Genomic DNA, 112,437 nt, shown 5'->3' with positions numbered 1-112,437 from the left:
TTCGAACATCCGTCAGACGGCTAATCCGGCCACAGTCAGGTGGTGTCGGCGTGGCGTGATGCCATCACCGGTGCGGACGGGACGAGGGCCGGCGTCCGCACCGCGCCGCCTCCCCGGACATGCTGACGGCTCCCGTCCTGCGAACAGGAGAGGGAGCCGTCCAGGCGTGCCGGAGGCGTGCGCCTCAGCGGGTCAGGCGTGCCGGTGCGAGTGCCGGTTGCCGGTGACGAGGCGGTAGAGGAGGAGCAGGATGACGGAGCCGGCGATCGCGGCGATCCAGGTGGAGAGGTCGAAGAATCCGTCAATGGAGTCGACCCCGAAGATTACCTTGCCGAGCCAGCCGCCGAGCAGACCGCCGACGATGCCGATGAGCATGGTGACGATGATGCCGCCGGGGTCCTTGCCCGGCATCAGGGCCTTGGCGATGGCGCCGGCGAGCAGGCCGATGATGATCCACGCGATGATGCCCATGGTGCGTCTCCGCTTCTCCGTATGAAGACTGTGTCAACTCGTCGTGTGCACCCATTACGTCCGAACAAACGTCTCTTCTCCCTCACGGTTGTGCCGGTGCCCGATCGAGACGGCCGGTGTGATGCCGGGATCCGGGCCCGGCCGGGCGACCACCCTCTGCGTGCGGGCGGCGCCGCCCGAGCCGGGGATCAGCCGGGTGAACGGAGCCGCCCTGCCAGGATGCGCAGGGTGCCGGGCAGGGGATCGGCCCGCCGCCCTGACCAGGCAGCACGGGCACATGGGGTGATGTTGCGGAAACTCGGGGAAAAAGTTGCGACAGCCGATGGGAGGTTGTCGTGAAGGGTGAAGATCTGGAACTGGGCGAGTTGCTGGCCGCTGCGGAGGCGGCCCCGCCCGGTGAGTCCGTCGACGTGGTGGCACGCGATCTGCAAAAGCGATTCGGTGCGGAGCGCGTGTCCTTCCTGTTCGTCGACCTCGTCGGCCAGCGACTGGTGAGACTTGCGGCGGCCGACGGCGATGGCACGGACCGTGCCGAGCCGATCGACCTGCGAGGCAGCGTCTACGACAGCGTCCTGCAGAGCCAGCGCCAGCTCGCGGAACCGGACGGGCAGGGCGGACAGCGCGTCATCACGCCGGTCACCAACCGCGGCGACTGCATCGGTGTCCTGGAGGTGACCCTGCAGGCCGCCGACGACACCGTGCTGCGACAGGTCCGCGACGCGGCACACGCACTGGCCTACATCATCGTCACGGACCGGCGATTCACCGATCTGTACCACCTGGGCCGTCGCACCACCGAGACCAGTCTGGCCGCGGAGATCCAGCACCAACTGCTTCCCTCGGCCGCCTGCTGCGAGGCGGACCAGTTCACCCTCGCCGCAGGGCTGATCCCGGCGGACGACATCGGTGGCGACACCTACGACTACACCCTCGACCGCGACACCCTGCACCTGTCCATCACCGACGCCATGGGCCATGACACCAACTCCGCCCTGCTGGCCACCTTGCTGGTCGGCGCACTGCGGCGGGCCCGTCGCAGCGGCTGTGACGCCCTCGACCAGGCCCACCACGCGCACCAGGCCCTGCTGAGCCACAGCCGCGGCCTGGCCACCGGCCAGTTGCTGTGCGTCGACCTCGAAACAGGCCGGTGCGAACTCATCAACGCCGGCCATCCCTGGCCCCTGCTGCTGCGCGACGGCACCGTCGAGGAGGTCAGACTCGCCGTCAACCTCCCGTTCGGTGTGGCGGCACCGCTCACCTACCGCTTGCAGGAACTGCAACTGCGGCCCCGGGACCGCCTGGTGCTGCTCACCGACGGCATGCAGGAGCGCGGTGCCGCAGCCGTCGACCTGGCCTCGGTCGTCCGCGACACCCGCGCGCTGCATCCTAGAGAAGCCGTCCGGAGCCTGACCGGCGCGGTGCTCGACGCCTGCCACGGCAACCTCAAGGACGACGCCACGGTCCTGATACTGGACTGGCACGGCAACCCCCGCCGACAGGACGGAAAGAGACCGGGCGTGAACGCCTGAAGCTCGGCGGGAGCTGGACCGGCACCTTCCGCTCCAGCCCCAGACCCCGACCCCGGTCACACCGCCTGACTAGACGCGGTCCTGGAAGACGCAGCTCCACACGTGCGTGCCCGCGACGCTGCCGTCGGCGCGCACCGCCTCCAGGGTGTAGAAGTGCGTGGTCCCCCGGGCGGCCGTGGTGTCCGTGTAGGCGCGGGTCTCCGCCGGCAGCGGTTCATCGTGCAGCGGCTCGTACGCGTTCGTGGCCGCGTTCCAGCGGCTGATCCGGTAGCCCGCGACGGTGTCGCACTCCGCCGTCCTGTCGCACCGCCAGTTGATGGACGGCCCGTTCTCGTCGGGTCCGCCGATCACGGTGCCGTAACCCATGCTGCCGAGGTCCCAGTCCCGGGTGACCGTCACGGACGGCCGGAGGTCCCGTTCGGTGGCCTGGACGACCGTGACCCTCGGGTCGCTCGGGGGCAGCGCGTTGCCCCAGAGGTCCCTGGCGACCACCGCGTACACATACGTCTCGCCGTCCGGCAGGTCGCCGCAGAGGACGGCGAGCGGGTCGCTCGTGCCCTCCCGGCAGGAACTGGACCCGAGCCACTTGACCGTGCCGTCGGGCTGCCGGGCGCCGGTCCAGACCGCGTAGCGCTCGACGTCGTCCTCGGCCGGGGCCGCCCAGCTCACCAGCACACCGTCGGCGCGTGGGGTGGCCTGCACGCCGGTGACCGGGCCGGGCGCGACGCGGTCGCCGGTGCGGACGACGAGCGGGGCGGACAGCGCCGACTCGTTTCCTGCCGGGTCCACCGCCGCGACCGCGTAGGTCACATACGTGCCCTCGGGCATGTCCAGGTCGCGGCAGATGCCGCCGGTGCTGGTCTCGTCGCTCTCCTCGGCGCATGTCACGCGGGTGAGCGCGGCCGGGTCGAGGGTCCTGCCGGACGAGCGGTAGACGTGGTACGTCCCGCCGTTGTCGAAGTCCTCGTAGAAGCCGTCGGGCTGCTTCCAGTACACGTCGGTGTAGTCGACGCGGACGACGGAGCCGACGGAGACCGGGGACTTCGGCGGCGTCCGGTCGACGCCGTCACCCGTGACCGCGGCGTACGCCGACGGGTTGCCCAGCGCGTCGAGGGCGCGGACCCGGTAGTACCGGACGGTGTTCACGGGTCCGTCGGTGCGGTACGACGTCGTGGTCGTCGTGCCCAGCAGCTCGAACGGGCCGGTGGCCGCGGAGGCGGCGTACACCTCGTACGTCGCGGCGTCGGCGTCCCCCCGCCAGGCCAGGGTGGCCCACCACGCGTCGCTGACGACCGTGAGACCGGCCGGCGCGGCCGGGCCCGTGCGGTCCACGGTCGCGGCGGTGGCGTCGAGGCTGCCGGCGGACTCGCGGCCCGCCTTGTCGACGGCGCGGATCTCGTACAGGAAGGTCTGGCCCGTGGCGGGCGGCGCGTCCACGAAAGAGGGAGTGGTGAGCAGCGACGAGCCGCTGACCTTTGCCCACTGGGTGGTGCTCAGCCGGCGGTACACGCGGTAACCGGCGAGGTCCATCTCCTTGTTCGCCGCCCAGCGCAGCATGGTCTTCGCGGTGTCCCGGTTGTACGCGGCGGTGACGCCGGTCGGGGCGAGCGGCTTGACGGTGTCGACGGCGGCCTCGGTGCGCGGGGTGTACGTGAACGCGGCCTGGGCGAGGCCGGTCCAGGCGACGTAGTCGACGCGGAGCGTGTGGTTGCCGGCCGGGACGGTCAGGTCGACGGTCTTGCGGGCGGTCGTGGACACGTTCTTCCACAGGTCGATCCTCCGCACGCCGTCGACGTAGACGCGCATGCCGTCCTGTGTGGCGGCGGACAGCCGGAAGGGGCCGCCGGAGCCGAAGTCCCGGGTGAGCGACCAGCGGACGGAGAAGTTGTCCCTGGGCAGCGTGACGCCGGCCGGGTCGCCGTACCCGTAGTTCTCGGCGATGGCGGAGTCGCAGGCGGTCAGCTTCGGCGTGCCGCTGAAGGTGGAGTTGCCGAAGTACTGCGCCTTCCAGACGGGGGAGGCGCAGGTGACGGCCGCGGAGGCCGGGGCGGCGGTGATCAGGCCGCCGGTGGCGGCGAGGGCGGCCGTCGCGGCCGGCGCGATCAGCCGGGTACGAGTCATCACAGAGAGCAGGGCCCCTTCCGGACCAGTGGGCAACAGGTGACACAGGTGACGCCTGTGTGACCCATGAGGAGGGGACAGGGTTGCCCCGCCCCCTCACCTTTCCCACGGACGCTCCCCACGCGTCGGCCTCAGCCGGGCGTCGGCCGTGACCGGGAGGCGTCCGGGGAGCGCCCGGCCGCCGCCCCGCTCCACGGCCGCGTCTGCGAGGAGCACACCCGGGCCGCCCTCCATGCCCACTGATCCCGCCCTGCCGGGGAACCGCCGGCCCGCGCATCGCACGTCGCTCGACGGCCGGCGTACCGACCGCGCTGCGCGCACAGCGCTCAAGGCGCCGTCAGCCGCGTCCCCCGGCGTATCGGTCCCCGGGCGTATGAGTCCCCGGGCGTATGAGTCCCCGGCTTGGCGGTGTGTCAGGCCGAGGCCCTTCCCCGAACCGCTCGTGGGCCTGCCCGGCCCCGGTCGGGGAGCCGGCTCATCGGCGCCCGCGCAGCTTCCGTACCAGCTCCTGCGCCTGAGCGCGGCGGCGTGGGTCGGCCGCGGTGCGGCGCGCCTGCGCGATCGTCCGCCGGCCCTGCGGACTCCTCACGAACTGCTTGATGCGTGCGACGACTCCGCCCACGACACACTCCTTCCGCCCGGGTGCGCTGCTCTTCTGAGGCACCGTCTCGTTCTCGGCTACCCGGTGACCGGCCGTCCACCCGCTTCCGGCACGGCACGGCGCGGTCTGTGTCACGACCCGGCAACGGCCCGGTGACCGCGGCAACCGCCGATTGGCCGGAAATCGTTTGTGCCTGCGACAGTCACCGTCCATCGCACTCACCAGACAGGATCGTCATGGCCACCTCCACGAAGTCCGACCGGCACAGACCCGGCACCCTTCTCCGCACAGGCGTGATCGGTGCCTCCGCCGCCGTCCTCGCGGTGGTCCTCACCGCCTGCAACGGGGACGGGACCTCCACGGCGGCCCCCTCCGCAGGGAAGACGGCGACGGCACAGCCGAGCGGCAGCGGCGCGACGGCCGGTGCCGAACCCGCCGGCAAGCCCACGACGGGCACGGGCAGCGGCGGATCGTCGACATCCGCGGCCCCGGAGCCCGCCTCCTCGGCACCGGTCCCGGCCGATCCGATCGCCTCGGGCAGCACGGGCGGCGACGACGGCTGCGACCACAAGATGCCCATCTCACCCGACGAGGTGGCGGTCTACCGGTACACCCCCGAAGGAGGCTCCCTGAGCCTCATCGTCAAGTACGGCAACTGGGGTTGCGCCCCGGCGGACTCCGACGGCGCGCCCTTCGAGACGGTGGGCAAGGAAACGTACCTTCCCCTGGACCAGGCGGCGTACATCACCGTCACCAACCCCATCGTGGAGAGCACCGAGAACCAGCACATCGGTGTCCAGGAGTTCCTGGACTGGCTGGAAGCCCATCCGAACAGCGGACTGGTGTTCAAGTACCACCTGGGCGCCGACGGGGCGATCGACCGTCTGGACGAGGAGTTCACTCCCTGAGCGGCCGTGCCGCGACCTCTCCCGGCCGGGCCCGCCCCGACGTACCGGCCGAGGCCGGGCCCCAGCCCGGCCCGGCCGTCCGCCGACCGCGTCGAGTACGGCGGGCAGCGCCGCGCGGAATGGATCACTGACGGGCGCCCGGCGGACGACCGGGGCACGCGACCGCGCCGGAACAGCGTGGCGTGTCGGCCGAGGACTCCTCGGGCGCACCGCCTCGGCGGGCAGCGCCCCGGGCACGGACGAACGGCGGCCGGCCTCGGCCCGGCGGAAGCCGGCGGCGGTCTCGCGCGGTACGCACCGCGAGCCCAGGGCCTCCGCCGAGCCGGGCGAACCCCTCGGCCGCCCCGCCGGGAAGCGGGGCGAGGCCGTGCCGCCAGGCGCCCGGATGTGGGTTTTCCACTCGTATGGGCATACGGGGAGGGGAGCAGGGAAGGGCCGGGCACGGCTGGACACGCCGGTGACGAGCGGCTGCCGGGCGGCCTGATCAGCAAGGAGCGTCACGATGACGGGGCCGGAGCACGCGGAGACCGCCCGCGGGCGGTGCGTGCCGGCAGGCCCCGCCGCGCTGGACGCGATCGGCGCCGGCGCCTATGTGGTCGACGAGCAGGGCTGCATCATCGCCGTCAACGCCCGCGCCGAGCAGCTGCTGGGCCGGCCCGCAGGGCACCTCATCGGCCACGACGCGCACGACCTGCTCCACCGCGGTCCGCACGGGCAACTGCTGCCGAGAACCCAGTGCGCCATGCGGCAGGCGTTCCACGCGGGACGCACGGCCCAGGCCGACGAGGACTACTTCGCACACGCCGACGGGTCCGTGCTGCCCATATCCTGGCTGATCACTCCGTACGACATCGGCGACCGTCAGAGCGGCACGCTCATCGTCTTCCACACCCCCGAGCATGCACAGGACACCGGCACCGCCCCGCGACCGGAGCCGACGGCCCAGCCGCTGTCGGAACTGCAACGGCTGGCCCTGCTGGCCGAGACCACCGCGCAGCTGACCTCGACCCTCGACGTCGACGAGGCGCTGCAGCGACTGGTGGCGCTGGTCGTGCCCCGGCTGGCGGACTGGGTGATCGTCGACCTGATCACCGAGCGTGACGAGGTGTGGCGCACCGTCGTGGTCCACGCCGACGGCGACGCTCTCGTGCGGCACGAGGACCTGCAGGGCCCGATGCCGCCGGTTCCCGAGGAATCCCCGATGCCGCTGTCCAGAGCGTTGCGCGGCGTCGCCTCCACCCTGGCCGGCCCGCAGACCTACCAGGGGCCACCGGACTCCGGCATCGCGGTCGAGCAGCGCCGCCTGTTCGACGCCACGGGGATGCACTCCGCGGCCATCGCCCCCATCCGCAGCACCCGCTCCGTCCTGGGTGCGCTGACCTTGGGCCGCGCCACCGCACCGACGGACTTCGCCCCCACGGACCTCCCTCTGATCGAGGACATCGCACGGCGTGCCGCCCTCGCCCTGGACAACGCCCGCCTCTACCAGCGCCAGCGCAAGGTGGCCGAGACCATGCAGAACCATCTGCTGCCCCAGATGCCGAGCGTTCCGGGCCTGCAGATGACCGTCCGCTACCTGCCCGCACCCGACGCCTCACAGGTGGGCGGCGACTGGTACGACGCCTTCGCCCTGGCCGACGCGTCCACCGCCCTGGCCGTCGGAGACGTCGTCGGCCATGACCTGGAGGCGGCCGCCGGCATGGCACAGGTGCGCAACATGCTCCGCGCCTACGCCTGGTTCCAGCAGGAACCCCCCAGCCTGATCGTCGAACGGCTCGACGAGGCGATCCAGCACATCACCGACGTCACCATGGCCACCATGATCTTCGCTCGGGTCGAACCGGCCCACGACGGGCACTGGCGGCTGTCCTGGACGAACGCGGGTCACCCTCCACCGCTGCTGATCAGCCGGGACGGCCTGACGCACTACCTCACCGACGGCCACGGCATCCTGCTGGGCACCCGGACAGACACCCGGCGCCCCGACGCCACCGTGCTGCTCCCGCCCGGCTCCACCCTGGTGCTGTACACCGACGGCCTCATCGAAGCGCCTGGCCAAAGCCTCGACACGGGCCTGGACCGACTGCGTCAACACGCCGCCGCTCTCGCCCACCGGCCCCTTGCCTCGTTCGCCGACCAGCTACTGCGCCGGGTCAGGCCCACCGACAACGACGACGACGTCGCCCTTCTGACCCTGCGCGTACCCAAAGGCTGACGATCTCCAGTACCGGGGCGTCCGCCCCAGGTCAGCGGAGCGTCCCCTGCCGCCGCTTCTTGACGAACCGCCTGCCCACTGGTGCCACGAAGGCGAGCACCCCTGCCGCCAGGGCCCAGTGCTGCCAGCGCCAGAGCGGATTCCGCCAGTGCCAGAACGGGGCGGGTGCGGCCTCGACGGGGATCGCGGCGCGGTCGTTGCCGGGCACGGGGTCGGCCGGACCGTACACGGTGACGGAGCCCTCGGCACCGGGTGTCCGCTTGTCGATGCGGATGTGGAAACCGATCGTGATCGAGGAACCGGGCCCTGGGGCACTCCGGTTCGAGAGGTCGCACAGGAAGAAGTAGTTGTCCCTGTCCTGCGGCGGCCGGCACGAGTACGTCCGGTCGTCGTCGTCCCCCTCCCAGGGAATGGAGGTGATCGTGGTCCCGGGCGGCGGTACCACCGCGAAGGATCCGAGGCTCTCGCCGTCGGGGGTGCCCGGCCCCAGATTCGCCACCCCGAGCCGGACCACGACGGTGTCCCCCACCCTGCCCCTGACGGGTTCCGTGACAGGGGTGTAGTCGGACGACGAGGACGACGAGGAGGGCTGGGACACGCCGATGGACGCGACGGGCGCCATGGCGACGTCGGCCCGGAGAGCGGTCCGATCCGCCGGTGCCTGCCGGGGCTGCGCCCACCCCAGTCCGGTCGCCGTCACGAGAGCGGCCAGGGACGTGACGGCGGCGCCGATCCGGCGCACGACGGGACGCTCGGCCACGGGCCCGTGCCTTGCTGCTCTCACATCGCCACCGGGCGCCCGTGCCGCGGGCCGCCGGTCATGCCAGGTCTCCGCAGTCGACGGGGAGTTCGGCCAGACGCCACTCCAGCATGCCGTCGTTGAGCCGGATCGCGCGGCGGCCGTGGTCGGTCAGCAGGCGTACGGCATCGTGTGCGAGCACGCAGTATGCGCCCCTGCAGTACACGACGATCTCCGACTCCTCGGGCAACTCACCGATCCGGTCGGCCAGTTCATCGACCGGGATGCAGACCGCGCCCGGGATGTGTCCGGCCCGGTACTCCTCGGACGGCCGTACGTCCAGCACCACCACGTCCCCGGCCGCGACACGGGCCCGGAGTTCCTCGCGGGTGACCTCGGCCGCGCCGTCCTCGCCGAGGTAGGCGTCACGGGCGGCGGGTACGGAGGCCTGGTGGCGCTCGGCGACCTTGCGCAGCAGCGCGAACAGCTGGGCCACGTCGTCCCCGGCGAGCCGGTAGTGGATGCGCACGCCCTCTCGGCGGGTGGTGACGAACCCGGCCTGCTTGAGGGTCTGCAGATGCGCCGAGGCCGTCGTCAGGTTCAGCCCGGCCACCTTGGCCAGGGCGTCGACCGTGCGCTCGCCCTGGGCGAGCAGGTCGAGTAGCTCCAGACGCTTTCCGCTGGCCAGGGCCTTTCCGCCGGCTGCGAAGGCGTCGTACAGCCGTGCCTTCGTACCGGTCGTGGTGTTTCCCGCCAAGGTATCCTCCATAAATCCATGGAATAGTGTAGTTGCCGACGGGGGATGTGACGACACGCCCTCTCGCTCTCGCATCCGAATCCTGGAGGACCCGATGGGCTTCGCCGACGACCGTCTGACGCCACTGGTCGACGAAGGTCTGGGCAACAGCGCCTACCTCGTCGACCTCGGCGACGGCCGCGCCCTGGCCGTGGACGCGAGCCGCGACCTGCGAGCTGTGCGAGAGGCCGCCGAGCGGCGCGGCCTGAGCGTGGCGTACGCGGCTGACACACACCTGCACGCCGACTTCCTCTCCGGCGCCCTCCAGCTCGCCCGCGACGACGGCGCCCGCGTCCTGGCCTCCGCCGCAGGACGGCGAACCTTCCCCCACACGCCGCTGGAAGACGGCGACGAGACGGACCTCGGCGGCCTGACCCTGCGGGCCCTCGCCACTCCCGGCCACACGGACGAGCACCTGTCCTTCCTGCTCCTGGACGGCAAGCGCGCACTCGGCGTCTTCACGGGCGGCTCGCTGATCGTGAACTCCGCCGCCCGCACCGACCTCCTCGGCGCGGACCGCACCGAGGAACTCGCCCGCGCCCAGTACCGCTCACTCAGGCGTCTCGCCGCGCTGCCGGACGAGGTCGCGCTCTGGCCCACCCACGGGGCCGGATCCTTCTGCTCGGCGCCGCCCGGCAGTGAGCGCACCTCCACCATCGGGGAGCAGAAGCAGACCAATCCGCTGCTGGCCGCTCCGGACGAGGACACCTTCGTACGTCGGCTGGCAGCCGGCCTGGGCAGCTACCCCGCCTACTTCGGCCGGCTCGCCGAGGCCAACCGGCGCGGCCCCGCCGTCCTCACCTCCACCCCGCTGCTGCCCTCCCTCGACGCCGGACAGGTCAAGTCGCTGCTTTCCGACGGCGGTCAGGTGGTCGACGTGCGACCGGCGGCCGACTACGCCGTCGGCCACATCCCCGGCTCCCTGTCCGTCCCGCTGCGCGGCCAGTTCGCCACCTGGCTGGGCTGGCTCCTGCCCGACACCGCCCCGCTCGCCTTCGTCACCGGCGACGACCAGGATCTGGACGAGATCGTCTGGCAGGCATACAAGATCGGCTACGAACGTCTCGCCGGACGCCTCACCGGCGGCATGCCCGCCTGGCTGGCTGCCGGGAACCCACAGGCCACCACCGCGTTCGTCACCGCCGACCGCGCCGGGACGCGCCCCTACCTCGACGTACGGCAGGAAGCGGAGTACGCGGCCGGGCATGTGCCCGGTGCCGTACACATCGAGCTCGGCGGCCTTGCCGCTCAGGCCGTCGATGCCCCCGCGCGGCCGGTCGTGGCCTGCGGCCACGGCGAGCGCGCCATGACCGCCGCCAGCCTGCTGGAACGCGCGGGCCACACCGACATCGCCGTCCTCGACGGCGGACCGGCCGACTACGCGGCGGCCCACGACCAGCGGCTCACCCAGGACACGGACGGCATCAGCGAGTGAACGCCACGCCCACGACCACCGCACCGGTCGACGCCTCCGGGCGGCCCGTCCGCCTGGGCCTGCGGGAGAACCGGCTCCAGTTCACCCTGCTCGTCGTCGTCAACGTCTGCGTCGGCGGCCTGGTCGGTCTGGAACGCACCACCGTCCCGCTGATCGGCACCGACGTCTTCGGCCTGACCAGCGACCTGGCTGTTTTCTCCTTCATCATCGCCTTCGGCGTCACCAAGGCACTGACCAACCTCGCCGCCGGCGCCCTCACCTCCCGCTTCCGCCGCAGGCAACTCCTCGTCTCCGGCTGGCTGATCGGCATCCCCGTGCCCTTCGCCCTCGCCTGGGCGCCCTCCTGGGGCTGGATCGTCGCCGCCAACGTGCTGCTCGGCCTCAACCAGGGCCTGGCCTGGTCGATGACCGTCAACATGAAGATCGACCTCGTCGGCCCCGCTCGGCGGGGACTGGCAACCGGCCTCAACGAGGCCGCCGGCTACACCGCAGTCGGCGCCACCGCCCTGCTCACCGGCTACCTCGCCACCACCCACGGCCTGCGCCCCACCCCCGAACTCATCGGCGTCGTCTTCGTCGCCGCCGGACTCGCCCTGTCCCTCGTCGTCCGCGACACCGGCGCTCACGTCGCTCTCGAACTCGCCCGGCACACCGCGCCCCTGCCCGCGGGCGAGGACACCGGCCTGAAAGCCACCTTCGTCCGTACCTCCTGGCGCGACCGCTCCCTGCGGGGCGCCAGCCAGGCCGGCCTGGTCAACAACCTCAACGACGGCCTGGCCTGGGGCGTCTTCCCCCTGCTCTTCACCGACCACGGCCTCGGCCTCGCCGCCGTCGGCCTGATCAAGGGCGTCTACCCGATCGTCTGGGGTCTCGGCCAGATCCCCACCGGCCACCTCGCCGACCGCATCGGCCGCAAACCCCTCGTCGTCACCGGCATGCTCGTCCAGGCCGTCGGCTTCGTCCTGGCCCTCGCGCTGCTCGACCGGCCCCTGCTCGCCGGGATCCTTTCCGCGGTGTTGCTCGGCCTCGGCACCGCCATGGTGTACCCCGCCCTGATCGCCTCCGTCTCCGACCACGCCCACCCCGCGTGGCGCGCCAACGCCCTGGGCGCCTACCGCTTCTGGCGCGACATCGGCTACGCCGCCGGCGCCCTGGTGGCCGGCATCCTCGCCGATGCCTTCGGGCTCGACGCCACGGTCATCGCCGCCGCCGTCCTCACCGCGGCCTCGGGCCTGCTCGCCGCCCGCTGGATCAGCGAACACCGCCCCGACGCCCACTGAGCCCGGCCCCCTTCTTCCCTGCAGGGTCCGCTGAGCCGGGTGCGGGCGCCGCCGCCGGGGCGGCTGACGCACCTCTCCCGATGCCCGTGCTCGGGTGGGAAGCGCGAGGTCGGCCGGGAAGGTTTACGGGGCAACCGGACAGGGAGCATCAGCCGTACGAAGAGGGGGTCCCATGGGTACCGCCGTCCACGTCCCGCAGACCCGGGACATGATCGGGGACGAGCTCTCGGGAGACGAGGCGTTCGCCGCCCTGCGCCGTTACGGGGGATGGCGGTTGCTGGCCGACTCCTTCGCCCGGTTCCGTTACGCGGACGGCTTCACCAACGCGCGGGCCCTCGCCTTCCAGGTGGTGCTGGGGCTGGTTCCCTGCACTGTGGCGCTTGTCGGACTGGCCACGTCGGTGCACACGGAGGGCGGGGGCCGCATCATCGAGCTCACGCTCGGCCGGATCGTGCCCGGCGCCAGCGCCGAGATCGTCCAGGACGCCTTCGAGGGGACGCGGCGTACCGCTCACGGTGATGTCTGGGGCACGCTGGCTCTGTGGCTCGGTCTGGGTTTCGCGCTGTTGAACCTCGCCTCGGCCATGGGCCAGATCGAGCGCGGCGCCAACCGCATCTACGGCATCGAGCGTGATCGTCCCTTTCCGCGCAAGTACGCGCGGGCGATGGTCCTCGCGGTCGCGGCCGGTCTGCCCCTCGTGCTGGGGTTCGTCGTACTCGTGGCCGGCGAGGCCGTGGGCGACGCGGTGGCCGGCTCCGCCGGCCGCCAGGGCGCCGGGCCGCGATGGTGGAGTGTGCTCGACATCCCCGCAGGGCTCGGGCTGGCCTGGGTGGCCTCCGCCGTGATCTTCCGCTGGTCACCCCGCCGTGGCCAGCCCGGTTACACGTGGCTGGCCTTCGGCTCGGCCGTGCACCTGCTGCTCTGGGTGTCGGCCACCTGGCTGCTCGCGCTCTACGTCGAGGAGAGCGGCGCCTTCGGAGCCGTGTACGGGCCGCTCACCGCCTTCATCGCCCTACTGCTGTGGGCCAACCTCACCGCCGTCGCGCTCTTCCTCGGCATCGCGTTCGCCGCCCAGCTGGAAGCGGCCCGCGCCGGCATCCGATCGGCCGTCCATCCGGATCCCGGACCAGGCGGGTGAGACCCGACGAGGGCCGAGGCAGCCGCGAGTCCGACCTCTCACGCCGTCCGTCCGTGCCTCCTGTGCCGGTGCTCGTGCGCGACCGGGTGTACCGAGGGTGCGGGCGGCTGCCCGCTGGTGAAGCATGTGAGGCCTGGGGGAGCCGGCTCCTCTTCGGGCACGAGGGCACAGCCGGCTGAGGCCCTCAGGTGTGATCGTCGCGGCGGCCGTGCTGCAAGGGCTGATGAGCGTAGTCGACCCGCCTTGAGGAGCGAGCGCGTATGCATGAAATGTGGGTTGGGGCCGCACCACTGGGTGAGCGGCCGGTGTGGCATGTACTGGCTGCGGACAAGGCGGTCACGCTGTGCGGCGTGCCACGATCCGGCAGCTTCGAGCAGGACACGACGGATCTGCATTGCCTGCCGTGCATGGCGGCCTATCAACGGCTCATGGCATCCTCCGATTCCGCCAAGTGAGCCGTACGACCCGGTGCCGGGGCTGCCCCCGGGCCTCGCGCGCTTCAGATCGAGGAGGCCGCGGGCGGGGCGGGGGCCGGCTCCGGACGGACGCAGCAGCGGAGCTCCCGCAGGCCGAGGACGCCGGCCCGGTCCTGTGCGGCGAGCTGTTCGCCCGTCTCGGGCTCTTCGGTGCAGGGCCGTGCGGTCGCCCTGGCCCGGCTCGACCGGCGCTACCACGGCAAGCGGCAGGCGTCCTGAACCAACTGCACCGCACGGACGACGAAATTCGTTGTTCAGGATCCCTATTGCAACTGATCCGGTGGCTGTAGCATGATCGATCAACCGAATCGAGAAACCAGGGTCGCAATCGCTGTCGAGAGTCCTCGACCGTGCGGACCTGCCGTGCAGCCCCGAGGACCGGTACCCATGACCGACCGGACAGGTTCCCCTGCCACCGCCCTGCGTGAGACCCGGCGCACCCGCCACCGCCGCCTGCGCGAACAGGGCAGTCTGAGCCGCGCCGATCTCGATGCCGTCCTGGCAGCGGGTTTCGTAGGCCATCTCGGCGTGGTGGTGGAGGGCGCCCCGATGGTCGTACCGACCGTCTACGGCGTCGATGGGGACACCCTGTATCTCCACGGCTCGGTCGCCAGCCGCAGCATGACCGCCTCGTCCCAGGACATGGTCTGCCTGACGGTCACCCATGTCGACGGCCTGGTCCTGGCACGCTCGGTCTTCGAGCACGGCGTCAACTACCGGAGCGCGATGCTCTACGGCGTGCCCCGGGCCGTGACCGACCCGGAGGAGAAGCTCAGCGGCCTGCGGGTGCTGACCGAGCACATCGCCCCCGGCCAGTGGGACTACGCCAGGCGGCCCAGCCGGAAGGAACTGGCCGCCACCACCCTGCTGGCACTGTCGCTCGAGGAGGCTTCGGTGAAGCTGCGCTCCGGGCCGCCGGACGACGGAGAGGGACCCGACGCCGCGCTGGGCCTCTGGGCCGGGGTGCTGCCGGTGCGGTCGGCATGGGGCGCTCTGGAGCCGGATCCCGCCCTTCCCGACGGCACGCCGGTTCCCGTCCACCTGGCCGCTTTGGCCGGGGAACGCTCCGGCCCGGCGTCCGGCTGACCTCCGAAGGAGGGCATGGCTCCTGCGGGTGGCCGCGCAGGGGTACGGCCGAGTACCCGAAGGCTCCACCACGCCCAGGGCCCGGTCCGTGTCGGAGCATGGCGCCAGATGTCCTCGTACACCGCGCCGGCGCCCCGGGCCACCGGCGGACCCCGCGAGATGTCACCGGGGAGTCGAGGTGCGGTTGCCTACGGGCAGTTGCTGCCGGTCATGAACGCGGACCCGGCCCTTCCCCGCCGCTTTGGCCTCGTACATGGCGAGATCGGCACGGTGCAGCAGTTCCTGCGAGGTGATTCCGGGCACCGCCACCGCCAGCCCGATGGAGGCCGATATCAAGGCCGTCATGCTGCCCAGTCGGTACGGCTCTGCCAGCGCGTCCAAGATCCTCCGTGCGACCTCCTCGGCGCCGGCGGGATCCGGGCTGCCCCTCCCGTGCAGAAGCGCCGCGAATTCATCGCCGCCGAGACGAGCGACCAGGCCATCAGCCGGTACGGATGCCCGAAGCCGCCTGGAGGCCTGTACGAGGATGTCGTCGCCTGCCGCGTGCCCGGCGGAGTCGTTGACCGATTTGAAGCCGTCCAGATCCACGAAGAGCACCACGGGCGGGGCGGTGTTCTCGGTCCGGTCCCGCAGCGCTTGTGTGAGGCGGTCGGAGAAGAGGATCCGGTTGGGCAGACCGGTCAACGCGTCATGGAAGGCGAGGTGTTCCAGCCGGGCCCGTTCCGCGACCCGGTCACTCGCGTCACGGCTGACGACGATCAGCCCTTCCGGATGGTGACCGATCACCGCCTCCACATGGCACCACCGGCCCGCGGCGTCCCGCACCCGCGTGACCACACGGTGGCCGGTCCCGCGACTGTTCACCTCGCCCTTGCTCCGCAGGCCACGGACCGCCCGCATCAGTCCCTCCGCATCCTCGGGGTGGCAGAGCCGTTGGAGCCGGACGCCCACCAGGTCCTCGGGCCGGTAACCCAGCGCAGGATGAACGGCCGGGCTGACATAGCGCACCTGGCCGTCCAGCGAGGCGATCGTGATCACGTCGCAGCTGTGGTCGATCAGCGTCCGGTAGTGCTCCCCGCGTTCGGTGCACTCACGGGTGAGGCGCAGATGATCCGCGTGGATGGTGCCCTGCCGGACGCACAGCGCCGCCAGCATCGAGCCCACCAGGCCCCACATCGCGGCGTCACCGCCGACTCCGAAGAGCGGGGGGACGGCGACGGCCAGCAGACACAGGACCAGGGGAACGAAGGGAGCCACCACGCCGATGACCGGGATCATCTTCCGGTCGAACCCCACCGCGCCTGCACTCCCGGGCAGCCAGGGCGACACCGCGATGAGAATCAGCCCGCTCATCCAGCACACCGTCGTGAGACAGCCGATGTCCGAGGGGAGCCGCAGGGCGCGCAGCATGTCAGCGGCGGTGACACCGGCCAGCCCCAGGACAGCCACCGTGATCGCCTTGCGCTCCGTGCGGTGCAGGCAGTACCGAAGCGCGATCAGCAGGCCCAGGACCAGCATGTCCGCCACGACGCGCGCGAGGGTGAGAAGCGATATCGACACGTCGGCGCCCTGAGCATCGCGGTAGAGCATGACCACTCGCCCCACGGTGAGCAGCGAACCCGCGATCAGCCAGCCGTCGCACAGCCGACGCAGACGGATCGGCACCGTGTCGTTGTCCGCCGCGGCCATCACCAGCGTCGCCGTGACGCCCGCAGCGATCACGACGGTCGCCAGGACCCACACCAGGGCATCGAGAAGTACGGCGGAGAGCAGCCCCCGGAAGGCGAAGCGCTCCAGCACGAGGTGGTGCACACCACCCGCGCCCATCGACACGGCGGAGGACATCAGACGAAGACGTGCTCTTCCCCCGACGGTCCGGGCGCGTATGAAGAGGGAGACGGATGCCGCCCCGTAGGCCATGGGGACCCCGATGTCCGCCGACACGGCGACGACCGCAGCAACGCTCCCGGTCACCGCGGCCGCCGACAGACCGTGTGCGGACAGGATCCCGCGCACGCTGGCGACACCCGGCCGGCCCGCGCGAACGGTGTGGTCAGCACCGTCTCGACCGGCCCACCTCTGGATCATGTGAACCCCCAGGAAGACCGAGCCCGGAACCAGACGAAGAACATCCGGTACGGCTCAAGCAGAGACAGGACGATAAGAGAACTGACTCGCGTGCTGCCTTGGCAGGGTCATATGCCACTCGAACTAGCGAAAGTTGTGGCCAGTACTTGCCAACGTTCGGGGTGCCGTGCATCAACCCGGTTGCGCATGGCAGCACTTGACGGCTCCGATCCCCACGGCCGGTCGACGGTTGCGGCGCATCACGGTTCGCCGTCACCGCGACAGTGCCGTCTCCGTCCTTCTCCGGTCACCTGTCACCGGGTGTCGAAGTCCGTTCCCCGGGAGACCCCCTCCCACGTGGCGAGTTCGGCCCGCACCGCATCCAGGTGTCCGACGAGGAAGTCCACCGCGTCACCGCCGAGGGCGAGCCGCAGCGGGGTGTTCTCGGCGTCCAGGGCCAGCCGGATGGCCGCAGCGGCCTTCGCCGGGTCGCCGGGCTGGGTGCCGTCGCCCTCCTGTACCAGCTTCCTGGTGGCGCCGACCTTCTCCGCGTACGCCGGGTGCTCCTGCGAGAAGTAGGCCGCGCCCTTGCCGAACAGATTGGTGCGGAACGCGCCGGGCTCCACGATCAGCACCTTGATGCCGAACGGCGTCACCTCGTCGGCCAGTCCCTCCGACAGTTGCTCCAGCGCCGCTTTGGTCGCGCTGTACGCGGAGAAGCCGGCGAAGGACAACTGGCCGCCGAAACTGCTGATGTTGACGATCGATCCGCTGCCTCGTTCCCGCATCTGCGGCAGCAGCGCCCGGGTCAGACGTGCCGGGCCGAACACGTGCAGCTCGAACAGGTCGCGCAGTTCCCGGTCGGTGGTCTCCTCGAACGCCCCGACCTGCGTGCGTCCGGCGTTGTTCACCAGCACGTCCACCCTGCCGTATCGGGCCAGGACGTCAGCGGCCACCGCGTCGATCCGCTCGCCGTCGGTGACGTCCAGACTGATCGCCTCCACCCGGTCGGGGTGCGCGGAGACCAGCTCAGCCAGTGTCCCGGTCCGCCGGGCCGTGCCGATCACCGTGTCACCGGCGGCGACCGCGGCCTCGGCGATGGCCCTCCCGAAGCCGCTCGTCGCCCCGGTGACCAGCCAAACCTTGCCCTTACGGGTCATCTGTCCGTCTCCCTCTCCGACTGTCGTTCGGGGCCTCCCCGCCGACAGTCCCATCCTTCGCCGCGACCGGGATCATGTCCAAGACCTGTTGTGATAGCCATGCGTTATGGATGTCCATGGGCGGGATCTGCGCTACTTCGCAGCGGTCGCGGAGGAATTGAACTTCACCCGGGCAGCCGAGCGACTGTTCATCTCCCAGCCGGCGCTGAGCAAGCAGATACGGATGCTGGAGAAGCAGCTCGGCGCGGATCTGTTCCACCGGGGCCGGCGGGCGGTGCGGTTGACCACGGTGGGTTCCGCCCTGCTGCCGTACGCCCGCGAGATGCTGGCCGTGTGGAAGGCCGCCGAGGCGGCGGTGGAGGAGGCGAAGGGCGTCGAGCGAGGCACTCTGGTGATCGGCATGTCCACCAGCCCGGGCCGCGGGCTGTTGCCTGCCCTGAGGACCCGGCTGATCTCCCGGCACCCGGAGGCGAGGCTCGTCCTGCGGCAGGTCAACTGGGCCGATCCCAGCGCCGGGCTGGCGGACGGGGCCAGCGATGTCGCCTTCGTCTGGCTGCCGCTGCCGGACGAAGACCGCTACCGATACGTGGTGGTCGCTCAGGAGCCACGTCTTGTGGCGCTGCCGCAGGATCACCCCCTGGCGGCGCGGGCCGCAGCTGATCGCGAGGGGGCGGTGGACTTCACCGATCTCCTCGACGAGCCGTTCCTCGCTCTCCCGCCCGAGGCCGGTCCCCTGCGGGACCACTGGCTGGCCTCGGACGCCCGAGGCGACCGTGCACCGCGGACGGGCGCGGTGGTGGCCAGCGCCGAGGAGACCCACGAGGCTGTCGCGAACAAGCAGGGAGTGGCGCTGCTGGCGAGCGGCAACGCCCCGCTGGTCGTCCGGGACGAGGTGATCGCCGTGCCCGTCCGGGGCCTCTCTCCGTGCCGACTCGCGGTGGCTGCCCGCCGTGACGACGAGCGGCCCTTGGTGCAGGCTTACCTGGCCGCGGCGGCGAGGCTCAAAACCGGTGCTTCGTGAATCGGGCCGACGCCGGTGACGCGCCGCGCGACCGACGCCGGCGGCACCGGAGCGGTCCCCAGAGACCACGAACCGTTCCACGTGATCGCCCGACGCCGATAGGCTCCCGCCGGCAGGGGTGCCCCGTACCCACGTCCCTGGGGACCGGGCGCCCGGCCCTGGCTGAGGAGGCCCTCCATGCTGGTACGAGCGTGCTCGTTCACCGTCGACCTCGGCGAGAACGGCTACCTCATCGGCTTCACCGACGACTACGTCTACCCCGCCGCCATGCCGTTCGGATGGCGCTGCGGACCGGCCACCGACGCAAGCGCCGTCATCCTGACCACCACCGACACCGGCCCCCTCCGTCTGACCGTCCAGGCCCACGACGCTCCGCCGGCCCCGGAGACCGGCGGCGACTGGGAGCCGGCGGAGGAGATGAGCCTGCACACCGACCTGCCCACCCTGTACCTCGCCACGCTGGAACAGGGCGACATCCTCGATGCCTGGCCACAGGACGAGGCACCCCTTGAGCTCCCGCCCTCCACGGACAGCGGCGGAGGGGTGCGCATGAGGCTGTACTGCCACACCGACGATCCCACCCCCGGCATCGGCGACCACGGCGAGCGCCACCTCGTCCAGTTCTGGCGAGCTCCCCCCACACCCCCCGTGCACCCCGAGATCACCGAGGAGGACCGGCAGGCGCGCGCCGCGTATGCGGCCGACCAGGCCTTGACCTTGGACGACTGCAACGACTGCACCGTCAGCTGACCCGGCGTGCAATGCAGCGCCGGCTCGCGAAGCCGCACGAGACGGGGACAGGGTTGTGGATGCGGGGACAGGGCTGTGGATGCGAGCGAATGCTCACATCCACCTGGAGCCCGCGCTCACATACGAGCGCACCGCCCCGAAGCCGGTTCGGCGGCCTGTTCGCCGCCCACCTGGCCGCCGCGGATGCGCGCGTCGGCGCGGTGGTCGTCAACGGAGCCCCGGCGACCCCGGCGGTCCCCGAATTCCGCACCGCCGCCGAACGCTTCGGCGTGACGGTGCCCTTCACACACGCCGAGTCCGACATCGTCCTGGCTCCGCAAGCCCTCACCGCGCCGGAGACGACGCGATGACCTTCACCTACGATGCCCTGCCGATGCGGGTGGTCTTCGGCACCGGCAGCCTGCGTCAACTGCCCGAGGAAGCAGCGCGGTGGGGACTGCGGCGGATCCTGGTGCTGTCCTCCCCGGGCCGGCGCGCGCTCGCCGAGCGGGCCGGCGCCCTGCTGGGTGAGGCGTACGCCGGACTGTTCGCCGAAGCCCGGATGCACGTACCGGCCGACCTCGCGGAAGCGGCCCGCGCAGCCGCACGCGAGGCCGGCGCGGACGGCTGTCTGGCCATCGGCGGCGGCTCCGCCATCGGCCTGGGCAAGGCGATCGCCCTGACCACCGGCCTGCCCGTGATCAGCGTGCCCACCACGTACGCGGGTTCCGAGATGACCCCCGTCTGGGGGCTCACCGACAACGGCCGCAAACACACCGGCCGCGACCGGGCCGTCCTGCCGCGCAGCGTGGTCTACGACCCCGAACTCACCCTCCGCCTGCCCGTGGACACGTCGGTGACGAGCGGCTTCAATGCCGTCGCGCACGCCGTGGAAGCCCTGTACGCGCCCGACGCTTCCCCGATCGTGTCCCTGATGGCCGAGGAAGGGGCGCGCTCGTTGGCCGCGGCCCTGCCGGTCGTCGCCGCCGACTCCGGTGACATGCAGGCCCGCACCGACGCGCTGCGCGGAGCCTGGCTGTGCGGGGCGTGCCTGGGCGCGACGACCATGTCCCTGCACCACAAGCTCTGCCACATCCTCGGCGGCACCTTCGGCCTTCCGCACGCCGCCGTGCACACGGTCCTGCTCCCGTACGTCGCCGCCTTCAACCTCCCCGCCGCACCGGCCGCCGAGCAGGCCCTGCGCCGTGCGCTGGCCACCGACGACGTACCGGGCCACCTCGCGCGAGCCGCCACCGAACTCGGCGCCCCCCGCTCACTGGCCGAACTGGGCCTCACCCAGAGCGACTTCGACGAGATCGTCGCCCAGGCGCAAGCGCGGCCCTGTGCCAACCCGCGCCCGGTGACCGCAAAAGCGCTCCGCTCGCTCCTCACGGAGGCACTGAAGGGAACCCACGCACCCTGACCCGGAGCATGACCCGCGCCGGCGGAGATCGGGACCTGCACGGTTCCGCGGCGCGTTGCGCGGCGACGCTCGCCTGTCGCCCGGGCGCGGTGCGGCTTGACGCGGGCTGCCCCCCGCTGGGCAGCCATGACTGAGCGGCCATGAGCGGGAAGTGACACGGTCGTGGACTGGCCCCTGAGCGTCTGCCCGGCGGACAGTGCCCTCATGACGTTGAAGAAAGACGCCGTCGCCTGCCACCACCTTCCGGAGGTCGGGACCCCGGACTTCAAAGCTCACGCCCACGAGCGGTACGCCGAACTCCGCGCTCAGGCTCCCCTCCACCGGGTCCGGATGCCCGACGGGTCGCCCGGCTGGCTCGTGGTGGGCTACGAACTGGCCCGCACGGCACTCGCCCATCCGTTGCTGAGCAAGGATCCGGCACCCTTCGAGGAAGAACTGCGCTCGTCCGGCCGCCACATCCTGCTGGCCGGATCCGGATTCGGCGGCAACATGCTCATGGCCGACCCGCCGCGACACACGCGTCTGCGCCGGCTGGTCTCCAGTGCGTTCACCTCCAGCGCGGTGGAGTCGCTGGCGCCCCGCGTCGAGGAACTGGCCCATCAGTACGTCGACCGCTTCGCCGCTGACGGAGAGACCGACCTCGTCACCGCGTACACCGGCCCTCTGCCGATGGCTGTGATCTGCGAGTTGCTCGGGGTCCCCGCAGAGCGCCGTGACGACCTCCAGTCGTGGACCCGCGCGGCCATGACCAACCCGTCCGACCGGCAGCGCGCGAGCCTTCTCGCCCTCAACACCTATCTGCGGCGGCTGCTCGAAGACAAGCGCCGCCGGCCCCTTGACGACCTGCTGTCGCGGCTGATCGCGGTCCGTGACGCGGACGACGGACGGTTGTCGGACACCGAACTCCTCGGCACCGCCGTCATCTTGGTCGCCGCGGGTCACGAGACCACCGTCAATCTGCTGGGGAACGCCATGGTCGCCCTGCTCGATCATCCGGAGCAGGCCCGCACGCTGCGCTCGGATCCTGAGCGGATCCCGGGCGCCGTGGAGGAGTTCCTGCGGTACGACGCGCCCGTGGAGACCAGCCCCACACGCTTCGCCACCCGGCAGTTCACGCTCGGCGGGCAGGTCATCGAGCCGGGTGACACGGTCACGGTGGCGCTGACCTCCGCGGGGCGGGACGCTCCGGTCGAGGAGCACAGTGATCCGCACCTGCTGGACGTGTCACGCAGCAACGCACGACATGTCGCCTTCGGCCACGGGATCCACTACTGCATCGGGGCACCGCTCGCCCGCCTCGAGGCGACGATCGCGCTGCGGGTCCTGCTGACCCGCCTGCCGGACCTCGCATGGATCCGGCCCGCGTACGACGTCGCCCGGCTGCCCGCCGGGATCACCCGGGGTCCCGTGCGGCTGCCCGTTCGCTTCACCCCCCGGTGACCCCCGGGCGGGGACTCCCGTCCACGGCTCATAGACGAGCCGTAGACGGGCGTAGCCGAGGATCGAGGCGGATGCGGCACACCCTCGTCCGTGACGACGGGGCACACCTACACAGGAAACGAGTCTTGAGGACGATCATGGGGGGCGGCGCGCTGTGCGCTCGACCAGCGCACACGCCCGCGACACGACGGTTGCTCGGCCGAAGCGAGGAGCAAGCAGAACTGAGGGGCCTCATCGCAGCCGCCCGCGCCGGCACCGGCGGTGCTCTCGTGCTGTACGGGGAAGCGGGCATGGGCAGGACGACGCTGCTGGACAGCGTGCACAGCGAGCACACGGCGCTGCGCGTCCTGCGCGTGGACAGCGCACAGACCGAAGCCGAGCTGTCCTTCGCCGGGCTCCAGCATCTGACGGATCCACTGCTGCGCCACTTCGGCGGTCTGCCACAGCCGCAACGTGAGGCACTGGGCGTGGCTCTGGGGCGCCGTTCGGGTCAGGCTCCCGACCCCTTGCATCTGGGGCTGGCCGTAATGGGTCTGCTGACGCCAGCCGCCGAAGAGGAACCGGTCGTCTGTCTGGTCGACGACGCGCAGTGGATGGACCGACGCTCCCTCGCCGTGCTCGCGTTCGTGGCGCGGCGTGTCACCAAGGGGCGCATCGCCCTCGTCATCACGGCTGAGGGCACCGAGCGCCTCGCGGAACTGACCGGGCTGCCGGCTCGTGCCGTCAGGCCCCTGGGCGACCGGGACGCCCGCGAGTTGCTGGACAGCACGCTCCGTGTCCCACTGGACCAGCGGGTGCGGGAACGGGTCCTGTCCGAGGCGCGCGGCAATCCGTCGGCCCTGATCCACCTCCCGCGCTGGATCGGGCCGACCGAGATGGCGGCCCGGTCGACCGCACCAGGCGTGCGGGCGCCCAAGCGACTGGAAGAAACGTTTCGGATCCGGCTGTCCCAGCTCCCACCCGACGTGAGACGGTTTCTGCTCCTCGCGGCGGCCGAACCTGACGGCGACCCCCTCCTGGTGCGCCGGGCCGCAGAGCTGATGCGCATGGGCCCTGACGTCGCAGCAATGGCGGAGACCGCCGGCATCCTCGACGTCGGCACACGGATGTGCTTCCGGCACCCCCTTCTGCGATCCCTGGTCTACGCGGCGGCCTCCGCGACCGAACGACGGCGGGCCCACGCCGCCCTGGCCGCATGTTGTGATGCCGTCCAGGACTCCGATCGCCACGCCTGGCACCGGGGCCAGGCCGCGGCCGGATTCGACGAGAAGGCGGCCGGCCGGCTCGAGGACGCCGCACGCCGGGCCGCCCGGCGCGCGGGCGTGGCGGTCGCCGGAGGGTTCTGGGAGCTGGCTGCCGCGCTCACCGCTGATCGCCGGACCAGAGCGGCACGGCTGCTTTCGGCAGCGCGGGCGAAGCGCGAGACCGGGGCGTTCCAGGAAGCCCTCACCATCCTGGCCTCCCTGCGACATGAGCCGATGCCCGACCCCGATCGTGCCCGAGTGGTCGTGATGCATGCACGCTCCGTCTATGCCGTCCGGCGCAACGACGAGGCGGTCGAGTCACTGCTCGATGCAGCACACCAGGTGGCGGGTCACGACCCCGCGGCAGGTCGGCGCCTTCTGCTGGACGCGTTCGGGGCCATGTCCTTCGCCGGGCGGTACATCTCGCCGGATCGACTGCGTGACATCGTTGCCCAGACCCGACGACTGGGCCGGGCCGTCGACCCGGACGAGCCGGTGGCGGCACTGCTGGAGGCGCTGATCGCCTCCTGCACGAACAGCCCCGACGCCGTGCCGTTGATGGCGCGGGCGGTCAGGACCTGCCGGGGCGACTCCGGTACCGGGCTGCTGGAGGACCCGGGCGCGGTGCAGCTCGTCTGCAGTGCGGCCCTGCACACGTGGGACGCGGAAGCCTGGCTGCACCTGGTGGACCGGCAGGTGCGCGGTGCACGCACGACCGGAGACCTCGCCGCTCTGCCCATCGCCCTGAACAACCTGGCCATGGCGGACATACACGCCGGGCGCCTGGACGAAGCGGCGGAACATGTGGCACAGGCTCACGGCATCACCGAAGCCAACGGGACGGCACCACTGCGTTACGCCGACCTCGCCCTCGCGGCGTGGCAGGGCGACGAGCCGAGGACGGCTTCGCTCGCCGACCGCGCGACACGGGAAGCCGCAGATCGCCGTGAAGGACGGCTGCACACGGCCACGGAGTACGCCCTTGCCGTCCTGCACAACGCGGCGGGCAGACCAGAGGCCGCTCTGGCGGCCATGGGGGAACTGCGGGAGGGCGCCGGTGCGGGGTACGGGGGTCTCCTGGCGGCGGAGCGGGTCGAGGCCGCCGCGGCCTGCGGTCTCACCGCCTCGGCGCAGTCCGCGTGCGACATGCTCAGGGACGACGCACGGGCATGTGACACTCCCTGGGCGAAGGGGATGTCCCTGAGAGCGCGGGCGCTGGTCGAACCCGGGCCGGCCGCGGAGGCACTGTTCCGGCGGGCCACCGAAGAACTGATCGAAGCCGGAGCGGTCCTGCAGACGGCCCGGACCCAACTGCTGTGGGGAGAATGGCTGCTGACCACCGGGCGGCGGACCCAGGCACGCGCACCGCTGCGCCGCGCGTGGACGGAGTTCACGACGGCGGGCGCGCACGCCTTACGGCTGAGAGCCGCCGCGAAACTCCAAGCGGCCGGCGAGCGCACGGTGCGGCCGACGAGCGGGGTCCAGACGCTGACGGCCCGGGAACTGCGGGTCGCGCGGATGGTGGCGCGGGGCGAGACGTCCCGGGAGGTCGGCGCGGCCCTTTTCGTCAGTCCCCGCACGGTGGACGCCCATGTACGCAGCATCCTGCGCAAGCTCGAGGTCCCCTCACGCCGCCACCTGCGCCATGTCGAGGGGCTGAGCCCCACCGACCGGACCGGGGCCTGAGCAGCCTGCCTTTGAGGCGGTGAGTGCGCCCCGGCGAGCCGCCCACGGCGTGAGCACGGCCGCGCGCCCACGTGTTCGACCTCGCCCCTCGTCGAACGGCTCGCCGCCCAGGAGCGGGCCGTTGTCGAGGCCCTGTCGACGAAACACCGGGCCCGACCACCTGCGTTCGCGCGTACCCCCGCCGGAGATTTTAGTGATACGTCAACAATATGGTACGCTTCGGGCATGACCGAACCGTCATGGCTGACTCCGCAAGAGGCCGACGTGTGGGCGAAGTACCGGCGCCTGCGGCGCGAGCTGCACCGAGCCCAAGAGCGTCAGCTCCTGCGCGACTCCGGACTGTCGGCGGCGGACTATGCGCTGCTGGCCCCGCTGTCGGAATCGGCGGACGGCGTCCTGCGGGCCAGAGACCTCGGGGCGGAGGTGGACTGGGAACGCAGCCGCCTGTCCCATCAGATCAGCCGGATGGAGAAGCGCGGTCTCGTCACACGCGAGGCATGCGCTGAGGACGCCCGCGGCTCCATGGTCCGGCTCACCCCCAAGGGACGGCAGGCCATCGAGGAAGCCGCGCCGCGCCACGCGGACACCGTGCGCCGGCTCTTCTTCGACCCGTTCACCGCCCAAGAGGTCCGCCTGTTCGGCGAGTTCCTGGACCGCGTCCTGGCCCAGGTCGAGGCGGAGGCCCTGGACACGGCCTGATCTGGGCGCGGCCAGGGCCCGCCCGACCCTCAGCAGACAGGGTGGCCCACACCCAGGAAAGCCGCGGCCTGGTTACCCGGTGGTGCCACGGGTGAACGTGGATGCCATGAACAGCGACAACACCTCCTCCCGCGCCCCGCACCCCTACGTGGGCATGTGGGTGACCGCGGACGGCCACATCCGCCAGGAGCTGCTTCCCGACGGCCGCTACGACGAGGCCCGCGGCACTCGGAACAGCGCGTACACCGGCAGCTACACCGTCACCGGCAATCACATCGACTACGTCGACGACACCGGATTCACCGCCACGGGCGACGTGCGGGACGGAATCCTCCACCACGAGCACCTGGTCCTCTACCGCGAGGACGAGGCACCGCGGCCGTAACGCACGCCGACAGGCTGTCCCGCCGTTCCGCCGGCAGGACAGCCTCTTCTTTTCCCCGGCCCTCACCCGCCCCGCCCTCACCCGCCCCGCCCCCCGGCTCCGCGGCCCCGGGCGGAGCCGCGCTCCGGTCGCGGCTCCAACGCAAACGGAAGGCACCTCGACATGGAGAGCCTTGAACTGATCGTCGCCGTCGCGGCCGCCGTACTCTTCTCCGGATGGCTCGCCCGCGGCACCGGCCTGAGCGAGCCACTGCTCCTCCTGGGTGCCGGCTGTCTTCTCGGCCTGACGCCGGCCTTCGACGACATCGTCCTCGCTCCCGAAGTGGTGCTGCTTCTGTTCCTGCCCGCCCTGCTCTACTGGGAGGCACTGACCTCCTCGGTCCGCGAGATCCGCCACAACCTGCGCTCCATCGCCCTCCAGTCGACTGCCCTGGTGCTGTTCACCGCACTGGCCTCGGGAGCCGTGGCCCATGCCTTCGGCTACCCCTGGCCCGTCGCTCTCGTGCTGGGAGCGGTCCTCGCGCCCACCGACGCCGCCGCCGTGGCCGCGGTGGCCCGCGCCATGCCCCGGCGCATCCTGACCATGCTGCGCACCGAGAGCCTCCTCAACGACGGCACCGCCCTGGTGCTGCTCGCCGTCACCGTCGAGGTGGTGGCCGAGGACGTCCCCTTCAGCTGGACCGACACATCCCTGCGGTTCGTCGAGTCCTACGCGGGCGGTATCGCCATCGGTGTCGCCGTCGCCCTGCTGCTCAGGCACGTCAGGCTCCGGCTGCGGGATCCGCTGCTGCACAGCGTCCTCAGCGTCGCCACACCGTTCTTCGCCTTCCTGCCCGCCGAGCTCGCGCACGTGTCCGGTGTACTGGCCGTCGTCACCTGCGGACTCGTCAGCAGCCGGTACGGCCCCCGGGTGATCGGCTCCGACGCCCGGGTGCAGGCCACGGCCTTCTGGGAGGTCACCAGCCACCTCCTCAACAGCGCCCTGTTCGTCCTGGTGGGCATCCAACTGCCAGCCGCCGTCAGGGCACTGACGTCCACGGACCTCGTGCAGGCCGTGGCAGTGGCGACCGCCGTGAGCGCCGCTGTCGTCGGAACACGCTTCCTGTGGTTCTACACCGTTCCCTACGCCGTGCGCGTCGTGGACCGGCGGCCGGTGCAGCGGGAACGCCGGATCGGGGCGGCGCAGCGCCTACCGCTGGCGTGGGCCGGAATGCGCGGCGCCATCTCGCTGGCCGCCGCGCTGACCATTCCGACCGTCACCGCGGAAGGGCAACCGGTGGAGCATCGGGACGCCATCGTGTTCACCACGGTCGTGGTCATCGTGGTGACCCTCACCGTGCTGGCGCCCACCCTCCCGGCCATGGTCCGCCGGGCCCGGTACGACGCCGACGACGAGCAGACCGCCGAGTCCGTCCTTGCCCACCGGCACCTCGGCACCGCCGCCCTGCGCGCGCTGCCCGATCTGGCCCGCCGCTACTCCGTCGCACCGGGCACGGTGGCGCAACTGGAGCGCGACATCAGCGACCGCATCGACGGAGGCGAGGACGCGCTCCGGCGCAGCCGCAGCGCTCATCAGATGGAGATGGAACTGCTGCGCGTCAAGCGGCGGGCCCTGTCGGAACTCCGCGACGCCGGTCGCATCGACGACATCGTGCTGCGAAGCGTCCAGGACGTACTGGACGCAGAGGAAGTCCGGCTGTCGGTGAAGGAGTCCAGAATGCCGCCGGCGACCGGCGAGCGCGCCCTGCGAACAGTGGCTCAGCGGGACACCTGAGCGTGCTGACCGGCCGAGCCCCCGGCCGGCGGCTCCGTGCCTGAGACCGGAGAGTCGCTGGGCGCTGCATTCCTGGGTGTGCTGGTCCCAGGTGAAGGGCGGCCTGGTGAGGGTCTGCGGCGAGCGGAAGTGTGGTGTGTGGCGCCGGCCGGACAAGGCGGCCGGCGATGTTCTCCACTTCGGGATCGGGGTTGTGACATGTATGTCGAGGGTGCGGTGCGTGAGGCTCTGCTGGAGCAGCTGCGAGCGTCGGCCGGTGAACGCGGGCGGCGGGTGCTGCTGACCGGTGCGACGGTGGTGACGATGGACCCGGCGACGGGTGTGCTCGACAAGGGCGACGTGCTGATCGAGGGCGACGTGATCGCCGCGGTGGGCACGGACCTGCGGGCACAGGGCGCGGAAACGGACGCCGTGGTGATCGACGCGGCCGGCTGCATCGTGGCCCCTGGGTTCGTGGACACGCACCGGCACGCGTGGGAGGCGCAACTGCGCCGGATCATGCCGGACGTGGACGACCTGGGCGGTTATGTGACGACCACCCTCCTGGGGTACGCGCCGGTGTACCGCCCGCAGGACATGTACGTGGGGACGCGGCTCGCGGCGCTGACGGCGATCGACAGCGGGATCACCACGATGCTGGACTTCTCGCACAACTCCCGGACCGCCGCCCACTCCGACGCCGCGGTGCGGGCGCTGCTCGACACCGGTATCCGGGGTGTGCACGCGGCGATGGCGCCCCACTTCGGTGACTGGGACAAGCAGTGGCCGGAGGATGTGGCACGGCTGCGGCAGGAGTTCGGCAACAGCCTGCTGTCCTTCCGCATAGCCGCGCTGGCGACGGGCGAGATCGCCGGTCCGGAGCGGGAGTTCGGTCCGCGGCTGGCGGCCGCGGCCCGTGAACTCGGGGTCGGGGTGAGCGTGGACGCGGTGTTCGGGGAGACGTCCTCGCGGGCCGTCCTGGAGTGGGAGCGCCAAGGGCTGCTGGGCCCGGACCTGACGCTGATCCACTCCACCGGTCTGACGCGGGACGCCTGGCGGGCGATCGGTGCGAGCGGCACGACGATCGCGTTGGCGCCCACCTCGGACGCACAGATCGGTCTGGAGACGGCGATCCCGGCAGTGGACGAGGCTTTGGCGGTGGGCGTGCGGCCCGGGCTGAGCATCGACGTGGAGGTGGCACTGGCCAGCGACATGTTCACTCAGATGCGGGCCCTTCACGCCATCCAGCGGATGCGGGCGGTCAACGCGGCCTATGGCACCGACGTCGCACCGCGTCGGATCAGCACCCTCGACGTGCTGGACTTCGCCACCCTCCAGGGCGCGCGGACCAACGGGCTGGGGGAGGTGACGGGTTCGCTCACCCCGGGCAAGCAGGCCGACGTGCTCGTGATCCGGGCCGAGGACGTCAACAACATGCCGCTGAACGACGCGGTCGGCACGCTGGTCCTGGGCAGCGACGCCCGCAACGTCGACACCGTCTTCGTCGCCGGGCAGGTCCGCAAGTGGGACGGGCGTCTCCTGGACGTCGACCTCGCCGCCCTGCGCGACGAAGTCGCCGCCTCCCGCGACCACATCCTCAACGCCCCTGCCGACGTCTGAGCACCAGGTCCGGGAGAGTGACGGCGCCACCCCGCGTGGCGCCGTCGCTCTTTCCCTCAGGCGGCGATGAACTCCACCGGCCCTGGCCGGCCGAGCCCGTACCTCTCCGCGCAGAGGCGGAGGGCCTCGGCCCTCCGTCCGCTCCTCGTTCTCAGACGGAGTCGACCACCAGCGCACTGGCGGTGGCGAAGGTGTGCCGGAACTCCCTGAGGGGCTTGTACTCCTCGGAGTCGTAGAAGTTCAGGACAGCCTGCTTGTCCGGGAACTCCAGGATCACTCCGATGGCGGGACGCTCGTCGGCTTCCAGGACGAAGCACTCGGTGTCGCGGGCCACGGGCTTGCCGCCGTAGCGCGAGACCACCTCGAGGGTCCTGGACTCATAGTCCCGCATCTTCTCGTCGTCCCGGGGGGTGACGCTGATGACCATGTAGGCACTCATCGCTGAATCCTTCGTCAGTTCGTAACTACGTGAACTATTGAAGCTTCGGTTCTCGTCCCTGCCAAATCCCCGGAGCGTGAGCTGCGGCACAACCCTTCGACAGTTGGCGAAGGTGCGTACAATCGAAGGGTGAAGCCGTTGACCCACCCCAGTCGCGCGGAACTGCGGATAGAGGCAGTACTGGACGCGATGGCCAATCCCACCCGGCTCAAGATCATCGAGCGTCTCGCCGGCGGGGAGGAGCTCACGTGCTCCACTACGCTGCCTGACGTGTCTCCCTCGACGGCGAGCCGCCATTGGCACGTCCTGCGGGAGGCGGGTCTCCTGCGTGCCCGGCGCGAAGGCCGGATCATCTTGCACAGCCTGCGCCGAGAAGACCTCGACAGCCGCTTCCCCGGCCTGCTCGACAGTGTGCTGGCGGCAGTCCGCCACGCCCCGCCCGCGCGGACCGGTGACTAGGCCGTCAGCACGGATGGACCCCGTCGCCGGCGTGGGTGAGAACCGCCCGACCGGGGTGGCGGTCGTGATCGTAGTCCGCGACGGCGATACCGCGTGTCTCGCCGAGGACGAGGCGCCGGGTCCGCTGCCCCCGCCCGGCAACCGAGAACGGCCCGAAGACCAGCTCTGCCACGCGCGGGACGATCGGGTCGTCGCCCTGCCGTTCCCCCGTGGCCACCACCAGGTCGGACCATCCGTCCTGGTCGGAGTCGGCGACGAGGGTACCGGCCGTGGTCACGCAGGGCTCGACAGCGGGCCGGACCTGGGGCGGACGACGAGCAGTCCCTCATCACCGCACCCCGCGACCAGCATCGCCCCCGTGGCCGGCGAAGCGCCGGGGACGACGTGCCGAATCCGCGCCCTGGAATGCTCAGAGCCGCTCAAGTCATAGACGTCAGCAGGGCCTCAGACCTCAGAAGCAGTGCCGGGCGGCGGTTCGGAGGGCGGATCCGTGCCCGTGGCGCGCGGCGCCGACTCCAGAGCCCACAGCGAGGACCGTACGCGCTCCAGCCCGCGGCTCATGTGACGGCGGAACGTGCTCAGCGGCAGCCCCAGACGCTCCGCGGCCGCCTCTCTGGTCGGAGCCCCCCGCAGGAACCCCGTCACCAGAGCGCGGTGATATTTCACGGCGCGCGGATCGGAGCCGAGGGCGTCCAGGGCCTCCGTGATGATCTTCCGTAGCGCTGCCACGGGATCGTCGCCGCCCTGACGGGCCACCAGGCGGGTGCGCAGCAGCGGATTGCCGGCCAGCAGGTCCTTGCGCTGCCAAGCGGCCAGGGCGTCACCCACTGCGCTGTCGAACTCCTCCCGGGTGAGGACGGTGAACGCGCCGGGGCCGCTGCGCGGCCGGGCCGCGGGCCGGGCCGCGGGGCCGGCCAGTTCGGCCAGGTGGCCGACCTCCATCCAGCGTTCGAGGGTGACCGTCCGCCAGTCGTGCGCGTACAGCGTGAAGGACAGCCCCTGCACGGTGACCGGGGGCCGGACAGGTCTCTGATCGATGTAGCGCATCAGCGGATCGAGGAACGATCCGGAGGCCGTCGCGACGAATGACCATGCGGGGGTGTTGAGGAGGAACCCCGCCAGAATCCGGTAGATCACCAGGTCCATCAGCTCGGACGCCGCGTGGTGGGCGGCGGGCGGAGCGTAGACGCGAGCCAGCGCGAGGTGCTCCCGCGGGCGCAGCGGCCGAGTGGTGTGCGCGTGGTGCCGGGCTGCCGCCGCCAGCGGGTCGGTCGTCGCACCGTCCACGCCGGCGACGTCCGGTCGCAGCCACGCCAGCACGGCGGCCGGGGCGTGCGCGGCGGTGTCCCAGTAGACGTGGAAGGCGCGCGGCTGGGCGTCGAGCCACCGGGCCGTCTCGGCGGCGGTCGAGGCCCCTTCCGCAGAGGCGACGAAGCGCAGTACGTCGTCACGCAGCTCCTGCCGGTAGGGCAGCTCCTGGAAGCGGTCACCGCCCTGCCAGGTGACGAACCGCGCGACGAACCCGTTGTGCCGGTGCAGATAGGTCAGCGCGGCTGTCGCGGGCAGGATGTGATGCGGGAGAGCCTGCCGGATCTGCTCGAGCAGGTGGGTCCGGATGCGCTCGTGCATGCTGCGATAGCCCGAGGGATCGCGCCAGCGCAGATCGTTGTCCAGCAGATCGCGCACAAGAGGGAAGAGGGTTGTCCCGTTCCGCTGGGCGTGGGCGAACGGGCGCCGACGCAGCCAGTCGAAGACGTCCGCTGCGGAGCCGCCGTCCTCGCTGAGCGCCGTGCGCAGCAGGTCCTCCGTGGTCCATCTGCTGTGGGCGGCAATCTCCAGCGCCTGGCGGTGGGCCGGGCTCGGCACGTCACCGATCACCTCGTCGAGCAGGGCGAGCACCAGCTCCTGAGGCGGCTCTCCGTACCGGAAGCGGCCTTCCGCACGTGCCGCCTCGGCCAGGACCAGGGCCAGGGGGTGTCCCTGTGCGAAGCCGACGACGAGGTCCGAGATCTCCTGGTCCCCGTCGGTTCCCGGGCCGGAGACCAAAGCACGGGCGTCGGCATCGCACAACGGCCCGAGTCGGAGCGCCCGCAGCCCGCCTCGCCGCCTCGCTGCCGCACGCCAGGAGGCTGACGGAGCGTTCTGTCCCGCGACCACGATCAGGGCCTCGCCCACTTCGGCCGGCACGATGGGCGGCAGGGCGCCGTCCGCTCCGCCGACCTGATCGACGTCGTCCACCAGCAGGACCGTGCCGGGGACGGCGGCCGCCTCCCGGATCTGACCCCACAGGGCCTCGGCCGAGGCGGATCGGGCCGCGTCGATCTCGACCACCCGGCGGTCTCCCGCGCGGGCGATCGCGGCGAAGCGGCTGAGCAGCGCCGTCTTTCCGATCCCCGCCGGTCCGTGCACGTACAGGACCGCGCGGTTGTCGGGGGAGTGGGCGAATGAGCGCAGGGCGCGAGTGAATTCGGCGAGCTGGCCGGCACGTCCGGCGAAGGTTGGTGTGTGCATCGCTGTCGCGGGTGGACTCCTCACAAAACGCGGCCGACGATACCGCAGCCGCGACGGTTACCCGGCGGGCGCGTCCATGTACTCGGGCCGGGCAGGCGGCCGTTGACCGCGCAGGCACACCTCCTAGGCGGTGATCGCCGATGCCTGCCGCCCGTGCTCCTGGAACCGTGGGTGCCGGTGCACGCGGGCGGTCCTTCGCGCCGTGCCTGCTCGGAACGGAGACAGCATGGAACGCGAGAAGCCGCAGGTCACGGTGACCCAGGTCCCTGAGGAGAACCGCCTTGAGGCGTACGTGGACGGCCGGCTGGCAGGCCTCGTCGAGTACATCCCGGCCAAGGGGCTGATCGCGTTCGTGCACACCGAGGTGCTGCCCGAGCGCGAAGGGCAGGGCATCGGGTCCGCCCTGGCGAAGGCATCCCTGGAGATGGCGCGGCGGGCCGATCTGAAGTTCCTGCCCGTCTGCCCCTTCATCGCCGCCTGGGCGGACCGTAATCCGGCCTACGAGCCTTGGCGTCACCGACCCGCCGGCCGCGTCGCCGACTGAGAGCGCCACCGTCGATGTTGACGTATCAACAATCGAGCGTATTGTTGACGCATCACCAAATGGTCGGAGGTGTTCCGACCCTGATCGAACGGCCGCGGCTCCAGAAACCACGGCTGATCACCCACGTGTCAGGAGCAAGGTCATGAAGGCGCTCATCGCCCGGTCGTACGGCCCCCTGGAATCCCTCGAGTTCGCTGACCTGCCCATCCCGGCCCCCGGTCCCGGCCGGCTGCTGGTCCGGCTGCAGGCCACCGCTCTCAACGCGGTCGACAAGGTGCCTCGTCACGGGTGCCATGCGCGACGCACTGCCGGTACGCCACCCCTTCGTTCCGGGTGTGGACGTCAGCGGAGTGGTCGAGTCCGTCGGCGAGGGCGTCACCCGGTTCTCGCCCGGCGACGCCGTCATCGCGTGGAACAGCGTGACCGCCGGAGCACTGGCCGAGTACGTCGTCGTCGCGGACGCCCCCTCCGTGGCCCGGCGTCCCGCCGGACTCACCCCGGCGCAAGGCGCGGCCCTGACCACCGCAGGACTCACAGCAGCCGCTCTGCTGGACGCCGCCCGGGTCGACACCGGCGGCAGCGTCCTGATCGTGGGTGCCGCCGGTGGAGTCGGCTCCTTCACCGTCCAGCTCGCCAAGCGTGCGGGTCTGACCGTCCTGGCCACGGGACGCCCGGACGACGTGGAGTTCCTGCGCCGCCTCGGTGCCGACCACGTCCTCGACTACCGCGAGGTCGACATCGCCCACGAGACGCACGCCCTGGTCGACGGTGGAGCCGACGTCGTCATCGACCTCGCCAACGCCGGTCCGGCACTCGCGACCACAGCCGCCGCGGCGAAGGAGGGGGGAGTGCTCGTGTCCCCCCTCGGTGGGCCGCCCTCGTTCGAGCGGGGCGTCACCGCCGTCTACACCGGCACCCGCACCCCTGAAGGACGCCTGGAAGAACTTGCCGCCCAGGCCTCCGACGGCCGACTGCGCGTCGAGATCGACTCCGACTACGCCTTCGGGCAAGCCGACCGCGCCCTGGTCGACTTCGCCTCGAAGCACATCCGCGGCAAGGTGACCGTCACCTTCTGACGCCTCAGCCGCCTCCCGCCGAGCCGCACACCCCCGCCCTGAGGCTCGGCTTCGATCGCCGGACTCACCGGGGACCCGGACAATGGACCGGACCGCCATGACCCAGGCGTGGCCGGACGACTGGTCGTCATGGACGTGGTCAGCGCCGCCGATGATTGCCGTCACGTCAGCAATCCCAGCTCGACGGGAGGGTGATCAGAGGTGCAGAATCCGCCGGAGCCACTTCACCCGCGCCGCGCGCGCCCGCTGTGACAACTCGGCGTCGGGGGCGAGCGCGTCGAAGCCGTGGAAGCCGCCGGGCCACACGTGCAGTTCCGCCTCGCCCCCGGCCTGCCAGACGCGTGAGGCGTAGGTGACCACCTCGTCGCGGAAGGTCTCCGCGGAACCGACGTCGATGAACAGGGGAGGCAGGCCGGCCAGGTTCTCGGCTCGGGCGGGTGCCGCGTACGCCGTGACGTCCGGGCCGCCGCGCCGAGGCCCCAGCAGTGCGCTCCACCCCGTGTCGTTCGAGGTGCGGTCCCAGGCGCCCACGCCGGCCATCTGGTGCGCCGAAGGGGCGTCGTTGCGATCATCGAGCATGGGGCAGACCAGCAACTGGCCCACCGGGGCGGGGCCTTCGAGATCCCGGACGAGCAGCGTCAGGCCCGCGGTCAGCCCGCCCCCCGCGCTGGGCCCCGAGACGACCAGACGCCCGGGATCGATGCCGAGCTCGTCGGCGTGGGCCATGGTCCAGCGCAGTCCGGCGTGCACGTCCTCCAGGCCCGCGGGGAAGGGGTGCTCCGGGGCCAGCCGGTACTCGACCGAGACGAGCACGATCCCCAGGTGCTGCACCCAGTCGAGCATTTCCCCGAGGAGGTTGCGGTTGTCCCCGAGGATCATGCCGCCGCCGTGCGTGAAGTAGACCGCAGGCCGCGGCCCGGGCGAGTTGGTCGGGCGGCAGATCAGCAGAGAGATCTCGGGAGCGCCTTCCGGGCCCGGGACCCGCCGCTCCGTGAAGTCGATCGCGCCGTCCCGGCGCAGCTCGTCGTCGGTCGGCGCGGCGGCCCTCATGAACTCGCGCAGCGCCGGGATCATCTCCGGCAGGACGGCGGGAGGCATGGTCCGCGCCAACGACCGCAGTACGGGAACCAGTTCGGGGTCGAAGGGGGGTGGGGGTCCGATGGGCGAGGTGTCGGTCATCCGTGTTCCTGTCGGGCAGATGGGGAAGCGGCGCGCGCGGTGCCCTCGGCGCGCGGCGGCCCGGTACGGCCGAGGCGCGGGTGGCACGGCGTGGAAGCCGGTGCCGTGGCACCCGCGGCGGTTGGTGCGGGGGAGGACCGAAGTTCAGCCCTTGTTCTGGCCGAGGAGCTGGAGCTCCCAGGCCAGGCTGGTGCCGAAACTGCCGCCGTGCTCCAGGAGGATCTCCGTCATGCCGGGGACCGTCTCCTCGCGGGCCCAGTCACGCTGCCACTCGGAGATGACGGTGCCGGAACAGGTCGGGATGACCCCGGCCTGGATCATGCGCTCGATACCGCGCTCGTGAGCTTCGGTGGTGGTGGCGCCCGAGGCGTCCGTCACCGCGAAGACGCGGTAGCCGTCGGCGAGGGCGTGGATCGCCGGCCAGGCCAGGCAGATGTCCGTCCACAGACCGGCCATGATGAGGTCCTTGCGACCCGTGGCCCTGACGGCGTCCACGACACGCTGGTCCTCCCACGTGTTGATCGCCGTACGGTCGATCGGCGTCTGGTCGGGGAAGACCTCCTGCAGCGGGCGGATGATGTGACCGCCCCGGTCCTCCACCACCGTGGTGAGGACGGTCGGCACATTGAACAGCCTGGCGCCCTTGGCCAGCGCCGTCACGTTGTTGACGACCAGGTTGGCGTCCATGCTGCGCATGCCGGCGAACTGGGCGCCCTGGTGGTCGATCAGCAGCAGCACCGACTTCTCAGGGGTGAGCAGGGCGTCGAGGCCGGTGTAGGTGATGTGGTTGGCTGCCATGTCATCTCCGAGGATCGTTCGAGGCGACGGCCGGGTGCGACCGCCCGTTTCAAGATCGCACCGGCACTTCGCGCCTCGCATCGGCGACTGGTACGTAGGCGTTTTGCGCCTCTGGCCGACAGGCGGGTGCACACCGACGCGGCAGGAGCGCCAAGGGACTTGCTCGGCACAAGTCGCCGATGCGGCGCTTCGGCAAGGCCGCCGAGGATACGAGCGACGGTGAGTACGAAAGGAAGCACGGATGACACGCACCGCTGTCATGGGCGGCGGCATCGCCGGGTTGGCCACGGCACTCTTCCTCGCACGCCGCGGGCACGACGTGTTCCTCTTCGAGCAGGACACCGAAAAGCCCGGCGGCCACCTGGACGACGACTTCTTCGGGCGGTCGCGCGCACGCGTCCCGCATGCCGTCCAGCCGCACGCCCTGCTTGGCCCGGCCCGATCCGTGCTCAGGGCGCGGACTCCCGATGTCCATGCTCACCTGCTCGGCCTGGGCGCCTGGGAACAGCACGAGTTCGACTGGTTCCCCGAGCGCCCCCCGTACCGGCCCGGCGACGAGGATCTGGTCCTGGTACGCACGCGGCGCATCGTCCTGGAGACGGCGCTGCGTGCGGCGGTGGACGCGCAGCGCACCATCCGCCACGAGACCGGTGCGGCGGTGCGCGGGCTGGTGACCACGCCGGAGCGGAGTGGCCTGCCGCGGGTGACCGGAGTGCTCTTGGACAGTGGACAAGTCGACACCGACCTCGTCGTCGACGCGTCAGGGCGTCGCTCGCCGGTCGTGGACTGGCTGACCGCGGCCGGGGCACGTCCACCCGAGACGGAGACACATCGGGTGGGTCTCGCCTATGCCTGCCGCTGGTACCGCGTGCGGTCCAGCCGTACGGCCCCGTCGCCCCGGGTTCCCTACACCTCCGCGGCGCCGTATGCGCTGAGCATCGCCTTCCCCTCCGACAACGACCTGCTCGGCGCGGCGCTGGTGTGTGCCGTCAAGGACCCCACTCTGCGGGCCTTGCGTGATCCCGGTACCTTCGACGCGCTGGCCCGCCTCTTCCCGTCCACCGCGGCATGGCTCTCCGCCGGTCCACGGCCGGTGGGCGACGTCCACATCATGGCCGGCCTCGACAACCGCTGGAGCCCCACAGCCGATGCGTCCGGGCCCGTCGTCACCGGCCTCGTACGCGTGGGTGACGCCCTCGTACACACCAATCCGACTCTGACACAGGGCATCTCACTCGCCCTGTGGGCGGCCGCGCGCGTCGCGGACACAGCGCACGACGCTCACCGCCACGAGGAGTTCGCCCGGTCCTACGACCGATGGGCGCACGATGAGCTCAAGCCCTGGTTCGACCTTCAGGTGGCCGCGGACCGGGAGAACGAGACGCGCCTGTCGGCCACGGCCGGGGTCGCGGCGGACCGGGAGGCGCGGTACAGGGCGGCGAGGTTCCCCTGCGCCTTGGAGGACCCGGTGGTCATGCGGGCCTGGGCGCAGGCCCGGCACATGCTGCGGACGCCGAGCGAGGCGTTCGGCGCCGAGGACGTGCGGGTGCGCGTGGAACGGTGGCTGAGGGCCCGTGCCGATGCGCCTCAGCTCCCCGCGGGGCCGCCGCGCAGCGCCTGGGACGCCGTGGTCACGGCGCGGGACACGGCCGCCGCGAAAGGCTGAACCGGCGTCGCCGCCGGTGAGGCCGGAAAGCGCAACGCTCCGCGCACCACCGCCGTTCGACGGACGGTGCTGTGCGGAGCGCGACTCTCAGCCGTCGACGCCGGGATGCTGCTGTGGAGGGAGGGGCGGCGCACCGATGGAGCCCAGCAGGGCGAGCGCGTCGGCCGACCGTGAACCGGGTTCGGCCTGAAGGATGACGAGTTGCTGACCGGGGGCGCTGCGGATGTCCAGCGCTTCGTGGCGCAACTCCATCGGCCCTACTGCGGAATGACGCACTTCCTTGACCTGGTACGGGGGGACCCGTGAGTACTCCCGTGCCCAGAGGGAGCGGAATTCGCCACTGCGCACCGCCAGTTCACCGACGAGTTCGAGGATGCGCGGGTCGTCGGGTGTCTGCGCCGCCGTCCGCTGGAGATCGGCCACGGCGCGGTGCCGGGCCCGCTCCGGACTGCGGTAGAAGGCCTTGGCGGCAGGGTCGAGGAAGAGCATGCGCAGGACGTTGTCCTGGCGGGTGAAGTCCGAGTACAGGGCTGCCGCGAGGCTGTTGGTCACCAGGAGGTCCTGTGCGCGACCGATGATGAAAGCGGGTGTTCTGGTCCAGCCCTCGATCATCTGCCGCAGCGGGGCGCTGACGCGCTCGACCCGCACGGGCGGCTTCATGCGGCGGGCCGTGGGCCGTGCCACTCGGAACAGGTGCGTCCTGTCCTCGTCGCTGAGTTGAAGTACCCGCGCCACCGCTTCGAGGACACGCTCGGACGGATTCAGCTCGCGGTCCTGTTCGAGCCGCATGTAGTAGCCGGCGCTGACACCGGCCAAGGCAGCCACTTCGTCGCGCCGCAGACCCGGCACCCGCCGGCGTCCGGTACTGGGCAGTCCCACCGCCGCGGGGCTCAGCAGTGCCCGTCGGGAGCGGAGAAAACGGCCCAGCCCTTCCACCGGGTCAGGGGGCGCGTGCTTGTCCATGCCATCGAGGCTAGAGGGAAGCCGCCTCAAAAGAACGTGCCGACCGTGGGTGCGTCACTCCCAGGATCAGGTGTCCCGGGGGCTGCATCGCGTGAGCCGACTGGTCGGTGATCGTCCGTCTCTGACCGGGGGAAAGCTCAAGGATCAAGACGACGTGTCACACAAAGTAAGGGGTGCTGAACCGCTCGCCATATTACATGGTCGACACTTTTGACCAGCCGCATGCGGTCTAGTCTGGATTCCATGAGCAAGGGGACGCCTTTGGGTGATTTTCTCAGAGCCCGCCGCGAAGCGCTGAAGCCGCAGGACGTCGGCCTGCCCGAACACGGGCGGCGTCGGGTTCCGGGGTTGCGCAGGGAGGAGGTCGCGCTCCTGGCCGGGGTGAGCTCCGACTACTACATCAGGCTTGAGCAAGGACGTGAACGCAGTCCCTCCCCGCAGGTTCTCGACGCGGTGGCGCAGGCGCTGAAGCTGGATGCGGAGGCGACCGACCACCTCAACCGGTTGTGCCTCGCGGCTTCGCAGCGCTCTCGTGAGTACGGCCACGGCGACGTGAGTGCTCAGCTGCTCCAGCTCATGGACGGATGGGACCACACCCCCGCCTTCGTCGTCGGACCGGCCCTCGACATCCTCGCCGCCAACGCGCTGGCCACAGCCTTGCACGGCGGCTTCGACGCGTTCGACAACCTGGCGCGCATGGTGTTCGTCGACCCCGCCGGCCGTGACTTCTACCAGGAGTGGGAGCGAGCCGCGCACTCGTGCGTCGCCGAGATCAGGGCCGCCTACGGGTTCGCCCCGGATTCCGCCCGCATCGCGGAGGTGGTCGCCGAACTCTCCGAACAGAGCGAGGAGTTCGCGGACCTCTGGCAACGGCACGAGGTGAAGGGCAAGTCGCAGGAGGGCAAGCACCTCAAGCATCCACAGGTCGGGGACCTGCACATCGCGTTCGCCGCCTTCACCGTCAACGGTGCGCCGCATCAGCAACTCGTCGTGTACCAGGCCGAGCCCGCCAGTCCGACGGCAGCGGCCTTCGAGGCGCTGCGCGCGACGGCCCCGGCGCCGAAGAACGCACAGGACGTCGCTGCCGAGCCGGCGGACGCCGACCCCGCATAGCGGTCGCGATGCGTGGGGTCGTGGCGCGCGCGGTCCGTTTCCCGCGCGTGCCACGACGCGTGGCCTCCTGCGGAGCGGAAACGCAGCCTGGTAGTGGCGCACCCAGGTATGTCCCGGCCTTCCTGCCGCTTTCGGCTCACCCGACCATCGAGACACGGGCGCACCGCCCTCTCGGTCGGCGGGTGCGCCGCGCGACGCGAAGGAGCGGACATGATCACTGTGAACGACCTGCGGGTCCACCCCTTGGACCAGGTGCACCGACTGATCGAACCCGGCCCGGTCATCCTGGTCAGCACGGAGTGGCAGGGGACACCCAACGTCATGACCAACGGCTTCAACATGATGGTGCACCACGCGCCGCCGTTGATCGCCTGCACCATCGGTCCGTGGGACCACAGCTACACGGCGCTGGTCGAGACCGGCGAGTGCGTGATCTCGATCCCCACGGCCGACATGGCCGCCACGGTGGTCGACATCGGGAACTGCTCAGGTGCCGATGTCGACAAGTTCGGGAAGTTCGGCCTCACGGCTGTGGCCGGTGACGCGGTCCGGGCACCTCTCGTCGCCGAGTGCTGGGCGAACATCGAGTGCCGGGTGGCCGACACCCGTCTGGTGGACTCCCACTCCCTCTTCCTTCTGGAGGCGGTCCGCGCCTGGACCGACCCCTCGCGGGAGGCTCCCCGGCTGTTCCACCACCGCGGCGACGGGACCTTCACGCTGGACGGCCCGGTCGTCGACCTCAAGTCGCGCATGACCAAGTGGCAGTACCTGGTCTAGGCCGCGGGGAAGCTTGCTGTTGATGCATCAGCAAGATCCGAGGGGCTATTGTTGACGTGACAACCTTTGGAGGGTGAGTGGCGACGCGTTCCTTCCCGAAGCGGCCGTCATGATGAGCGACCGCACAGGACAGCGAGGTGTGGGATGAAGGACGAAGGGAAGTCACGCACCTGCTTCTCGCTGCTGGGGCAGGTCCGCGCGCACCACGGCGACCACGAGATCGACCTCGGCTCGCCGCAACAGCGAGCGGTGGCAGCCGCGTTGCTGCTCGCTCAGGGCCGGCCCCTGACCGTGAACGACCTTGTCGAAGCGGTGTGGGAGCGTCCGCCGAACTCGCCCGCCTCGGTGGTGCGGACCTATGTGTGGCGGCTGAGGAACGCGCTGGAACCAGGTCATCTCCGGGCACAGCCCTGGCGGATCCTGCGGTCGGTGGCCGGCGCCTACCTGCTGGACGTCGACGACGACCGCGTGGACTGGCAGGCGTTCAAGCGGCACGTCGGGGAAGCCAGGGCCCGGCGGCTGGACGGTGACCACGCAGCGGCCCTGCTCTCCTACGACAGGGCCCTGGCGCTGTGGCGGGGCGATCCGCTGACCTCGGTGCCGGGTCCGCTGGCGGACCGCGAACGCTTCCGCATCCAGGCCCAGCACCTCGACGTGCTGGAGGAACGCCTGCACCTCCAAGTGGACGCGGGCCACTACGCCGAGGCGATCACCGGTGCCTCCGCTCTCGTCGAACAACATCCGCTGCGCGAAGGTCTGCACCAGGCGCTCATGCACGCCCTGTACCGGGCGGGACGCCAGGCGGACGCTCTGGCCGCCTACCGCACGGTCCACCGGATCCTGGACGAGGAACTCGGCATCGCGCCCGGTCCGGACCTGCGGTCGCTGCACGCCCGGATCCTCCGGGCCGGCCGTCCCGCCCCCGCACCGCCGAACCCCGAAACCGCGCGGCGCCGGACGCCGGTCCCGCGTCAACTTCCCTACGCAGCAGCCGACTTCACCGGTCGCGTCCCGCAGACTCAGCGCGTCCACGACGCACTGCTGCGGCATCACGCCCACGCCATGCCCATCGTGCTGGTCACCGGCATGGGCGGTGTGGGAAAGACGGCCCTGGTGATGCACAGTGTGCGGACGGTCCTGGCCTCCTACCCCGACGGGCAGCTGCACACCGACCTGCGCGGCGCCGGCGGCACACCGGCGGATCCCGGATCCGTCCTGGCGGCATTCCTGCGCGCCCTCGGCCACGCGGACTCCGTCATCCCGGACGAGCTCGACGAACGCGCGGCACTGTACCGGACGGTTCTGGCACGGCGACGCGTGCTGATCGTCCTGGACGACGCGGCCGACAGGGAACAGATCCTGCCGCTCCTGCCGGGTTCGCCCACCTGTGCCGTGGTCGTCACCAGCCGCAACAGCCTGGCGCCGCTCCCCGTCAGCCTGCGCGTCACCCTCGGGGCCCTGCCCGACGACGAAGCGCTGGACCTGTTCACCCGGCTGGTGGGCAGCGCACGCGTAGCAGCCGAACCACAGCTCGCACGCCAGGTGCTGGCCAGTTGCGGGGGCCTGCCCCTCGCCATCCGCGTCATCGGCTCACGGCTTGCGGCGCGCCCGAGTGGAGCCTGGCCCGACTGGCCGAACGGCTCGCCGACGAACAGCACCGGCTGTCGGAACTGAGCGTGGAATCCGTCGCCGTGGAATCCAGCTTCGCCCTCGGCTACAGGCAACTGGACGACTGCGCACGCCGCGCATTCCGGCTCTTGGCCGTCCCCGCGCAGAGCGGCTTCGACGTGCCCGTCGCCACCCGAGTCCTGGCCAGGCCGCAAGCAGCCGTGGCGCAGGCGCTGGAGAGACTCGTGAGCGCGGGACTGCTGGAATCCCCGGCACCGGACCGTTACCGCTACCACGACCTCGTCCTGCTGTTCGCGCAGCGCCTGGCCGCCCGAACGGACTCCACCGTGGAGCGCCACGCGGCGCTCGGCCGACTGCTCGATCACCACCTGATCACCGCGGCGGGCGCCTACCACTTCCTGCTCCCCGGACACACGGAGGAGGTCCATGCCAGCACGTCGCGGACATCCTCGAACAGCGGCCCGCCGCGCAGGACGGGGAGCGCGGTCCTGGGGACCCCAGCTCGGTGACGTCCTCCGGCTCATCACCCAGACAGCGGCCTCGCACACCGACCGGGCGGCGACCCTGTTGCTCATGCTCGGCGCCGCCACCATCAACGCGCACCGATGGCGCGAGCTGATTCCCGTGGCGACCACGGTCTGCGAAGCGGCGGTGGCCGGCAGCGACCACCGCTCCGAAGGACGCGCCCGCTACATGCTCGCCGGAGCGCTCACGCAGGTCGGCCGCCTGGAGGACGCCCGGGGTCACGTGCTGCGCGCCCTTGAGCTGACCGAGAGCGTCGGCGACGACGACGTGCACGCCATGGCGCTCAACCTGCACGGCGTCATCGTCGGATGGCACGATCCCGTCGCCGGTATCGGTCACCACCTGCAGGCTGCCGAACTGGCCCACCAGCGTGGCAACTCCTCGCTCGAGGCCGTCGCCCTCGGCAACATGGTGCAGACGCGGCTGCTCATGACAGGCATCGACGAGGACACGGTCGCCGCGTCCCTGCGTCAGCTGGAGCTGTACCGCGGCAACGCCGACCGCTACGGCGAGGCCACCGGTCACTACCGTCACGGCCAAGTGCTGCTGCGGCAAGGCCTGGCCCAGGACGCGATCGCCTCCCACCACCGCACACTGGCCCTCCTGGAACAGGGCGAGCAGGACTTCCTGCGGGGCGGCACGCACATGCGGCTGTCGGAGGCGTACCTGCGCACCGGAGAAGCCGCCGCGGCCCTCGGTCACGCCGAACGGGCCCTGGCGCTGAGCCGTGCAGTGCACCACGATCACCTCGCGGCCCTCTCCCTGACCGCCCTCGGCGACGCCCTGGCCGCGCTGGACCGCCACGAGCAGGCACGGCTGCACTGGCAGCGCGCGGTGGACGAGCTGCGGCGCCTGGAATTCACGAACGACGCGCAGCGAGTGGCCCGACGGCTTGCACAGCTGCCTCCGCCTCCACGGGGACCCGCGCGACAGGGCTGAGTAGGGGCCTGCGGAGAGAGCCGCGGAAGCCCGCACTCGTCCGCCCCGTCGAAGACGCCTGCACCCGCAAGCCCGGACAGGCCGTAGGCGCGTACGGACGGTTCGGGACGGCGCCCGGGCACTCCCAAGACCGGAAAAGACAGGTCGCCCCCGGAAATTGCCGGATCCCGGCGGGAGGGCGGAGATAGCCTCAGCAGGCGAATCGTCCGACGGGGAGGGGCACGGTATGCCGGGGCAGGACTGGACCGAACGTGCGGGAGAGTTGTTCGAGGCGGCGATGTTCGGCGGTGACACGTCCGCGCTCGATCGGTCCGACGAAGCGCTGGACGCGATCGAGGCACCGCTCTCCCTGGCGCGGGGAAAGGTGTTGCACGTCCGCTTCCTGAACGACCGCGAGGAGAACGACCAGGAACTGGTGCTCTTCGAGCGCGCGGCCGAGTTGTACCGGCGTCTGGGGGACGCGTCGGGCGAGGCGGACGCGTTGTTCTGGGTCGGCTGCTGGTATCAGGTGGTGAAGGGCGACGGCGCCACCGGCAGGCCGTACTTCGAGCGGTCGTACGCGCTGGCGAAATCCGTCGACGACCGGATGACGATGTCCTACGCGATACGCCATCTCGGCTTTGCCGACAAGGACGCAGGCCGGTTCGATCAGGCCCGTGAGCGGTTGACCGAATCGGTGACGCTGCGCCGGGAGACAGGTTTCAGGGCCGGGGAAGCGGCCGGCCTGGTGGCGCTGGCCTACTTCTCGGCCGAGACCGGCGACCGATCGGCGGCGCTCGACCACCTCGATGAAGCCGAGTCGGTCGCCGAAGGGTGTGGTGCCAAGGCCGTGTTGGAGTGGATCGCCCACGCCCGCACGCTCATCCGGCCCTAGATGATCAATTCCAGGGGATCGGCTGCGCGCAGGGGACGAGGGCAGCACCGAGGGCGCACGCCCGGCGGTGTCGTCGCCCGTGTCATGCGGCGCATGCTCGCGCCCTACGGCTGGTGTGCGGCTTCGGGCCGCGTCGGCGGGGGCGGCGGCTGTGCCGGGGTGACGGTGTAGTGCCAGAACGGTCGTACAAGCGCTGCGCCGACGATGACGACGACCATGCAGAGCAGCGAACTGCCTGTCCACGCGACACCGAGACCGGTGGCGGAGGCCATGGCGCCGGCACGTAGGTCCCCGAGGCGCGGACCGCCGGCGACGACGACGGTGAAGACGCCCTGCAGCCGGCCACGCATGGCGTCCGGTGCGTAGGTCTGCAGAATCGTCTCGCGGTAGACCGCGCTGACGAGGTCCGCCGCTCCGGCGGCGGCCAGGAGGACCACGGCGGCGAGGAGGTGGCGGACGGTGCCCGCGAGGGCGATGGCCGCCGCCCAGGTGGTGACGGCGATCGCCAGCGCCCGGCCTTGGCGGCGCACTCGTCCGATCCATCCGCTGAACAGCCCCGCTGCGACCGACCCGATGGCGATGGCCGCGTACAGCAGTCCCACTCCTCCGCCGAAGCGCAGCTGTGCCGCTGCCGGGAACAGGGCGGTCGGCATGGCCATCGTCATCGCCGCGATGTCGACCGCGAAGGACATCCAGAGCACGGGGGCGGCGGCGATGAACCGCAGCCCGTCGACGACCGAGCGCAGCCCGCCGGTGCGGGCCCCCGAGCCGGTCGGCCGGATCGAGGGCAGGTTGACGGCCGAATACAGCAGGACGGAGAACAGCACGGCGTCGGCGCCGTAGGCCCAGCAGTAGCCGTTCGGCAGCGAGATCAGGAGGCCCGCCACAAGGGGCCCGGTGACCTGCCCGACATTGCCGGCGGTGAAGTACAGCGTGTTCGCGGCGGGCACCAACGGGGTGGGAACGATGCGGGGAATGATCGCGCCCCGGGCGGCGGACGACACGGCGAAGGCGCCGGCCTGGAAAGCGACGAGGGCGAGGACGAGGGGCACCGAGCGCAGATCGGCAAGCGCCTGGAACAGCAGGGCGAGTGTGATCGCCCAGGTGAGGCAGGCCGACGCCAGGTAGAGCGTACGGCGGTCGAACCGGTCGGCGATGGCGCCGCCGTACAGGCCGAAGACCACGAGCGGTACGAGGCCGGCCAGCCCCGTCAGCCCCACGGACAGCGACGACCACGTCAGCGCGTACACCTGTACCGGGATGGTGACGCCGGTGACCATGGTCCCGACGTATGCCGCGCCCTGCCCGATCAGCAGGCGACGGAAGACCGGGTGCGCCAGCGGGCGGGTGTCGAGGGCGACGCCGCGCAGACCGGAGGCCGGCCGGGCCTTCAGCGCGGGCGGGCCCGCGGGAGGAACATCGCGCGGGGTGCGGGGCGTCGTGGGCATGGTCACCACGCTGGCAGGACCACACGCTGCAGCGCTTCCGATATTCTGCCGTCACGTGTCGGAAAACAGTCAGGCGGAGAAGCCGGCGGCGGAGCCCAGGGACACCACGCATGCCCACCTCGCGGGTGAGGTCATCCGCCGTCACCAGCATGGCTATCACCAGCTTCTCTACGTCAGCGCCGGTGTGCTGGCGGTGCAGACGGGCGAGGCATCCTGGGTGGCGTCCAGGGCGCGCGCCGTGTGGATTCCGGCGGGCGTCTGGCATCAGCACCGGGTACACGGGCACAGCTCCGTGCACACGCTCGGCTTCGCCGCCCACGACACCCTGCTGAGGGCCCGGACGCCGGTCGTTGTGGCCGTGGACACCCTGGTGCGCGAACTGATCATCGCGTGCAGTGAACCGTCCCTCCCGCAGCAGGAGGCACGCCACCTGCGCGCCGTCCTGCGGGACCGGCTGCGGCGAGCCCTCGTGGAGCCATTGACGCTGCCCGTCCCCGACAACTCCCTGCTGCGGCAGGCGTGCGCGCTGGTGACCGGCGATCTGCGGCAGCCACGGACGGCCGCCTGGCTCGCACGGAGCATCGGCGTGAGCGAGCGCACCCTGGCCCGGCTGTTCAGGAGCGAGTTCGGCATGACCTATCCACAATGGAGGACCAACGTCCGGGTGTTTCACGCCATGGTGCTGCTGGCGGAAGGAGCAAGCGTCAGTGAAACGGGACGCCAGTGCGGATGGGCCACGACCAGTGCGTTCATCGACACGTTCAGCCGCACCATGGGCCAGACACCGGGAACCTATCGCGTCGCACCCGGTGACGAGGCCCGGCTACAGCTGTGATCACCGCATCGGAGCCTTCCTTGACAGACACGTCAGTTGGGCTGAGCCCGCGTCAGTCGGAGAGTCCTCAGGGCCGGTCGGGGACGGAGTCGTAGCCCTCGGTCCGGGAACGGCTCGAAACGCGGAGAATCGCGCCGCCGTTCAGCCGTGATCGACACCGACTGAGGCTTCGCTTCTATCCGGACCCCTATGTCATCCCGCTGCCGGCGGCGGCCCTGGTGTATTCACCGCACGCCTCACGAAAACCCGTTCATCATCCGGGACGCTGTGCCCGACCACAGGCCCCGGCTGTTCCTGGGAGTGGGACTCCCAGGAAATTCACGGCCTTCATAAGGATTCTTCCGGCGAGCAGACTCGAATGCGTAAGGAAAAGCTCCCCGCGAGGGAAGCGGAGAATTCGGAAGAGGACAATTCATGGCTACGTGGTTCGTGACCGGTGCGTCGCGGGGGCTCGGTGCGGAGATCGCACGGGCCGCGCTGCGGGAGGGCAACAACGTCGTGGTCGCCGTGCGCAATCCCGACCGCGTCCCCGACGACCTCAAGGCGTCCGAGGCGGTCTTCCCGGTCGCCCTGGACGTGACCGACACCGACAGCATCCCCGCCGCGGTCGAGGCGGCCGTGGAGAGGTTCGGCGGGATCGACGTCCTGGTCAACAACGCCGGCCGCGGCCTGCTCGGCGCCCTGGAGGAGATCACCGACGCCGAGGCCCGCTCCCTGTTCGACCTCAACGTCTTCGGCCTGATCAACGTCACCCGCGCCGTCCTGCCGGTCATGCGCGAGCAGGGCTCCGGCAAGCTCGTCCACATCGGATCACGCTCCGGCTTCGAGGGCGAGCCCGGCGTCAGCCTCTACTCCGCCTCCAAGTTCGCCGTCGCCGGCATCAGCGAAGCACTCGGCGCGGAGATGGCCCCGTTCGGCATCCAGTCGATGGTCGTCGAACCCGGCGTCTTCCGCACCGACTTCCTCGACTCCAGCTCCCTCTCCGTCGCCGCGAACCGCATCCCCGACTACGACGGCACCCCCGCACACGTGACCCTGGACTGGATCGACCAGGCCAACCACGCCCAGCTCGGCGACCCCGTCAAGGGCGCCGCCCTCATCGTGGAAGTCACCACCACCGACAAGCTCCCCACCCACCTCTACCTCGGCCGCGACACCCTCGAACGCCTCGAGGCCAAGTACCAGCAGGTCCACGACGACCTCACCGACTGGCGCGAGAAGTCCGCCGCCACCGCCCACAACGACGCCGCCTGACTCGCGCGGTCGCCTCACCGGGGGCCGGTTTCTCCACCGAGGTGTCCGGCCCCGGTTCCTCCCTCCGGCTGTCACCCCCTGAACTCCACGTGAAGAGGAAAACGATCATGTCTGCTGTCGTGCTCTCCGGTACCCCGCTGTCCGGTCGCGTCGCCGTCGTCTCGGGTGCGTCCAGCGGTATGGGCGCCGCGACCGCCGAACGCCTGGCCGAACTCGGAGCGGCCGTGGTGGTCCTGGCCCGCCGTCAGGACAGGCTCGACCAGGTGGTCAAGAACATCGAGGCAGCCGGCGGCACCGGTTACGCCCTCGCCGTCGACGTCACCGACCGCGCCGCCGTCCAGGCCGCCGCCGACCGGGTCGCCGACCGGTTCGGCAAGGCCGACCTCGTCTTCAACAACGCCGGCGTCCAGCTCATCTCCGGCATCGAGGAACTCAAGGTCGACGACTGGCAGCGCCAGATCGACCTCAACATCACCGGCCTGATGAACGTCATCGCCGCCTTCCTCCCCCACCTGACCGACTCCGCCGCCCGGGGCAGGCCGGCCGACCTCATCAACACCTCCTCCATCGCCGCCACCCGCATCCTGGAGAAGTTCTCCGTCTACTCCGGAACCAAGGCCTACATCAGCCACCTGACCCGCCTCCTGCGCGTCGAACTCGGCCGCAAGATGGTCCGCGTCGCCACCGTCGAACCGGGCATGGTCGACACCGAACTCCCCGACCACGTCACCGACCCCGACGCCTCCCGGCTCATGGCCGGCCTCATCCACGACATCGACGTCCTCCAGAGCGCCGACATCGCCGAAACCGTCGCCTTCATGGCCGCCGTCCCCCGCCACGTCAACCTCACCGAGATCACCGTCCTCCCCACCGCGCAGACCGTCTGACACGCGCGGGCGGGTATGGGGTGGGAGGAACAGGCCACGGTCTCTTCCTCCCACCCCATACCCGCGCGCCCCCACCGGCCCGGCTCCGTGAGGAAACAGCACCCGGCGGCAACTCCTGTGGCCCGCCCGGCCACTGCGGCCTACTCGTCGGACGGCACTCCTCCTATCCTTTCGACGGTGGAGTGGATGACCCTCGCGAGCACCATGGTCGGCGGTGTGATCGCCACGATGTCCGCCGGCTACCTCGAGCGCCGGCGCTGGAAACGCGACCGGATCGACCAGCGGACCGAGGCGCGCCGCGTCCTGTACGGCAACTACCTGGCCGCCCTGTCTCAGGCCAGGCTCACGTTCAGTCGCCTCTGCAGAGACGCGGAGGCGTCCCGTGCGGAGCGCAGAAAGGCCGCTTGGGATGCCTTCGATCCGTGCTCCGGGTTCCGCCACCAGATGACGATCTCCGCAGCCAGGGAGGTGGTCGAGCCATCGGAAGACCTGTACCGCACACTCCGTGACCTCCGGAACGCCGTTGCCGACGGGCTCCTCCTCGAAGGCGGCGACTACGCGGAACACCGCGTCCGATACGACTCCGCGCTCGACGCGTTGCGAGCCGCCATGCGCGAAGATCTCGAGGCTGAACCGTAGGTGCGTCCACCCCCTCAAGTCGACAGCCCTCAAGGACTTTGGCCCCGCCCTGAACCACCGCTGGACACCCTCGCGTACGTGATGCGGCTTCGTCGAGTCGTCTCCGGCGCGCACCCTCCGGATCCGAAGACCCGGGGCGGAGGTGTCTACGGACCGGGGGAGGGGCGGGGGGTGGACACGTGGGACTCCCAGTCGGCGCGGCCTCCGGCGCCCAGAACCGTGACCTCGCCCGCCAGTTCGCCGGGGGGATGCGCGCGCATCTCGTGCCGGGCGATCCGGCCGACGATCGCCGGGAACAGCGGCCGCAGGGGCTGGCACCAGCGCAGCCACGGTGGTGCGTAGACGTAGGGGGCGCGACGGATGACGCCGGCGGCCAGCCAGTCGGCGACCCGCGCGGGCGTGTGGACCTGTCGTGCGAACCAGGGCTGGTTGCGTCGCAGGGCTCGCAGGACGGGGTGATCGTCGATGTCGGCGACCATGTCGGTGCCGGTCCAGTGCAGATAGGCGATGCCGACGGTGATCCCGTCCGGTTCGACCTCGCCGCGCAGGGCGAGAGCGAAGGATTCCGCGCCGGCCTTGGAGGCGCAGTAGGCGCTCATCATGGGGGCGGAGCCGAAGGCGGCCGTGGACGCGATCTGAAGGAAGTGGCCTCGGGTCGTTTCCAGTTGGGGGAGGAAGGCCCTGGCTGTGTTGGCGGATCCGACGAGGTTGACGTCGACGACTCGCCGCCACAGGTCGGCCGCGGTGCGGGTGAAGGGGCCGCTGGCGGCGATGCCGGCATTGGCCACCACCACGCTTGCCGGACCCAGCGCATCCTCCACGCGGTGGGCGGCGACCTCGAGCGCGGCGTTGTCGGTGACATCGGCTTCGAGGCAGACGCTCCTGTTCGGCAAGGAGGCGGCCGCCCGGCGGAGGGTCTGCTCCTCACGCCCGACCAGGGCGACGAGCATCCCGGCTTCGGACAGGCGCTGTGCCAGGGCCGCGCCGACACCGCGGGCGGCGCCGGTCACGACCGCCACCCGCCCGCTCAGCGGTGTGCCGGGGGAGGACCGGTGTCCCCCGGTGCCGTCGATGTCACGCATGTCGCCTCATTCCTCGCTGCTGCCGCCGCCGGGACCCACCCCTGTCTGTCTACCCGAAAACATATGCTTTGTCCGTATCGTCACGGAGTGGGAAGGCGCGGTGTCCCGCCGTGACGGGAGGCCGCATCCGCGGATGGTGCGAGGCTGAACGACAGTTGGCGTACGGTCGTCTCTTCTGTGACCACCTGTACAGCTCACGGTCCGCTGTTCGCCAAGTGTTCCCCGCAAGATCGGCATGTCCTCGACACCGACTAAGGAAGCGCTTGTGACAACGCATCGCACTTTACGCAGAGCGTCCGCCCTCGCCCTGGGTGCCGCACTGGTCGCCCTTCTGACCGCCGCCCCCGCCGGGGCCGGCGACGAGCGCCTGCCGACGGTCACCCCAGCAGGCGAGACTCCCGCGCTCTACGACGACGAGGCGGGCGGCAACTCCGACGCCGACGACCCGGCGATCTGGCGCAATGCGGGCGACCCCGACGCCAGCCTCGTCATCGCGACCGCGAAGGAAGGCGGCCTGCGGGTGTACGACCTGGACGCTCGCCTGGTGCAGTCGCTGCCCGTGCCGCGTCCGCCGGCCCAGGACGACGCCCCGGGCCGGTTCAACAACGTCGACCTCGTCACCGGCCTGCGCACCTCCACCGGCCGGGCCGACGTGGCCGTGGTCAGCGACCGGGGCAACGACCGGCTGCGGATCTATCGCGTCGACCCGTCCCTGCCGGACGCCCCGCTCGCGGACATCACCGACCCGGCCGCCGTCCCGGTCTTCTCCCAGGACCAGGCCGAGATCAACGACCAGCGCACCGCGTACGGCCTCGCCGCCTGGCGGGACAGAGCCACCGGCCGCTCCTACGCCGTGGTCAGCCGGCGGGAACGGACCCGGCTCGCCCTCGTCGAACTGACCCCGACCGCGCGCGGCACGGTCGGCTACCGCAAGATCCGCACCCTCGACCTCCCGTCGTCGTTCCGCCTGCCCGACGGCACCACCTGGTCCCCCTGCGCCGAGCCCGGTGAACTGCCCCAGGTGGAGGGCATGGTGGTGGACGCCGCCATCGGCACGCTCTACGCCGCCCAGGAGGACGTCGGCATCTGGCGGCTGCCCGCCGACCTGACCGGCAAGCCTGTTCTGGTGGACAAGGTCCGCGAGTACGGCGTCCCCGGCGTCTACGACGAGACCACCGAGGAGTGCACGGCCGGCGCCGACCCCGGATTCGGCGGCGAGCGGCTCACCGCGGACGTCGAGGGCCTCACCCTGTTCCAGGAAGCCGACGGCGACGGCCATCTCTTCGCCTCCAGCCAGGGCGACGACACCTTCGCCCTGTACGACCGTGAGGTGGGTGAGCGCAACGAGTACGAGGGCGGTTTCCGTATCGGCGCGGCCTCCGCGACGCTCGACGGCTCGGAGGAATGCGACGGTGCCGCCGTGCTGAACGCCCCGCTCGGCAGCCGCTTCCCGGACGGCCTGCTGGTCGTCCAGGACGGGCACGAGACCCCCGAGGTCCCCGACGGCGAGGGCGATGTCCGCACGGCGACCGGTTTCAAGTTCGTCGACCTGGGCTATGTCGTGGACGCCGCCGACCTGTGACGTCCGCCCCGCGCCGACCTTCCCGCCGCCGGGTGCTCCACCGCACCCGGCGGCAGTGACGACACATGGTCGGCGACAGCCCCTGGGCACACCACACGAGGCGATCGGCCGCTCACGGGACAGGCTGACCACGGAGATCGACTGAGGCAGGTGCGGCCTCGGCGTGGCTCGCCTCGCGCTCGGGACCGGGGCAGGCTGAGTGGTGTGCCCCTCGAGGGCGCCGGCCTCGCCGATCTCGACGCCGACCCCGCCCACCCCTGGGAGCGTGGTGACATGAACGCCTCTCCCGACCACAGCACCAGGGCCGCCCGGCCCGCCCGAGAGGACACCCGCCCCGAACCGGAGCCGTTCGGCCCGGGCACCCTGCTCTGGGACCGGGCCGGTGACGTACGGCTGCTGCTCTCCCTCCCCGCCGCCTTCGTGCTCCAGGTCGCCCATCCCGCGGTCGGAGCCGGAGTCGACGAACACTCCGTGTTCCGGACCGACCCCTGGGGCCGGGCACACCGCTCCCTGGAGTCCCTCCAGCTGTGGATCTACGGCGGTCAACGGGCGGTCGAGGAGGGCCGCAGGCTGCGCACGGTGCACAGGCGTATCGGCGGCACCGATTCCCACGGCCGCTCCTACCATGCGCTCACCCCGGCCAATTACGCCTGGGTGCACGCCACCGCCTATCCCGTCTTCCTGACGTCCGCCCGCTATCTGTCCCGTCCCCTCGACGACGGGGAGGAACGCCGCCTGTACGACGAACTGCTCCGGCTCGGCGACATCCTCGGCATCAGGCGGCGGGACATGCCGGCCACGCCTGAGGAGTACTGGCCCTACTTCGACCGGATGGTGCGGGAGGAGCTGGAGAACACCGTGGTCCTGCGTGAACTGCTCGACCCACGGCGGCCGGTTCCCCCGCCCGACGGCTCGGGCGCACTCGTGCGCAGGCTCTGGCCGCTGGTCCATCCACCCCTCGCCCGCCTGCACGTCTTCGTCACGACCGGCCTGCTGCCGCCCGTCGCCCGTGACCGCCTGGGGCTTGCGTGGACGGCACGGGACGAGCGCAGAATGCGCCGCCTGGGCGCCGTCGTACGCACCGTCGTCCCGCTCCTGCCGGAGCGCCTGCGCTTCCTGCCCGTCGCGTGCGAGGCCCGTCGCGCCGCCCGTGCGGGCCTGCCTCCCCCTCGGACGTGACGATCCCCGCAGTGCGCATTGCACGGCACAAGCGTGGAACAAGGGCCCCATGACCTCACTCACGGAACAGCAGAACGTGGCCGACTTCTACGACTTCGAGGCCGCCCTGACGGAGGACGAGCGCAAAGTCCTGCTCAGGACAAGGGCGTTCATGCGCGACGAGGTGCAGCCGCTGGTGGCCCGGCAATGGGCCGACGGGACATTCCCCAAGGAGTTGATCACGCGGTTCCGTGAGAGCGGGCTGGTCGGTCTGCCGTACGAGGGCTACGGCGACCACGGCCCCGCCGCCGGCCACCTGCTGACCGGGATGATGGCGATGGAGATGAGCCGGGTCGACGCTTCGGTCGCCACCTTCTTCGGCGTCCACAACGGACTCGCCATGTACGCGATCCACGCCTGCGGCGACCAGGCCCAGAGAGACCGCTGGCTGCCCGGCATGGCCAGGATGGACACCGTCGGGGCGTTCGCGCTCACGGAACCGCTCGACGGCTCCGACATCGCGGCCGGCATGCACACCACCGCCCGGCGCGACGGCGACACATGGGTGCTCAACGGCGCCAAGCGCTGGATCGGCAATGCGACCTTCGCCGACCACATCGTCGTCTGGGCCCGAGACGCCGACGACGACCAGGTCAAGGGCTTCGTCGTCGACAGGGGCACGGCGGGGTTCCGGGCCGAGAAGATCGCCCACAAGACGTCTCTGCGCATCGTGGAGAACGCGGACATCACCCTCGACGACGTCCGCGTGCCGGAGTCCGACCGGCTGCAGAACGCGTCCTCCTTCCGTGACGTCGCGGAGATCCTGCGCGCCACGCGCAGCGGGGTCGCCTGGCAGGCCCTCGGCGTCATGATCGGCGCATACGAGCTGGCCCTGCGCTACGCCACCGAAAGGCAGCAGTTCGGCCGTCCGCTCGCGGGTTTCCAGCTCGTCCAGGACCTGCTGGTGAAGAGCCTGGGCAACATCACCTCGAGCTGGGGCATGCTGCTTCAGCTGGCCCGGCTGCAGGACGCCGGGGTCTTCCGGGACGAACACTCGTCCCTGGCGAAGGCCCACGTCACCGCCCGCATGCGCGAGGTCGTGGCATGGGCCCGGGAGATCTTCGGGGGCAACGGCATAGTCCTGGAGTACGACGTGGCGCGCTTCTTCGCGGACGCGGAGGCCATCTACTCCTTCGAAGGCACCCGGGAGATGAACACGCTGATCGTCGGCAAGGCGATCACCGGGCAGAGCGCCTTCGTCTGAACCACCGTGGGCCCGGCCGGGTCGGCGAAGCCCGTCCCGGTCGCGGGGACGGGCTTCCGGCGGCACCCGCCCCAGCCACCGACCTTGTCAGTGCTTGAAGGAGTCCTTGGTCCTCTCTTTCCCGCCCCGCATCCTGCCCCGTGATTCGAGGGCGGCGCCCTTCGCTGCGAGGGTTTCCTTGTGCAGCGCGTGAGCCGCCTTTCGTACGGTCTTTCCGACGATCTGCTCGGCCCTTGCCTTGGCCTTCTCTCCGGCGCTCATATCAGTACCTCCGCACAGTCCCACCGGCCGAGTGCCCCTGAAGCAGAGGCAGAACCACGATCCGACCGTGCGTCGCTCCGGTGCGGTACGACGCCGTGTCCTGCCGCGAAGGTCGAAACCGCCGGCCGCCGCGGCCGAGGGCACGGCAGCATGCGGCACGACGGTGGCATCGCGTCTGCTTGCGTGACAGTCTGAGGACCGTGATCATCAGGGTGAGTGAGGCACGCGTACGGCCCGAACGTTTCGAGGCGTTCCGCGACATGATCGTTGCTGCGGTTCGTGAGTTCCCGAGCCGCTACCCGGGGCTGGTGGACCACGAGGTGATGATCGCGCCGCCGGACTCGCTGCTGTACGTCAGTCGCTGGCGCAGCGAGCGGGATCTGGTCGGTTATGCCGGCGAGCACTGGCGTGACCAGCCCGTGGTTCTGCCGGGCGAGGACGAGTACCTCGTCGCACCGCTTCAGGTGCGCCACTTCACGCCCACCTCTCTGAGCTGACTCGCGCCGGCGTCCCGACGGGGCCCGGAGCCAGTGCGGATCGGCGGGCCGGCGTGCTGGATTGAGGCCGGTCCGCGCGGGCACGCGCACCTCGGGACGGCAGGCGGCAGGGGAGAGGTGAGCGGATATGCCCGAGCGGCCGAGGGCGCTGTCGAAGCAACGGCCGCGGCCGGTGGACCGTGAGGGCGTCCGGACGCCCCCGTTGCGGCCCGGCGGCTACGATCCGGCCGACTACGCCGCGTGCGTGGTGCGCAGCGCGGGGGAGGCCGGGGTTTCGGCCCTGCTCGTGATGACCGTCCTCCACAATGAGGCCTACAAGCCGCACCATCCGCTGCTGGAGCGGCTGTGGCAGTGGTGGAAGCCCAAGGCGTCCTTCGGACTGGCCAACATGCACCGTGCGACGTTCGAGGGGGTGCGGCGAACGCACGGCCTGTCGGAGCGGTGGCAAGACCTTCGCGACGACCCCGCTTTCGCCATCCACGCGGCGGCCCTGCATCTGAAGGACCTCGACCGGAGCCTTCCCCCGCGGCACGTGCGCCGCTACACCCGCGACGAACTCCTCGCCCTGGGCTACAACGCGGGCGAACGCAACATGCGGGCCTTCGCCCGGGGCGTCCCGCCGGGCCCCATGGCACGGTCGTACCTGCGCCGTTTCCGCGCGTACCGGAGCCGGGCCGCCGAGGTGCTGGCGGACCGCGGCAGGCCGGGCGACGCCGTGGCCGGTTGAGCGGCGCACACAGCCAAGCGGTCGGGTCCGCTGAAACGGGCTTCGTGTCTTCTGAGAGGGTGAACGGACCTGCCGGCAGCGGTGTGGTGCAGCGGATTCGGAGGGCGGACCGGATACGGGTGTGTGCCATGGTCCGACTCTCCCCGCGCCGACGTCCCGCCCCCCTCGCGGTGATCGCCGCCTCGCTCCTGGCCGCACCGTGCCTGACGGCCGCCACGGCACCAGCCGCGTCGCATCAGTTCTCCCTCCCCGGGGCCCAGGCCCCGGGCGACGGGAAGCACCGTCCAGCAGACGGCCTCAGTCGGCAGGTGAAGCAGTTCAAGCGCCAGTTGGCGAAATCCGGCTACGTGTCACAGTCGGGCGCCGAGGCCACGTTCGACCTGAACCGGAGGTACTGCGAGGGAGCCGTTTTCAGCGGCATGTGGCCCAATCCGCAGTCGCCGTACATCATCACCAGACTGCCGGAGGTACCAGGACAGGCGCCCAACACCAACCCACCCGTGACATGGCGTCTCCGACAGGACGAGGCGATCGTCATGATCGGGAGGACGCCACCGCCGGAGGCGTACTTCTCCTTCGACCTCACCATGATGAGGGGCGCGCTGCCCACCGGCCCGCTCCTCTGGCCTTCCGTGGGCGACCCGATCAACAACAAGACGGTACGCACGACCGGCTCGACGCCCTACAACCGGCCGTTCGCCCTCGTGGTCACGGGGCACAAGCGCACTCGGGCCGAGGTGGACAGGATGCTCGCCGCCGCCGGGCTGCGGGGCTCGACGAACAACATGACGATTCCGCCCGCCATGTTCCGGCTGGGCCTCGGCAAGCACTCGGACCAGTTCCTGATGGGCGTGCGCACGATCGAGCCCGACCCCGGCTACAAGAAGGCGCTCGACCGCTACCGCGCCGCGCCTCCGCTCCAGGTCTTCCGCGTCCGGCCGAAGGGCGGTTCCGCAGACCGGACGAAGCCGGTGTACTCACCCGATCCCCTGCCCGTTCCCCCGCTGCGCGTCTCCGGAACCGGGGCCACCGAACTCGGCCTCAACCCGACGCTGCAACTGCTGCGCCGGCGGATCGTCAAGGCCTATCCCGGGTTCACGGCACGCGACCTGGTGGTCCGCAGAGGCTTCGAGGAGTCGTATCCGGGGCTCCAGGAGAACCTGCTGACCGATCCGCCCGGCCGCCCGGGGGTGGCCGCCCTGTCGAACGACGCCGACGACCCGCTCAGCCCCAGCTTCAAACTGCCGAAGGGGTCCTTCCTCGTCACCTACGGCACGAACCACGTGGCCACCCGGCAGGCGAGCTACTCGAGTGTGACCGTCTACGCCGACGCCAAGGCGGCCGTGTCCCTGGCGGCCAAGAACAACGGCGAACTGCGCGGCAGCGCCCGTGACTTCATCCGCGACCAGCCGAACGCGGACAAGTTCTACGCCTGGGCCTTCAGCCGGGCCGGCAAGACCGGACCGACGGGCGCGCACGTGACCACGCTGCCGTCCACCCACACCGACTACTGCGCGCGATACGGCGGCACCAGGCGCGTCGACATGAGCACGGTCCAAGTCGTCGCCCGCGCCTACATGCAGCCCAAGACGTTCACCCGCCCCGCACTCTCCTCACTGCTCCTGGACCGCCTGCTCCTGTTCACCCCGAAGAAATAGGGCGGCGTGCCGTCTCGTTGGCCTTCTCCGGGCGCCGGCCCGGCCACGATCTGATGGATCAGCTCCGATGAGGGCCCTGCCAGGACCATCGCGGACCCGCTGCCGGTCCAGGGGCCTAAGAGGCCCTGCCGTGGAACAGTGGAAGAGGCGAGGCAGAACGGTGTGCCGCCCGCGAAGGTCCAGGCCCGGCGAAGGAGGAGGACGCGATGAGTCACCCTGTGCTGGCGGGCGTCGACGGGTCCGAACGAAGTTCGACGGCAGCCGACTGGGCGGCTCGGGAGGCCGTGCTGCGCGGCGTTCCCCTGCGCCTGTTCCATGCCGTTCCGTCGCTTCCGGGCAGCGTCGTGCCCCGCCCGGCTCTGGACCGGCTGCGTCACATGGGTGCGCGCATGCTCGAGCGCATGGCCTCCGAGCTGGCCGACCGCTACCCGGATGTCGAGGTGCGGGGCGAGCAGGCCGACGACGCCCCGGCCACGGCGCTTCTCACTGCGGCCCGCGATGCCGGGCTTCTCGTCGTCGGCACCCGGGGGACGGGCGGTTTCGACGGTCTCGCGGTCGGCTCGGTGGCGCTGCGGATGGCGGCGGCGGCCCCGTGCCCCGTCGTCCTCGTTCCCCAGCGGCCCAGCGCCTTCGGGGAGGTGACACGCGCGGACGTCGGCGCTGCCCAGGTGGTGGTGGGGTTCGATGCGCATCGCCCGGTCGGGGAGGCGGCGGACTTCGCGTTCTCTGCCGCTGAGGAGCGTGGAGCACGTCTGCGGGTGGTCCAGGCATGGGCGTTTCCCGCCGAGGCGGTCTCTCCGCGGACGCTGGTGGTGACCGAGGAGGACCGTGCCACGTGGGAGGACGAGGAGGTCCTGCGGCTCTCGGACGCGCTGCGCGTCTGGCAGGCGAAGTACCCTCGCGTGACGGCCCGCACCGATGTCATGTTGCTCCAGCCCGCGGAAGCACTCGTGAACGCGTCCCTGGAAGCAGCCCTGCTCGTCGTGGGCCGCCGTACCGATCCTCAGGCCGCCGAAGGCCGACTGGGCCCGGTCACGCACGCCGTACTGCACCACGCCCGCTGCCCGGTGGCGGTCGTACCGCACGCCGGATGACGGCCGTCCCACAGGTGTGCCGGTGGATCGACGGATCCGCCGGCGAGCGTGCGGGCGCGCCGGGCGCGGGCTGCGCGGTCCATCAGCGGGCGGCGGGCCGGTCAGCCGAAGAACACCTCGAACTCGTCGTACAGCGAGGGATCGACGAGCTTGGGCTTCGCCGTGGCATCGGAGAGGGGGACGCGGACGATCCGGGTGCCCTGCAGGGCGACCATGACGCCGAAGTCACCGTCCTTGACCGCGTCGATGGCGTGCAGCCCGAAGCGCGTGGCCAGCCAGCGGTCGAAGGCGCTCGGGGTGCCACCGCGCTGAATGTGCCCCAGCACCGTGGTGCGGGCGTCGTTGCCCGTGCGTTCCGAGATCTCCCGAGCCAGCCACTCACCGACGCCGGACAGCCGCACATGGCCGAACTCGTCCAGCGACTGGTCCTTGAGGATCATCTGCCCTTCCTTCGGAGCGGCCCCCTCGGCAACCACGACGATCGGCGCGTAGTTGATCTTGAATCTGTTCTTCACCTGCTCACAGACCTGATCGATGTCGAAGGGCCGCTCCGGGATGAGGATCACGTTGCCCCCGCCCGCGACGCCGGCGTGCAGGGCGATCCACCCCGAGTGCCGCCCCATGACCTCCACCACCAGCGCGCGCATGTGCGACTCGGCGGTGGTGTGGAGGCGGTCGATGGCCTCGGTCGCGATGCCGACCGCGGTGTCGAAGCCGAAGGTGTAGTCGGTGCCGGAGACGTCGTTGTCGATGGTCTTCGGCACCCCGACCAGGGCGATTCCCTGACGGCTCAGTTCCGTGGCCACACCGAGGGTGTCCTCGCCGCCGATCACGACGAGCGCGTCCACGTCGTGCGCGGCGAGGGTGTCCCGTACACGTCGCAGCCCGTCCTCATGGGTGAACGGGTTGGTGCGGGAGGAACCGAGAATGGTTCCGCCGCGCGGCAGGATTCCCCGCACGCCTGCGATGTCCAAGGGGATGACGTTGTCCTGCAGCAAGCCGAGCCAGCCGTCCCGCAGCCCGACGAACTCGAAGGCGTACTGGTCGACGCCTTTGCGGACGACACTGCGGATCACGGCGTTGAGGCCGGGGCAGTCACCGCCGCCGGTCAGTACTCCGACCCTCATGGGTTCACTCCCATCCGCTGGACGGCCCGCGCAGTCGCGGCCCTCACGGCGATACAGGGCCGCTGCCGGGACCACGGACCGCCTGCTTCCAGCCTCCCCCCGTTCGGTCCGCAGCGGCCACTCGACGCACGCCGGGCCCCGCCGGCTCGCTCACGGGCTGCGCCGGAGGGGCGGCGGGGGTTCCACTGGAAGTGGGCAGGATCAGCGCAGCGAGAAGTTGGGAGAGCGCTGTGAGGGCGACGTTCGTTCTGGGACGGATCGCGGGCGTGCGGGTCGGGGTGCACTGGAGCGTGCTGCTCGTCTTCGGCATCATCGCGTTCGGACTCTCGCAGGGCCGCCTCCCGGAGACGCACCCGGGGCGTGCCTGGGCGGTGTACTGGGCGGCCGGCCTCTGCACCGCCGTGGTCTTCTTCGCCTCCCTGCTCGCACATGAGCTGGCGCTCGCCGTCGTGGCCCGGCGCAACGGGGTCGATGTGGACGACATCGTGCTGTGGCTGCTGGGCGGAGCAGCCCGGCTCAGGACCGAGGCGTCCAGCCCGGCCGCGGAGCTGAGAATCGCCGGAGTCGGCCCCCTCGTCAGCCTCCTGCTGGGCGGGCTCTTCGCCCTCGGCGCATGGCTGCTCGACCTGGCGTCCGCGTCCGGGGTCGTGGTGGAGATGGCGGCGTGGCTCGCAGGCATCAACGTGCTGCTCGCGGTCTTCAACTCGGTGCCCGCCGCCCCGCTCGACGGAGGCAGGCTGCTGCGCGCGTTCCTGTGGTGGCGCACGGGGGACCGGCTTCGGGCGACGGCCGGGGCGACCGCGGCGGGGCGGGTCTTCGGGTGGCTGCTCGTCGCGCTCGGTGTGATCACGTTCCTGACGAGCGCCGCGTTCGGCGGCCTCTGGCTGGCACTGATCGGCTGGTTCCTCATCGCGACGGCCACCGCCGAGGGACAGCAGGCCCAGCTGCGCGGCGTGCTCGCCGGTGTGCCGGTGCGGGACGCCATGACACCCGAACCTCTGACGGTTCCCGCGGACACCACGGTCGCGGAATTCCTCACCGGCGAGCGCTTCCGCTACCGGCACTCGGCGTTCCCGGTGACCGACGACGGGGTCCCGGTCGGGCTGGTGACCCTCGACAGCGCCAGGAAGGTGCCGCAGGCCGCGGCCGGTGTCGTGAGGGTGCGGGAGGTGATGGTGCCGCTGTCGCAGGCCACGGTGGCCGGGCCGGACGGCCCGCTGGCGGATCTGCTGCCACGTATGGAACCGGGCGCGGAGCACCGGGTCCTGGTCGTGGATGGCGGCAGGCTGGTGGGAATCGTCTCGCTCTCGGACGTCAGCCGCACCGTGACCTGGCTGATGAACACCGCTCCCGGGCGGCGCGGGGGGCCGTGACCGTGTCCGGGACACCGCCCGGCAGTCCGCGTTCGTGCGACGTCCGGGGTGCGCGGCCGCGGCCGGCCATGACGCGCTTGTCCACCCGCTGCTCGTGGACGGCGGCCGTCATCACCGAACCGACCACCCGACCCGACCGACCCGAAACGGCTCAGGCACTGCGGCCGGCGGCTGCCCAGGACGCTCAGCCGCTGCCGCTGCCGCTGCCGCTGCCGCTGCCGCTGCCGCGCCCTTCGGATGCCTGACCGCGTGGCCCGTTGCGCGAAGGGCGGCGGCGCACCTGGTTGACGACTGAACCGGGCCGGGCCGGGCACGCCGTAGACCCCGGTCATGCGCCGGAGCGCCCGGCGCGACGGGGCCGCGGATCCGCTGCTCATCGCCGACCGCCTCGGACCGCCGCTTTCACGGCACGGCCAGCCGGACCGCCGTGACCTTGTACTCGGGGCACGAGGTGACCGTGTCGGCGTGGTCGGAGGTGAGGCGGTTCACCCCGCTCGTGGGGAAGTGGAAGGAACAGAAGACCTGGCCGGGGGCCGTCCGTTCACCGATGCGGGCGACGAGCCGGGCCCGGCCGTGCCGACTCTCCACCGCGACCCGCTCGCCGTCGCGCACACCGTACCGGTGGGCGTCGTCGGGGTGGAGGTCGAGGAAGTCGACCGGATCGAGGGCGAGGTTGCCGCCGTGCCGCGTCATGCTGCCGGAGTTGTAGTGCGCCCAGCGGCGCCCGGTGACCAGGAGCAGCGGGTAGGCGTCGTCGGGCTCCTCGCCGGGCGGGAGGTAGGGGGCGGCGGCGAGGTGGGCCCGGCCGTCCGGTGTGGCGAACCGCCTCGTGTACAGCTTGGCCTCGCCCGGCCGTCCGGGGTCGGGGCAGGGCCACGGCACGGCGCCCTCGCGGTCCAGCCGGTCGTGGGAGAGACCGGCGAAGACGGGCGCGAGCCGACCGCACTCGGCGAGCGCCTCGGCGGGGGTCGCGCAGCCGAGGTCGGCTCCCATGGCGGCGGCGAGGGCCCGCACGATGTCGAAGTCGGTGCGTGCCTCGCCGGGCGGGGGCACGGCGGGGCGGACCCGCTGGAACCGGCGGTCGAAGTTGACGAAGGTGCCGTCCTTCTCGAGCCACGACGCGGCGGGGAGTACGACGTCGGCACGCCGTGCCGTCTCGGACAGGAACAACTCGTTGCAGACGACGAGCGGGCAGGCGTCCAGGGCTTGCGTGACCCGGTTGGTGTCGGGATCGGTGGCGCAGACGTCCTCGCCGACGACCCACAGTGCGCGCAGGTCTCCGGTTCGTGCGGCGGCGAACATGTCCGGGATACGGAGGCCCGGCCGCTCGGGCACGGGGACGCCCCAGACGTCCTCGGCGCGAGAGCGGACGGCGGGATCGGTCACCTTGCCGTACCCGGGCAGGACGTCCGGCAACGCGCCCATGTCGGAGGCGCCCTGGACGTTGTTCTGACCGCGCAGCGGGTTGACCCCGTAGCCGCGGTCGCTTCCCACGGCGCCGCACAGGATCGCCAGGTTGGCCAGGGACCGCACCCCGTCGGTGCCGTGCAGGTGCTCGGTGACGCCCAGGCCGTAGACGACGGCCGGCCGCTCGGCCCTCCCGTACAGGCGGGCTGCGGCGACCAGGTCCTCGGCGGGCACGCCGGTGATGCCCGCGACCCGTTCGGGTGGGTAGTCGTCCAGGAGCGCGACGAGTTCCGGCAGACCGGTGGCCCGCTCCCGCAGGAACTCCTCGTCCACCAGACCCTCGGCGAGCAGGATGTGCGCGAGTCCGTGGAAGAGCGCCACGTTGGTGCCGGGGCGGGGCCGCAGGTGTACGTCGGCGTGCAGGGCGAGGCCGACGGCGCGCGGATCGGCGACGACCAGCGCCGCCCCGTGCAGCACGTGGTTGAGGAGCCGCGCTCCCACCACCGGGTGGGCCTCGACGGGATTGGCCCCGACCACCAGCAGACAGTCGGCCCGCTGGACGTCGTCGAAGCTGTCCGTGCCACCCGAGAGACCGAAGGACGCCGTGAGGCCGGCGGCGGACGGGGAGTGGCACAGCCGGGAGCAGTTGTCCACGTTGTTGGTGCCGAGGACGGCCCGCATGAACTTCTGGACCAGGTAGTTGTCCTCGTTGGTGGCACGGGCCGAGGAGATCGCCGCCACGGCGTCGGGGCCACCGGCCCCGACGGCCACGCGCAGTTCCCGTGCGGTGTGGGCCAGCGCCTCGTCCCAGCCGACCGGCTCCAGGACTCCGCCGCGCCGCAGAAGCGGCCGGGTGAGCCGTTCGGGCGACGTACGGAAACCGTGGGCGAAGCGGCCCTTCACGCATGCGTGCCCGTGGTTGACCGGGCCGTCCCGGGCGGGCAGCACCGCCGTGATCTCCCCTTCCCGGGTGACCACGTCGAGGGTGCAGCCCACCCCGCAATAGCCGCAGGTGGTGAGGGTCCGGGCGGCTGCGGGGCGCATGCCTGACGTGAGTCCGCGCGCGGGCCCCGGCTGGGTGATCGCCCCCGTCGGGCAGGTGTCGACGCAGCCGCCGCACGCGACGCAGTCCGACTCGGCCCAGGTTCCGCCGGCCCCGGGGGCCACGACCGTGTCACCGCCTCTGCCGACCAGGGTGAGGGCGAAGGTGCCCTGCACCTCGGAGCACATCCGCACACACCGGCCGCAGGCGATGCACAGGTCCCGGTCGAGACGGACGTACGGGTGCGAGTCGTCCTCGCCCCGGCCGTCGGCACCCCGCGCCGCCTCGGGGCCGATGCCCATGGACCGGCAGACGTGGGCGAGTTCGCTCGGGCTGTCGACGGTGAGTGCCCGGGGCGGCAGCGCGGAGGCGATGAGTTCCACCGCGTCCCTGCGCAGGCACGCGAGATCGTCGGTGGCGGTTTCGACGCGGGCACCTGGGGAGGCGGGGGTGACGCACGCCGCCACGACCCGCCCGTCCGCCCGCACCAGACAGGTACGGCAGGACCCGGCAGGGCTGAGCCGGTCGTCGGAGCACAGCGCGGGCAACTCGGTCCCGGCCGCCCGCACCGCCGTGAGCAGGGACGCCCCGTCAGGCACGGCAAGACCGATGCCGTCCACCTCGATGCCGATCCCGGTCATGGGTCCCATCCCGTCAAACGGTCACCGTAGGCGCGGGCGAGGCTGCGCACGGCGGCCGGGATCCGCCGCCCGAAGGCGCACAGGCTCGCCTCGACCAGCACACGGGACAGACGCTCCCACTCCCGGCCAGGCGGCGCGCCGCCGGACGCCCACTCCAGGCCGCGGCGCGAGCCGACCCGGCACGGAGAGCAGGCGCCGCAGCTCTCGGCCGCGGCGAACTCCCACACGTGCCGCACCACCTCCTGCGGCGCCACGCCGTGGTCGAAGGCGACCAGACCGGCATGACCGAGGGAAGCCCCCCGGGCCGACAGCCCCTCCTCCGACAGGGGGACGTCGAGCGCGTCAGGGGCGAGGAAGCCGCCCAGTGGCCCGCCCACCTGGAGCACGGCCAGTTCGGCCCCGTCCCTGAGGCCACCGCCGAGATCGGTGACGATCCGCCGTACCGGCGTGCCGATGTCCACCTCGTGACAACCCGGCCGGGCGAACCGCTCGGAGAGACAGACCAGCTTGGTCCCCGCCTCGGCGGGCGTGCCGCGCCGGGCGTACGCGGCGCCGCCGCGCCGGATGATCCACGGGACGGCCGCCAGGGTCTCGACGTTGTTGACCACGGTCGGCGCGTCCCACAGGCCACGCCCGGTCGGATACGGAGGCCGGGAGCGGGCGCAGCCGCGACCGCCCTCCAACCCCGCGATGAGCGCCGTCTCCTCACCGGCGACGTAGGAGCCGGCGCCTTCGACGACCTGAACGTCCAGGCCGGTGGCCGTGCCGTGCACCGACGGGCCGAGATGACCCTCGGCGTACGCCTGACGCACCGCCTCGCGCATCCGCGCCAGAGCGGCCGGGTACTCGGAGCGCACCAGCACCACGCCCCGGCCGGCGCCGCAGGCGAAGCAGGCCAGGGCCAGCCCCTCCAGCACCCGCCCCGGGTCGGCCTCCATCAGCAACCTGTCGGCGTACGATCCCGGATCGCCCTCGTCGCCGTTGGCGACCACCACGGTGTCGGGCGCGCCACCGGCCGCCTCCCACTTCGCCGCCACCCGGAAACCCGCGCCACCTCGTCCCCGCAGCCCCGACGCCGCCACTTCCCGCTGCACGTCCTGCGCAGAGCCCGCCGTCACCGTCGCCGGCCACGTCTGCCACGCGGGCTCACCTGCCAGAACACCGCCCAGCAGGACCGGGTCGCCGGTGGCGTCGCTCGCGGGGATCGCCGGTGCCCTGGGCGGCTCCCGCCCTGCGAGCTGAGCGGCGAGGCCGGAACCTGTGCACGGTACGTCACCGTCGAGCGCCGCAGGCGCCGTGTAGCAGTAGCCGAGACAGCGGACGGTCTGTACCGAGACGTCACTGTTCGGCGAGGCCGTGCCGGGCGGGACCCCCAGCTCGTCCTCCACGTCCACGAGGTGCCGTCCGGCCCGCGCCGCGAAACAGGCCGTCGCGGCGCACACCCGGACGTGACGGCGGCCGTGCGGGGCCGCGAGGTCGGAGTAGTAGCTGGCCGGTCCGAGCCCGGCCGCGCCGGGCAGTCCGGCGCGGGCCGCCACGGACGGCGCCCAGACCTCCGGCCCGTCCGGGGTGGTGGCCCTGGCCTCGGCCAGCGACTCGATCAGCCCTGCTCCGGCCCGCCCGTGCCGGCCGGCCAGGGCCCGGAGCGCGTCGAAACGGTCGGCAGGGCCGACGGGAACCATGTGTTCATCGTGGCGGTGGCCGGACGCGGCCGCATCCCGGCTCACGGGGCCCGCAGGACGACCGGTTCGTCGCCGCCCGGTCGAACAGGGCGCGCGGGGGCATGGCGTTGGACGCCCGTCCCGCTCACGTCGCCAGTCCGGCGCCGCGCGAGGCGCCGGACTCCGGGGCCTCGGAGGTGTCGTCGATCCGGTGACGCAGGTCGGAGGTGACGTCGACCACGCCGTCCACGCCCCGACACAGCCGTACGACGACCGGGACGAGGGACTTGCGCTCGACGATGCCTTCGAGTGAGACGCGGCCGTCGACCACCCGCACGGTCACCGCGTCGGGTGTGATCCCGAGGGTCCGGACCAGTACGTCCCCGGAGATCTCCTCCCGGATGGCGCTGTCCCCGCGCAGGAAGACGCGCAGCAGATCGGCCCGGCTGATCAAGCCGACCAGGCTGCCGGCCTCGTCGACCACCGGCATGCGCTTGACGTGGTGGCGCTCCATGACCTGGGCGGCCTCCACCACGGTCCACTGCGGCCTGGCCGTCACGGCCGGACTGTTCATCAGGCCCTCGGCCGTCGCCGCCTCCGCCTTCGCACGGGCAGCGGGCCCGGGGCGCAGAACCGGCAGCAGGCCGGCCGGGTCCGACTGCGCGGCCTCCTTGCGCAGCAGGTCCGCCTCGGAGACGACACCCACGGGGCGCTCGTCGTCGTCCACGACCGGTACGGCGGTGATGCCGTACTCGGCGAGCAGCTTGGCGATCTCCTTGAAACCGGTGTCCCGGCGCACCCGGACGACCGACGTGGTCATGAGATCGCTCACCGTCCGGTGCCACATGGCTCCCGCCTTCCGCTGTCGCGTGCGTTCCTCCTTCCACTCTCCGCCCGTCACGGAGCCGCCGCACGGGCCCGACGGGTGGGGGCCCGATCGGGCCGTCGGTGCGGAGGCCGTGGCCTGCGACGTCGCGGCGACGCGAGGTTCCCGCCGGGAAGGCCCGTGTTGCCGGGGTGTGCCGCCGGGGTGACCGTGGAGGTGAGGCAGAGCGAGGGAGTGAGCCGGGCCCGGAGAGTCGAGGCATCGGGCAACGGACGGCTTCGCCCAGTGCGCCCAGGCGCTCCGTGCGGGAGGGCACATCGCCCACGTCGGCGCGCACGGCAGACCGTCCACACCGCACCTCGAGTCCCCTCAGGTCGCGGAGTGAGCGAGGGCACCGGGAGCAGCAGCCCGAACGGCCCGGCCGGTCCCTCGGCCATGAAGCGGGCGGGGGCGCGGTGCCGGGAGGAGAACCGATGCACGCGGAAACCATCCGCAAGGACACCCCACCCGGTGTCCCGCCCCGTCTCGCGGACTACGAGCGTGCCCGCTCGGACTTCACCTGGCGGCAGGTCCGCACCGAGTTGGACGGGCTGCCCGGCGGCGGGCTCAACATCGCCCACGAGGCGGTCGACCGGCACGCGACGTCCGGCCACCGGGGCAAGGCCGCCCTGCGCTGCGTCGCCCGGGACGACTCCGTAGTCACCGTCACGTACGCGGAACTGGCCCGCCGCACGTCCCGCTTCGCGAACGTCCTGCGCTCGCTCGGTGTCGGCGGCGGCGACCGGGTGTTCACCCTGCTCGGCCGCTGTCCCGAGCTGTACACCACGGTGCTGGGCACGCTGAAGAACACCAGCGTGGTCTGCCCGCTCTTCTCCGCCTTCGGCCCCGACCCGGTCGCGCAGCGGCTGCGCCTCGGGGACGCCCGGGTCCTGGTCACCACGGCGGCCCTCTACCGGCGCAAGGTCGCCGAGCGCCGCGCGTCCGTTCCCGGGCTGGAACACGTCCTGATCGTCGGGCCCGGCGCCGCGGAACTGCCCGGCACCACCTCCTTCGACGCCCTGATGACCGACGCCCCCGACACCTTCACCATCCCGCCGACCTCGCCCGACGACATGGCCCTGCTGCACTTCACCAGCGGCACCACCGGCACCCCCAAGGGCGCGGTCCACGTCCACGAGGCCGTCGTCGCCCACTACGCCACGGCCGCGTACGCCCTCGACCTGCACCCCGAGGACGTGTACTGGTGCACCGCCGATCCCGGCTGGGTCACCGGCATGTCCTACGGGATCATCGCCCCCCTCGTCCACGGCGTGACGGTCGTCGTCGACGAGGGGGACTACGACGCCCGCCGCTGGTACCGGATCCTCGGCGAGCAGAGGGTCAGTGTCTGGTACACCGCCCCCACGGCCCTGCGCATGCTCATGCGCGCCACACCGCGCCAGGGGCCGTACGACCTGCCGCGCTCCCACGACCTGTCGGCCCTGCGCTTCATCGCCTCCGTCGGGGAGCCGCTCAACCCGGAGGCCGTCCTGTGGGGCCGGGACGTGCTGGGCCTGCCGGTGCACGACAACTGGTGGCAGACCGAGACCGGCTGCATCATGATCGCGAACTTCGCCGCCTGCGAGATCCGGCCGGGCTCGATGGGGCGGCCGCTGCCCGGCGTCGAGGCGACCGTGCTGGAGCAGGGCGAGGACGGCCGGGCCCTGGTCACCGACGGCCGGGTGAGGGAAGTGCCGAGCGACGGTGCCGAGGGCGAACTGGCACTGCGTCCGGGCTGGCCGTCGATGTTCCGTGGCTATCTGCACGACAAGGAGCGCTACGACGCCGCGTTCGCGGACGGCTGGTACCTGACCGGTGACCTGGTCCGCCGGGACGCCGACGGCTGGTACTGGTTCGTGGGGCGCGCCGACGACGTCATCAAGTCGGCCGGCCATCTGATCGGGCCGTTCGAGGTGGAGAGCGCCCTGATGGAACACCCGTCAGTCGCCGAGGCCGGGGTGATCGGACGGCCGGACCCGGTCGCCGGGAACATCGTCAAGGCGTTCGTGTCACTGCGCCCCGGTGTCCTTCCGACCCCGGATCTGGAACGGGAGCTGCTGGCCTTCGGCCGCCGCAAGCTGGGGCCCGCCGTCGCACCCAGGGAGATCACGTTCGACCAGAACCTGCCCAAGACCCGCAGCGGGAAGGTGATGCGCCGCCTGCTGCGCGCACGCGAACTCGGCCTGCCCACGGGCGACCTGTCCACCTTGGAGGGATCCACATGAGCCTGGCCCGCCCCGGCCACACGCGGAAGGACCCGGCGCCCCGCAGATCCGGCAGGAAGAGCGCGACGGCCAAGAACGCGACGGCCAAGAAGACACAGCGCAGGACGAGCTACGGGCACCGGACGGATCTGCTGGAGTCCATGCTCCGTGTCCGGCGCTTCGAAGAGCGGTGCGTCGAGTTGTACAGCGCCACGAAGATCCGCGGCTTCGTCCACCTGTACATCGGTGAGGAGGCCGTCGCCGTGGGCGTCAACGAGGCGCTGACACCCGAGGACGCGATCGTCGCCACCTACCGCGAACACGGCCACGCCCTGGCCCGCGGGATCACGGCCGAGGCCGTCATGGCCGAGATGTACGGAAGGACGACCGGCTGCAGTGGCGGCCGGGGCGGATCCATGCACCTCTTCGACGCGAGCCGGCGCTTCTACGGCGGCAACGCGATCGTCGCCGGCGGACTTCCCCTGGCCGCCGGCCTCGCGCTCGCCGACCGCATGCGCGAACAGGACCGCGTCACCTGCTGCTTCTTCGGTGACGGAGCCTTCGCCGAGGGCGAGTTCCACGAAACGGCGAACCTCGCCGCCCTGTGGGGACTGCCCCTGCTGCTCGTGTGCGAGAACAACCTCTACGCCATGGGCACGGCCCTGGAGCGGCACGAGGCGCAGACCGACCTGGCCATGCGGGCCGCCTCGTACGGCATGGTCGCCTGGGCCGTCGACGGCATGGACGTCGAGGCCGTGGAACAGGCCGCCCGCCGGGCCGCCGAGGCCATCAGGGCGGGTGCCGGGCCGCACTTCCTCGAACTGCGCACCTACCGCTTCCGCGCCCACTCCATGTACGACCCGGATCGGTACCGGGACAAGGCGGAGGTCGAGCGGTGGAAGGGCCAAGACCCGATCAACCGGCTCCTCGACCGCATGCGCGAGGACGGTGACCCGGTCGACGAGACACTCGCCGGGATGGAGCGCAGGATCGCCGCGGAGGTCGACCATGCCGTGGAGGCGGCCGAACAGGCGCCCGAGGAACCGGTGGAGCATCTCCTGCACCATGTCACCAGCGCCCCGGCGGAGGTGAGCTGACCATGGGGGACGGCGAGCGACCGGAGGCCGCGAAGACGACCTACCGGGAAGCGATGCGCGAGGCGCTCCGGGATGCCCTGCGCTCCGACGAGCGCGTCTTCCTGATGGGCGAGGACGTGGGCCGCTACGGCGGATGTTTCGGCGTCAGCCTCGGTCTGCTGGAGGAGTTCGGCCCCGAACGCGTCCGTGACACACCGCTGTCGGAGTCCGCGTTCGTGGGCGCCGGAATCGGCGCCGCCCTGGCGGGGCTGCGGCCGATCGTCGAGATCATGACCGTCAACTTCAGCCTGCTCGCCCTCGACCAGATCCTCAACAACGCCGCCACACTGCTGCACATGTCGGGCGGCCAGCTGGCCGTACCGCTGGTCATCCGGATGACCACGGGCGCCGGGCGGCAGCTCGCCGCACAGCACTCGCACAGCCTGGAGGGCTGGTACGCGCACATCCCCGGCATCCGTGTCCTCGCCCCCGCCACCCTCGAGGACGCACGCCACATGCTGGCCCCCGCACTCGCGGACCCCGATCCCGTACTCATCTTCGAGCACGGCAGCCTCTACAACGTCTCCGGTGAACTCCTGCCGGCCATCGCACCCGTGGACCTGGACCACGCCGCGATCCGCAGACCCGGCACGGACATCTCCCTGATCACGTACGGAGGTTCGCTGCCCAAGACCCTCGCGGCGGCGGACGAGCTGGCCGCCGCGGGCATCAGCGCCGAAGTGATCGACCTGCGCACGCTCCGGCCCCTCGACGCCGAGGCCGTCGCGGCTTCCGTGGCCCGTACCCACCGTGCGGTGGTCGTCGACGAGGCATGGCGCACGGGAAGCCTCGCCGCCGAGGTGTCCGCCCGTATCGCCGAGGACTCGTTCTACGACCTGGACGCACCCGTGGAGCGGGTGTGCAGCGCGGAGGTGCCCATGCCGTACGCCCGGCGGCTGGAGGAGGCCGCCCTGCCGCAGACCTCCGACATCGTCGCGGCCGCCCGCCGGGCGGTGGACTGACCATGGCCGAGTTCACCATGCCGTCCCTCGGCGCCGACATGGACGAGGGCACGCTCCTGGAGTGGCTGGTGGGAGCCGGCGACCTCGTCCACAAGGGCGATCCGGTCGCCGTCGTGGAAACCGCCAAGTCGACCATCGAGGTGGAGTGCTTCGAGACCGGAACCGTGGCCCGGCTGCTCGTCGAGCCCGGTACGACGGTGCCGGTGGGCACACCGCTCGCACTGATCGGGACGACGACGGAGAAGCCCCTCGGGGCGGCGGAAGAACCTGAGAAGGCGGAGAAGAAGCTCGCGAAGGCGGAGAGGAGACAGGCGAAGGAGGAGAAGCGACGAGCGGCCGCTCGCCCACCGGAGAAGGGCGAGCCGTCCGAGCCCCCGCCCCCGCCGTCCGCACCCGCCACGGTCCCGGCCCCGGTGCCGTCCACCGCCCGACAGGGCGGCCACCTGGAAGCGGGCCCCCTGGTCCGGCACCTCGCGGAGCAGAGCGGCGTCGACCTGGAATCCCTGCACGGCTCCGGACCCGGAGGACGCGTCACCCGGACCGACGTCGAAGAAGCGGCGGCCGCCCACGTCACGTCCCGGCCACCGCGCCCGAGGGCGACCCCCCTCGCCCGGCGGCTGGCCGCCGAACTGGGCGTCGACCTGACCACGGTGAGGGGGACCGGCAAGGACTCGACGGTCCGCGCCGAAGACGTACGCCGCGCGGCTCCCGGTCCGGCGACCGAGGCCCCGCGTGCCCACGCCGGCCCGCCCACGGCTCGTCCCGCCGCCGAGCGTCTCCCACAGGACCGGGGACCGGCCGTCCGCCGCGCGATCGCCGGTCTGATGAGCCGCGCCAACCGGGAGATCCCCCACTACTACCTCTCCACGACCGTGGACATGGGCGCCGCGATGGACTGGCTGCACGAGCACAACCGGCGCAGCCCGGTCGGCGAACGGCTGCTCCCCGCCGCCCTGCTCCTCAAGGCGGGGGCCCTGGCCGCCCGGGAGGTCCCCGAGCTCAACGGCTTCTGGACGGACGACCACTTCACGGGCGGCGCGGGCGTACACCTCGGCGTGGCCGTGTCCCTGCGAGGCGGCGGGCTGGTCGCCCCCGCACTGCACCACGCCGACACTCTGGCGCTCCCACGGTTGATGGCGGCCCTGAAAGACCTCGTCACCCGGGCCCGCACGGGCAGACTGCGGGGCTCCGAGGTGTCGGACGCCACGATCACGGTCACCAACCTCGGAGACCAGGGCGTGGAGACCGTGTTCGGAGTGATCCACCCACCGCAGGTGGCCCTCGTCGGTTTCGGGCGGCTGGTCGACCGGCCGTGCGCCGTCGACGGCCTGCTGGGTGTGCGGCCCGTGGTCACGGCGACCCTCTCGGCCGATCACCGGGCCACGGACGGCGCCGTCGGAGCCCGCTACCTCACGGCGGTCACCCGCCTCCTGCAGAACCCGGAGCAGCTGTGAACATCGACCGGACCGACGCACTGGACATGGTGAGGGAATCGATCGCCCAGGTCGTTCCGGACGCGGACGTCGCCGCCCTGAGGCCCGACGACGCGTTCCGTGACGTCCTGGAGATGGACTCCCTGGACTTCCTGAGTTTCGTCGAGGTGCTCAGCGAACGCTCGGGCATCCGCATCGACGACGAGGACACGCCACGGCTGACCACGCTGTCCGGCAGTGCCGACTTCGTCGTCACCCGCGCACGGTGACGCGCGCGCCCCGTGGCCGGAAACGGCTCAGACCACCACGGTGTTGTCGACGACACCCACCACGTCGTCGATGTCCCGTACCGCGGCGAGCAGTTCAGGCACGAGAGCCTCCTCCACCCTCCCCGACACGGTCACCACGCCGTGCTTCACCGCGACCTCGACACCGCGCGGATCCAACAGGTGCCGGCCGACCAGGGACTCGACCTCCGCGAGGATCTCGGCGTCGTCGCGGATCAGGGCACGCAGCAGATCGAGCCGGCTCACCACGCCGACGAGCCGACCGTGATGGTCGGTCACGGGCAGTCGCTTCAACCGGCCGTGCGCGGCGGTCCACGCCGCGTCCGCCACCCTCTGCTCCGGGTGGACGGTGACGGGCGGGAAGGTCATCAACGTGGCGGCCGTGTCACCGTGGCTCTTGTCGTACAGGCGGTGCTGCCACAGCCTGCCGACCGCTCCGTGCCGGCGTGGCTCCGCCAGCACGGCGGCCTTGGCCAGCAGATCCGACTCCGAGACGACACCGATCACATGGTCGTCGGCGTCGACCACCGGCAGGGCGCTCACCTGCTCCCGGGCGAGTACGTGGGCCACGTCCGAGAACGGCATGTCACCGGGTACGGACGCCGCCGGCACCCGCATGACGTCCCGCACGCGCGGTACGGCCGGTTTCCGGGCGGGCGGCCGGGGCGCGGCCGTGGCGGGCGCCTCGGAACCCGTCGCGCCGTGCGGGCGCTCCGACTCCTCGGCGGTCCTCGCCGACGCGGCTCCCGCGATGGCCGCGAGGTAGCGGCGCAGCGCCTCCTGGCGAGGCTCCTCCTGGGGGGTCCAGGGACGGCCCGGCTGGGTACGGCGGGCTTCCTTCTCCGCGGAGCTGTGGTCGAAGTCGCTCACGGCTGCCTCCCGGGGACGCCGTCCGCCTACGGGCTCAGTTTCGCATCGTTGGACCCGTGCGGCCTCTGGGCCGAACGGCACTGGCGGGGGACGGGCGGGCCAGGCGCGACGCGACAGGTCACCGCCCACCGGGGAGACTGGGAAGCGGGGCCCCAAGCCCACCTGGAGGAGAGCGTGTGACGGGTTTCCGGGACTTTCTGACGCGGTTCCGGCCGGCAGCCTCGCCCGGCCGCGCCGCACCGGCCGGTGTCCCGACGGACCGTTCAGCAGAACTCCGTGCCGAACTCGCGCCGCCCCTGGCCCTGCTCGAACAGACGGAGACGGAAGCCGGGAGCATACGCGAACGGGCCGAGGCGACCGCCGCCGCGCGCCGGCGGGAAGCGGGGCAGCGGGCCGAGGCGATCGCGGCCTCCGCGCGGGAGCAGGCCCGCCAGGTACAGGCGCGTACCGCCGAGCAGGTCGTGCGTGCGGCCGAGGGCGAGGCCGCGGCGCTCCTCGCCGAAGCAGAACGTGAGGCGGCCGCCGTGCGCGACCGTGCCGGAAGCCGCACACCGGCGCTCGTCGACCGGGTGCTCGCCCTCGTACGGGAGGACATCGAGGCGGATGCGGCGCCGGAGGGCCGGGGAGGCGGTTCCTGATGGGCGCCGGCTGGGTGGCGGGCGTGACCCGGGCACGGGCTCTGCGGACCAGGTGCCTGGGTGCCGACGGCGCCGGGCAGGTGGCAGCGTCCCGCGAACTCGACGACGCCCTGCGCTACTTGGCGGCCACCCCGTACCGGCACGAGGTCACGCCGGGCGCCACGCTCGCAGAAGCCCAGCGTGCGGTCTCGGCGACACTGCTGTGGCATCTGCGGGTCCTCGCGGGCTGGCAGCCGGCCACCGGCGCCCACGCCGTCCGGGCCCTCGCCGCGGGATTCGAGATCTCCAACACCGAGCACCGACTGCGCGAACTCCTGGCCGGCCCGCGAGAGCCGGGCACGGAACGCCTCCACCCCCCGCCCCACCGCCTGGGCGCGCTGGCGGTCGCCTGGACGCGGCTCGCCCGCACCCGTTCGCCGTCGGAGCTGCGCACCGCTCTGGCAGCCTCCGCCTGGGGCGACCCCGGGGGTGACTCGCCGGCCGCGGTCGCCACGGGCATGCGCGTCTCCGCCGCCGTACGGCTCGCCTCCGCCGTTCCCGATGCGGCGCGCTGGGCGGCGGCCCGGCTCGCCCTGCTCGTCGGCCGTGAGGTCTTCGTCGTCGGCCGTCGGCTGCCGGACGTCTCCGCACGCCGGGCGGCCCGCCTGCTCGGCCCGCGAGCGGTCGGCGCGGGAACGTATGCCGACTTCCGGCAGGCGCTGCCGGCCGCCGCCGGATGGCTGCTCGCCGACGTCGGCGAGGCGGCGGACCTGTGGCGGGCGGAAGCACACTGGTGGGACGCGGTCGAGCGGGACGGCCGTGAACTGCTGCGCCGGGCCGGCTTCGGTCCGCATCCGGTCGTGGGGGCCGTGGCGCTGCTGTCGGCCGATGCGTGGCGGACCCGCGGCGCGCTGGAGCTGGCCACGCGGGGCGGCGGCGCCGGGGACTGGCCGGGGGAGGTGTTCGGTGCTCCGGGCTGAGGCGGCGGTTCCCGTCAGGATGCGCCGGGTGGCCGTCGTGGCTCCCGAGGAGGCGCTGCGGGAGAGCCTGGTACGGATCGCCGAGGCCGGCTGCGTCGAGATCGATCTGGCCGGGGACGGCGGGCCGGACGACATCAGCGGGTCCGCGGCGACGCGCCTGCGGCAGCTGCGCACCGAGCCGGGGCGAGCGGTCCTCAGCGAGACGTCTCCCGACCTGGACGCCCTGGAGCGCGCGGGCCGGACGGACCTGCTGGCGGGCGAGGCGCAACTGGAGGAACGACTCGGCAGCGCTGTCCGCCACGGCGAGGCCGCCGCCCTGGCGGGCTGGTGCCCCGAGGGGAAGGTGGGCACCACGGCGGCGCGCATCGCCGGTGCCGGCGGCGCGCTGGTGGTGCTGAGGTCCCCGCGCGGCGTCGACCCGCCGACCTTGCTGACGGGAGCGGCGACACCGCCGGCCGGAACCGTGCGCCGTTCCTTCACGCCGCTGGTCAGGACGTACGGCACGGTGCCCTACGCCGACCTCGACCCCACGCTGCCCGCCGGGATCGTCTACGGGGTGATGTTCGGCTTGATGTTCGGTGACGCCGGGCACGGGCTGCTGCTCGTCGCCCTCGCCCTTGTGCTCCGCACGGGCCGACCGCGCCGGCCGGCGGCGCTGCGCCCGCTGTGGCCCTTCGTCGCCTGGGCCGGGCTGGCCGCCACCGTGGCGGGCGTCGCGTACGGCGAGTTCTTCGGCCCGACCGGAGTGCTGCCGGTGCTGTGGCTGGCGCCGCTGGAGGAGCCCATGCGGCTGCTGGCGGCCGCCGTCGTCCTCGGTGCCGTGTTGCTGGCCGTCGCCTATGCCGCGGGGATCGTGAACCGGTGGCGCGAGAACGGACCGTCCGCGGCCCTGTACGCGCAGACCGGTATCGCCGGGGCCGCGCTCTACCTCGGCCTCGCGGCCGGCGCCGCAAGCGTGTGGCTCGGCCGGACGGCGTTCGCCGCCGCGGGGGTCGTGGCCGCCGTCGCCGGTCTGATCCTGGTCGCGGCGGGTCTGTACGCGACCACGGCGGGCGGGCCGGGCGGCGCCGTGCAGACCGGCGTCCAGCTCCTGGACGCGGTGGTCCGGATCGGCTCCAACGTCGTGTCCTTCGCGCGTCTCGCGGCCTTCGGGCTGACGCACGCGGCGCTCGGCGCGATCGTCTGGGACGCCACGACCGCCCTGGCGGGCCGGGGCCCGGTCGGCGTCGCCGCCGCGCTGGTGGTGTTCCTCGCGGGCAACGCCCTGGCCTTCTCGCTGGAGGCGCTGGTGGCCGGTGTCCAGGCACTGCGCCTGGAGTACTACGAACTCTTCTCCCGGCTCTTCGAGGGAGAGGGACGTCCCTTCAGACCCTGGCATCTGCCCGTCGAGCACAGCCCGGTGAGGGAGGAGCAGCCGTGAGCACCTGGTTCCTGGCCCTGCCCGTGATCGCGGCCGGATTCGTCGCCGCACGCCTGGCGCTGCGGCGCTCGGGCCGCACCGCCCTGTGGTGGATGATCGCTGCCGACGCCGTTCTCCTGGCGGCCGCCACCGTGGTCCTGACCCTGGCGCTCGGCGGCGGATCGGCGCAGGCCGCGACCACGGCGGCCCAGGACTCGGGCTCCGGCTCCGCCGCGCTGATAGGCGCCGCGATCGCGGTGGCCGGAGCGACGATCGGGGCGGGCATCGCCGTCGCCTACACCGGTGCGGCGGCCCTCGCGGCTCTCAGCGAACGGCCCGAACTGTTCGGCCGCGCCATGGTCATCGTCGGGCTGGCCGAGGGCATCGCCATCTACGGCCTGGTCGTCGCCGTCATCCTCATCGGGAAGGCATGACCATGGGACGCGTCGCCGCCCTCGGCGAGCGGTCCCGGGTGGCCGGTCTCGCCCTGGCCGGCGCGGTCGTTCTCGTCGCCGACGACCCCGAGGCCGTACGCCGGGGCTGGCGGAGCCTCCCGGACGGCATCGACCTGGTGATCCTCACCCCCGCCGCGGCCGAGACACTCGGGCACGATCGGGTACTGCCCGCGGACCGCCGTCTCACCGTGGTGATGCCGCCGTGACGACCCGTGCTCCCGACCAGACGACGGACGCGCTCCAGCCCGTCCGGGCAGAACTGCTGCGGGCCGCTCACGCCGACGCCGAGGCGCTCCTGGCCGGCGCCGAGCGGGAGGCCGCCGCCACGATCGCCCAGGCCCGGGCCCAGGCCGGGGCGATCCTCGACGACGCCCGTCGGCAGGGCGAGACCGACGGCCTGGACGCCGCCCGTGACCTCCTCGTCAGGGCCCGGCGGCAGGCCAGGTCCCGCACCCTGTCCGCTCGGCGGGAGGCGTACGAGGAGGTGCGCCGCGAGGCGGCCGAACGGGTCCGCGCCTTGCGCCGGGCCGACGGCTACGCGTCGCTCCGGGAGCGACTGGAGCAGCGGGCCCGCACGCTCCTCGGCCCTGACGCCCGGGTGACGGAGCACGCCGACGGGGGAGTGGTGGCCCAGGTGCCCGGAAAGCGGGTCGACCTGTCGCTGACCGCGCTGGCCGAGCGGGCCCTGGACGGCATGGGAGCGGAGGTGCGAGGCCTGTGGGAGCCGTGACGGAGTCCACCGGGACGGACGACCGGCCGCCCACCTCCCGCCGGCCGGTTTCCCGGATCCTGCGCGTCACCGGGCCGCTGGTCGAGATCGAGTACACGAGCGGCACCGCCATGTACGACCTGGTCTCGATCGGCCCCGCCGGACTGCCCGGCGAGGTGGTGGCCATCAGAGGTGACCTGGTCACCGTCCAGGCGTACGAGTACACCGGCGGGCTCGCCCCGGGGCAGACGGCACTGCCCCAGGGCCGTCCGCTGTCGGTGCGCCTGGGTCCGCACCTGCTCGGCGGAATCTTCGACGGGCTGCTGCGCCCGCTGTCCGACGTCGGCGACTGGCTGCTGCCGGACACACGGCGGACCGGAGCGGCGGAACGCACCTGGTCCTTCTCTCCCCTGGTGGCGGAGGGCGACGAACTGGCCGAGGGACAGACGCTGGGGGAGATCCGCGACGCGGTGCCGGTACGGGTGAAGGTCCTGGTGCCACCCGGCTGCGGGGGTACGGTGACGGAGATCGCCGCTCCCGGGAACCATGCGACGGACGCCGTGGTGGCCGAAGTGGGCGGTGCCGAAGTGGGCCTGGGCGCCCTGTGGCCGGTGCGCAGACCCCGGCCCGTGCGGGAGCGCGTCGATGCCCACGAGGCCCTCGACACCGGCCAGCGGGTGATCGACCTGCTCTTCCCCGTGGCCCGGGGCGGCACGGTCGCGGTGCCCGGTGGCTTCGGCACCGGCAAGACGGTGCTGCTCCAGCAGATCGCGAAGTGGTGCGACGCGGATGTCATCGTCTACGTCGGCTGCGGCGAGCGCGGCAACGAGATGGCCGACGTCATCACCGAGTTGGCCGAGCTTCAGGACCCGCGGACGGGCGGACGCCTGGCGGACCGCACGGTGACGATCGCCAACACCTCCAACATGCCGATGATGGCCCGCGAGGCCGGCGTCCACACGGGGGTGACGGTCGCCGAGTACTTCCGTGACATGGGCCTGGACGTGGTGGTCATCGCCGACTCGACGTCCCGATGGGCCGAGGCGTTGCGCGAGTTCGCCTCCCGTACCGGCGCGCTGCCCGCCGAGGAGGGCTACCCGGCCGGACTGGCCTCGGCCATCGCGGCCTTCTACGAGCGGGCCGCCGCCGTGACCACGCTCGGCGGTGACCGGGGCTCGGTGACCGTGATCGGCGCCGTGTCCCCGCCCGGCGGGGACATGACCGAACCGGTCACCGCCCACACCGAACGCTTCGTCCGCTGCCTGTGGACCCTGGACCGCGACCTCGCCTACGCCCGCCACTACCCGGCGCTCTCCTGGGCGGGTTCCTTCTCCCGGGACGTACCCGTGCTGGCCGCCGGACACCGGGCGGCCGGGGATCCGGCGTGGTCCCGGCGCCGTGAGCGGGTGGGAGCGGCGCTGGCGGCGGCCGACCGGCTGGCCGACCTCGTCGACCTGATCGGGATCGCCGCCCTTCCGGCGCGGGAGCGGATCAGCGTGCTCGCGGGCCGGCTGGTGAGGGAGGGCGTGCTGCAGCAGAGCGCGCTGTCGCAACGGGACGCGTACTGCGGGCCGCAGAAGACGGCCGCGCTGGCCGACGCCGTCCTGGCGGTCGTCGACCGCTGCCGGGAACTGGTGGACTCCGGGGTACCGGCGGCATCGGTCGAGGAGGTCGACTTCGGTCCGCTGCTGCGCGCCCGGGAGGACACCGGCCCGCACGACGCCACCGGCGTGGCGGCGCGGCGGGACGCCATGCTCTCCCGCCTGGGAGAAGTGCGGCCATGAGCCTGTCCGGCGGGATCGAGTACACGGCGGTGCGCGAACTGCGGGGACCGCTCGCGGTCGTCGAGGGCGTCTCGGGGGTCGGCTGGGACGAGTACGCGCACCTCACCCTCGCCTCGGGCGAACGGCGCCACGGCGTGGTCCTGGACGCCGACCGCGGCCTGGCGGTCGTCCAGATGCTGGAGGGCACCGCGGGCATGGACCCGCAGGGCGTCCGCGCGGTCTTCACGGGCAGCCCGCTGCGCGTCCCGGTCGGCACGGACTGGCTCGGCCGCGTCTGCAACGGCCGCGGCGACCCCGTCGACGACGGACCACCCGTCTTCGGCTCCCACATGGCCGAGGTGGGCGGCGCTCCCCTCAACCCGGTACGCCGCGAGCCGCCGTCCGAACCGGTACTCACCGGCGTCGGAGCCATCGACGCCCTGACCACCCTGGTACGCGGACAGAAACTCCCGGTGTTCTCGGTGGCCGGGCTGCCGCATCTGGAACTGGCCGCCCAGATCGCCGCGCAGGCCACCGTCGGCGGAGAGGCGTTCTGCGTCGTCTTCGCGGGCATGGGACTCACCCACGCCGACGCCTCCTTCGTACGCGACGCCCTGGAGGAACGGTCCGGGGCCGGGGAACTGGTCCTGCTGCTGAACACCGCCGACGACCCGGTGATCGAACGGATCCTCACCCCGCGGATCGCGCTCACCGTCGCCGAGCACCTCGCCTTCACCGAAGGACGGCACGTCCTGGTCGTGATGACCGACATGACGACCTACGCGGAAGCCCTGCGTGAGGTCTCCGCCGCCCGCGGGGAGATCCCCGCCCGCCGCGCCTACCCCGGCTACCTGTACAGCGACCTGGCCTCCCTGTACGAACGCTGCGGACGCATCCGCGGGCGGCCCGGCTCGGTCACCGTGCTGCCGGTGCTCACCATGCCCGCGGGTGACATCACCCATCCCGTGCCCGACCTGACCGGCTACATCACCGAGGGGCAGATCGTGCTCTCGCCGGAGACGCACGCGCGCGGTGTGTATCCGCCGCTGGACGCCCTGTCCTCCCTCTCCCGGCTGATGCGCAAGGGCGCCGGCCCCGGCCGTACCCGCGACGACCACCTCGACGTCGCGGCCCAGCTGCTGGCCGCCCTGGCCCGCGCCCGGCAGGTCCGCGATCTCGCGGACCTGGTCGGTCAGGGGGCGCTGACTCCCACCGACCGCCGCTACCTCGACTTCGACGAGGCGTTCCTGCGGGACTTCGCCGACCAGCGCAGCGACGAGTCCCGAAGCCTGGACGCCTCGCTGGAGCGGGGCTGGCGGGCCCTGCTCACCCTGCCCCGCGGCCAGCTCTCCATGCTCCCCGCCGCGCTCCTCGACGCCCACGGGGCGAAGGGCGCCCCGGAGACGGAGGCGCTCTGATGACCGGCGCCCGCCGGACACCGCCCGGTCGGGCGGGACGGCTGAGACTGCGGCACAGCCTCGCCGTCGCCGAACGCGGAGCCGACCTGCTGGAGCAGAAACTCCGCATCCTGCGCGCCGAGCACGAGCGGCTGCGGAGCGTGGAGACGGAAGCCGCCCGCGCCTGGCGGGACCTGCTGCCCGAGGCCGAGGACTGGCTGCTGCGGGGGCTCCTCCTGAGCGGGGAGCAGGCTCTCGGCACGGCCACCGCCGGTATCGGTCCCGCCGAGGTCACGGTGGACTGGACCACCTCGATGGGGGTACGCCACCCCACCGCGGCCACGGTGTCCGTGCCCAGCCGCCCGCCCACGGCCGCCGCTCCCACGAACACCGCTCTCGTGCACGCCGAGGCGGCCTACGGCCGCGCCCTGCGCGCCGCCGCCGAGTACGCCGCCGCCCGTACCGCCGCCGAACTGCTGGGCGCCGAGGTCACCAGCACCCGGCACCGGGTCCGCGCCCTGCGGCGCCATTGGATCCCCCGCCTGCGCCAGGCGCTCGACCGGGCCGACCTCGCCCTGGAACAGGCCGAACACGAGGACGGCGTACGGCGTCGCTGGGCGGCCCGGAGCATCGAGCGGTGAGCGTTCACCAAAACGCGGCACGGATGTCCCGCTCGGCCGCGGTGGGCGGGACGAGCAGGATCTCGTCACCGGGACGGATCCGGATCTCCGGGTCCGGCACGAACCGATCGGACCTCACACCGGGACCGTGATGACCGGGCAGTGGGCGTGATGCAGCACTCCCTGGCTCACCGAGCCCAGCAGCATGCCCGTGAAACCTCCGTGCCCGCGGGTTCCCACGACCAGGCCCAGCGCGTGCTCCGAGGCTTCCGTCAGGGCCCGCACCGGGTGGCCCCGGACGACCTCGTGGTGCAGCTCCACGTCCGGGTGCGTCGCGGTGCGGCCCGCGACCGTCTCGGACAGCACCCGGCGGCACTCCCGCACCGCCGCGTCCTCGTCCAGGACACCGAGGAGCGGCGGATGCCACACGTACAGGGCCCTGAGGGCCGCTCCGCGCAGGGCCGCCTCCTCGAACGCGAGGTCCACCGCCGCCGCCGCGTGCGCACTGCCGTCGACGCCGACCACGAAGTACGCGGGCTCCTGGGTGATGTGCTCCGGCTCCGGAACGACGACGACCGGGCACGGAGCGTGGGCGGTGAGCGGCAGCGCCACGGCGGCGGAGGTGAACAGTTCGCGCCGGGTGCTCAGATGCCAGGAGCCCACCACGACCAGGGAGGCGTTGCCGGCCTCCTCGCGCAGGACCCAGGCCGGTTCTCCCTCCGCCAGCACCGTCGACGCCTCCACCGACGGCCGTCGGGACTCGACGAAGGCGACCGCCTCCTTGAGCACCTCGGCACCCTCTTCGTGCAGCGTCCGGTTCCACTCCTCCCAGGACGGCCGTACCTCGCCCGACCGGTACCCACCCGTCGGTACGCCCTGGGCGTGCACGAGCCGTACCGGCAGGCCGCGTCGATCCGCCTCGTCGACGGCCCAGGCGAGTGCCAGCCGCTTCGAGGGATCCCGGTCGACCCCCACGACGATCGGCCCACGCCCGTCCCCAGCGCTCATGACACCTCCAGCAGATTCGCGTGCCGCCGTTCTTCCAGCGTGACCCCGGCCGTGGGGAGCCGCCACGCCACGGCGCCCCCGGTGGAATCCGGCGGCTACCGGTGTGCGGGACCGCCCCGGCTCCCTCCCCCGAGGGTCACTGGCTCCCGACCGGCGAGCCGACCCGGTCATCCCGGGGAACGGTCGCGGCCCCGCCGGCCCGCACGGCGTCCACCACCTCCTGGTGCAGCCGCCTGCTGTCCTGCTCGGACAGGCAGGGCACCGGGCTGCCGGCGAGGGTGTGCCACTGGGAGGTTCCGGTGTACCGCACCAGCACATCTGCCTGGACACCGTCCCATGTGGTGCGCACGGTCAGGTTGCCGCTCATCACACCGCCCTCGTCCGTGCGGGTGCCTCCCCGCCCGGCGAACACGTCCGGTGTGGTCCATGTCGCTCTGGTCATGACGTCGTTCCTTCCCACAGGCCCTTTCTCCGAGCATGCGCGTCGGGCCGACGGATGCACTGGGCCGTTCGGGTACTCCACGTGGGCCGTGCGGCCCAAGGAACGACGGGGCGGCGGGGAGACGGCGGGTCGGGCTGCCAGGACCGCGCGGTGGGCGGGGGCGCGGGCGGTGCGAGCGCCGCGGGCACGGGCAAGGCCGGACGCCTTGACGTCCGGCCCCGCCGTCACCACCGCCCGCGCCGTGTCGGCGGCTGCCCGACGGCCTGGCGCGCTCGACTCGTCAGGTCATCCCGTCACCTCGGCCCCGGTCACCAGTGGCGCTTCCGCCTCCCCGCGCTCCCGCTCCTCGTCGGTGAACAACCGGGAGCGCAGCAGGAACCGCACGCCCTCCGGGGCTTCCAGGGAGAAGCCGCTGCCCCGTCCCGGAACCACGTCGACGGTGAGGTGGGTGTGCCGCCAGGACGCGTACTGGTCGGCGCTCGTCCAGAACGGAGTGTTCCCCGCGACATGGCCGAGCAGGACGTCCGCGGCGCCGATGCGGAACTCGCCGCGCGGGTAGCACACCGGAGCGCTGCCGTCACAGCAGCCGCCGGACTGGTGGAACATGACCGGTCCGTGACGAGCCGTCAGCCGGCGCACCAACTCCTCCGCGGCGCCGGTCAGTTCCACGCGCGCCACCCGGGCTCCCATCAGAAGAGGCCGAGCTTCTGCTCCGAGTAGCTGACCAGGAGGTTCTTGGTCTGCTGGTAGTGGTCGAGCATCATCTTGTGGGTCTCGCGGCCGATGCCGGATCCCTTGTAGCCGCCGAAGGCCGCGTGGGCGGGGTAGGCGTGGTAGCAGTTGGTCCACACGCGGCCCGCCTTGATCTCCCGGCCGAGCCGGTAGGCGAGGTTGCCGTTGCGGGACCACACGCCGGCGCCGAGGCCGTAAGGCGTGTCGTTGGCGATCTTCGCGGCCTCTTCGGGGGAGTCGAAGGTGGTGACCGAGACGACCGGGCCGAAGATCTCCTCCTGGAAGATCCGCATGTCGTTGGTGCCCTTGAAGACGGTCGGCTCGACGTAGTAGCCGTCCAGACCGGGGACGGTGCGCGCGTTGCCGCCGGTGAGGAGTTCGGCGCCCTCCTTCTTGCCGATGTCGATGTAGGACATGATCTTCTCGAACTGGTCGATGCTGGCCTGCGCGCCGATCATCGTCTCCGGGTCCAGCGGGTTGCCGCCCTTGATGGCGCGGGTGCGCTCCAGGGCGCGGGCCATGAACTCGTCGTAGATCGAGGAGGCGATCAGGGCCCGGGACGGGCAGGTGCACACCTCGCCCTGGTTCACCGCGAACATCACGAAGCCCTCGATGGCCTTGTCCAGATAGGCGTCGTCGGCGTCCATGACGTCGGCCAGGAAGATGTTCGGGCTCTTGCCGCCCAGCTCCAGGGTGACCGGGATGATGTTCTCGGACGCGTACTGCATGATCAGCCGGCCGGTCGAGGTCTCACCGGTGAAGGCGATCTTGGCGATACGCGGGCTGGACGCGAGCGGCTTGCCGGCCTCGACGCCGAAGCCGTTGACCACGTTGAGCACGCCGGGCGGGAGCAGGTCGGCGATCAGCTCGACGACCACCAGCAGGCTGACCGGGGTCTGCTCGGCGGGCTTGATGATCACGCAGTTGCCCGCCGCCAGGGCGGGGGCGAGCTTCCACGCCGCCATCAGGATCGGGAAGTTCCACGGGATGATCTGGCCGACGACACCCAGCGGCTCGTGGAAGTGGTAGGCGACGGTGTCCTCGTCGATCTCGCCGACGGTGCCCTCCTGGCTGCGCACCACGCCCGCGAAGTACCGGAAGTGGTCCACGGCGAGCGGGATGTCGACGTTGAGGGTCTCCCGGACCGGCTTGCCGTTCTCCCAGGTCTCGGCCACGGCGATCTTCTCGAGGTTCTCCTCGATCCGGTCCGCGATCCGGTTGAGGATGTTGGCCCGCTCGGCGATGGAGGTGCGGCCCCAGCGGTCGGCCACGGCGTGCGCGGCGTTCAGCGCCAGGTCGATGTCGGCGGCGGAGGAACGGGCGACCTCGCAGAACACCTTGCCGGACACCGGCGAGACGTTGTCGAAGTAGCGGCCGTCGACGGGGGCGACCCACTCGCCGCCGATGAAGTTGTCGTAACGCCGGGCGAAGTTGACGACACTGCCTTCTGTCCCAGGCTGCGCGTACACCATGGCGGCTCTCCTCAGTGGACGATGCGGTGCTACGACGGCCCTTGCCGTCGTGGTGCGCATCACTGTGAGCCCGCAAGGTTGGCGCGAGGTTGGCGCCTGGCGCCCGGTGTACGTCAGTCGCGCAGGGCCGTCGTCAGGCGGCCGGCGGGGATCGCGCGGCGGGCGTCGGCCCGGTCGAGCAGGCGCAGAGCGTGCTCGTGCACCTCCGCGTCGTACGGCGCGCGTTCGCCGTAGCGCAGGGCGTGCTCCGGGCGGGTGCTCGCCAGGACCGCCTCCCGTACGGCCACCTCCAGGCGGGTGCGCCACTCCTCGATCCCGGGCGCCTCGGAGCGCGGCAGCAGCGGGCCCCGGTAGAGGCGCAGGGCGGTGTCGGCGTCACCGCTCTCCAGCGCGCGCAGTACGTCGACGGCATCGCAGGACACGGGGGCGGTGAGGGCGTAGCGGCGGGTGGCGACGCCACCGCCGAGGGCGCGCCGCAGATGGGAGATCTCCGCCTTGAAGGTGGAGGCGGTGACGGGACGGTCGCCGTACAGGGCCTCGCGCAGCCGCTCCGGTGAGAAGCCGTCCGGCTCCAGCGCGAGGAGGGTCAGGATCTCGAGCTGCCGTGGACGCAGGGGGAGCGTCACGCCCTCGCGTACGGCTTTCTCCTCGCCCATGCACGACAGCCGCAGTCGCGGCAGGTCCGTCCGGGACGGGCGGGGCGACTCGCTGCGGAGCCCGGCCTCGATGGCGGAGACCAGACCGCGCACCGTGGACATGGCCAGCGGGTGCGAGCGGTCCCAGGTGGTGGACAGGTCCAGGACGCCGAGGACGTGACCGTCGGGGCCGTGGATCGGGGCGCAGTAGCAGACCCAGCCGTGCAACGCGTTCACCACGTGTTCTGCCGAGAACACGGTGCTCGGGCGGCCGGTGCGCAGCGCCAGGGAGAGAGCGTTGGTGCCCATGGCCTGCTCGTCCCAGCGACCGCCCGGGGCGAAGTTGACCCGCTCGGCCCGTCGGCGCATGTCCTGCCCGGCGCACGTCCACATGATCGTTCCGGACTCGTCGGTGACCGCGGTGACGAAGCCGGCGTCGTCGGCGATGCTGCGCAGCTCGTCGGAGAGGGCGCTGACGGGCCGGCGCAGCAGCGAGTCGGTCCAGCGGTGCTGTATCGCGCCGCCGTCGGTCACCGGGGCGCTGTCCCGGGCGGGGTCCACGCTCGGCAGCGAGCGCACCCACGACTCGGCCACCTCGTGGCGCAGCGCCTGGTAGCTGCTCGGCGCCGAGCCCGTGGACTTCACCAGCGACACCGCACGGGACCACTCGTCCTCCAGCGTGGCCCTGCGCCGCCGAAGGTCACTGCGCTGTGACATGTGCTTCCCTGTCGTGAAAGGGGCCGGCAACCATTATCCGCCTCGACGCGCGGAGCGCGCCGCCCGATCAGGCAGGTCACCCCATCAGAACGGGCCGGTGCCGCGCCCGGCTGCACGCCCCCGGCTTCGTCCGCGTCGGACGACAGTGTTATCGGCGAATGAAGCAGTGAAATCAAGGTTTCGCACAGGTTACGGACTTCCCGCCCTCCTGGAGGTCACAAGTCGCTCACGTCCCGCGCGCTGGTGACCAGCGGTAATGATCCGAGCGCCGACCGGAGCCGTGACGAGCGCCACGGTGCACTCCGGGGGAGGGGAGCTGTTCGAGGCGGCCGGGCGGCGGTGGCGCCGGCCCCCGCGGTTGACCGCCGCGCGAGGTGAGCCGCCGCCCCCCGGCGGACGAGCGCGGCCGCGGGCCCGGCTCCGCCGCCAACCTCACGCCAACCCTCACCGGCCACCGTGTCCACCTGGCGACGGTCGGCCGCCCGCCTCGGACCGGCGGCCCCATGCCGGTCAGCACCCGCACCCCACTGGAGGATCCCGAATGTCGCGCTCCGCCCGTCCCGACGTTCCCGAGAACCCGCTTGCCACCCGGGGCGCTGCCGTGTCCGGACTGCCGGAGCGAGCCGCGGCCGACCGTCTTGCCTTCTGGGCGCGGCAGGCCGGACAGCTCCACTGGGACACCGGCTGGGACCAGGTGCTGGACTGGACGGACGCGCCCTTCGCCCGCTGGTTCACCGGCGGGAAGCTGAACGTGGCGTACAACTGCGTCGACCGGCACGTCGAGGCGGGCCACGGCGAGCAGGTCGCCTTCCACTGGGAGGGCGAGCCGGGTGACACCCGCACGATCACCTACGCGGAGCTGAGGCGCGAGGTCTGCCGCACGGCGAACGCCCTGCTCTCCCTCGGTCTGATGCCGGGCGACCGGGTCGCCATCCAGCTGCCGATGATCCCCGAGGCGGTCTTCGCCATGCTGGCCTGTGCCCGCCTCGGCCTGCCGCACAGCGTCGTGTTCGGCGGGTTCTCCCCGGCCGCCCTGCAGTCGCGCATCGAAGACGCCGGGGCCAGGCTGCTGATCACCGCGGACGGCCAGTACCGGCGGGGCACGGCCGAGCCCATGAAGGCGAACACCGACGAGGCGACCGGGGACTCCCCGAGCATCGAGCACGTTCTGGTGGTCCGGCGCACCGGCGGCGACGTGCCGTGGACCGAGGGCCGCGACCTGTGGTGGCACGACCTGGTCGACGCCCAGTCCGACGAGCACACCCCGGAGTCCTTCGACGCCGAGCACCCGCTGTTCATCCTGTACACCTCCGGGACGACGGGCAGCCCGAAAGGCATCCTGCACACCTCCGGCGGCTACCTCACCCAGGCCGCCTGCACCCACCGCACCGTCTTCGACCTCGACCCCGGGACCGACGTCTACTGGTGCACCGCCGACATCGGCTGGATCACCGGTCACTCCTACATCGTCTACGGGCCCCTCGCCAACCGGGCGACCTCGGTCATGTACGAGGGCACGCCCAACACCCCGCACGAGGGGCGGCACTTCGAGATCATCGAGAAGTACGGCGTCACGGTCTACTACACCGCCCCGACCGTCATCCGCACGTTCATGAAGTGGGGCGAGCAGATTCCCGCCCGCTACGACCTCTCCTCGATCCGGGTGCTCGGCAGCGTCGGCGAACCGATCAACCCCGAGGCGTGGCGCTGGTACCGCACGCACATCGGGGCCGGCAAGGCGCCGATCGTGGACACCTGGTGGCAGACCGAGACCGGCGCCGTCATGATCTCCCCGCTGCCCGGGGGAGGGGCCGGCGCGAAGCCCGGCTCGGCCCAGGCACCGCTGCCCGGTCTGTCCGCCAGGGTGGTCGACGACCAGGGCCGTCAGGTCGGCAAGGGCGAGAGCGGCTACCTGGTCATCGACCAGCCCTGGCCGTCCATGCTGCGCGGGATCTGGGGCGACGCCAAGCGGTACCGGGAGACGTACTGGTCCCGTTTCGCCGACCAGGGCTACTACTTCGCCGGCGACGGCGCGCGCTACGACGAGGACGGCGACATCTGGCTGCTGGGCCGTGTGGACGACGTCATGAACGTCTCGGGGCACCGGATCTCCACGGCCGAGGTCGAGTCGGCGCTCGTCTCGCACCCCGCGGTGGCCGAGGCGGCGGTGGTGGGCGCGTCGGACGCGACGACCGGGCAGGCCATCGTCGCCTTCGTCATCCTGCGTGCGGGCACCGACGCGGACCTCACGGCGGCGCTGCGCGAGCAGGTAGCCCAGGAGATCGGCCCGATCGCCAAGCCCCGCCGGATCATGATCGTCCCCGAACTGCCCAAGACCCGGTCCGGGAAGATCATGCGCAGGCTGCTCCGCGACATCGCCGAGCACCGGGAGGTCGGAGACGTCACCACGCTCGCCGACGCCTCCGTGATGGACTCGATCAACGCGGGTCTCGGCGGCGGGCCGCACGAGACGACGGGCCCCGCATGAGCGGCGGCGGCCTGTGGGCCCGGCGGATTCGTACTCCTCACCGGAGCGGCCGCCCCTGTGAAGTCGCTGCCCCGCGTGCAGCGAGCCTCCTGTCGCCGCAGGGCCGCGCACGGCCGCTTGACCGAAGCACGCCGACGACGGCGAAAAGAAGAGCGAAGAACGACGACTGGAAGGCACGCACACGCTGATGCGACTCGTCCTCATCGGCCCTCCCGGAGCGGGCAAGGGCACCCAAGCAGCCGTACTCAGCGAGAGACTCGGCATCCCGCACGTCTCCACCGGAGACCTGTTCCGTGAACACGTCACCCGCCGGACGCCCCTCGGGCAGGACGCCGAGCGGTATCTCGACACCGGTGAACTCGTACCCGACCACGTCACCGGTGGCATGGTCCGCCAGCGGCTGGCCGAGCCGGACACGCGGCGCGGGTTCCTCCTCGACGGCTTCCCGCGCACCGTCCCACAGGCGCGGGAACTCGCCGCGATCCTGGATTCCGCCGGGGTCGCCCTGGACGCCGTGGTCGAGTTCACCGCTCCCGAGGACATCGTGGTGGAGCGGCTGCTGAACCGCGGACGCCAGGACGACAACGAGGACGTCATCCGCCACCGTCAGCGGGTCTACGAACACCAGACCGCCCCTCTGCTCGACCACTACGCGGACATCCTGCTCACCGTCGAGGCCGTCGGACCGATCGACGACATCGCCGCGCGGGCGCTCAAGGGGCTGTCGGAAGCGGCGCGCGGTCCAGCCCGGCACGCGCGCCCCGCACCGTGATCGTTCGACCCGAGGAACGACGGCGACGCGGCCGGGACCTCGCCGTGCGGCGCCCGGGCCGCGAGGGGGAGCGGGCGGACACGCGAGCCGGACCGACGTCGGGGGAAGCGTTCCGATCCGACCGGCGCGCCGATCGGCCCACGGCATGGCCGGCGCATACGGTCCGGCGGGATCCGCGCAGGCCGACAGGCGTGCCGAGGCCGGGCCCGCGGGCGGCGCCTGGACGCGGTCGCCGGTGAGCGTCATCGGCCGTTCGATGCCCCGTCCTTCCGGCAGGGGACGTACGTCGGCGCTGCCGGGGCCGACCGGAGGCGTGGACGCCCGCCGGTCAGGTCCGGTCGTCGTCCGTGTGCAGGGCGAGGACGGGGCAGGCGGCGACGGCGCGGCGGGCGTGGGCACGAAGCCGGTCGGGGACGGTCGCGCCCTTGAGGACCGGGTATCCCCATTCGTCGAGGTCGATCAGTTCCGGGAGCAGTTCGGCGCACAGGCCGTGCCCGGTGCAGGCGATGCGGTCGACGCGCAGGGTACGGGTGCGGCTCCTCCTGCTCATCGCCAGGTCTCCGGTGCGGTGGCGGGCGGCACGGAGAGCCGGGGCGGCCGACCGGCGGCCGGGCAGGTGCCGTGGGCGAGGTGGCGGGCGACGTCGTCGGCGAAGGCGTCCAGGGCGGAGGCCGCGAGGCGGGCGGCGCCGTCGGGATGGCGGCAGGCGCCCCGGCCCGGGAGCAGGCCGACGCGGCGGCGCAGGCGGGACAGCAGGGCCGCGTCCGCCCGTCCGGTGGCCAGAGCGGTGAAGTCCTCGGCCACGGCGGGCAGCCCGACACGGCAGGGTCCGCACTGGCCGGCGCTGTGCGCCGCCAGATAGGTGAGGACGTGAGCCGTCTCGGTCAGCCCGCAGGACGCCTCGGGCAGCGCGACCAGCACGCCGGCGCCGGGTGCTGCGCCCAGCGGGGCCAGACCGCGCCGGGAGAGCGGGGTGTGCAGCTGCTCCGGCCGGAGCCAGGTGCCGGAGAAGCCGCCGAGGAGGACCGCGCGCAGGGGCCGCGTGGCACCGCCGGCCTGGGCGAGGACCGTGGCGAGCGGCGTGCCCAGCGCCACCTCCAGCACGGTGGGGGCGCGGACGGCGCCGGAGACGGTGACGAGCAGGGTGCCCGGCTCGTCCGGTGTGCCGGCCTGCCGGAACCAGGCCGGGCCGTGGCGGGCGATCAGAGCCAGATGGGCGAGGGTCTCGGCGTTGTGGACCAGCGTGGGGCGTCGGCCGACGCCCCGCTCGTGGACGTGCGGCGGGTGACCCTGGGGCCGGGCGGGGCCTCCGTTGAGCCAGCGCACCAGAGAGGTCGACTCACTGGAGACGTAGGCGTGCGGAAGGGCGTGCAGCCGCAGCCGCACCTGGTCCAGGCGGGCGCTGCGGCGTTCGTCCACGGCGGTGCTCAACTGCCGGTACTGGGCGGTGCGGTCGCGGGGCAGGCACACGTGGACGGTGTCCGCGCCGACCGCCGTGGCGGCCAGCACGGCGCCGTCCAGGGCGAGATGGGGCGCGACGGCGGTCAGGAACCGGTCCTTGAGGCTGGGCGGTTCGCTCTCCATGGCGTTGACGACGACCACGCAGCGGCCCGGCCGCGCGGTGACCGCGCCCAGCTTGCGGCCGGTCGGGAACCCGGCGCCGCCGCGCCCCGTGAGCCCGGCCGCCGCCACGGCCTCCACCAGTGGCAGGGAGCCGTCTCCGGTGGGAGGTGGCCCGTGGCGCCTCAGATGATCGGTCAGGTCGGCCGGTCGGCCGGTGGCGTACCAGCCCGCCAGCAGCCGGGCGGCGGCCGGATCGCCCGGTCCGGGGGAGAGGCGGTGGAGGGCGGGACGCGCCGCGGCCGAGGAGTTCACCTTCCACCTCCGAGGAGGACCGCCGTCGAGGCGGCGCGCTGGGACCAGCCGGGCTGGAGCGGTCCGGTGGCGAGGAAGGCGGTGAGCACCACCGGTACGGCGGTCGCGGCCACGGCAGCCGCCAGGCGCCCGGCGGCCCGCCCCGGACCGGCTTGCACCAGCCGCCACCACACGGCTGCGACCACCGAGCCGAGACAGCCGGCGTACAGCCACAGCTGGAGGGGGAGGCGGGTGTCGGTGCCGGTGCCCACCCCGTGGAAGAGAGCGAGCGGCCAGGCCGCGTACGCCAGCCAGTGCACGGCTTTCCAGCGGCGGGCCCCAAGGCGTCGGCGCAGCGCACTGGTGACCGCGACGGCCAGGAGCAGGTCCAGCCCGGCCGTGCCGAGGCCGAGCCACAGCGGACGATAGGAGCCCCCGAACGGCACCACGGACACCGCCCACCCCAGGTGGACGAACGGATCGAGCACCGCCGTCCCCACGTGCGCGACGAGGAACGCCAGCGTGAGCAGGGACAGGTTGCGGTGCACCACGCCGAGCTCGAAGCGGCCGAGCCGGCGCGGCCGGGCCCGCCCGCCGGAGGCGATACCGAGCACCACGGTGGCGGTGAGGAGCAGCAGGGCGACGGTTCCGCTCGCGCGGGCGGCGTACCACAGGGGGCTTCCGGTCAGGGCCAGGGTCGTCATCGCGGATCTCCAGAGGCGACTTCGGTGGCGGAGGTGGCGGAGGCGGAGTCGGGCGGCCAGCCGCCGAGACACACGAGACGGCCGTCCAGGCCCACCAGCCGTGCGGGCAGAGCGGCGCCGCGCAGCCAGTCGGCCGCTCTGTCGCCCAGCACGACCGCCGCCGTACTGGCGGTGTTGGCGTCCACACAGGTGGCGGCCGCGACGGTGACGGTGCGCCAGACGGGGGTGGCGGGTTCACCGGTGGCCGGGTCGACGATGTGATGCAGGGTGCGCCCGGCCCGGTGCCAGGTGCGTACCCGGATGCCGGAGGTCGCGAGGGCCCCGCCGGTCACCGCGACGGCGGGGCCGTGCTCCGCGGCGGGCCGGGCGTGGTCGTCGGCGAGGGCGATCCGCCAGCCCCCGTCCGGGGCCGGACCGGCCACCGCGAGGTCGCCGCCGAGGCTGACCAGAACGCCGCACCCGGCGGCCTCGGCGGCGCGGCGGGCGGCACGGTCGGCCGTGAGGGCCTTCGCGGTCGCGCCCAGGTCGAGGTGGGTGTACGGGGGCAGACGCAGCCGCCGGGAGCGTGGGTCGAAGACGATCCGCCGCCATCCGGGTGCCGGCACGGCAGCCGGCAGCGGACGGGCGTCCTCGGGGCGCAGGGCGGCGAAGGTCCGGTCGTAGCCGAGGGCGCTCATGGCGCGCCCCACGGTCGGGTCGACGGCGCCGTCGGTGAGCCGGGCGGCGCGGAGAGCGGCCTGGAGCGCCTCGGCGAAGCGTTCGCTCACCGTCGTCGGCCTTCCCGCGTTCAGATTGACGCGGGTGAGTTCGGAGTCCGGCCGGAAACGGCTGCAGGCGAGGTCGACGGCGGCCAGTTCGGCCCGCAGGACGCCCTCCGCGGCCGGCAAGGCCTTCGGGTCGGTCACGAGCAGCACGGCCGTGGTGCCGAGCGCCGGGAACACTGCCTCGGCGGGGGACGGTGCGGGAGCACGGATGGTCATGACGCCCCCGTCGTGGTGTGGGGCGGCTGCTGGGCGGGAGCGGGCGGCTGCGCCGGGGGCTGCGGGGCCGGCTGCGACACGGGGGCCACTCCCGCGTCGTCGTCCTCGCCCTCGCCCTCGTCGTCGTTCTCGTGGCGGGCCGCGTCGCCGTGGTCCCCGTCGTCGCCGGTTTTCGGGGTGTCGGCGGACGGCGCCGAGGGGCTGTGCAGGGGCGGGTTCGACGGCACGGGTGAGGCCGAACTCCCCGGCAGATGGGTGTAGAGGCTGCCCAGGGCCGCCGCGCCGGTCACTGCGACCGCGGCGGTCCAGCGGGTGAGACGGCGGCCCCGCCGCAGGCCGCGATCGCGGTCGCGTGCGCGTGCCGGGTCCGGAGGGGGCAGCGGCTGGTCGAAGTCGTCGGGCGAGGGGGACATGGCAGCGGCTCCTGGTGGATCGGCGGCCCGGAATCGGCTGCGTGCACCTCCAGGCTGCGCGCACGGCACCGGGGAACCTGCTCACGTCTTCTTCAGAACCGGTAAAGATCTCAGGGCTCTCCCGCCCACAGAGGCAGGTCCAGTACCACGGTCAGCCCGCCGCCCGGCGTGTCCTGCAACCGCGCGCCGCCCCCGTTCACGGTGACCAGCCGGTGGACGATGGCCAGCCCCAGCCCCGTGCCCCTGGCCTCGGGGTTGCCGAACCGGCGGAACGCGACCGCCTTGGCCGCGGCGGGCATCCCGGGGCCGTCGTCCGTCACGCACACCTGGGCCGACTTCCCCACCAGCTGGTGGCCGACCGTCACGTTCCCTTCGTCGGGAACGGCGTCCAGGGCGTTGGCGATCAGGTTGTCGAGGATCTGCTCCAGGTGGCCACCGCCCAGCGAGGCGGTCAGGGCGGGCCCCTCCGACGCGCTCAGACGCACGCCGCGCTCCTGGGCCACCGGCGACCACGCGGCGACCCGCTCCGTGACCACCTGATCCACCCGGACGGCGGTCGGCCGGGGCGTCGCCTGCTCGGCCCGGGCGACCGCGAGCAACCCGTCGACCAGCCGTGACAGCCGTGCGATCTCGTCCTGGGCCGCGTCCAGCTCCGCCGCGACGTCTCCCCGGGCACCGGTGCCCAGGACGTCGAGCCGCAGCCGCAGCGCGGCCAACGGGGTGCGCAGCTGATGGGACACGTCGGCGATCATGGCCCGGTGGCCGTGCACCAGGGCCTCCGTACGGGCGGCCATGGTGTTGAACGTGGCGGCCAGACGGCGTACTTCCGGGGGTCCGTCGCCGGCCTCGGCCCGCTCGTCGAGGGAGCCCTCGCCCAGCTTCCGTGCCGTCGCGTCGAGTGCCGACAGCGGGCGGCTCACCCAGCGGGCGAGACGGACGGACAGCAGCACGGACGCGGCGAGCCCCGCGGTGCCGATCGCCGCGGACCATCCCCAGATCGCGGCCGTACGGGCGTCGAGCGCGGCCGCGGAGCGGGCCAGGACGACGGCGCCGGCGGGCCGGTGGACCTCACCGGCCGGTTCCGCGGCCAGCAGCCGGCCCTCGTCTTCCGGCGGCTCCGGCTCCTGCCCGGCCAGCACGTCCTTCACCAGCTCCTCCGCCTCCTCGCCCTGGGCGGCGGTGCAGGGGGTACTCGCCACCAGCCGCGCGGCGGCGTCGTACACGGTGGCACAGTCCCCGGCCCGTGCCGCGGCGTCCAGTTCCCGGCGCATGCCCGTCTGCGGCTTGCGGTCGGAGAGGTGCTCCTCGGCCGCCGCGGCCACCACGCGGGTGGCCGCCCGCTGGTCGTCGCGGAAGGCGACGCGCTCACGTGCCGTCATCAACACGGCCAGGGGTACGAGCGCGAGCACCAGCAGGACGGAGGTCAGGGCGAGCAGCGTCCAGGTGATGCGCCGGGTCACGGCTGCTCCCGCGCCCCTTCGGCCGCACCGAGCCGGAAACCGTGCCCGTAGACGGTCTCGATCAGTCCGGGCGCGCCGAGCTTGCGGCGCAGCGCCGCGATGTGCACGTCCAGGACCTTGGTGGGGCCGTACCAGTGGGCGTCCCAGGCCCGCTCCAGGATCTGCCGACGGCTCACCACCCGGCCCGGATCGGCTGCCAGGCACTCCAGAATCCCGAACTCCTTCGGCGTCAGCGCGATCGGGCGGCCGCCCATCGACACCTGCCGGGTCCGCAGGTCCAGCGTCAGCGGCCCGTGCCGCAGGACTTCCGGACCTACGGGACGTCTGCGGCGCAGTACGGCACGGACCCGCGCCAGCAGCTCGGCCAGCCCGAACGGTTTGACCAGGTAGTCGTCAGCGCCCTCGTCCAGGGCCACCACCCGGTCCGCCTCCTCACCCCGCGCGGTCACCGCGATGATCGCGGCATCCGACCGCGCGCGCAGCATCCGGCACACCTCGACCCCGTCGATGTCCGGCAGCCCCAGATCGAGCAGTACGACGTCGGGAGACGCGGCAGTCAGGGCCGCCCTGCCGGTACGGACCCCCTCGGCCGCGTATCCTGCCTGCCGCAGCCCGCGCACCAGCGACTCCGCGATGCCGCGGTCGTCCTCCACGACCAGCACCCGCGTCTCGGCCAAGCCCGTGACCTGCCCGTTCATGCGTCAGACCCGCTTTCGGACGATGAGATCGGCGCCCCACGCCATCCAGTCTGCGTCTCCGGCATGGCCGTGCCACAAGGGGCCGTTCGTCCCCTGTACGCCGCGGTGTGCGGACGACGACTCCCTTCGCTGCTCGGGACCGACCCGGCAGCGTAAAATCGATCTATTGGGTGCGAATGGACCGTTTCGGGTGTGCCGTACTGAGCCACATCCGCCGGATCGCCGGGCCGGCCCTTCCGTACCCGCATCGGTCCGAAGAGGCACGCAATGGATCCATGGCTGATCTGGTTGATCATCGCGGCCGTGCTGGCCGTGGTGGAGATCTTCACCCTGACCGCCGCGCTCGGAATGCTGAGTGCGGCCGCGCTGGTCACGGCGGGGTCGGCCGCGGTCGGGCTGCCGCTGCCGTTCCAGTTCCTGGTGTTCACCGTCGTCGCGACCGTCACCGTGCTGTTCGTGCGCCCCATCGCGCTGCGGCACGTGCTCCAGCCTCAAGCGGCGCGGTTCGGGGTGGACGCCCTGGTCGGCAGGACCGCCCATGTCGTCTCGGAGGTGACGGGCAGGGGCGGCAGGGTGCTCATCGACGGCGAGGAATGGACGGCCCGCGCTTACGACGAGACGCTCGTGATTCCTGCCGGACGGACCGTCGACGTCATGGAGATCAGCGGCGCCACCGCGATCGTCTACCCCCGGGACTGAAACCATGGAGACCTCGGCGTTCCTCATTGCCGGCCTGATCGTCGCGCTGTTCGCGGTTTTCACCGTGGTGCGTGCGGTCCGTATCGTTCCCCAGGCCCGCGCTCGTAACGTCGAGCGACTCGGCCGCTACCACCGGACCCTGAATCCCGGCCTCAACCTCGTCATCCCGTACATCGACCGCGTGCATCCGGTGATCGACCTGCGGGAGCAGGTCGTCTCCTTCAAACCGCAACCGGTCATCACCGAGGACAATCTGGTGGTCGAGATCGACACCGTCCTCTATTTCCAGGTCACCGATCCGCGGGCGGCGTTCTACGAGATCGCGAACTTCCTGCAGGCCGTAGAGCAGTTGACCGTCACCACGTTGCGCAACGTGGTGGGTTCCATGGACCTGGAAAAGACGCTCACCTCGCGGGACACCATCAACAGCCAGCTCCGTGGCGTGCTGGACGAGGCCACCGGGAAGTGGGGGCTGAGGGTCAACCGGGTGGAGATCAAGGCCATCGACCCTCCGCAGACCATCAAGGACGCGATGCAGAAGCAGATGCGAGCGGAGCGGGACAAGCGGGCCGCGATTCTCGGAGCCGAGGGGCAACGCCAGTCACAGATACTCACCGCCGAAGGCGACAAGCAGGCCGCCGTCCTGCGCGCGGAGGGTAACCGTACCGCTGCGATCCTCCAGGCCGAGGGCCAGTCCCGGGCCATCGACGAGGTGTTCCAGGCCGTGCATCGCAACGACCCCGACCCCAAGCTGCTCGCCTACCAGTACCTCCAGACGCTGCCCCAGCTCGCGCAGGGCCCGGGCAACAATTTCTGGGTGATCCCCAGCGAGATCACCTCCGCACTTCAGGGGATGTCCCGTGCCTTCAGCGAGGTGCTGCCCCAGTCGCCGGCCACCCGCGAGAAACCCTCGGACGACATGGCCGCCCAGGCCGCCAACGACAAGGCTCAGGCGGAAGAAGCCGCTGCCGCCGCCCTCGCCGACGCCGCCAAGGCCGAGGGCGCAGGCCCCGATACCCTCCCGTCCCACCCGCCTCGCTGACGGCGGGCGGCGGCCCGGTCATGGACCCGCGTGGGGCGATCCGGGACAGGGAGACGCGCGGCGCGCCGGCCTCGGCGACCCGGCTCGTCACCGCCGTCGCACCCTGGACCCCGGGGGCCCTCGCGTCCCGGAGCCACCGGCGTATCGCCGAAGACGTGGGCAACAGCGGGAGAACCTCGTACGCTCCTGCCCATGAAGTCCGTCATCACGGCCATCGACGAGGTGTCCCCGGACGAGGGCCGCACGTGCAGCATGCACAGCGTGCCGAGCCCGAACTGCAGCGGCCCGGTGGTGGCCGTCGTGACATTCGACGACGCCGGCGGCAAGGACAACCACTGGAACGTGTGCCAGTGGTGGCTCACCAACCACCCCGCGGCGGCAGAATTCCTGCGGCGCCGGTAGTCCCGGGTGCCGGAGGAGAAGGCTCGCGGCTGTGTCCTGGCTCACGTGTCGTGGGACGCCGCCGCGGCCGCCTGTGCCGGCAGCCGACGTACCACGTCGTCGTCCGTCACCTCGTACACGTCGATGCGCAGCAGTTCACGGACGTGAACCGGAACGCGCTCGACGGCCTGCACGGACGACGACGGCACGACCAGTGCGTACCGTGTGCGGGAGTCCTGGCCCGTCATGCGACGCAGCAGCTGCCCGTAGGCGATGTCGGCGTCGATGCCCTTCTCGCCGGTGCGGCCCTCGGCCTCGCAGATCAACCGCTCGTCTCCGCGCACCGCTTCGACGTCGGTCCAGCGGTCGGCGGGATCGACCGGCGTCCACCCCTCGGCCAGCAGCCAGGTGCGGAAAGCACCGGTGACCCGGTCCTCGTCGCTGTCGCGTGCCAGGATCTTCCGCAGCGCCGCCAGATCCGCGTCCTGGTTGCGGCGCAGCCGCCCGCGGCCGTCCGCGTCCAGGTCGGCCGGCCGGACCACGACCAGCCGCAGTCCGTGTGCGTGGATCTCGGTGTCACGGCGGGCGTCGTACAGCGCCCGTTGCTCGCCACGGTGCACGCCGCTGACGGTGATTCTGTCCGGCTTGTCGAAGTGGGGCACCGGCCGGTCGTGCTGAAGCTCCCGGTATTCGACAACCAGCCGGTGACCGGGCCAGTACGCGTCGACAGGCAGCCTGGCACGCCGTCCGCCCGTGCCGGGGTCCCCCAGCAGCCAGTCGAACTTGTGCCGGGTCAGGGCACTCTCGCCGAGGACCCGGTCGCACAGGCCGACCACGGGCGCCTCGTCACTGTCGTCTCTCGTTCCCATGGCCGCGCATCATGCCGGCCCCCGCTGACGACGACGGGCGAACGTCCGACCCGGACATTCCCGGGCCCGGATCGTCGTCGCACGTGCGGGGTGGACGGACCCGGGCATCGGAGGCGTGCGCTCGCTCGGGGTGGTGTCAGCGGTCCGCGTCGGCCGCGGTGAGGGCGGTGAGCGCGGCGTCGAGGCGGCGGGTGGCTTCCTCGGCGACGGGGCGCAGGGCGTCGAGTTCGGTGAGGGCGACCATGGTGCTCGGGTCGAGGGCCTGGACGGCCGTGTGGTCGCCCTCCCGGCGGACGACGACGTTGCAGGGCAGCAGCAGGCCGATCGAGCGGTCGGTCTCCAGGGCGCGGTGGGCCAGGGGCGGGTTGCAGGCGCCGAGGATGACGTAGTCCTCCATGTCGTGGTCGAGCTTGGCCTTGAGGGTGGCGGCGACGTCGATCTCGGTGAGGATGCCGAACCCCTGCTCCGCGAGGGCGTCGCGGGTGCGGGCGACGGCGGTGGCGAAGTCGGTGTGGAGGCGGACGGTGCGGTCGTAGCGCATGGGGATGGGCCCTTCTCGGCGGTTCGTGCGGCGCGGGACGGGTGTCCGGCCGGGTGCGGGCGTGCGGGTGCTCCAGTGGCGCTTCCCGGGGCTTTCACTGCCCCTGGAAATACCCCCTGGGGTACTCATGTTACCGTCGAAGACATACCCCCTGGGGTAATTCGTCGCTGGAAGGGAGTACCTCGTGTTCTTCGTCGACACGATCGAGGTGGCCGGGCTCGGCAACCGGAGCTATCTCGCGGGCGGTGAGCGCACCGCCGTGGCCGTCGATCCGCCGCGCGACATCGACCAGGTGATCGCGGCGGCCGCGCGGCGCGGGGTGCGGATCGCGCAGGTCGTCGAGACGCATGTCCACAACGACTACGTCACCGGCGGCCTGGAGCTGGCCCGGGTCACCGGCGCCGCCTACCTCGTGCCCGCCGGGGCCCGCGTCTCCTTCGATCGCGTTCCGGTGCACGACGGCGACCGGGCGCAGATCGACGGCGACGCCGGCCTGACCCTGCGCGCGCTGGCCACACCCGGTCACACCCCGCACCACACCTCCTACGTACTGGAGGAGAACGGTGTCGCGGTCGCGGTGTTCACCGGCGGTTCGCTCCTCATCGGCACCGTCGGCCGCCCGGACCTCGTCGAGCCGCGGCTGACCGAGCGGCTCGCCCGCGCCCAGCACGCCTCCGCGCACCGGCTGGCCGCCGAGCTGCCCGACGAGACGGCGGTGCTGCCCACGCACGGGTTCGGCAGCTTCTGCTCGTCGTCCCAGGCGGAGGGCAGTGCCACGACCATCGGCAAGGAGAAGGCGTCCAACGACGCCCTCACCCGGGACGTGGACACCTTCGTCGCCGACCTGCTGGCCGGCCTGGACGACGTACCCGCCTACTACGCGCACATGGGGCCGGCCAATGCCGCGGGACCCGCGGCCGTCGACCTGACCCCGCCCGCCGTCGCCGACGCCGAGGAGATCGCCGCCCGGCTGGCGGCGGGGGAGTGGGTGGTGGACCTGCGCAACCGGGTCGCGTTCGCCGCGGGGCACGTGTCCGGCTCGTTCAACTTCGAGGCCGAGGGACAGCTCGCCACCTATCTGGCCTGGCTGATCCCGTGGGGCAAGCCGGTGACGCTGCTCGCCGAGTCGCCCGGGCAGCTCGCCGCCGCCCAGCGCGAGCTGGTCCGCGTCGGCATCGACCGGCCGGCCGCCGCGGCCACCGGCGAGCCTGCCGACTGGGTGCGCGACGGCGACAAGCCGGTCTCCTTCCCCCGGGCGACCTTCGCCGACCTCGCGGACCGGCACCCGGCCGGGGGCGTCGTCGTCCTCGACGTCCGGCGGGCGTCGGAGCGGGGCGGCGGGTACATCGAGGACTCGGTCCACATCCCGGTCCACACCCTGCACCGCCGCCTCGACGAGGTCCCCGAGGGCGAGGTGTGGGTGCACTGCGCGGGTGGCATGCGCGCCGCCATCGCCGCATCCCTGCTGGACGCCGCGGGCCGGGACGTCGTCGCCGTGGACGACTCCTTCGACGCCGCCGAGAAAGCCGGGCTCACCGTCCGCAACCCCTGACGGCGCGAGGCGCCGCACAGACCTCCGTCGAACTTTCATACCGACAACGGGAACAGGAGTGACCAGCCGAGATGAGCATCTTCCGACGAGGTCGGGGAGGTCCGGGCCGCGTGACCGTGCAGGAGGCGGCCGCGCGTACCGGTCACGGGACCGCCGAAGACCGCGGTGACGCCGTGCTCCTCGATGTGCGCGAGGCCCATGAATGGCAGGCGGGACACGCCCCCGGGGCCGTGCACGTGCCGTTGTCCTCGCTCGACGCCGGGGCAGGGCTTCCCGACGCGGCGCAGGCGCGGCCGCTGGTGGTGATCTGCCGTTCCGGCAACCGCTCCTTGCAGGCCGTCGACATCCTCGCCGCCCGTGGCTCCGAGGCCGTGGACGTGGTGGGCGGTATGAGGGACTGGGCCGCGGCCGGGCTGCCGGTCGTGGACGCGCGCGGCGGAAACGGCACCGTCGCGTGAGCGCTCTGGTCCTCGCCCTGGCCGCCGGGGCCGTGATCGGTCTGGCGCTGGGCGCGCTCGGGGGCGGTGGCAGTGTGCTGGCGGTCCCCGCCCTGATCTACCTGCTCGGTTTCACCCCCGTGGCGGCCACCACCGCGAGTCTGGTCATCGTCACGCTCACCTCGGTCACCGCCCTGTCCGCGCACGCCCGCGACGGGCACGTCCGCGGGCGGACGGGACTGCTGTTCGCCGCCGCGGGGATCGGGCCGGCGATGCTGGGCGGCGCGCTGGCCGGCCGTGTTCCGGAAGCCGTGCTGACCGCGGCGTTCGCGGCGGTGGCGGCGGCCGCCGCGCTGCGCATGCTGCGGAGCCGCCCGTCCGCGGACACCGTCGTGGCGGTGCGGCCGGGCCGTGCCGCGGCGGCCGGGGCGGGGCTCGGCGCGGTCACCGGCGTGCTCGGCGTCGGCGGGGGGTTCCTCGCCGTACCGGCGCTGGTGGGAGTGCTGGGCCTGCGGATGCGTCACGCGGTGGGCACCAGTCTGCTGGTGATCACGGTCAACTCGCTGGCCGCGCTGACGATGCGGGCCGGAGCGGTCGAGGGGCTGGACTGGGTGGTCGTCGGACCGTTCGTCGGGGCCGCGATCCTGGGCGCCCGGGACGGGAAGCGGCTGTCCGGGAAGGTCTCCGGGCACACCCTTCAGCGGATCTTCGCCCTGGTGCTGCTGGCCGTGGCCGCGTTCATGCTGATCGACGCGGTGCTGTGACAGCCGCCGCGGCGCGGGCTCTCACGCGAGCGACAGGAACAGCTTCTCCAGCCGGGCACGCATCGCGTCCGTGTCCTCACCGTTCCTGCGGCCGGAGTCGATGTCCGCCACGCACTGCTGCAGACCCGTCGCGATGATCGCGAAACCGGCCCGGTCGAGCGCGCGCGAGGCGGCGGCGAGCTGCGTGACGACGTCCTCGCAGTCGCGTCCCTCCTCGATCATCCGGATCACGCCGGAGATCTGACCCTGCGCACGACGCAGCCGGTTCAGCACCGACTTCAGGTCCGCACCCTCGAGCTCCAGTTCCACGATCACTCCTAGAAAAATACCCCTAGGGGTACTGTACGTCCCGGTTCGGGACGGCGTCGACCATCAACCAACCCGACCATCTCGACCCATCAAGGATCACACCTGCCATGACCAGTTCCCCCGCCCCGGTCACCCTCGCCACCCACGAGGCCCGCGCCCGGCTCCACGAACTCACCGTCATCGACGTGCGCACGCCCGCCGAGTACGCCTCCGGGCACCTGCCCGGCGCCGTCAACATCCCCCTGGACCACATCCGGCGGGCCCTGCCGGAGATACGGCACGCCGCCGAACAGGGTGACGTCCTCGTCGTGTGCGCCTCCGGCGCCCGCTCCGAGAACGCCTGCAAACTGCTGGCCGCGCAGGGCATCCCCACGGCCACGCTCACCGGCGGCACCGGCGCCTGGGCCGCGGGAGGACACGACCTGCACACGCCGGCCGCCTGCGACTCCCGGGCCGGCTGGAGCATGGAACGCCAGGTCCGCTTCACCGCGGGCAGCCTGGTCCTGACCGGCCTCGTCCTCGGTCTGCTCGTGCACCCGCTCCTCCAGCTGATCTCGGCCGGTATCGCGGGCGGCCTGGTCTTCTCCGCGCTCACGAACACCTGCGGCATGGCGGCCCTCCTCGGCAGGCTGCCCCACAACCGCCCCCGGGCGGCCGACCTCGACACCGCGCTCGCCGCCCTGCGCGGCCGCTGACCGGCACGCCGAAGGGCACCCGTGGACTCCACCGGGTGCCCTGGGCGTCAGTTCGCTCCCGCCTGGCCTGCGGCTTGTCGGCGCACGTCCTTCATGTCGACGGCCCGGATCCTGCCGATGAGCTCCTCCAGCGCCTGGGGCGGCAGCGCGCCTGGTTGCGAGTACAGGACGGTCCGGTCGCGGACGGCCATGAGGGTGGGGATGGAGGAGATCCGGAAGGCCCCGGCGAGTTCCGGCTGTGCTTCGGTGTCGACCTTGCCGAAGACGATGTCGGGGTGGCGGGCGGCCGCCTTCTCGTAGACGGGGCCGAACATCCGGCACGGTCCGCACCAGGCCGCCCAGAAATCGATCAGCAGGATCTCTGAACCGGCAACGGTCTCCTCGAAGTTGTCCTTGGTCAGTTCGATCGTCGGCATGGCTTCCGGTCTCCTCTCATATACCCGGTGGGGTATCTGCTTCAACCGGAGCCGGTCCGGATTTGTTCCAGGCGGACAGGCAGACAGGCGGCAGGGGGAACCAGCGCATGCGCTCGAAGTCGGCCGAAAGCCCGGTGGGGCCGTCGTCCAGACGGTCGGGACGGGAGGCGAACACCTCGCGGGCGCGATCGAGTTGACCGGGCAGTGCCTCCTCTCGCAGCCGACGGTGGCGGACGGCCGGGGCGGTGACGCGTCCGTCGGCGGTGAAGCACACGCCGGTCAGGCGCAGCGGCGGATCGGCGGCGCCGGCGTGGTGGTGCCACTGCCCGGTGTGCGGGTCGAAGCGGTAGTCGGGCAGGAGCCGGTGGCCGTACCGGGCGATCAGGTCGACGGCGTCGATGAGGTAGTCGCGGACCGTGTCGCTGATGAAGTAATTGAAGTTGACGCGGGCCCAGCCGGGTTTGATGCCGTCGCAGCCGTGGACGATTTCGTCGCGCAGGGCGTGGGACGTGGCGGCGTCGATGGCGAGCAGGCGGTGGCCGTACGGTCCGGCGCACGAGCAGCCTCCGCGGGCCTGGATGCCGAACAGGTCGTTGAGCAGGGCGACGACGTAGTTGTGGTGCAGTGAGGAGCGGTCGCCGTGGCGGATGCGGAAGGAGACGATGGAGAGCCGCCGGGCGTGGTGGTTGCCGAGGACCTCGATCCGCGGGTTGGCGTCCCAGCGGGCCAGCGCCCGCCGCCAGTGCCGTTCCTCGGCTGCCTGGATCGTGTCGGTGCCGACGGCCTGTTTGAGGGAGAAGACCAGCCCGGCGCGGATGGACTCGACGATGGCCGGGGTGCCGCCCTCCTCCCGGGCGACCGGGTCGTCGAGGTAGCGGTGGCCGAGGGGGTCGACGAAGGCGACGGTGCCTCCGCCGGGCGCGGTGGGCACCCGGTCGCGGACGAGCTCGCGGCGTACGACGAGCACGCCCGGGGTCTGCGGGCCGCCGACGAACTTGTGCGGTGACAGGAAGAGGGCGTCCTTGTGATCGCCCGCGCCGGGCTCGCTCTCCGCGACCCGGATCGGGACGTACGGAGCGGCCGCCGCGTAGTCCCAGAAGGAGAGGGCGCCGTGCGCGTGCAGCAGCCGGGCGACGCGGTCGGCGTCGGTGAGGATGCCGGTGACGTTGGAGGCGGCGGAGAAGCTGCCGATGCGCAACGGCCGGCCGGCGTACCGCCGCAGTCCCGCTTCCAGCAGGGCGAGGTCGATGTGGCCGTCCGGGTCCTCGTCGATGACCACGACGTCGGCGACCGACTCACGCCAGGGCAGTTCGTTCGAGTGGTGCTCGTACGGCCCGACGAAGACGACCGGCCGCCGTGCCTCCGGCAGTCGGCCCGGGCGGCGCAGGCCGAGGACCCCGACCAGCTTGTTGACGGCGGTGGTCGCGCCCGAACCGCAGAAGATGACGAGGTCGTCCTCGGTGCCGCCCACCGCGTCGCGGATGATCCGGCGGGCGTCCTCGCGCAGGCGGGTCGTCTGCAGACCGGTGCTGGAGCTCTCCGTGTGGGTGTTGCCGTACCGGGGCAGGACCTGCTCTCGGATGAAGTCCTCGACGAAGTCCAGCGAGCGGCCGGAGGCGGTGTAGTCCGCGTAGACGATCCGCTTCGGGCCGTACGGGCCGTCCAGCACCTCGTCGTCCCCGATGAGGCCGGCTCGGATGCGCTCCAGCAGAGCCGGCCCGGCGGGCGCCGGGGAGGTGCTCACGGCTCCAGCTCGATGGCGACCTCGGGCGGCTCGTGGAGGGTGTTGTGCACCGTGCAGTGCGAGGCCACGGCCAGCAGGGCCGCCCGGCGCTGCTCGGAAAGACCTGGCGGCGGTATGACCACGACGCGCAGGGAGGCGACACGGGCGGGGCGGTCGGTGGCCATGGTGAACTCCGTACGGACCCGCAGGCCGGCGCGGTGCAGACCGTGCCGGTGGAGGTAGCGGCCCGCGTAGAAGGCGACGCAGGTGGCCAGGGAGGCGGCGAAGAGTTCGGTGGGGGTGGGCGCGGTGTCCGTGCCGCCCGCCTCGGGGGGCTGGTCGACCTGGAGACGGTGGCCGCGGATGTCCACGGTGTAGGCGTCGCGATCGACGTGGGTGACCTCCAAACGGTGCACATCCGTGGACTGCGGCCGGTTCGTGCCGGGGGTCTGCTGCGTGCTGGCGGTCATGGCCGGGCCCTTCTCGCGCGTGCCGACTGCTGCCGGATCCCAGTCGACCACGGACGGCACGGCGGATCGAGAGGCCGACGGGGTGCGGCAGGGGGCGTTCGGCCCTCGTGCAAGCTGCCGCGGTGGTATACCCTGCCGGGTATTTTATCAGCGGGTTCGCGGCGGGCAAGTCGGCCGCGGCGAGCGAATGGGCTGGGTGAAGGCATACCCCGGTGGGTACCCGAGTAGGGACCAGCGGCCCATGTCCCGCTCTCATCTGCCGCATGACAGTGGGGACATGGGCCAACACATCGTGATTCTCGGAGGCGGAACCGCCGGCACCATGACGGCCAACCGCCTGCGGCGCGTGTACGACGAGCGGGATCTCCGGATCACGGTCGTCGACCAGAACGACGACCACGTCTACCAGCCCGGACTGCTGTTCGTGCCCTTCGGGCTCGCCCAGCCGCACCACCTCGTCCGCTCCCGCCCGCGGCAGCTGAACACCGCCGTCGACTACAAGCAGGCCCGGATCGAGCGGGTCGACCTGACCGAGCGGACGGTGCACCTCGCCGGCCGTATCCGGCTGACCTACGACGTCCTCGTCGTCGCCACCGGAGCCCGGCTGCTGCCGGAGGAGACCGAAGGGCTGACCGGTCCCGGCTGGGGCGACAACGTCTTCACCTTCTACGACCTGCCCGGCGCCGTCGGTCTGCGCCATGCGCTGGAGCGCTTCGAGGGCGGCCGTGTCGTGATCGACGTCGCGGACCTGCCGCTCAAGTGTCCCGTCGCGCCACTGGAGTTCGCCTTCCTCGCCGACTGGTACTTCCAGCGGCGCGGCATCCGCCACAAGGTCCGGCTGACCTACGCCACTCCGCTCGACGCCGCCTTCACCAAGCCGGTCGCGGCGAAGGCGCTGGGCGGGCTGCTGTCGGAGAAGGGCGTTGAGCTGGTCACCGAGTTCACGCTCGGCGAGGTCGACGGCAAGGGCGGCCGACTGGTCTCTTACGACGAACGGGAGGTGCCGTTCGACCTGGCGGTCGTCGTGCCCCTGCACGGGGGCGCGCAGTACGTCGGACGCTCCGAGGGGCTGGGCGACGAGCTGGACTTCGTCCCCGTCGACCCGCACACCCTCCAACACCCCGACCACCCCGAGGTGTTCGCCATCGGGGACGCGGCGGGCCTGCCCGCGTCCAAGGCCGGGTCGGTGGCCCACTTCGAGGGCGAGGTGCTGGTGCGCAACGTCACCCGATTCCTCGCCGGACAGCCGCTGGACGCCTCCTTCGACGGACACGCCAACTGCTTCGTCGAGACCGGGTTCCACAAGGCGCTGCTCATCGACTTCAACTACGCCACCGAGCCGCTGCCCGGCCACTTCCCGGCCGCCGTCGGCCTGCCGCTGCTGAAGGAGTCCCACGCGGCCCACCTCGGCAAGCTCGCCTTCGAGTGGCTCTACTGGCACAGCCTGCTGCCCGGCCGGGACCTGCCCGGCATCGGCTCGGCGATGCCCGAGCACGGCAAGCACCACATCCACGCCTGAACCGAAGGAGCACCACCATGCCCACCGCCACCTATGGCGACACGCCCGTCCCCGTCGACGACGAGGGCTTCTTCACCGACCCCGGCCGGTGGACCGAGCCCATGGCCGAACAGCTCGCCCGCGAGCAGGGCATCGAGACACTGACCGACCGGCACTGGACGGTCATCCGCTTCATGCGGGAGCAGTACGCCGCCAAGGGCACCGGACCCACTGTGCGGGTGCTCGGCAAGACCTCCGGCGTCAGCGTCAAGGAGCTCTACCAGCTGTTCCCGAAGGGCCCGGCCAAGACCGCCGCGAAGATCGCCGGGATTCCCAAGCCCCGTGGCTGCATCTGAGAAGGAGAGGGCCCGCCATGTCCGGAACCGCCACGATCGAGAAGGTCTCGATCATCGTCTCCAAGGGATCCCTGGAGGGGATCTACCCGGCCCTGATCATGGCCAACGGCGCGCGCGCCGAGGGCATCGAGGCCGACCTGTTCTTCACCTTCTTCGGCCTCGACGCCATCACGAAGAAGCGCTGGGAGCACATCAAGCTGGCCACGGTCGGCAATCCCGGTCTGCACCTGCCGACCCTGCTGGGCGGCATACCGGGGGTGCCGGACCTGGTCACCCGGTACATGGAACGCAAGATGGAGAAGCTCGACATCCCGCCGATCCCCGAGTTCATCGAGATGATCTCCGACACCGGCGCCGGGATCTACGCCTGCAAGGCGTCCGTCGACCTGTTCGAACTCGACAAGGGCGACCTCGTCGAGCAGGTCCAGGGCATCATCACCGTCGGCGAGTTCTACGAGCACGCGGCCGGCGGCCAGATCATCTACACCTGAGGTGGCAGGCACCGTACCCGGCCTGCCGGAGGGGGTGGGGCGGTGCCGACCGTGGCCGCCCGTCCCGACGACGAGCCGTCCGGGGCCGGGCGCCCACCGGCCTTGCTGCCCGGCGACCTGCACACCGTGCGCTCGGACGAACTCGCCTGTGCCGCACGTCAACTGGGATCAGAAGGCGGGGGAGCCCTTTCGGGACGGTCCGGCGGGCTTGGTTCCGCGCTCCGCCAGACCGGCCTGCGCGAGGAGTAGACGGGCCAGGTCACGAGCCTCGCCAGGGGTGAGCGCCGCCCACACTCCCGGTTCGCCCCCCTGGTCCCGTCCCACGCGCAGGGTGACCCGGCTGATGGGCCGGTCCGCGGGTGCGAGCCGCAGGCATCGCACCGCGATCCTGCGCCCGCAGGTGGTCACGAGAGAGCCGTCCTCGCGCTCGCTCGTGGGGAGCCGGTCAGGTCCTGTCGTTGCCATCGTTCTCACGCTCCTCTGCAGGGGGCGGTGACGGTCCCCGGCGGGCGTCTTCCGCGACTTCAATACCTGGCGGGTACAGGTGGAAGCGTCGCGCGAGGCCGTATTGTTCCCGTGCTCGCGCGGGCCGGCGGCTCTCCCGTGATGCGGGTGGCTCGGTCGGACAGCCGCGGCACAAGGGTGAGGGGCTGGTTGATGCGGCCGTCCCGGCCCTCCAGGAACTCGCTCCGCGAAGACGCCCTGCGGGGTGTCCGGATCCGCGCTCCTCAGTGGGGAGCCTGCGATGACCGTCTCCGATGCAGCCGCTCTCGCCGGCGCCTCTCGCGGGACCTCCGGGAATCGGCGCACGAGCCTCGCCTGCCCTCCCTCACGCTCGGCTTCTGTCCCGCTCTCGGCTGCGCTCGAGCGGGAGGTGTCCCCATCGCCGGGGGACCCCCATCGGGGTTCGCCCGTCGCTCCTGCGCAACATGTACCAGCTGAACGCGATTCCCGCCGCCGCGGCCACGGAGGCCCACGTCCAGGGGCTGGTCAGCAGGGTGTGCCGCAGGTCGGGGCCGACCTGCTGGCCGAGGACGAACACGCCCATGACGGCGACGAACCAGCCGAAGGACTTGCGCAGTGCATCCTGCGGGATGCGTCCGGCGAGCAGACCGCCGAGCAGGCTCCCGACGACGGCGGTCGCCGTGACGAGGGCCGCGAACCCCCAGTCGATGTGCACGCTGGCGAGGTAACCGGCCAGGCCGGCGAAGGACTTCATGGAGATGACCAGCAGGGAAGTGCCGACCGCCACGGTCATGGGCAGTCCGCCCAGCAAGGCCAGGGCCGGTACGACCAGGAAGCCTCCGCCCGCGCCGACGAGTCCGGTGACCAGGCCCACGACGATGCCGTCCAGCAGTACATGGAGCACGGGGAGCTCGTGGTGGACTTTCTTCGGCTGCTGCTTGCGTCCCCGGATCATGGCGACGGCGGTGGCGATCATCATGAGGGCGAAGGCGAGCAGCAGGATGGTGCCGGGGATGAACTCGGCCAGCCGTCCGCCCGCGTAGGCGCCGGTCATGCCGGCCAGGCCGAAGAGGAGACCCGTTCGCCAGCGGACGCGTCCGGCACGGGCGTGGGAGACGACCCCGGCGGCACTGGTGACCCCGACGACGAAGAGCGAGGTGGCGATGGCCTCCTTGGTCTCCATTCCGGCCAGGTAGATCAGGATGGGCACGGTCAGGATGGACCCGCCGCCGCCCAGGACGCCGAGGCTGACCCCGATGAGCAGTGACGCGGCGATGATGACGGCGATCATGACGTGCCCCGCAGGGCGGCGACGACGGTGTCGATGTCGGTGCGCGGGCCGCGGTTGTAGGGCAGCTTCGACAGCAGCATGCCCATCGCGCAGGTATTGGTGAGCGCGGCGACGGCCAGCCCGGCCCCGACCGCCGTGCCGATGAGGTGCAGTCCGGGCAGGAACAGGCCCGCGACGCCGCTCACCAGGACGAGGGTGCCGGCGACCAGGCGCACCTGGCGTTCCAGGTCCCAGCGTTCGGGGCCTCGGGTGAGCGGGCCTCCTGCGGTCTCCCACGCCATGACGCCGCCGTCGAGGACGCGCAGATTGGGCAGCCCCGCTTCGGCCAGGGCCTGTTCGGCCTGGGCGGCGCGGGCGCCGGAGCGGCAGATGAGGACGACGTCCTCGTCAAGGTGGTGCAGCAGCTCGGCGCGGTGCTCGCGCAGGGTGTCGAGCGGCACGTTGTAGGAGCCGGGGATGTGGGCGGTGCGGAACTCGCCGGGCGTGCGTACGTCCAGCAGGCGCGGGCCCTCGCCGTCCTGGGTCAGGGCGTGCAGGGCTGCGGCATCGAGTCGTGGTTTGTCGGCATGGGTGGTCATCGGGGTTCCTTGCTGTGGCTGAAGTGGCTGAAGTGGCTGAAGTGGCTGAAGTGGCTGGTGAGGCTGGGCGGCGGCCGACGGACTCGGCCGCCGCCCGGCCCGGGTGGGTCAGGCGTCGGCCGGTGCGGGCAGGGTGAGCCAGGCGGCGTAGCCGCCGAGGAGGTCGGAGACGTCGGTGCGGCCGTGGTGGCGCAGCAGGCTGGCGGCGATGGAGGAGCGGTGGCCGCCGGCGCAGTGGACGACGAGGGGCCGGCCGGTGGGGATCTCGTCGATGCGGCGGGCGAGTTCGGCCAGGGGGATGTGGAGGGAGTCCTCGATGCGGCCTTCTTCGCGTTCGGCGGTGTTGCGCACGTCCAGCACGAGGGGGGGTTCCTCGTCGTCCAGCAGGCGGCGCAGTTCGTCGGCGGTGAGGCGGCCGGCCTGTTCCATCTCGTCGGCCAGGGCGGGGAAGGCGCCTTCGGGCTCGCGCAGGTAGCCGCCGACCTTGTCGAAGCCGATGCGGGCGAGCCGGGTGACGATCTCCTCCTCGCGGTCCTGGGGTGCGATGACGACGATGTCCTGTGCGGGGGTGAGGACCGTGCCGGCCTGTTCGGCGAAGCGGCCGTCGGCGGGCACGTTGATCGAGCCGCGCAGATGGC

109 protein-coding genes are annotated in these 112,437 nt (G+C 72.1%); 66 read left to right on the top strand and 43 right to left on the bottom strand.

The window, feature by feature from the left end; translation table 11 throughout:
* Positions 1-192: 192 nt before the first annotated feature.
* Positions 193-471: a GlsB/YeaQ/YmgE family stress response membrane protein gene (locus tag ACFY30_RS27175; protein ID WP_390847756.1), complete on the bottom strand. Its 279-nt coding sequence runs from the start codon at positions 469-471 to the stop codon at positions 193-195.
* Between the two features lie 335 nt (positions 472-806).
* Here ACFY30_RS27175 and ACFY30_RS27170 point away from each other — a divergent pair, with 335 nt between their 5' ends.
* The gene (locus tag ACFY30_RS27170) at positions 807-2,000 is read left to right on the top strand and encodes a PP2C family protein-serine/threonine phosphatase (protein ID WP_390847755.1); all 1,194 of its coding nucleotides are present in this window, start codon (positions 807-809) and stop codon (positions 1,998-2,000) included.
* Positions 2,001-2,069: 69 nt separating this feature from the next.
* Here the strand turns inward: ACFY30_RS27170 and ACFY30_RS27165 are convergent, their stop codons facing one another.
* Positions 2,070-4,121, bottom strand: a complete 2,052-nt coding sequence (locus tag ACFY30_RS27165) for a fibronectin type III domain-containing protein (protein ID WP_390847754.1) — start codon at positions 4,119-4,121, stop codon at positions 2,070-2,072.
* Positions 4,122-4,596: 475 nt separating this feature from the next.
* The gene (locus ACFY30_RS27160) at positions 4,597-4,743 is read right to left on the bottom strand and encodes a hypothetical protein (RefSeq protein ID WP_390822268.1); all 147 of its coding nucleotides are present in this window, start codon (positions 4,741-4,743) and stop codon (positions 4,597-4,599) included.
* 215 nt (positions 4,744-4,958) lie between these two features.
* On the opposite strand from ACFY30_RS27160, the gene ACFY30_RS27155 reads away from it, so the two are divergent.
* Together ACFY30_RS27155 and ACFY30_RS27150 are read left to right on the top strand one after the other, a co-directional pair.
* Entirely contained in the window at positions 4,959-5,630 is a 672-nt protein-coding gene (locus tag ACFY30_RS27155) for a hypothetical protein (protein ID WP_390847753.1), read from the top strand.
* A gap of 502 nt (positions 5,631-6,132) precedes the next feature.
* Positions 6,133-7,845: a SpoIIE family protein phosphatase gene (locus tag ACFY30_RS27150; protein WP_390847752.1), complete on the top strand. Its 1,713-nt coding sequence runs from the start codon at positions 6,133-6,135 to the stop codon at positions 7,843-7,845.
* A gap of 31 nt (positions 7,846-7,876) precedes the next feature.
* Here ACFY30_RS27150 and ACFY30_RS27145 read toward each other — a convergent pair whose 3' ends face one another.
* Both ACFY30_RS27145 and ACFY30_RS27140 read right to left on the bottom strand, forming a co-directional pair.
* Complete coding sequence (locus ACFY30_RS27145; protein WP_390847751.1) at positions 7,877-8,605, bottom strand: hypothetical protein; 729 nt, start codon at positions 8,603-8,605, stop codon at positions 7,877-7,879.
* 58 nt (positions 8,606-8,663) lie between these two features.
* Positions 8,664-9,341 (bottom strand): ArsR/SmtB family transcription factor, encoded by a 678-nt coding sequence (locus ACFY30_RS27140; protein WP_390847750.1) that lies wholly within the window; start codon positions 9,339-9,341, stop codon positions 8,664-8,666.
* A gap of 94 nt (positions 9,342-9,435) precedes the next feature.
* Here ACFY30_RS27140 and ACFY30_RS27135 point away from each other — a divergent pair, with 94 nt between their 5' ends.
* The 5 genes from ACFY30_RS27135 to ACFY30_RS27115 all read left to right on the top strand — a co-directional run bounded on the left by ACFY30_RS27135 (position 9,436) and on the right by ACFY30_RS27115 (position 14,795).
* Complete coding sequence (locus ACFY30_RS27135; protein ID WP_390847749.1) at positions 9,436-10,815, top strand: rhodanese-like domain-containing protein; 1,380 nt, start codon at positions 9,436-9,438, stop codon at positions 10,813-10,815.
* Positions 10,812-12,095, top strand: a complete 1,284-nt coding sequence (locus ACFY30_RS27130; RefSeq protein ID WP_390847748.1) for an MFS transporter — start codon at positions 10,812-10,814, stop codon at positions 12,093-12,095. The genes ACFY30_RS27135 and ACFY30_RS27130 overlap by 4 nt, the downstream gene beginning before the upstream one ends.
* A gap of 172 nt (positions 12,096-12,267) precedes the next feature.
* A complete protein-coding gene (locus ACFY30_RS27125) occupies positions 12,268-13,233 on the top strand; it encodes a YihY/virulence factor BrkB family protein (protein WP_390847747.1) in 966 nt (321 codons plus the stop codon).
* 260 nt (positions 13,234-13,493) lie between these two features.
* Positions 13,494-13,688, top strand: a complete 195-nt coding sequence (locus ACFY30_RS27120; RefSeq protein WP_390847746.1) for a hypothetical protein — start codon at positions 13,494-13,496, stop codon at positions 13,686-13,688.
* A 408-nt stretch (positions 13,689-14,096) separates the two neighbouring features.
* Positions 14,097-14,795, top strand: coding sequence for a pyridoxamine 5'-phosphate oxidase family protein (locus ACFY30_RS27115; RefSeq protein ID WP_390847745.1), 699 nt, complete (start codon positions 14,097-14,099; stop codon positions 14,793-14,795).
* Between the two features lie 162 nt (positions 14,796-14,957).
* Here ACFY30_RS27115 and ACFY30_RS27110 read toward each other — a convergent pair whose 3' ends face one another.
* Positions 14,958-16,640, bottom strand: coding sequence for a diguanylate cyclase domain-containing protein (locus tag ACFY30_RS27110; RefSeq protein WP_390847744.1), 1,683 nt, complete (start codon positions 16,638-16,640; stop codon positions 14,958-14,960).
* A 536-nt stretch (positions 16,641-17,176) separates the two neighbouring features.
* Positions 17,177-18,022, bottom strand: a complete 846-nt coding sequence (locus ACFY30_RS27105) for an oxidoreductase (RefSeq protein WP_390847743.1) — start codon at positions 18,020-18,022, stop codon at positions 17,177-17,179.
* Between the two features lie 106 nt (positions 18,023-18,128).
* On the opposite strand from ACFY30_RS27105, the gene ACFY30_RS27100 reads away from it, so the two are divergent.
* From ACFY30_RS27100 to ACFY30_RS27055, 10 genes are all read left to right on the top strand, one after another.
* Positions 18,129-19,043, top strand: a complete 915-nt coding sequence (locus ACFY30_RS27100; protein WP_390847742.1) for a LysR substrate-binding domain-containing protein — start codon at positions 18,129-18,131, stop codon at positions 19,041-19,043.
* 177 nt (positions 19,044-19,220) lie between these two features.
* Positions 19,221-19,793, top strand: a complete 573-nt coding sequence (locus ACFY30_RS27095) for a hypothetical protein (RefSeq protein WP_390847741.1) — start codon at positions 19,221-19,223, stop codon at positions 19,791-19,793.
* Between the two features lie 89 nt (positions 19,794-19,882).
* The gene (locus ACFY30_RS27090; RefSeq protein WP_390847740.1) at positions 19,883-20,143 is read left to right on the top strand and encodes a hypothetical protein; all 261 of its coding nucleotides are present in this window, start codon (positions 19,883-19,885) and stop codon (positions 20,141-20,143) included.
* Positions 20,140-21,195, top strand: coding sequence for a maleylacetate reductase (locus tag ACFY30_RS27085; protein WP_390847739.1), 1,056 nt, complete (start codon positions 20,140-20,142; stop codon positions 21,193-21,195). Before ACFY30_RS27090 ends, ACFY30_RS27085 begins: the two co-directional genes overlap by 4 nt.
* A gap of 204 nt (positions 21,196-21,399) precedes the next feature.
* The gene (locus ACFY30_RS27080; protein ID WP_390847738.1) at positions 21,400-22,635 is read left to right on the top strand and encodes a cytochrome P450; all 1,236 of its coding nucleotides are present in this window, start codon (positions 21,400-21,402) and stop codon (positions 22,633-22,635) included.
* Entirely contained in the window at positions 22,545-25,565 is a 3,021-nt protein-coding gene (locus ACFY30_RS27075) for an AAA family ATPase (protein WP_390847737.1), read from the top strand. The genes ACFY30_RS27080 and ACFY30_RS27075 overlap by 91 nt, the downstream gene beginning before the upstream one ends.
* Before the next feature lie 225 nt (positions 25,566-25,790).
* Positions 25,791-26,264, top strand: coding sequence for a MarR family winged helix-turn-helix transcriptional regulator (locus ACFY30_RS27070; protein WP_390847736.1), 474 nt, complete (start codon positions 25,791-25,793; stop codon positions 26,262-26,264).
* Between the two features lie 106 nt (positions 26,265-26,370).
* A complete protein-coding gene (locus tag ACFY30_RS27065; RefSeq protein WP_390847735.1) occupies positions 26,371-26,649 on the top strand; it encodes an Atu4866 domain-containing protein in 279 nt (92 codons plus the stop codon).
* A 162-nt stretch (positions 26,650-26,811) separates the two neighbouring features.
* Entirely contained in the window at positions 26,812-28,422 is a 1,611-nt protein-coding gene (locus ACFY30_RS27060; RefSeq protein ID WP_390847734.1) for a Na+/H+ antiporter, read from the top strand.
* Positions 28,423-28,638: 216 nt separating this feature from the next.
* Complete coding sequence (locus tag ACFY30_RS27055; protein ID WP_390847733.1) at positions 28,639-30,021, top strand: amidohydrolase family protein; 1,383 nt, start codon at positions 28,639-28,641, stop codon at positions 30,019-30,021.
* A gap of 151 nt (positions 30,022-30,172) precedes the next feature.
* Here ACFY30_RS27055 and ACFY30_RS27050 read toward each other — a convergent pair whose 3' ends face one another.
* Positions 30,173-30,460, bottom strand: a complete 288-nt coding sequence (locus ACFY30_RS27050) for a DUF1330 domain-containing protein (protein WP_390847732.1) — start codon at positions 30,458-30,460, stop codon at positions 30,173-30,175.
* Between the two features lie 129 nt (positions 30,461-30,589).
* On the opposite strand from ACFY30_RS27050, the gene ACFY30_RS27045 reads away from it, so the two are divergent.
* Positions 30,590-30,919, top strand: a complete 330-nt coding sequence (locus ACFY30_RS27045) for an ArsR/SmtB family transcription factor (RefSeq protein ID WP_390847731.1) — start codon at positions 30,590-30,592, stop codon at positions 30,917-30,919.
* 4 nt (positions 30,920-30,923) lie between these two features.
* On the opposite strand, the gene ACFY30_RS27040 is transcribed toward ACFY30_RS27045, so the two are convergent.
* On the bottom strand, positions 30,924-31,196 hold the full coding sequence (locus ACFY30_RS27040; RefSeq protein WP_390847729.1) for a hypothetical protein: 273 nt from the start codon (positions 31,194-31,196) through the stop codon (positions 30,924-30,926).
* Positions 31,197-31,363: 167 nt separating this feature from the next.
* The gene (locus ACFY30_RS27035) at positions 31,364-33,430 is read right to left on the bottom strand and encodes an AAA family ATPase (RefSeq protein WP_390847728.1); all 2,067 of its coding nucleotides are present in this window, start codon (positions 33,428-33,430) and stop codon (positions 31,364-31,366) included.
* 226 nt (positions 33,431-33,656) lie between these two features.
* Here ACFY30_RS27035 and ACFY30_RS27030 point away from each other — a divergent pair, with 226 nt between their 5' ends.
* Positions 33,657-33,974 (top strand): GNAT family N-acetyltransferase, encoded by a 318-nt coding sequence (locus ACFY30_RS27030; protein WP_390847727.1) that lies wholly within the window; start codon positions 33,657-33,659, stop codon positions 33,972-33,974.
* Positions 33,975-34,267: 293 nt separating this feature from the next.
* Positions 34,268-35,050, top strand: coding sequence for an NADP-dependent oxidoreductase (locus tag ACFY30_RS27025; protein WP_390847726.1), 783 nt, complete (start codon positions 34,268-34,270; stop codon positions 35,048-35,050).
* A 195-nt stretch (positions 35,051-35,245) separates the two neighbouring features.
* Here the strand turns inward: ACFY30_RS27025 and ACFY30_RS27020 are convergent, their stop codons facing one another.
* Complete coding sequence (locus ACFY30_RS27020; RefSeq protein WP_390847725.1) at positions 35,246-36,229, bottom strand: alpha/beta hydrolase; 984 nt, start codon at positions 36,227-36,229, stop codon at positions 35,246-35,248.
* Positions 36,230-36,373: 144 nt separating this feature from the next.
* A complete protein-coding gene (locus tag ACFY30_RS27015; RefSeq protein WP_390847724.1) occupies positions 36,374-37,027 on the bottom strand; it encodes a hydrolase in 654 nt (217 codons plus the stop codon).
* Between the two features lie 241 nt (positions 37,028-37,268).
* Between ACFY30_RS27015 and ACFY30_RS27010 the strand changes: the two genes are divergently transcribed.
* Positions 37,269-38,693 carry an NAD(P)/FAD-dependent oxidoreductase gene (locus ACFY30_RS27010; protein ID WP_390847723.1) on the top strand — a complete coding sequence of 475 codons (1,425 nt, stop codon included), beginning with the start codon at positions 37,269-37,271 and terminating at the stop codon, positions 38,691-38,693.
* 87 nt (positions 38,694-38,780) lie between these two features.
* Here the strand turns inward: ACFY30_RS27010 and ACFY30_RS27005 are convergent, their stop codons facing one another.
* Complete coding sequence (locus tag ACFY30_RS27005) at positions 38,781-39,656, bottom strand: helix-turn-helix transcriptional regulator (RefSeq protein ID WP_390847722.1); 876 nt, start codon at positions 39,654-39,656, stop codon at positions 38,781-38,783.
* Positions 39,657-39,899: 243 nt separating this feature from the next.
* Between ACFY30_RS27005 and ACFY30_RS27000 the strand changes: the two genes are divergently transcribed.
* From ACFY30_RS27000 to ACFY30_RS26975, 6 genes are all read left to right on the top strand, one after another.
* Positions 39,900-40,769: a helix-turn-helix transcriptional regulator gene (locus ACFY30_RS27000; RefSeq protein WP_390847721.1), complete on the top strand. Its 870-nt coding sequence runs from the start codon at positions 39,900-39,902 to the stop codon at positions 40,767-40,769.
* A gap of 210 nt (positions 40,770-40,979) precedes the next feature.
* A complete protein-coding gene (locus tag ACFY30_RS26995; protein ID WP_390847720.1) occupies positions 40,980-41,546 on the top strand; it encodes a flavin reductase family protein in 567 nt (188 codons plus the stop codon).
* 144 nt (positions 41,547-41,690) lie between these two features.
* Entirely contained in the window at positions 41,691-43,220 is a 1,530-nt protein-coding gene (locus tag ACFY30_RS26990) for a BTAD domain-containing putative transcriptional regulator (protein ID WP_390847719.1), read from the top strand.
* Between the two features lie 2 nt (positions 43,221-43,222).
* The gene (locus ACFY30_RS26985) at positions 43,223-43,684 is read left to right on the top strand and encodes a hypothetical protein (protein ID WP_390847718.1); all 462 of its coding nucleotides are present in this window, start codon (positions 43,223-43,225) and stop codon (positions 43,682-43,684) included.
* Between the two features lie 64 nt (positions 43,685-43,748).
* Positions 43,749-44,639, top strand: coding sequence for a hypothetical protein (locus ACFY30_RS26980; protein ID WP_390847717.1), 891 nt, complete (start codon positions 43,749-43,751; stop codon positions 44,637-44,639).
* 226 nt (positions 44,640-44,865) lie between these two features.
* The gene (locus tag ACFY30_RS26975) at positions 44,866-45,513 is read left to right on the top strand and encodes a tetratricopeptide repeat protein (RefSeq protein ID WP_390847716.1); all 648 of its coding nucleotides are present in this window, start codon (positions 44,866-44,868) and stop codon (positions 45,511-45,513) included.
* 104 nt (positions 45,514-45,617) lie between these two features.
* Here the strand turns inward: ACFY30_RS26975 and ACFY30_RS26970 are convergent, their stop codons facing one another.
* Positions 45,618-46,961 (bottom strand): MFS transporter, encoded by a 1,344-nt coding sequence (locus ACFY30_RS26970; RefSeq protein ID WP_390847715.1) that lies wholly within the window; start codon positions 46,959-46,961, stop codon positions 45,618-45,620.
* Positions 46,962-47,016: 55 nt separating this feature from the next.
* On the opposite strand from ACFY30_RS26970, the gene ACFY30_RS26965 reads away from it, so the two are divergent.
* The 4 genes from ACFY30_RS26965 to ACFY30_RS26950 all read left to right on the top strand — a co-directional run bounded on the left by ACFY30_RS26965 (position 47,017) and on the right by ACFY30_RS26950 (position 50,576).
* Complete coding sequence (locus ACFY30_RS26965; protein ID WP_390847714.1) at positions 47,017-47,796, top strand: AraC family transcriptional regulator; 780 nt, start codon at positions 47,017-47,019, stop codon at positions 47,794-47,796.
* Positions 47,797-48,210: 414 nt separating this feature from the next.
* Positions 48,211-49,050 (top strand): SDR family NAD(P)-dependent oxidoreductase, encoded by an 840-nt coding sequence (locus ACFY30_RS26960; RefSeq protein ID WP_390847713.1) that lies wholly within the window; start codon positions 48,211-48,213, stop codon positions 49,048-49,050.
* A gap of 107 nt (positions 49,051-49,157) precedes the next feature.
* Positions 49,158-49,937: an SDR family oxidoreductase gene (locus tag ACFY30_RS26955; RefSeq protein WP_390847712.1), complete on the top strand. Its 780-nt coding sequence runs from the start codon at positions 49,158-49,160 to the stop codon at positions 49,935-49,937.
* A gap of 177 nt (positions 49,938-50,114) precedes the next feature.
* Positions 50,115-50,576: a hypothetical protein gene (locus ACFY30_RS26950; RefSeq protein ID WP_390847711.1), complete on the top strand. Its 462-nt coding sequence runs from the start codon at positions 50,115-50,117 to the stop codon at positions 50,574-50,576.
* 146 nt (positions 50,577-50,722) lie between these two features.
* On the opposite strand, the gene ACFY30_RS26945 is transcribed toward ACFY30_RS26950, so the two are convergent.
* A complete protein-coding gene (locus ACFY30_RS26945; RefSeq protein ID WP_390847710.1) occupies positions 50,723-51,658 on the bottom strand; it encodes an SDR family oxidoreductase in 936 nt (311 codons plus the stop codon).
* Positions 51,659-51,923: 265 nt separating this feature from the next.
* Here ACFY30_RS26945 and ACFY30_RS26940 point away from each other — a divergent pair, with 265 nt between their 5' ends.
* The 3 genes from ACFY30_RS26940 to ACFY30_RS26930 all read left to right on the top strand — a co-directional run bounded on the left by ACFY30_RS26940 (position 51,924) and on the right by ACFY30_RS26930 (position 55,662).
* Complete coding sequence (locus ACFY30_RS26940; RefSeq protein WP_390847709.1) at positions 51,924-53,240, top strand: phytase; 1,317 nt, start codon at positions 51,924-51,926, stop codon at positions 53,238-53,240.
* Positions 53,241-53,513: 273 nt separating this feature from the next.
* Positions 53,514-54,419, top strand: a complete 906-nt coding sequence (locus tag ACFY30_RS26935) for an oxygenase MpaB family protein (RefSeq protein WP_390847906.1) — start codon at positions 53,514-53,516, stop codon at positions 54,417-54,419.
* A 49-nt stretch (positions 54,420-54,468) separates the two neighbouring features.
* The gene (locus ACFY30_RS26930; RefSeq protein WP_390847708.1) at positions 54,469-55,662 is read left to right on the top strand and encodes an acyl-CoA dehydrogenase family protein; all 1,194 of its coding nucleotides are present in this window, start codon (positions 54,469-54,471) and stop codon (positions 55,660-55,662) included.
* An 87-nt stretch (positions 55,663-55,749) separates the two neighbouring features.
* Here ACFY30_RS26930 and ACFY30_RS26925 read toward each other — a convergent pair whose 3' ends face one another.
* A complete protein-coding gene (locus ACFY30_RS26925; protein WP_390847706.1) occupies positions 55,750-55,923 on the bottom strand; it encodes a hypothetical protein in 174 nt (57 codons plus the stop codon).
* 200 nt (positions 55,924-56,123) lie between these two features.
* Between ACFY30_RS26925 and ACFY30_RS26920 the strand changes: the two genes are divergently transcribed.
* The 4 genes from ACFY30_RS26920 to ACFY30_RS26905 all read left to right on the top strand — a co-directional run bounded on the left by ACFY30_RS26920 (position 56,124) and on the right by ACFY30_RS26905 (position 59,899).
* A complete protein-coding gene (locus ACFY30_RS26920) occupies positions 56,124-56,420 on the top strand; it encodes an antibiotic biosynthesis monooxygenase (protein ID WP_390847705.1) in 297 nt (98 codons plus the stop codon).
* A 127-nt stretch (positions 56,421-56,547) separates the two neighbouring features.
* Positions 56,548-57,147 (top strand): lytic transglycosylase domain-containing protein, encoded by a 600-nt coding sequence (locus ACFY30_RS26915; RefSeq protein ID WP_390847704.1) that lies wholly within the window; start codon positions 56,548-56,550, stop codon positions 57,145-57,147.
* A gap of 500 nt (positions 57,148-57,647) precedes the next feature.
* Complete coding sequence (locus ACFY30_RS26910; RefSeq protein ID WP_390847703.1) at positions 57,648-58,805, top strand: hypothetical protein; 1,158 nt, start codon at positions 57,648-57,650, stop codon at positions 58,803-58,805.
* Between the two features lie 206 nt (positions 58,806-59,011).
* On the top strand, positions 59,012-59,899 hold the full coding sequence (locus ACFY30_RS26905) for a universal stress protein (protein ID WP_390847702.1): 888 nt from the start codon (positions 59,012-59,014) through the stop codon (positions 59,897-59,899).
* A 101-nt stretch (positions 59,900-60,000) separates the two neighbouring features.
* Here the strand turns inward: ACFY30_RS26905 and ACFY30_RS26900 are convergent, their stop codons facing one another.
* A complete protein-coding gene (locus ACFY30_RS26900; RefSeq protein WP_390847701.1) occupies positions 60,001-61,026 on the bottom strand; it encodes a 6-phosphofructokinase in 1,026 nt (341 codons plus the stop codon).
* 230 nt (positions 61,027-61,256) lie between these two features.
* Here ACFY30_RS26900 and ACFY30_RS26895 point away from each other — a divergent pair, with 230 nt between their 5' ends.
* On the top strand, positions 61,257-62,399 hold the full coding sequence (locus ACFY30_RS26895; protein ID WP_390847700.1) for a site-2 protease family protein: 1,143 nt from the start codon (positions 61,257-61,259) through the stop codon (positions 62,397-62,399).
* 402 nt (positions 62,400-62,801) lie between these two features.
* On the opposite strand, the gene fdhF is transcribed toward ACFY30_RS26895, so the two are convergent.
* From fdhF to ACFY30_RS26880, 3 genes are all read right to left on the bottom strand, one after another.
* Positions 62,802-65,498 (bottom strand): formate dehydrogenase subunit alpha, encoded by a 2,697-nt coding sequence (gene fdhF / locus ACFY30_RS26890; RefSeq protein ID WP_390847699.1) that lies wholly within the window; start codon positions 65,496-65,498, stop codon positions 62,802-62,804.
* On the bottom strand, positions 65,486-67,171 hold the full coding sequence (locus ACFY30_RS26885) for an NAD(P)H-dependent oxidoreductase subunit E (protein WP_390847698.1): 1,686 nt from the start codon (positions 67,169-67,171) through the stop codon (positions 65,486-65,488). Before ACFY30_RS26885 ends, fdhF begins: the two co-directional genes overlap by 13 nt.
* Before the next feature lie 124 nt (positions 67,172-67,295).
* Positions 67,296-67,997, bottom strand: a complete 702-nt coding sequence (locus tag ACFY30_RS26880) for a CBS domain-containing protein (RefSeq protein ID WP_390847697.1) — start codon at positions 67,995-67,997, stop codon at positions 67,296-67,298.
* A 452-nt stretch (positions 67,998-68,449) separates the two neighbouring features.
* On the opposite strand from ACFY30_RS26880, the gene acsA reads away from it, so the two are divergent.
* From acsA to ACFY30_RS26855, 5 genes are read left to right on the top strand one after another with little or no spacing between them, the layout of a single operon-like run.
* Positions 68,450-70,240: an acetate--CoA ligase gene (acsA, locus tag ACFY30_RS26875; RefSeq protein ID WP_390847696.1), complete on the top strand. Its 1,791-nt coding sequence runs from the start codon at positions 68,450-68,452 to the stop codon at positions 70,238-70,240.
* Positions 70,237-71,316 carry a pyruvate dehydrogenase (acetyl-transferring) E1 component subunit alpha gene (gene pdhA / locus ACFY30_RS26870; RefSeq protein ID WP_390847695.1) on the top strand — a complete coding sequence of 360 codons (1,080 nt, stop codon included), beginning with the start codon at positions 70,237-70,239 and terminating at the stop codon, positions 71,314-71,316. Before acsA ends, pdhA begins: the two co-directional genes overlap by 4 nt.
* Positions 71,317-71,318: 2 nt before the next feature.
* Positions 71,319-72,317 (top strand): alpha-ketoacid dehydrogenase subunit beta, encoded by a 999-nt coding sequence (locus ACFY30_RS26865; protein ID WP_390847694.1) that lies wholly within the window; start codon positions 71,319-71,321, stop codon positions 72,315-72,317.
* 2 nt (positions 72,318-72,319) lie between these two features.
* Positions 72,320-73,771, top strand: a complete 1,452-nt coding sequence (locus ACFY30_RS26860; RefSeq protein ID WP_390847693.1) for a 2-oxo acid dehydrogenase subunit E2 — start codon at positions 72,320-72,322, stop codon at positions 73,769-73,771.
* Positions 73,768-74,019: an acyl carrier protein gene (locus ACFY30_RS26855; RefSeq protein ID WP_390847692.1), complete on the top strand. Its 252-nt coding sequence runs from the start codon at positions 73,768-73,770 to the stop codon at positions 74,017-74,019. The genes ACFY30_RS26860 and ACFY30_RS26855 overlap by 4 nt, the downstream gene beginning before the upstream one ends.
* 27 nt (positions 74,020-74,046) lie before the next feature.
* Here ACFY30_RS26855 and ACFY30_RS26850 read toward each other — a convergent pair whose 3' ends face one another.
* Positions 74,047-74,907 (bottom strand): CBS domain-containing protein, encoded by an 861-nt coding sequence (locus ACFY30_RS26850; protein ID WP_390847691.1) that lies wholly within the window; start codon positions 74,905-74,907, stop codon positions 74,047-74,049.
* Between the two features lie 176 nt (positions 74,908-75,083).
* On the opposite strand from ACFY30_RS26850, the gene ACFY30_RS26845 reads away from it, so the two are divergent.
* The 9 genes from ACFY30_RS26845 to ACFY30_RS26805 are packed head-to-tail and all read left to right on the top strand — an operon-like array spanning position 75,084 to position 82,868.
* Positions 75,084-75,545, top strand: a complete 462-nt coding sequence (locus ACFY30_RS26845) for a hypothetical protein (protein ID WP_390847690.1) — start codon at positions 75,084-75,086, stop codon at positions 75,543-75,545.
* A complete protein-coding gene (locus ACFY30_RS26840) occupies positions 75,545-76,504 on the top strand; it encodes a V-type ATPase subunit (RefSeq protein WP_390847689.1) in 960 nt (319 codons plus the stop codon). Before ACFY30_RS26845 ends, ACFY30_RS26840 begins: the two co-directional genes overlap by 1 nt.
* Before the next feature lie 19 nt (positions 76,505-76,523).
* Entirely contained in the window at positions 76,524-77,924 is a 1,401-nt protein-coding gene (locus tag ACFY30_RS26835) for a V-type ATPase 116kDa subunit family protein (protein WP_390847905.1), read from the top strand.
* Positions 77,921-78,337 carry an ATP synthase subunit C gene (locus ACFY30_RS26830; protein WP_390847688.1) on the top strand — a complete coding sequence of 139 codons (417 nt, stop codon included), beginning with the start codon at positions 77,921-77,923 and terminating at the stop codon, positions 78,335-78,337. Before ACFY30_RS26835 ends, ACFY30_RS26830 begins: the two co-directional genes overlap by 4 nt.
* Positions 78,334-78,564, top strand: a complete 231-nt coding sequence (locus ACFY30_RS26825; RefSeq protein WP_390847686.1) for a hypothetical protein — start codon at positions 78,334-78,336, stop codon at positions 78,562-78,564. Before ACFY30_RS26830 ends, ACFY30_RS26825 begins: the two co-directional genes overlap by 4 nt.
* The gene (locus ACFY30_RS26820; RefSeq protein ID WP_390847685.1) at positions 78,561-79,088 is read left to right on the top strand and encodes a hypothetical protein; all 528 of its coding nucleotides are present in this window, start codon (positions 78,561-78,563) and stop codon (positions 79,086-79,088) included. The genes ACFY30_RS26825 and ACFY30_RS26820 overlap by 4 nt, the downstream gene beginning before the upstream one ends.
* A complete protein-coding gene (locus ACFY30_RS26815) occupies positions 79,076-80,851 on the top strand; it encodes a V-type ATP synthase subunit A (RefSeq protein ID WP_390847684.1) in 1,776 nt (591 codons plus the stop codon). Before ACFY30_RS26820 ends, ACFY30_RS26815 begins: the two co-directional genes overlap by 13 nt.
* Positions 80,848-82,248, top strand: coding sequence for a V-type ATP synthase subunit B (locus tag ACFY30_RS26810; RefSeq protein WP_390847683.1), 1,401 nt, complete (start codon positions 80,848-80,850; stop codon positions 82,246-82,248). Before ACFY30_RS26815 ends, ACFY30_RS26810 begins: the two co-directional genes overlap by 4 nt.
* Positions 82,248-82,868: a V-type ATP synthase subunit D gene (locus ACFY30_RS26805; protein ID WP_390847682.1), complete on the top strand. Its 621-nt coding sequence runs from the start codon at positions 82,248-82,250 to the stop codon at positions 82,866-82,868. Before ACFY30_RS26810 ends, ACFY30_RS26805 begins: the two co-directional genes overlap by 1 nt.
* Before the next feature lie 114 nt (positions 82,869-82,982).
* Here ACFY30_RS26805 and ACFY30_RS26800 read toward each other — a convergent pair whose 3' ends face one another.
* From ACFY30_RS26800 to ACFY30_RS26780, 5 genes are all read right to left on the bottom strand, one after another.
* Positions 82,983-83,855 carry a universal stress protein gene (locus tag ACFY30_RS26800; RefSeq protein WP_390847681.1) on the bottom strand — a complete coding sequence of 291 codons (873 nt, stop codon included), beginning with the start codon at positions 83,853-83,855 and terminating at the stop codon, positions 82,983-82,985.
* Between the two features lie 136 nt (positions 83,856-83,991).
* Positions 83,992-84,297 carry a hypothetical protein gene (locus ACFY30_RS26795; protein ID WP_390847680.1) on the bottom strand — a complete coding sequence of 102 codons (306 nt, stop codon included), beginning with the start codon at positions 84,295-84,297 and terminating at the stop codon, positions 83,992-83,994.
* A 285-nt stretch (positions 84,298-84,582) separates the two neighbouring features.
* The gene (locus ACFY30_RS26790) at positions 84,583-84,987 is read right to left on the bottom strand and encodes a DUF779 domain-containing protein (protein ID WP_390847679.1); all 405 of its coding nucleotides are present in this window, start codon (positions 84,985-84,987) and stop codon (positions 84,583-84,585) included.
* Positions 84,987-86,501, bottom strand: coding sequence for an aldehyde dehydrogenase family protein (locus ACFY30_RS26785; RefSeq protein ID WP_390847678.1), 1,515 nt, complete (start codon positions 86,499-86,501; stop codon positions 84,987-84,989). Before ACFY30_RS26785 ends, ACFY30_RS26790 begins: the two co-directional genes overlap by 1 nt.
* Positions 86,502-86,614: 113 nt before the next feature.
* The gene (locus ACFY30_RS26780; protein ID WP_390847677.1) at positions 86,615-87,853 is read right to left on the bottom strand and encodes a transcriptional regulator; all 1,239 of its coding nucleotides are present in this window, start codon (positions 87,851-87,853) and stop codon (positions 86,615-86,617) included.
* 541 nt (positions 87,854-88,394) lie between these two features.
* Here ACFY30_RS26780 and acs point away from each other — a divergent pair.
* Both acs and ACFY30_RS26770 read left to right on the top strand, forming a co-directional pair.
* Positions 88,395-90,341 carry an acetate--CoA ligase gene (acs, locus tag ACFY30_RS26775; RefSeq protein WP_390847676.1) on the top strand — a complete coding sequence of 649 codons (1,947 nt, stop codon included), beginning with the start codon at positions 88,395-88,397 and terminating at the stop codon, positions 90,339-90,341.
* A 187-nt stretch (positions 90,342-90,528) separates the two neighbouring features.
* Positions 90,529-91,113 carry an adenylate kinase gene (locus ACFY30_RS26770; protein ID WP_390847675.1) on the top strand — a complete coding sequence of 195 codons (585 nt, stop codon included), beginning with the start codon at positions 90,529-90,531 and terminating at the stop codon, positions 91,111-91,113.
* A gap of 328 nt (positions 91,114-91,441) precedes the next feature.
* Here the strand turns inward: ACFY30_RS26770 and ACFY30_RS26765 are convergent, their stop codons facing one another.
* The 7 genes from ACFY30_RS26765 to ACFY30_RS26735 form a co-directional block, all read right to left on the bottom strand.
* On the bottom strand, positions 91,442-91,663 hold the full coding sequence (locus tag ACFY30_RS26765) for a ferredoxin (RefSeq protein WP_390847674.1): 222 nt from the start codon (positions 91,661-91,663) through the stop codon (positions 91,442-91,444).
* Positions 91,660-92,988, bottom strand: coding sequence for an NADH-ubiquinone oxidoreductase-F iron-sulfur binding region domain-containing protein (locus tag ACFY30_RS26760; RefSeq protein WP_390847673.1), 1,329 nt, complete (start codon positions 92,986-92,988; stop codon positions 91,660-91,662). Before ACFY30_RS26760 ends, ACFY30_RS26765 begins: the two co-directional genes overlap by 4 nt.
* Positions 92,985-93,671 (bottom strand): ferric reductase-like transmembrane domain-containing protein, encoded by a 687-nt coding sequence (locus ACFY30_RS26755; protein ID WP_390847672.1) that lies wholly within the window; start codon positions 93,669-93,671, stop codon positions 92,985-92,987. Before ACFY30_RS26755 ends, ACFY30_RS26760 begins: the two co-directional genes overlap by 4 nt.
* Positions 93,668-94,651 (bottom strand): FAD:protein FMN transferase, encoded by a 984-nt coding sequence (locus ACFY30_RS26750; protein WP_390847671.1) that lies wholly within the window; start codon positions 94,649-94,651, stop codon positions 93,668-93,670. Before ACFY30_RS26750 ends, ACFY30_RS26755 begins: the two co-directional genes overlap by 4 nt.
* On the bottom strand, positions 94,648-95,064 hold the full coding sequence (locus tag ACFY30_RS26745) for a hypothetical protein (RefSeq protein ID WP_390847670.1): 417 nt from the start codon (positions 95,062-95,064) through the stop codon (positions 94,648-94,650). Before ACFY30_RS26745 ends, ACFY30_RS26750 begins: the two co-directional genes overlap by 4 nt.
* Before the next feature lie 110 nt (positions 95,065-95,174).
* Positions 95,175-96,524: a sensor histidine kinase gene (locus tag ACFY30_RS26740; RefSeq protein WP_390847669.1), complete on the bottom strand. Its 1,350-nt coding sequence runs from the start codon at positions 96,522-96,524 to the stop codon at positions 95,175-95,177.
* Complete coding sequence (locus ACFY30_RS26735; RefSeq protein ID WP_390847668.1) at positions 96,521-97,222, bottom strand: response regulator transcription factor; 702 nt, start codon at positions 97,220-97,222, stop codon at positions 96,521-96,523. Before ACFY30_RS26735 ends, ACFY30_RS26740 begins: the two co-directional genes overlap by 4 nt.
* 267 nt (positions 97,223-97,489) lie before the next feature.
* On the opposite strand from ACFY30_RS26735, the gene ACFY30_RS26730 reads away from it, so the two are divergent.
* The 3 genes from ACFY30_RS26730 (at position 97,490) to ACFY30_RS26720 (ending at position 99,365) form a co-directional block, all read left to right on the top strand.
* Positions 97,490-97,921, top strand: coding sequence for an NfeD family protein (locus ACFY30_RS26730; RefSeq protein WP_390847667.1), 432 nt, complete (start codon positions 97,490-97,492; stop codon positions 97,919-97,921).
* A gap of 4 nt (positions 97,922-97,925) precedes the next feature.
* A complete protein-coding gene (locus ACFY30_RS26725; protein WP_390847666.1) occupies positions 97,926-98,963 on the top strand; it encodes an SPFH domain-containing protein in 1,038 nt (345 codons plus the stop codon).
* Positions 98,964-99,155: 192 nt separating this feature from the next.
* The gene (locus ACFY30_RS26720) at positions 99,156-99,365 is read left to right on the top strand and encodes a hypothetical protein (protein ID WP_390847665.1); all 210 of its coding nucleotides are present in this window, start codon (positions 99,156-99,158) and stop codon (positions 99,363-99,365) included.
* 41 nt (positions 99,366-99,406) lie between these two features.
* On the opposite strand, the gene ACFY30_RS26715 is transcribed toward ACFY30_RS26720, so the two are convergent.
* Positions 99,407-100,213 carry a hypothetical protein gene (locus tag ACFY30_RS26715; protein WP_390847664.1) on the bottom strand — a complete coding sequence of 269 codons (807 nt, stop codon included), beginning with the start codon at positions 100,211-100,213 and terminating at the stop codon, positions 99,407-99,409.
* Between the two features lie 136 nt (positions 100,214-100,349).
* Positions 100,350-100,754, bottom strand: coding sequence for a DUF302 domain-containing protein (locus tag ACFY30_RS26710; protein ID WP_390847663.1), 405 nt, complete (start codon positions 100,752-100,754; stop codon positions 100,350-100,352).
* 184 nt (positions 100,755-100,938) lie between these two features.
* On the opposite strand from ACFY30_RS26710, the gene ACFY30_RS26705 reads away from it, so the two are divergent.
* From ACFY30_RS26705 to ACFY30_RS26695, 3 genes are all read left to right on the top strand, one after another.
* Positions 100,939-102,306, top strand: a complete 1,368-nt coding sequence (locus ACFY30_RS26705) for a rhodanese-like domain-containing protein (protein ID WP_390847662.1) — start codon at positions 100,939-100,941, stop codon at positions 102,304-102,306.
* Between the two features lie 71 nt (positions 102,307-102,377).
* Positions 102,378-102,764, top strand: a complete 387-nt coding sequence (locus ACFY30_RS26700; protein ID WP_390847661.1) for a rhodanese-like domain-containing protein — start codon at positions 102,378-102,380, stop codon at positions 102,762-102,764.
* Positions 102,761-103,507 carry a sulfite exporter TauE/SafE family protein gene (locus tag ACFY30_RS26695; RefSeq protein WP_390847660.1) on the top strand — a complete coding sequence of 249 codons (747 nt, stop codon included), beginning with the start codon at positions 102,761-102,763 and terminating at the stop codon, positions 103,505-103,507. The genes ACFY30_RS26700 and ACFY30_RS26695 overlap by 4 nt, the downstream gene beginning before the upstream one ends.
* A gap of 21 nt (positions 103,508-103,528) precedes the next feature.
* On the opposite strand, the gene ACFY30_RS26690 is transcribed toward ACFY30_RS26695, so the two are convergent.
* Positions 103,529-103,816: a metal-sensitive transcriptional regulator gene (locus ACFY30_RS26690; RefSeq protein WP_390847659.1), complete on the bottom strand. Its 288-nt coding sequence runs from the start codon at positions 103,814-103,816 to the stop codon at positions 103,529-103,531.
* 107 nt (positions 103,817-103,923) lie between these two features.
* On the opposite strand from ACFY30_RS26690, the gene ACFY30_RS26685 reads away from it, so the two are divergent.
* Positions 103,924-104,511: a rhodanese-like domain-containing protein gene (locus tag ACFY30_RS26685; protein ID WP_390847658.1), complete on the top strand. Its 588-nt coding sequence runs from the start codon at positions 103,924-103,926 to the stop codon at positions 104,509-104,511.
* A gap of 47 nt (positions 104,512-104,558) precedes the next feature.
* Here the strand turns inward: ACFY30_RS26685 and ACFY30_RS26680 are convergent, their stop codons facing one another.
* The 3 genes from ACFY30_RS26680 to ACFY30_RS26670 are packed head-to-tail and all read right to left on the bottom strand — an operon-like array spanning position 104,559 to position 107,120.
* On the bottom strand, positions 104,559-104,927 hold the full coding sequence (locus tag ACFY30_RS26680) for a thioredoxin family protein (RefSeq protein ID WP_390847657.1): 369 nt from the start codon (positions 104,925-104,927) through the stop codon (positions 104,559-104,561).
* Between the two features lie 16 nt (positions 104,928-104,943).
* Positions 104,944-106,671, bottom strand: coding sequence for an aminotransferase class V-fold PLP-dependent enzyme (locus tag ACFY30_RS26675; RefSeq protein WP_390847656.1), 1,728 nt, complete (start codon positions 106,669-106,671; stop codon positions 104,944-104,946).
* Positions 106,668-107,120: an OsmC family protein gene (locus ACFY30_RS26670; RefSeq protein WP_390847655.1), complete on the bottom strand. Its 453-nt coding sequence runs from the start codon at positions 107,118-107,120 to the stop codon at positions 106,668-106,670. The genes ACFY30_RS26675 and ACFY30_RS26670 overlap by 4 nt, the downstream gene beginning before the upstream one ends.
* A 277-nt stretch (positions 107,121-107,397) precedes the next feature.
* Here ACFY30_RS26670 and ACFY30_RS26665 point away from each other — a divergent pair, with 277 nt between their 5' ends.
* Genes ACFY30_RS26665 through ACFY30_RS26655 form a run of 3 tightly spaced genes read left to right on the top strand, consistent with a single transcriptional unit; the run spans position 107,398 to position 109,465 of the window.
* Positions 107,398-108,639 carry an NAD(P)/FAD-dependent oxidoreductase gene (locus ACFY30_RS26665; protein WP_390847654.1) on the top strand — a complete coding sequence of 414 codons (1,242 nt, stop codon included), beginning with the start codon at positions 107,398-107,400 and terminating at the stop codon, positions 108,637-108,639.
* Between the two features lie 17 nt (positions 108,640-108,656).
* Complete coding sequence (locus ACFY30_RS26660) at positions 108,657-108,974, top strand: TusE/DsrC/DsvC family sulfur relay protein (RefSeq protein WP_390847653.1); 318 nt, start codon at positions 108,657-108,659, stop codon at positions 108,972-108,974.
* Positions 108,975-108,991: 17 nt separating this feature from the next.
* Positions 108,992-109,465: a DsrE/DsrF/DrsH-like family protein gene (locus ACFY30_RS26655; RefSeq protein ID WP_390847652.1), complete on the top strand. Its 474-nt coding sequence runs from the start codon at positions 108,992-108,994 to the stop codon at positions 109,463-109,465.
* Positions 109,466-109,633: 168 nt separating this feature from the next.
* Here the strand turns inward: ACFY30_RS26655 and ACFY30_RS26650 are convergent, their stop codons facing one another.
* The 4 genes from ACFY30_RS26650 to ACFY30_RS26635 form a co-directional block, all read right to left on the bottom strand.
* Positions 109,634-109,930, bottom strand: coding sequence for a hypothetical protein (locus ACFY30_RS26650; RefSeq protein ID WP_390847651.1), 297 nt, complete (start codon positions 109,928-109,930; stop codon positions 109,634-109,636).
* A 364-nt stretch (positions 109,931-110,294) separates the two neighbouring features.
* Positions 110,295-111,221 carry a sulfite exporter TauE/SafE family protein gene (locus ACFY30_RS26645; protein WP_390847650.1) on the bottom strand — a complete coding sequence of 309 codons (927 nt, stop codon included), beginning with the start codon at positions 111,219-111,221 and terminating at the stop codon, positions 110,295-110,297.
* The gene (locus tag ACFY30_RS26640) at positions 111,218-111,799 is read right to left on the bottom strand and encodes a rhodanese-like domain-containing protein (RefSeq protein WP_390847649.1); all 582 of its coding nucleotides are present in this window, start codon (positions 111,797-111,799) and stop codon (positions 111,218-111,220) included. Before ACFY30_RS26640 ends, ACFY30_RS26645 begins: the two co-directional genes overlap by 4 nt.
* Positions 111,800-111,907: 108 nt before the next feature.
* A partial coding sequence (locus tag ACFY30_RS26635; protein WP_390847648.1) for a rhodanese-like domain-containing protein occupies positions 111,908-112,437 on the bottom strand: 530 nt, incomplete at its 5' end.

This window comes from Streptomyces sp. NPDC000345, assembly GCF_042898825.1.
Taxonomy (GTDB): Bacteria; Actinomycetota; Actinomycetes; order Streptomycetales; family Streptomycetaceae; genus Streptomyces.
Note: the sequence above shows the minus strand (reverse complement) of the source record. Positions and strands in the feature narration are given on the sequence as shown.

Bases quoted from the DNA above. Each gene is read 5' to 3' on its own strand.
- ACFY30_RS27150 (WP_390847752.1), top strand. From the start codon at position 6,133: ATGACGGGGCCGGAGCACGCGGAGACCGCCCGCGGGCGGTGCGTGCCG.
- fdhF (WP_390847699.1), bottom strand. From the start codon at position 65,498: ATGGGACCCATGACCGGGATCGGCATCGAGGTGGACGGCATCGGTCTT.
- ACFY30_RS26925 (WP_390847706.1), bottom strand. From the start codon at position 55,923: ATGAGCGCCGGAGAGAAGGCCAAGGCAAGGGCCGAGCAGATCGTCGGA.
- ACFY30_RS27105 (WP_390847743.1), bottom strand. From the start codon at position 18,022: ATGACCCGTAAGGGCAAGGTTTGGCTGGTCACCGGGGCGACGAGCGGC.
- ACFY30_RS27165 (WP_390847754.1), bottom strand. From the start codon at position 4,121: ATGACTCGTACCCGGCTGATCGCGCCGGCCGCGACGGCCGCCCTCGCC.
- ACFY30_RS27090 (WP_390847740.1), top strand. From the start codon at position 19,883: ATGCTCACATCCACCTGGAGCCCGCGCTCACATACGAGCGCACCGCCC.
- ACFY30_RS27030 (WP_390847727.1), top strand. From the start codon at position 33,657: ATGGAACGCGAGAAGCCGCAGGTCACGGTGACCCAGGTCCCTGAGGAG.
- ACFY30_RS27095 (WP_390847741.1), top strand. From the start codon at position 19,221: ATGCTGGTACGAGCGTGCTCGTTCACCGTCGACCTCGGCGAGAACGGC.
- ACFY30_RS27060 (WP_390847734.1), top strand. From the start codon at position 26,812: ATGGAGAGCCTTGAACTGATCGTCGCCGTCGCGGCCGCCGTACTCTTC.
- ACFY30_RS27035 (WP_390847728.1), bottom strand. From the start codon at position 33,430: ATGCACACACCAACCTTCGCCGGACGTGCCGGCCAGCTCGCCGAATTC.
- ACFY30_RS26980 (WP_390847717.1), top strand. From the start codon at position 43,749: ATGCTCGGCGCCGCCACCATCAACGCGCACCGATGGCGCGAGCTGATT.
- ACFY30_RS26640 (WP_390847649.1), bottom strand. From the start codon at position 111,799: ATGACCACCCATGCCGACAAACCACGACTCGATGCCGCAGCCCTGCAC.
- ACFY30_RS27135 (WP_390847749.1), top strand. From the start codon at position 9,436: ATGGGCTTCGCCGACGACCGTCTGACGCCACTGGTCGACGAAGGTCTG.
- ACFY30_RS27015 (WP_390847724.1), bottom strand. From the start codon at position 37,027: ATGGCAGCCAACCACATCACCTACACCGGCCTCGACGCCCTGCTCACC.
- ACFY30_RS26710 (WP_390847663.1), bottom strand. From the start codon at position 100,754: ATGCGCTACGACCGCACCGTCCGCCTCCACACCGACTTCGCCACCGCC.
- ACFY30_RS26955 (WP_390847712.1), top strand. From the start codon at position 49,158: ATGTCTGCTGTCGTGCTCTCCGGTACCCCGCTGTCCGGTCGCGTCGCC.
- ACFY30_RS26900 (WP_390847701.1), bottom strand. From the start codon at position 61,026: ATGAGGGTCGGAGTACTGACCGGCGGCGGTGACTGCCCCGGCCTCAAC.
- ACFY30_RS26645 (WP_390847650.1), bottom strand. From the start codon at position 111,221: ATGATCGCCGTCATCATCGCCGCGTCACTGCTCATCGGGGTCAGCCTC.
- ACFY30_RS26960 (WP_390847713.1), top strand. From the start codon at position 48,211: ATGGCTACGTGGTTCGTGACCGGTGCGTCGCGGGGGCTCGGTGCGGAG.
- ACFY30_RS26670 (WP_390847655.1), bottom strand. From the start codon at position 107,120: ATGACCGCCAGCACGCAGCAGACCCCCGGCACGAACCGGCCGCAGTCC.
- ACFY30_RS26970 (WP_390847715.1), bottom strand. From the start codon at position 46,961: ATGCCCACGACGCCCCGCACCCCGCGCGATGTTCCTCCCGCGGGCCCG.
- ACFY30_RS27050 (WP_390847732.1), bottom strand. From the start codon at position 30,460: ATGAGTGCCTACATGGTCATCAGCGTCACCCCCCGGGACGACGAGAAG.
- ACFY30_RS26905 (WP_390847702.1), top strand. From the start codon at position 59,012: ATGAGTCACCCTGTGCTGGCGGGCGTCGACGGGTCCGAACGAAGTTCG.
- ACFY30_RS26935 (WP_390847906.1), top strand. From the start codon at position 53,514: ATGAACGCCTCTCCCGACCACAGCACCAGGGCCGCCCGGCCCGCCCGA.
- ACFY30_RS26840 (WP_390847689.1), top strand. From the start codon at position 75,545: ATGGGCGCCGGCTGGGTGGCGGGCGTGACCCGGGCACGGGCTCTGCGG.
- ACFY30_RS26810 (WP_390847683.1), top strand. From the start codon at position 80,848: ATGAGCCTGTCCGGCGGGATCGAGTACACGGCGGTGCGCGAACTGCGG.
- ACFY30_RS26725 (WP_390847666.1), top strand. From the start codon at position 97,926: ATGGAGACCTCGGCGTTCCTCATTGCCGGCCTGATCGTCGCGCTGTTC.
- ACFY30_RS27100 (WP_390847742.1), top strand. From the start codon at position 18,129: ATGGATGTCCATGGGCGGGATCTGCGCTACTTCGCAGCGGTCGCGGAG.
- ACFY30_RS26835 (WP_390847905.1), top strand. From the start codon at position 76,524: ATGCGCCGGGTGGCCGTCGTGGCTCCCGAGGAGGCGCTGCGGGAGAGC.
- ACFY30_RS26770 (WP_390847675.1), top strand. From the start codon at position 90,529: ATGCGACTCGTCCTCATCGGCCCTCCCGGAGCGGGCAAGGGCACCCAA.
- ACFY30_RS27020 (WP_390847725.1), bottom strand. From the start codon at position 36,229: ATGACCGACACCTCGCCCATCGGACCCCCACCCCCCTTCGACCCCGAA.
- ACFY30_RS26750 (WP_390847671.1), bottom strand. From the start codon at position 94,651: ATGACCATCCGTGCTCCCGCACCGTCCCCCGCCGAGGCAGTGTTCCCG.
- ACFY30_RS27080 (WP_390847738.1), top strand. From the start codon at position 21,400: ATGACGTTGAAGAAAGACGCCGTCGCCTGCCACCACCTTCCGGAGGTC.
- ACFY30_RS26865 (WP_390847694.1), top strand. From the start codon at position 71,319: ATGGGGGACGGCGAGCGACCGGAGGCCGCGAAGACGACCTACCGGGAA.
- ACFY30_RS27175 (WP_390847756.1), bottom strand. From the start codon at position 471: ATGGGCATCATCGCGTGGATCATCATCGGCCTGCTCGCCGGCGCCATC.
- ACFY30_RS26785 (WP_390847678.1), bottom strand. From the start codon at position 86,501: ATGGTGTACGCGCAGCCTGGGACAGAAGGCAGTGTCGTCAACTTCGCC.
- ACFY30_RS26730 (WP_390847667.1), top strand. From the start codon at position 97,490: ATGGATCCATGGCTGATCTGGTTGATCATCGCGGCCGTGCTGGCCGTG.
- ACFY30_RS26680 (WP_390847657.1), bottom strand. From the start codon at position 104,927: ATGCCGACGATCGAACTGACCAAGGACAACTTCGAGGAGACCGTTGCC.
- ACFY30_RS26930 (WP_390847708.1), top strand. From the start codon at position 54,469: ATGACCTCACTCACGGAACAGCAGAACGTGGCCGACTTCTACGACTTC.
- ACFY30_RS26975 (WP_390847716.1), top strand. From the start codon at position 44,866: ATGCCGGGGCAGGACTGGACCGAACGTGCGGGAGAGTTGTTCGAGGCG.
- ACFY30_RS27110 (WP_390847744.1), bottom strand. From the start codon at position 16,640: ATGTCCTCCGCCGTGTCGATGGGCGCGGGTGGTGTGCACCACCTCGTG.
- ACFY30_RS27070 (WP_390847736.1), top strand. From the start codon at position 25,791: ATGACCGAACCGTCATGGCTGACTCCGCAAGAGGCCGACGTGTGGGCG.
- ACFY30_RS26860 (WP_390847693.1), top strand. From the start codon at position 72,320: ATGGCCGAGTTCACCATGCCGTCCCTCGGCGCCGACATGGACGAGGGC.
- ACFY30_RS26915 (WP_390847704.1), top strand. From the start codon at position 56,548: ATGCCCGAGCGGCCGAGGGCGCTGTCGAAGCAACGGCCGCGGCCGGTG.
- ACFY30_RS26745 (WP_390847670.1), bottom strand. From the start codon at position 95,064: ATGTCCCCCTCGCCCGACGACTTCGACCAGCCGCTGCCCCCTCCGGAC.
- ACFY30_RS26795 (WP_390847680.1), bottom strand. From the start codon at position 84,297: ATGACCAGAGCGACATGGACCACACCGGACGTGTTCGCCGGGCGGGGA.
- ACFY30_RS26650 (WP_390847651.1), bottom strand. From the start codon at position 109,930: ATGGCAACGACAGGACCTGACCGGCTCCCCACGAGCGAGCGCGAGGAC.
- ACFY30_RS27120 (WP_390847746.1), top strand. From the start codon at position 13,494: ATGCATGAAATGTGGGTTGGGGCCGCACCACTGGGTGAGCGGCCGGTG.
- ACFY30_RS26805 (WP_390847682.1), top strand. From the start codon at position 82,248: ATGACCGGCGCCCGCCGGACACCGCCCGGTCGGGCGGGACGGCTGAGA.
- ACFY30_RS27000 (WP_390847721.1), top strand. From the start codon at position 39,900: ATGAGCAAGGGGACGCCTTTGGGTGATTTTCTCAGAGCCCGCCGCGAA.
- ACFY30_RS27065 (WP_390847735.1), top strand. From the start codon at position 26,371: ATGAACAGCGACAACACCTCCTCCCGCGCCCCGCACCCCTACGTGGGC.
- ACFY30_RS26825 (WP_390847686.1), top strand. From the start codon at position 78,334: ATGACCATGGGACGCGTCGCCGCCCTCGGCGAGCGGTCCCGGGTGGCC.
- ACFY30_RS27125 (WP_390847747.1), top strand. From the start codon at position 12,268: ATGGGTACCGCCGTCCACGTCCCGCAGACCCGGGACATGATCGGGGAC.
- ACFY30_RS26720 (WP_390847665.1), top strand. From the start codon at position 99,156: ATGAAGTCCGTCATCACGGCCATCGACGAGGTGTCCCCGGACGAGGGC.
- ACFY30_RS26660 (WP_390847653.1), top strand. From the start codon at position 108,657: ATGCCCACCGCCACCTATGGCGACACGCCCGTCCCCGTCGACGACGAG.
- ACFY30_RS27075 (WP_390847737.1), top strand. From the start codon at position 22,545: ATGGATCCGGCCCGCGTACGACGTCGCCCGGCTGCCCGCCGGGATCAC.
- ACFY30_RS27005 (WP_390847722.1), bottom strand. From the start codon at position 39,656: ATGGACAAGCACGCGCCCCCTGACCCGGTGGAAGGGCTGGGCCGTTTT.
- ACFY30_RS26990 (WP_390847719.1), top strand. From the start codon at position 41,691: ATGAAGGACGAAGGGAAGTCACGCACCTGCTTCTCGCTGCTGGGGCAG.
- ACFY30_RS27155 (WP_390847753.1), top strand. From the start codon at position 4,959: ATGGCCACCTCCACGAAGTCCGACCGGCACAGACCCGGCACCCTTCTC.
- acsA (WP_390847696.1), top strand. From the start codon at position 68,450: ATGCACGCGGAAACCATCCGCAAGGACACCCCACCCGGTGTCCCGCCC.
- acs (WP_390847676.1), top strand. From the start codon at position 88,395: ATGTCGCGCTCCGCCCGTCCCGACGTTCCCGAGAACCCGCTTGCCACC.
- ACFY30_RS27115 (WP_390847745.1), top strand. From the start codon at position 14,097: ATGACCGACCGGACAGGTTCCCCTGCCACCGCCCTGCGTGAGACCCGG.
- ACFY30_RS26885 (WP_390847698.1), bottom strand. From the start codon at position 67,171: ATGGTTCCCGTCGGCCCTGCCGACCGTTTCGACGCGCTCCGGGCCCTG.
- ACFY30_RS27085 (WP_390847739.1), top strand. From the start codon at position 20,140: ATGACCTTCACCTACGATGCCCTGCCGATGCGGGTGGTCTTCGGCACC.
- ACFY30_RS26780 (WP_390847677.1), bottom strand. From the start codon at position 87,853: ATGTCACAGCGCAGTGACCTTCGGCGGCGCAGGGCCACGCTGGAGGAC.
- ACFY30_RS26995 (WP_390847720.1), top strand. From the start codon at position 40,980: ATGATCACTGTGAACGACCTGCGGGTCCACCCCTTGGACCAGGTGCAC.
- ACFY30_RS26790 (WP_390847679.1), bottom strand. From the start codon at position 84,987: ATGGGAGCCCGGGTGGCGCGCGTGGAACTGACCGGCGCCGCGGAGGAG.
- ACFY30_RS26700 (WP_390847661.1), top strand. From the start codon at position 102,378: ATGAGCATCTTCCGACGAGGTCGGGGAGGTCCGGGCCGCGTGACCGTG.
- ACFY30_RS26945 (WP_390847710.1), bottom strand. From the start codon at position 51,658: ATGCGTGACATCGACGGCACCGGGGGACACCGGTCCTCCCCCGGCACA.
- ACFY30_RS26755 (WP_390847672.1), bottom strand. From the start codon at position 93,671: ATGACGACCCTGGCCCTGACCGGAAGCCCCCTGTGGTACGCCGCCCGC.
- ACFY30_RS27010 (WP_390847723.1), top strand. From the start codon at position 37,269: ATGACACGCACCGCTGTCATGGGCGGCGGCATCGCCGGGTTGGCCACG.
- ACFY30_RS26715 (WP_390847664.1), bottom strand. From the start codon at position 100,213: ATGGGAACGAGAGACGACAGTGACGAGGCGCCCGTGGTCGGCCTGTGC.
- ACFY30_RS26880 (WP_390847697.1), bottom strand. From the start codon at position 67,997: ATGTGGCACCGGACGGTGAGCGATCTCATGACCACGTCGGTCGTCCGG.
- ACFY30_RS27025 (WP_390847726.1), top strand. From the start codon at position 34,268: ATGCGCGACGCACTGCCGGTACGCCACCCCTTCGTTCCGGGTGTGGAC.
- ACFY30_RS26800 (WP_390847681.1), bottom strand. From the start codon at position 83,855: ATGAGCGCTGGGGACGGGCGTGGGCCGATCGTCGTGGGGGTCGACCGG.
- ACFY30_RS26765 (WP_390847674.1), bottom strand. From the start codon at position 91,663: ATGAGCAGGAGGAGCCGCACCCGTACCCTGCGCGTCGACCGCATCGCC.
- ACFY30_RS26655 (WP_390847652.1), top strand. From the start codon at position 108,992: ATGTCCGGAACCGCCACGATCGAGAAGGTCTCGATCATCGTCTCCAAG.
- ACFY30_RS26735 (WP_390847668.1), bottom strand. From the start codon at position 97,222: ATGAACGGGCAGGTCACGGGCTTGGCCGAGACGCGGGTGCTGGTCGTG.
- pdhA (WP_390847695.1), top strand. From the start codon at position 70,237: ATGAGCCTGGCCCGCCCCGGCCACACGCGGAAGGACCCGGCGCCCCGC.
- ACFY30_RS26685 (WP_390847658.1), top strand. From the start codon at position 103,924: ATGACCAGTTCCCCCGCCCCGGTCACCCTCGCCACCCACGAGGCCCGC.
- ACFY30_RS26665 (WP_390847654.1), top strand. From the start codon at position 107,398: ATGGGCCAACACATCGTGATTCTCGGAGGCGGAACCGCCGGCACCATG.